General features: G+C 47.9%; 94 protein-coding genes and 1 tRNA gene (2 of these 95 cut by a window edge). 48 read left to right on the top strand and 47 right to left on the bottom strand.

What is annotated here, in order from left to right:
- The 5 genes in view from GS501_RS07780 to hisB are tightly spaced (at most 21 nt apart) and all read right to left on the bottom strand, a layout consistent with a single transcriptional unit that may run on beyond the window.
- A protein-coding gene (locus GS501_RS07780; protein ID WP_202405352.1) for a phosphoribosyl-ATP diphosphatase crosses the window boundary here: on the bottom strand, positions 1-296 show its 5' portion. It extends 49 nt beyond the left edge of the window; the window shows 296 of its 345 coding nt (coding positions 1-296); it begins with the start codon at positions 294-296; its stop codon lies beyond the left edge, outside the window.
- A 17-nt stretch (positions 297-313) separates the two neighbouring features.
- Complete coding sequence (hisF, locus tag GS501_RS07775) at positions 314-1,075, bottom strand: imidazole glycerol phosphate synthase subunit HisF (protein WP_160831296.1); 762 nt, start codon at positions 1,073-1,075, stop codon at positions 314-316.
- Complete coding sequence (gene hisA, locus GS501_RS07770; RefSeq protein WP_160831295.1) at positions 1,069-2,484, bottom strand: 1-(5-phosphoribosyl)-5-[(5-phosphoribosylamino)methylideneamino]imidazole-4-carboxamide isomerase; 1,416 nt, start codon at positions 2,482-2,484, stop codon at positions 1,069-1,071. Before hisA ends, hisF begins: the two co-directional genes overlap by 7 nt.
- The gene (hisH, locus tag GS501_RS07765; RefSeq protein WP_160831294.1) at positions 2,466-3,113 is read right to left on the bottom strand and encodes an imidazole glycerol phosphate synthase subunit HisH; all 648 of its coding nucleotides are present in this window, start codon (positions 3,111-3,113) and stop codon (positions 2,466-2,468) included. Before hisH ends, hisA begins: the two co-directional genes overlap by 19 nt.
- Positions 3,114-3,134: 21 nt before the next feature.
- The gene (hisB, locus tag GS501_RS07760; RefSeq protein WP_160831293.1) at positions 3,135-3,737 is read right to left on the bottom strand and encodes an imidazoleglycerol-phosphate dehydratase HisB; all 603 of its coding nucleotides are present in this window, start codon (positions 3,735-3,737) and stop codon (positions 3,135-3,137) included.
- 103 nt (positions 3,738-3,840) lie between these two features.
- Here hisB and GS501_RS07755 point away from each other — a divergent pair, with 103 nt between their 5' ends.
- Positions 3,841-4,464 (top strand): nitroreductase, encoded by a 624-nt coding sequence (locus GS501_RS07755; RefSeq protein WP_160831292.1) that lies wholly within the window; start codon positions 3,841-3,843, stop codon positions 4,462-4,464.
- The gene (gene ubiM / locus GS501_RS07750) at positions 4,464-5,693 is read left to right on the top strand and encodes a 5-demethoxyubiquinol-8 5-hydroxylase UbiM (RefSeq protein WP_160831291.1); all 1,230 of its coding nucleotides are present in this window, start codon (positions 4,464-4,466) and stop codon (positions 5,691-5,693) included. Before GS501_RS07755 ends, ubiM begins: the two co-directional genes overlap by 1 nt.
- A 32-nt stretch (positions 5,694-5,725) precedes the next feature.
- On the opposite strand, the gene GS501_RS07745 is transcribed toward ubiM, so the two are convergent.
- The gene (locus tag GS501_RS07745; protein WP_160831290.1) at positions 5,726-6,727 is read right to left on the bottom strand and encodes a GlxA family transcriptional regulator; all 1,002 of its coding nucleotides are present in this window, start codon (positions 6,725-6,727) and stop codon (positions 5,726-5,728) included.
- Positions 6,728-6,822: 95 nt separating this feature from the next.
- Between GS501_RS07745 and GS501_RS07740 the strand changes: the two genes are divergently transcribed.
- Positions 6,823-7,461 (top strand): HD domain-containing protein, encoded by a 639-nt coding sequence (locus tag GS501_RS07740; protein WP_160831289.1) that lies wholly within the window; start codon positions 6,823-6,825, stop codon positions 7,459-7,461.
- A 19-nt stretch (positions 7,462-7,480) separates the two neighbouring features.
- Here GS501_RS07740 and GS501_RS07735 read toward each other — a convergent pair whose 3' ends face one another.
- The 4 genes from GS501_RS07735 to GS501_RS07720 all read right to left on the bottom strand — a co-directional run bounded on the left by GS501_RS07735 (position 7,481) and on the right by GS501_RS07720 (position 12,685).
- Positions 7,481-8,170, bottom strand: a complete 690-nt coding sequence (locus tag GS501_RS07735) for an RluA family pseudouridine synthase (protein ID WP_160831288.1) — start codon at positions 8,168-8,170, stop codon at positions 7,481-7,483.
- Positions 8,170-11,130 carry a DNA translocase FtsK 4TM domain-containing protein gene (locus tag GS501_RS07730; RefSeq protein WP_408906237.1) on the bottom strand — a complete coding sequence of 987 codons (2,961 nt, stop codon included), beginning with the start codon at positions 11,128-11,130 and terminating at the stop codon, positions 8,170-8,172. The genes GS501_RS07735 and GS501_RS07730 overlap by 1 nt, the downstream gene beginning before the upstream one ends.
- 142 nt (positions 11,131-11,272) lie before the next feature.
- Complete coding sequence (gene rsmD / locus GS501_RS07725; RefSeq protein ID WP_160831286.1) at positions 11,273-11,899, bottom strand: 16S rRNA (guanine(966)-N(2))-methyltransferase RsmD; 627 nt, start codon at positions 11,897-11,899, stop codon at positions 11,273-11,275.
- Between the two features lie 3 nt (positions 11,900-11,902).
- A complete protein-coding gene (locus GS501_RS07720; protein WP_160831285.1) occupies positions 11,903-12,685 on the bottom strand; it encodes a pseudouridine synthase in 783 nt (260 codons plus the stop codon).
- 88 nt (positions 12,686-12,773) lie between these two features.
- Between GS501_RS07720 and GS501_RS07715 the strand changes: the two genes are divergently transcribed.
- From GS501_RS07715 to GS501_RS07705, 3 genes are all read left to right on the top strand, one after another.
- A complete protein-coding gene (locus GS501_RS07715) occupies positions 12,774-13,235 on the top strand; it encodes a nucleoside deaminase (RefSeq protein WP_237442474.1) in 462 nt (153 codons plus the stop codon).
- A 164-nt stretch (positions 13,236-13,399) separates the two neighbouring features.
- Positions 13,400-14,929: a Do family serine endopeptidase gene (locus tag GS501_RS07710; protein ID WP_160831284.1), complete on the top strand. Its 1,530-nt coding sequence runs from the start codon at positions 13,400-13,402 to the stop codon at positions 14,927-14,929.
- A 279-nt stretch (positions 14,930-15,208) separates the two neighbouring features.
- Positions 15,209-16,813, top strand: coding sequence for a carbohydrate porin (locus GS501_RS07705; RefSeq protein WP_237442473.1), 1,605 nt, complete (start codon positions 15,209-15,211; stop codon positions 16,811-16,813).
- A gap of 61 nt (positions 16,814-16,874) precedes the next feature.
- Here the strand turns inward: GS501_RS07705 and GS501_RS07700 are convergent, their stop codons facing one another.
- From GS501_RS07700 to GS501_RS07680, 4 genes are all read right to left on the bottom strand, one after another.
- A complete protein-coding gene (locus GS501_RS07700; protein WP_160831283.1) occupies positions 16,875-18,449 on the bottom strand; it encodes a TolC family protein in 1,575 nt (524 codons plus the stop codon).
- An 89-nt stretch (positions 18,450-18,538) separates the two neighbouring features.
- Complete coding sequence (locus GS501_RS07695) at positions 18,539-20,311, bottom strand: FUSC family protein (RefSeq protein ID WP_160831282.1); 1,773 nt, start codon at positions 20,309-20,311, stop codon at positions 18,539-18,541.
- Positions 20,292-21,341: a multidrug transporter subunit MdtN gene (gene mdtN, locus GS501_RS07690; RefSeq protein ID WP_160831281.1), complete on the bottom strand. Its 1,050-nt coding sequence runs from the start codon at positions 21,339-21,341 to the stop codon at positions 20,292-20,294. Before mdtN ends, GS501_RS07695 begins: the two co-directional genes overlap by 20 nt.
- A 307-nt stretch (positions 21,342-21,648) precedes the next feature.
- Positions 21,649-22,731 carry a low specificity L-threonine aldolase gene (locus GS501_RS07680; RefSeq protein WP_160831279.1) on the bottom strand — a complete coding sequence of 361 codons (1,083 nt, stop codon included), beginning with the start codon at positions 22,729-22,731 and terminating at the stop codon, positions 21,649-21,651.
- A gap of 121 nt (positions 22,732-22,852) precedes the next feature.
- Between GS501_RS07680 and folD the strand changes: the two genes are divergently transcribed.
- The 3 genes from folD to GS501_RS07665 all read left to right on the top strand — a co-directional run bounded on the left by folD (position 22,853) and on the right by GS501_RS07665 (position 26,634).
- Positions 22,853-23,773 carry a bifunctional methylenetetrahydrofolate dehydrogenase/methenyltetrahydrofolate cyclohydrolase FolD gene (folD, locus tag GS501_RS07675; RefSeq protein WP_160831278.1) on the top strand — a complete coding sequence of 307 codons (921 nt, stop codon included), beginning with the start codon at positions 22,853-22,855 and terminating at the stop codon, positions 23,771-23,773.
- Positions 23,774-23,948: 175 nt separating this feature from the next.
- Positions 23,949-25,043 carry an HlyD family secretion protein gene (locus tag GS501_RS07670; RefSeq protein ID WP_160831453.1) on the top strand — a complete coding sequence of 365 codons (1,095 nt, stop codon included), beginning with the start codon at positions 23,949-23,951 and terminating at the stop codon, positions 25,041-25,043.
- Positions 25,030-26,634: a DHA2 family efflux MFS transporter permease subunit gene (locus GS501_RS07665; RefSeq protein ID WP_160831277.1), complete on the top strand. Its 1,605-nt coding sequence runs from the start codon at positions 25,030-25,032 to the stop codon at positions 26,632-26,634. Before GS501_RS07670 ends, GS501_RS07665 begins: the two co-directional genes overlap by 14 nt.
- Positions 26,635-26,660: 26 nt before the next feature.
- Here the strand turns inward: GS501_RS07665 and GS501_RS07660 are convergent, their stop codons facing one another.
- Positions 26,661-27,377 carry a TetR/AcrR family transcriptional regulator gene (locus GS501_RS07660; protein WP_237442472.1) on the bottom strand — a complete coding sequence of 239 codons (717 nt, stop codon included), beginning with the start codon at positions 27,375-27,377 and terminating at the stop codon, positions 26,661-26,663.
- 56 nt (positions 27,378-27,433) lie between these two features.
- Here GS501_RS07660 and GS501_RS07655 point away from each other — a divergent pair, with 56 nt between their 5' ends.
- The gene (locus GS501_RS07655) at positions 27,434-28,981 is read left to right on the top strand and encodes an efflux transporter outer membrane subunit (RefSeq protein WP_370517969.1); all 1,548 of its coding nucleotides are present in this window, start codon (positions 27,434-27,436) and stop codon (positions 28,979-28,981) included.
- Between the two features lie 235 nt (positions 28,982-29,216).
- Here the strand turns inward: GS501_RS07655 and GS501_RS07650 are convergent, their stop codons facing one another.
- Together GS501_RS07650 and GS501_RS07645 are read right to left on the bottom strand one after the other, a co-directional pair.
- Positions 29,217-30,005, bottom strand: coding sequence for a YfdX family protein (locus GS501_RS07650; RefSeq protein WP_160831276.1), 789 nt, complete (start codon positions 30,003-30,005; stop codon positions 29,217-29,219).
- A 203-nt stretch (positions 30,006-30,208) separates the two neighbouring features.
- Complete coding sequence (locus tag GS501_RS07645; RefSeq protein ID WP_160831275.1) at positions 30,209-31,642, bottom strand: carbohydrate porin; 1,434 nt, start codon at positions 31,640-31,642, stop codon at positions 30,209-30,211.
- Between the two features lie 283 nt (positions 31,643-31,925).
- Here GS501_RS07645 and GS501_RS09985 point away from each other — a divergent pair, with 283 nt between their 5' ends.
- Both GS501_RS09985 and GS501_RS07635 read left to right on the top strand, forming a co-directional pair.
- The gene (locus GS501_RS09985; RefSeq protein ID WP_160831274.1) at positions 31,926-32,825 is read left to right on the top strand and encodes a CPBP family intramembrane glutamic endopeptidase; all 900 of its coding nucleotides are present in this window, start codon (positions 31,926-31,928) and stop codon (positions 32,823-32,825) included.
- A gap of 220 nt (positions 32,826-33,045) precedes the next feature.
- Positions 33,046-33,903, top strand: a complete 858-nt coding sequence (locus GS501_RS07635) for a transporter (RefSeq protein WP_237442491.1) — start codon at positions 33,046-33,048, stop codon at positions 33,901-33,903.
- Between the two features lie 20 nt (positions 33,904-33,923).
- On the opposite strand, the gene GS501_RS07630 is transcribed toward GS501_RS07635, so the two are convergent.
- Together GS501_RS07630 and GS501_RS07625 are read right to left on the bottom strand one after the other, a co-directional pair.
- The gene (locus GS501_RS07630) at positions 33,924-34,613 is read right to left on the bottom strand and encodes a glutathione binding-like protein (RefSeq protein WP_160831272.1); all 690 of its coding nucleotides are present in this window, start codon (positions 34,611-34,613) and stop codon (positions 33,924-33,926) included.
- 116 nt (positions 34,614-34,729) lie between these two features.
- Entirely contained in the window at positions 34,730-37,156 is a 2,427-nt protein-coding gene (locus GS501_RS07625) for a TonB-dependent receptor domain-containing protein (RefSeq protein ID WP_160831271.1), read from the bottom strand.
- Positions 37,157-37,479: 323 nt separating this feature from the next.
- On the opposite strand from GS501_RS07625, the gene GS501_RS07620 reads away from it, so the two are divergent.
- Both GS501_RS07620 and GS501_RS07615 read left to right on the top strand, forming a co-directional pair.
- Positions 37,480-38,130 carry an epoxyqueuosine reductase QueH gene (locus GS501_RS07620; protein WP_160831270.1) on the top strand — a complete coding sequence of 217 codons (651 nt, stop codon included), beginning with the start codon at positions 37,480-37,482 and terminating at the stop codon, positions 38,128-38,130.
- 290 nt (positions 38,131-38,420) lie between these two features.
- Positions 38,421-39,947 carry a glycoside hydrolase family 32 protein gene (locus tag GS501_RS07615; protein WP_237442490.1) on the top strand — a complete coding sequence of 509 codons (1,527 nt, stop codon included), beginning with the start codon at positions 38,421-38,423 and terminating at the stop codon, positions 39,945-39,947.
- Positions 39,948-40,033: 86 nt separating this feature from the next.
- Here the strand turns inward: GS501_RS07615 and GS501_RS07610 are convergent, their stop codons facing one another.
- From GS501_RS07610 to GS501_RS07600, 4 genes are all read right to left on the bottom strand, one after another.
- A complete protein-coding gene (locus GS501_RS07610; RefSeq protein ID WP_160831268.1) occupies positions 40,034-42,475 on the bottom strand; it encodes a TonB-dependent receptor in 2,442 nt (813 codons plus the stop codon).
- A gap of 360 nt (positions 42,476-42,835) precedes the next feature.
- Positions 42,836-42,910, bottom strand: a tRNA-Thr gene (locus GS501_RS07605).
- 67 nt (positions 42,911-42,977) lie between these two features.
- Entirely contained in the window at positions 42,978-43,151 is a 174-nt protein-coding gene (locus tag GS501_RS09875; protein WP_202405351.1) for a hypothetical protein, read from the bottom strand.
- 5 nt (positions 43,152-43,156) lie between these two features.
- Entirely contained in the window at positions 43,157-44,302 is a 1,146-nt protein-coding gene (locus GS501_RS07600; RefSeq protein ID WP_160831267.1) for an Mrp/NBP35 family ATP-binding protein, read from the bottom strand.
- A 124-nt stretch (positions 44,303-44,426) separates the two neighbouring features.
- On the opposite strand from GS501_RS07600, the gene GS501_RS07595 reads away from it, so the two are divergent.
- On the top strand, positions 44,427-45,971 hold the full coding sequence (locus tag GS501_RS07595) for a Do family serine endopeptidase (RefSeq protein ID WP_237442471.1): 1,545 nt from the start codon (positions 44,427-44,429) through the stop codon (positions 45,969-45,971).
- A 130-nt stretch (positions 45,972-46,101) separates the two neighbouring features.
- Positions 46,102-46,407 (top strand): hypothetical protein, encoded by a 306-nt coding sequence (locus GS501_RS07590; protein WP_160831265.1) that lies wholly within the window; start codon positions 46,102-46,104, stop codon positions 46,405-46,407.
- Positions 46,408-46,435: 28 nt separating this feature from the next.
- On the opposite strand, the gene GS501_RS07585 is transcribed toward GS501_RS07590, so the two are convergent.
- Genes GS501_RS07585 through GS501_RS07575 form a run of 3 tightly spaced genes read right to left on the bottom strand, consistent with a single transcriptional unit; the run spans position 46,436 to position 48,717 of the window.
- Positions 46,436-47,266, bottom strand: coding sequence for a TerB family tellurite resistance protein (locus GS501_RS07585; protein WP_160831264.1), 831 nt, complete (start codon positions 47,264-47,266; stop codon positions 46,436-46,438).
- A 16-nt stretch (positions 47,267-47,282) separates the two neighbouring features.
- Positions 47,283-47,555, bottom strand: coding sequence for a ribbon-helix-helix domain-containing protein (locus GS501_RS07580; RefSeq protein ID WP_160831263.1), 273 nt, complete (start codon positions 47,553-47,555; stop codon positions 47,283-47,285).
- Between the two features lie 22 nt (positions 47,556-47,577).
- Positions 47,578-48,717 (bottom strand): acyl-CoA dehydrogenase family protein, encoded by a 1,140-nt coding sequence (locus tag GS501_RS07575; protein ID WP_237442470.1) that lies wholly within the window; start codon positions 48,715-48,717, stop codon positions 47,578-47,580.
- Between the two features lie 468 nt (positions 48,718-49,185).
- On the opposite strand from GS501_RS07575, the gene GS501_RS07570 reads away from it, so the two are divergent.
- Complete coding sequence (locus GS501_RS07570; RefSeq protein ID WP_237442469.1) at positions 49,186-50,253, top strand: purine nucleoside permease; 1,068 nt, start codon at positions 49,186-49,188, stop codon at positions 50,251-50,253.
- A 43-nt stretch (positions 50,254-50,296) separates the two neighbouring features.
- On the opposite strand, the gene tgt is transcribed toward GS501_RS07570, so the two are convergent.
- The 4 genes from tgt to GS501_RS07550 all read right to left on the bottom strand — a co-directional run bounded on the left by tgt (position 50,297) and on the right by GS501_RS07550 (position 54,088).
- Entirely contained in the window at positions 50,297-51,445 is a 1,149-nt protein-coding gene (tgt, locus tag GS501_RS07565; RefSeq protein ID WP_160831450.1) for a tRNA guanosine(34) transglycosylase Tgt, read from the bottom strand.
- A gap of 50 nt (positions 51,446-51,495) precedes the next feature.
- Entirely contained in the window at positions 51,496-52,551 is a 1,056-nt protein-coding gene (gene queA / locus GS501_RS07560; RefSeq protein ID WP_160831260.1) for a tRNA preQ1(34) S-adenosylmethionine ribosyltransferase-isomerase QueA, read from the bottom strand.
- Between the two features lie 68 nt (positions 52,552-52,619).
- Positions 52,620-53,231 carry a phospholipid-binding protein MlaC gene (locus GS501_RS07555; RefSeq protein ID WP_237442468.1) on the bottom strand — a complete coding sequence of 204 codons (612 nt, stop codon included), beginning with the start codon at positions 53,229-53,231 and terminating at the stop codon, positions 52,620-52,622.
- A gap of 53 nt (positions 53,232-53,284) precedes the next feature.
- Entirely contained in the window at positions 53,285-54,088 is an 804-nt protein-coding gene (locus GS501_RS07550; RefSeq protein ID WP_160831259.1) for a VacJ family lipoprotein, read from the bottom strand.
- A 392-nt stretch (positions 54,089-54,480) separates the two neighbouring features.
- On the opposite strand from GS501_RS07550, the gene GS501_RS07545 reads away from it, so the two are divergent.
- On the top strand, positions 54,481-55,641 hold the full coding sequence (locus GS501_RS07545; RefSeq protein ID WP_160831258.1) for an aldose epimerase family protein: 1,161 nt from the start codon (positions 54,481-54,483) through the stop codon (positions 55,639-55,641).
- Between the two features lie 410 nt (positions 55,642-56,051).
- On the opposite strand, the gene cysE is transcribed toward GS501_RS07545, so the two are convergent.
- Together cysE and GS501_RS07535 are read right to left on the bottom strand one after the other, a co-directional pair.
- Positions 56,052-56,825, bottom strand: a complete 774-nt coding sequence (gene cysE / locus GS501_RS07540) for a serine O-acetyltransferase (RefSeq protein ID WP_160831257.1) — start codon at positions 56,823-56,825, stop codon at positions 56,052-56,054.
- Between the two features lie 6 nt (positions 56,826-56,831).
- Entirely contained in the window at positions 56,832-58,052 is a 1,221-nt protein-coding gene (locus GS501_RS07535; RefSeq protein ID WP_160831256.1) for an FAD-dependent monooxygenase, read from the bottom strand.
- Positions 58,053-58,244: 192 nt separating this feature from the next.
- On the opposite strand from GS501_RS07535, the gene GS501_RS07530 reads away from it, so the two are divergent.
- From GS501_RS07530 to GS501_RS07520, 3 genes are read left to right on the top strand one after another with little or no spacing between them, the layout of a single operon-like run.
- A complete protein-coding gene (locus GS501_RS07530; protein WP_160831255.1) occupies positions 58,245-58,583 on the top strand; it encodes a P-II family nitrogen regulator in 339 nt (112 codons plus the stop codon).
- Positions 58,583-59,854 carry an ammonium transporter gene (locus GS501_RS07525; RefSeq protein WP_160831254.1) on the top strand — a complete coding sequence of 424 codons (1,272 nt, stop codon included), beginning with the start codon at positions 58,583-58,585 and terminating at the stop codon, positions 59,852-59,854. Before GS501_RS07530 ends, GS501_RS07525 begins: the two co-directional genes overlap by 1 nt.
- A 36-nt stretch (positions 59,855-59,890) precedes the next feature.
- Positions 59,891-60,391: a hypothetical protein gene (locus GS501_RS07520; RefSeq protein WP_370517968.1), complete on the top strand. Its 501-nt coding sequence runs from the start codon at positions 59,891-59,893 to the stop codon at positions 60,389-60,391.
- Positions 60,392-60,463: 72 nt separating this feature from the next.
- Here the strand turns inward: GS501_RS07520 and GS501_RS07515 are convergent, their stop codons facing one another.
- Positions 60,464-61,369 carry a 4-(cytidine 5'-diphospho)-2-C-methyl-D-erythritol kinase gene (locus GS501_RS07515; RefSeq protein WP_160831253.1) on the bottom strand — a complete coding sequence of 302 codons (906 nt, stop codon included), beginning with the start codon at positions 61,367-61,369 and terminating at the stop codon, positions 60,464-60,466.
- Positions 61,370-61,615: 246 nt separating this feature from the next.
- On the opposite strand from GS501_RS07515, the gene GS501_RS07510 reads away from it, so the two are divergent.
- From GS501_RS07510 to GS501_RS07460, 11 genes are all read left to right on the top strand, one after another.
- Positions 61,616-62,401, top strand: coding sequence for a uracil-DNA glycosylase family protein (locus GS501_RS07510; RefSeq protein WP_370517967.1), 786 nt, complete (start codon positions 61,616-61,618; stop codon positions 62,399-62,401).
- 109 nt (positions 62,402-62,510) lie between these two features.
- Positions 62,511-64,433, top strand: coding sequence for a transglycosylase SLT domain-containing protein (locus GS501_RS10140; RefSeq protein WP_160831251.1), 1,923 nt, complete (start codon positions 62,511-62,513; stop codon positions 64,431-64,433).
- A 328-nt stretch (positions 64,434-64,761) separates the two neighbouring features.
- Complete coding sequence (gene edd / locus GS501_RS07500) at positions 64,762-66,627, top strand: phosphogluconate dehydratase (protein WP_160831250.1); 1,866 nt, start codon at positions 64,762-64,764, stop codon at positions 66,625-66,627.
- Entirely contained in the window at positions 66,624-67,244 is a 621-nt protein-coding gene (eda, locus tag GS501_RS07495) for a bifunctional 4-hydroxy-2-oxoglutarate aldolase/2-dehydro-3-deoxy-phosphogluconate aldolase (RefSeq protein WP_160831249.1), read from the top strand. Before edd ends, eda begins: the two co-directional genes overlap by 4 nt.
- A gap of 141 nt (positions 67,245-67,385) precedes the next feature.
- Positions 67,386-68,954 carry an MFS transporter gene (locus tag GS501_RS07490; RefSeq protein ID WP_160831248.1) on the top strand — a complete coding sequence of 523 codons (1,569 nt, stop codon included), beginning with the start codon at positions 67,386-67,388 and terminating at the stop codon, positions 68,952-68,954.
- Positions 68,955-69,007: 53 nt separating this feature from the next.
- A complete protein-coding gene (locus GS501_RS07485; protein WP_160831247.1) occupies positions 69,008-69,526 on the top strand; it encodes a GNAT family N-acetyltransferase in 519 nt (172 codons plus the stop codon).
- Between the two features lie 121 nt (positions 69,527-69,647).
- A complete protein-coding gene (locus tag GS501_RS07480; RefSeq protein ID WP_160831246.1) occupies positions 69,648-70,739 on the top strand; it encodes an HlyD family secretion protein in 1,092 nt (363 codons plus the stop codon).
- Positions 70,740-70,780: 41 nt separating this feature from the next.
- Positions 70,781-72,250 (top strand): efflux transporter outer membrane subunit, encoded by a 1,470-nt coding sequence (locus tag GS501_RS07475; RefSeq protein WP_370517965.1) that lies wholly within the window; start codon positions 70,781-70,783, stop codon positions 72,248-72,250.
- 44 nt (positions 72,251-72,294) lie between these two features.
- The gene (gene purH / locus GS501_RS07470; protein WP_160831244.1) at positions 72,295-73,887 is read left to right on the top strand and encodes a bifunctional phosphoribosylaminoimidazolecarboxamide formyltransferase/IMP cyclohydrolase; all 1,593 of its coding nucleotides are present in this window, start codon (positions 72,295-72,297) and stop codon (positions 73,885-73,887) included.
- 17 nt (positions 73,888-73,904) lie between these two features.
- Positions 73,905-74,279: a hypothetical protein gene (locus GS501_RS07465; protein ID WP_160831447.1), complete on the top strand. Its 375-nt coding sequence runs from the start codon at positions 73,905-73,907 to the stop codon at positions 74,277-74,279.
- Between the two features lie 82 nt (positions 74,280-74,361).
- Positions 74,362-75,120, top strand: coding sequence for an NAD kinase (locus GS501_RS07460; RefSeq protein ID WP_160831243.1), 759 nt, complete (start codon positions 74,362-74,364; stop codon positions 75,118-75,120).
- Positions 75,121-75,213: 93 nt separating this feature from the next.
- Here GS501_RS07460 and GS501_RS07455 read toward each other — a convergent pair whose 3' ends face one another.
- From GS501_RS07455 to GS501_RS07440, 4 genes are read right to left on the bottom strand one after another with little or no spacing between them, the layout of a single operon-like run.
- Positions 75,214-76,611, bottom strand: coding sequence for a TolC family outer membrane protein (locus GS501_RS07455; RefSeq protein WP_160831242.1), 1,398 nt, complete (start codon positions 76,609-76,611; stop codon positions 75,214-75,216).
- 5 nt (positions 76,612-76,616) lie between these two features.
- Positions 76,617-79,085, bottom strand: coding sequence for an ABC transporter permease (locus GS501_RS07450; protein ID WP_160831241.1), 2,469 nt, complete (start codon positions 79,083-79,085; stop codon positions 76,617-76,619).
- A gap of 18 nt (positions 79,086-79,103) precedes the next feature.
- Entirely contained in the window at positions 79,104-79,787 is a 684-nt protein-coding gene (locus GS501_RS07445) for an ABC transporter ATP-binding protein (RefSeq protein ID WP_160831240.1), read from the bottom strand.
- Positions 79,788-79,803: 16 nt separating this feature from the next.
- The gene (locus GS501_RS07440; RefSeq protein WP_237442467.1) at positions 79,804-81,126 is read right to left on the bottom strand and encodes an efflux RND transporter periplasmic adaptor subunit; all 1,323 of its coding nucleotides are present in this window, start codon (positions 81,124-81,126) and stop codon (positions 79,804-79,806) included.
- 193 nt (positions 81,127-81,319) lie between these two features.
- On the opposite strand from GS501_RS07440, the gene GS501_RS07435 reads away from it, so the two are divergent.
- Both GS501_RS07435 and GS501_RS07430 read left to right on the top strand, forming a co-directional pair.
- Positions 81,320-82,504: a sigma-54 dependent transcriptional regulator gene (locus tag GS501_RS07435; RefSeq protein WP_160831239.1), complete on the top strand. Its 1,185-nt coding sequence runs from the start codon at positions 81,320-81,322 to the stop codon at positions 82,502-82,504.
- Positions 82,505-83,704, top strand: coding sequence for a PAS domain-containing sensor histidine kinase (locus GS501_RS07430; protein ID WP_160831238.1), 1,200 nt, complete (start codon positions 82,505-82,507; stop codon positions 83,702-83,704).
- Between the two features lie 137 nt (positions 83,705-83,841).
- Here the strand turns inward: GS501_RS07430 and GS501_RS07425 are convergent, their stop codons facing one another.
- From GS501_RS07425 to GS501_RS07405, 5 genes are all read right to left on the bottom strand, one after another.
- Positions 83,842-84,777, bottom strand: coding sequence for a 2-hydroxyacid dehydrogenase (locus tag GS501_RS07425; RefSeq protein WP_160831237.1), 936 nt, complete (start codon positions 84,775-84,777; stop codon positions 83,842-83,844).
- Between the two features lie 11 nt (positions 84,778-84,788).
- Positions 84,789-85,283, bottom strand: a complete 495-nt coding sequence (locus GS501_RS07420; protein WP_160831236.1) for a low molecular weight protein-tyrosine-phosphatase — start codon at positions 85,281-85,283, stop codon at positions 84,789-84,791.
- Positions 85,280-86,257 (bottom strand): AEC family transporter, encoded by a 978-nt coding sequence (locus tag GS501_RS07415; RefSeq protein WP_160831235.1) that lies wholly within the window; start codon positions 86,255-86,257, stop codon positions 85,280-85,282. The genes GS501_RS07420 and GS501_RS07415 overlap by 4 nt, the downstream gene beginning before the upstream one ends.
- Before the next feature lie 184 nt (positions 86,258-86,441).
- Positions 86,442-87,419, bottom strand: a complete 978-nt coding sequence (locus GS501_RS07410; RefSeq protein WP_160831234.1) for a radical SAM protein — start codon at positions 87,417-87,419, stop codon at positions 86,442-86,444.
- Between the two features lie 191 nt (positions 87,420-87,610).
- Complete coding sequence (locus tag GS501_RS07405) at positions 87,611-87,883, bottom strand: hypothetical protein (protein ID WP_160831233.1); 273 nt, start codon at positions 87,881-87,883, stop codon at positions 87,611-87,613.
- Between the two features lie 583 nt (positions 87,884-88,466).
- Between GS501_RS07405 and GS501_RS07400 the strand changes: the two genes are divergently transcribed.
- From GS501_RS07400 to GS501_RS07380, 5 genes are all read left to right on the top strand, one after another.
- Entirely contained in the window at positions 88,467-89,087 is a 621-nt protein-coding gene (locus GS501_RS07400) for a DUF3576 domain-containing protein (protein ID WP_370517964.1), read from the top strand.
- 15 nt (positions 89,088-89,102) lie between these two features.
- Positions 89,103-91,706 carry a leucine--tRNA ligase gene (leuS, locus tag GS501_RS07395; RefSeq protein ID WP_160831444.1) on the top strand — a complete coding sequence of 868 codons (2,604 nt, stop codon included), beginning with the start codon at positions 89,103-89,105 and terminating at the stop codon, positions 91,704-91,706.
- Positions 91,706-92,419 carry a hypothetical protein gene (locus tag GS501_RS07390; protein ID WP_237442466.1) on the top strand — a complete coding sequence of 238 codons (714 nt, stop codon included), beginning with the start codon at positions 91,706-91,708 and terminating at the stop codon, positions 92,417-92,419. The genes leuS and GS501_RS07390 overlap by 1 nt, the downstream gene beginning before the upstream one ends.
- Complete coding sequence (holA, locus tag GS501_RS07385) at positions 92,416-93,414, top strand: DNA polymerase III subunit delta (RefSeq protein ID WP_160831232.1); 999 nt, start codon at positions 92,416-92,418, stop codon at positions 93,412-93,414. The genes GS501_RS07390 and holA overlap by 4 nt, the downstream gene beginning before the upstream one ends.
- Before the next feature lie 263 nt (positions 93,415-93,677).
- Positions 93,678-96,077, top strand: a complete 2,400-nt coding sequence (locus GS501_RS07380) for a TonB-dependent siderophore receptor (RefSeq protein WP_160831231.1) — start codon at positions 93,678-93,680, stop codon at positions 96,075-96,077.
- Between the two features lie 57 nt (positions 96,078-96,134).
- Here the strand turns inward: GS501_RS07380 and GS501_RS07375 are convergent, their stop codons facing one another.
- Positions 96,135-97,709: a hypothetical protein gene (locus GS501_RS07375; RefSeq protein ID WP_237442465.1), complete on the bottom strand. Its 1,575-nt coding sequence runs from the start codon at positions 97,707-97,709 to the stop codon at positions 96,135-96,137.
- Positions 97,710-98,039: 330 nt separating this feature from the next.
- On the opposite strand from GS501_RS07375, the gene GS501_RS07370 reads away from it, so the two are divergent.
- Positions 98,040-100,421 carry a TonB-dependent siderophore receptor gene (locus tag GS501_RS07370; protein WP_160831229.1) on the top strand — a complete coding sequence of 794 codons (2,382 nt, stop codon included), beginning with the start codon at positions 98,040-98,042 and terminating at the stop codon, positions 100,419-100,421.
- Positions 100,422-100,458: 37 nt separating this feature from the next.
- Positions 100,459-101,142 (top strand): Fe2+-dependent dioxygenase, encoded by a 684-nt coding sequence (locus GS501_RS07365; RefSeq protein ID WP_160831228.1) that lies wholly within the window; start codon positions 100,459-100,461, stop codon positions 101,140-101,142.
- A 16-nt stretch (positions 101,143-101,158) separates the two neighbouring features.
- Here the strand turns inward: GS501_RS07365 and GS501_RS07360 are convergent, their stop codons facing one another.
- The 4 genes from GS501_RS07360 to minC form a co-directional block, all read right to left on the bottom strand.
- The gene (locus tag GS501_RS07360) at positions 101,159-103,630 is read right to left on the bottom strand and encodes a TonB-dependent siderophore receptor (RefSeq protein ID WP_160831227.1); all 2,472 of its coding nucleotides are present in this window, start codon (positions 103,628-103,630) and stop codon (positions 101,159-101,161) included.
- Positions 103,631-103,931: 301 nt separating this feature from the next.
- On the bottom strand, positions 103,932-104,243 hold the full coding sequence (minE, locus tag GS501_RS07355) for a cell division topological specificity factor MinE (RefSeq protein ID WP_160831226.1): 312 nt from the start codon (positions 104,241-104,243) through the stop codon (positions 103,932-103,934).
- Entirely contained in the window at positions 104,240-105,055 is an 816-nt protein-coding gene (minD, locus tag GS501_RS07350; RefSeq protein WP_160831225.1) for a septum site-determining protein MinD, read from the bottom strand. Before minD ends, minE begins: the two co-directional genes overlap by 4 nt.
- A 177-nt stretch (positions 105,056-105,232) precedes the next feature.
- Positions 105,233-106,006 carry a septum site-determining protein MinC gene (gene minC / locus GS501_RS07345; protein WP_160831224.1) on the bottom strand — a complete coding sequence of 258 codons (774 nt, stop codon included), beginning with the start codon at positions 106,004-106,006 and terminating at the stop codon, positions 105,233-105,235.
- Positions 106,007-106,088: 82 nt separating this feature from the next.
- On the opposite strand from minC, the gene GS501_RS07340 reads away from it, so the two are divergent.
- The 7 genes from GS501_RS07340 to GS501_RS07310 all read left to right on the top strand — a co-directional run.
- A complete protein-coding gene (locus GS501_RS07340; protein ID WP_160831223.1) occupies positions 106,089-106,757 on the top strand; it encodes a glutathione S-transferase family protein in 669 nt (222 codons plus the stop codon).
- 93 nt (positions 106,758-106,850) lie between these two features.
- Positions 106,851-108,059 carry an aminoacetone oxidase family FAD-binding enzyme gene (locus GS501_RS07335; RefSeq protein ID WP_160831222.1) on the top strand — a complete coding sequence of 403 codons (1,209 nt, stop codon included), beginning with the start codon at positions 106,851-106,853 and terminating at the stop codon, positions 108,057-108,059.
- A gap of 200 nt (positions 108,060-108,259) precedes the next feature.
- Positions 108,260-108,976: a response regulator transcription factor gene (locus GS501_RS07330; protein WP_160831221.1), complete on the top strand. Its 717-nt coding sequence runs from the start codon at positions 108,260-108,262 to the stop codon at positions 108,974-108,976.
- Positions 108,963-110,390: a HAMP domain-containing sensor histidine kinase gene (locus tag GS501_RS09975; RefSeq protein WP_160831220.1), complete on the top strand. Its 1,428-nt coding sequence runs from the start codon at positions 108,963-108,965 to the stop codon at positions 110,388-110,390. Before GS501_RS07330 ends, GS501_RS09975 begins: the two co-directional genes overlap by 14 nt.
- 260 nt (positions 110,391-110,650) lie before the next feature.
- The gene (locus tag GS501_RS07320; RefSeq protein WP_160831219.1) at positions 110,651-113,839 is read left to right on the top strand and encodes an efflux RND transporter permease subunit; all 3,189 of its coding nucleotides are present in this window, start codon (positions 110,651-110,653) and stop codon (positions 113,837-113,839) included.
- Positions 113,836-115,203: an efflux RND transporter periplasmic adaptor subunit gene (locus tag GS501_RS07315; RefSeq protein WP_160831218.1), complete on the top strand. Its 1,368-nt coding sequence runs from the start codon at positions 113,836-113,838 to the stop codon at positions 115,201-115,203. The genes GS501_RS07320 and GS501_RS07315 overlap by 4 nt, the downstream gene beginning before the upstream one ends.
- Positions 115,203-115,343, top strand: partial view of an efflux transporter outer membrane subunit gene (locus GS501_RS07310; protein ID WP_160831217.1) — the 5' end (the start) only. The gene runs 1,464 nt beyond the window's last position; only the first 141 of its 1,605 coding nucleotides appear in the window; its start codon is at positions 115,203-115,205; its stop codon lies beyond the right edge, outside the window. The genes GS501_RS07315 and GS501_RS07310 overlap by 1 nt, the downstream gene beginning before the upstream one ends.

The following is a 115,343-nucleotide window of genomic DNA, read 5'->3' as shown; positions in this document are numbered from 1 at the left end:
CCTTCACGGCGTTGAAGTTCGGCCCACACATCATCCGGGCTCACACCACCATCAACCCACATGACAACGAGGTGGTAAAGCACATCAGCACTTTCACTGATGAGTGCATCACGGTTTCCACTGACGGCCTCAATGACACATTCGACGGCTTCTTCCCCAAATTTCTGGGCAATTTTATTGCGCCCTCGGGACATGAGACGTGCTGAGTGACTCAAGGACGGGGAGGCATTTTTACGAGACACGACTGTATTAAACAGGCGTTCAAGGACGTGACGAGCTTCTTGATCATTTATCATTATGTGACCATCCTCTATCATCGATTGAGCCGTACGGGCAGTCCTGCATTATGCAATGCTGCCTTTACATCAGAAACGTGAAATTGCCCGAAATGAAAAACACTTGCGGCCAGGAGGCCGCTCGCGCCAACTTTAGCGCCATCAACAAAGTGTGATAGCTCGCCCACACCGCCTGACGCGACAATGGGGACGGAGACGCGATCGCAAACGGTTTTCAGGAGGTCGAGATCGAAACCTGAGCGTGTTCCATCGCGATCCATGCTTGTGAGGAGAATTTCTCCCGCGCCACGCTCTGCCATTTGCTCGGCCCAAGCGACGGCATCAATGCCTGTGGGTTCACGGCCCCCTTTGGCATAAATCTCCCAGCCGCCTTTGCCATTGGAGCGGGCATCAATAGCAACGACGACGCATTGGCTGCCAAAACGCTCTGCTGCTTCGTTAATCAGTTCAGGTGTGCGAATAGCAGCAGAGTTAATCGCGCATTTGTCAGCCCCACTGAGGAGAAGACGACGCATATCGTCACATCGGCGTATGCCACCTCCTACCGTTAATGGCAGGTAAACTTCAGCGGCGGTGCGCTGCACGACATCAAGGATTGTATCACGATTTTCTGAGCTCGCTGTAATATCAAGAAAAGTGAGCTCATCCGCACCAGCTTTATCGTAAAGTTTTGCTTGCTCGACAGGGTCCCCTGCATCTCGTAGCGAAACGAAGTTAACACCTTTTACGACACGGCCATCACGGACGTCTAAGCAGGGTATAACGCGGAGTTTCAGCATGGTCCCTCCAAAACGTCTAAAGCTTCAGGGAGTGAGATACGGCCATCATAGAGAGCACGTCCTATAATAACGCCTTTAATTCCAGGCACATCCCTTGCGACGAGGCGCAATTCTTTAAGATGTTCGAGTGTGCCGACGCCGCCACTTGCGATAACGGGGATAGATACATGGCGGGCAAGCTCTGCGGTTTGGTCAAGGTCTAGTCCCTCGAGCATGCCATCGCGGCTAATTTCTGTGAAAATGATCCCTGCAACGCCGGCTTCTTCCATACGTTTGGCAAGATCAATAGCTGTCAGTTCGGAAACTTCAGCCCAGCCCTCAGTGGCGACACGCCCTTGGCGTGCATCAATTCCTGCGACAACGCGCCCAGGCCAAGCGCGCGCTGCTTGCCGGACGAGATCAGGGTCTTTGACGGCTGCAGAGCCCAGAATAACGCGGCTTACGCCTGCATTGAGCCAACGTTCAATGGTGCGCATATCACGTAACCCACCTCCGAGCTGGACGGGAAGAGACGTGCTCGCGATAATTTTTTCAACCGCCTCAACATTGGCTGAATGGCCCGCAAAGGCACCATCAAGATCCACAACATGGAGATGGCGACATCCAGCTTCAGCAAAAAGTTGGGCTTGAGCGGGTGGGTTGTCAGAATAGTGAGTGGCATGGTCCATTTCTCCTTGCCGCAGCCGGACACATGCTCCCCCTTTGAGGTCAATGGCGGGGTAAAGCGTTAATCCGCCTTCTCTTTTTGGGGTAGGAGAGTGGGAGGTGTGAGGAGAGGAGGTTGGTTTATCTGCGGGCTGCCATTGGACAGCTTCTTGATCATTCACAAGGAGTTTAGAGAAGAAAAGGCCGCGCACTGTCTGTCCTCCGATGCGAGCGTAATAAGGATGTGTGCCCCAATGGCAAAAACCAAGCCTGGTGAGGAGTTGGATGTCAGTCTGTTGGTTTTCTCTCAGTTCACAATTAACGACTTTCGCACCATGTTTGCGGGCGCGTTCTAGAAGGACTGTGATGAGTGCTTCGCCTAACCCCTGCCCCCGGGCGTAAGGGGCAATAAAGAGCGCGGAGAGGCAGGCTTTCGGACTATGGAGCTCAGAGCGGAAAGCGGGATGTGCGAGCAGGGCTGCCCCACAAATAATGCCGTCATGATGACGAACGACAAAAAGTTCTCGTTCTGGAACCAGAAGGAGTCCTTCAAAAAAGCGTTCTAATACCAGACGTCCAGGAGGATAGCGCCAATTAAACACTCCGCCATCAATAATGGCAGCTGTTGTGGCTTCGATGAGGGCGTCCATGTCCTCTTCAGAGAGGGGCGTTGTAACCCGTTCAACATGTTTCTCCCAGGATTGGGAGGGAGCGTTAACGGGGGAGGAGGGTGAAATTTTAGCCGTCACGGTTGAGGCTGCCATTGAAGGAAATTGCCAAGGAGGGTGAGGCCAACATCCTGGCTTTTTTCAACATGGAATTGAGTTCCACAACGAGAGCCGCGCGCAACAATAGCCGGTACTGTCGCACCATATTGTGTTGTTGCGATGGATTCAGTGGGGTTCCCATTATGGAGGGCATAGGAATGGACAAAATATCCATGATCCCCGGGCGTTAGTCCTTCCGTGAGAGGGTGTGCCCCTGGCGTGAAGTCTAAATTGTTCCATCCCATATGGGGGATACGTAGTCCTGCTTGTTCTGGCTCAACCATGCGTGACACGTGACCTGTGATCCAGCCAAGCCCTTCTGTGCGTCCGTGTTCGAGCCCATATTCTGCCATGAGTTGCATCCCTACGCATATTCCTAAAAACGGTGTTCCCTTCTGGGTCGCGTTTTCAAGAATATGCTGTACACCGTCTTCTTTTAACCCTTTTGCACAATCAGCAAAGGCGCCTTGCCCTGGGAGAATAAGCCGGTCTGCGTTTTGAATGTCTGCTTCATGGCGAGAAATAATAACGTCGGCATCAATGCCTCGACGCTGGGCAGCACGTCGGGTTGCTTGGGCAGCGGAAGCAAGATTGCCACCATTATAATCAATCACGACAACACGCATGATGGAACTCCAGATCCGAGGTTAGAGAACCCCTTTGGTTGATGGAATAGAACCCTGGCTGCGTGGGTCACGTGCGATGGCCATACGCAAAGCACGAGCGAAGGATTTAAAGCCACTTTCCGCAATATGGTGGGCGTTGGTTCCGGATTTGTTGGTGACATGAACGGTTATTCGCGCAGCCATCGCAAAGGCCCGGAAAAATTCTTCCACCATTTCGGTTGCCATTGTGCCGATCATTTCACGTGGGAAAGTAACGTTCCAGGCTAAGAAAGGGCGCCCAGATACATCGACGACAGCCTCACAAAGCGCTTCATCAAGTGGAACTAATGCATAACCAAACCGTTCGATACCGCGTTTATCGCCGATGGCTCGGTGAAAGGCTTCTCCAAGTGCGATCCCCACGTCCTCTATGGTATGGTGGTCATCAATGTGAAGATCTCCCTCAGCGGCGACATCGAGGTCTAATCCACCATGACGGGCAAGAGCATGGAGCATGTGGTCAAAAAAACCGACTCCTGTGCTGATATGTCCTTCCCCGGTGCCATCAAGGCAAAGGGAAACAGTGATATTGGTCTCACCCGTACGGCGAGTTAATTGGGAAGTGCGAGATGTATGCGTGTCCATAGGGCCATTATATACCAAGGGTGAGATCTTTTCCAAAGCTTGCTTCTTATGAGAAGAAGTCCGACATTGCACGTCAGTCTTTTTTTAAAGGTAGGATCGCACGATGACAGCACATTCTGCATCAACTTCATTGGTCTTAGACGCATTATTGAAGCGGTCATCAACCGATGCTTTAGTTGGCCCTGTGCCGCAGGGGGATGTGTTGTATCGTATCCTTTCTGCAGGGTTGCGTGCTCCCGATCATGGTAAGTTAAGGCCTTGGCGTTATGTTGTGATCAGCGGTGAGGCACGCGAAGCGTTGGCGCAAGAAGTGCATGCAGCTATCGAGCGTCAAGAGCCTGACTTACCGGCAGCGAAAAAGGAAAAACGAGTAGGCCGTTTCCGTTCCATGCCGATGATTATTGGGCTGGGAATGCATCTCCACCCGGATCATAAAATACCCTTAGAAGAGCAACATATGTCGGTTGCTGCGGGTGCGATGAATGTTTTAAATGCACTGTCTCTAGAAGGTTTCGGTGGTGTATGGGTGAGCGGACCTTTTTGTGAGGATCGTGAATTCTTGCAGCATTTGGGTTTGGAGACCCCGCATCGTTTGGCTGGTTTTCTCTTTGTGGGTACGCCGCAACACCCCGATCATGTGACGCGCCGCCCGGATATAGAGGATTATATGGCGATCTGGCAGGGGGCTGGGAGTGCCTCGTTTGCGGCAGATAGGAGTAAAAACTAATGGATCAGGCGCAGGCCTTGGGCACATCTTATGATGTTATCGTTGCAGGAGGAGGGCCAGCTGGTTTAGCGAGTGCTCTGTCTTTTGCGCGAGAAGGATGGAAGGTGTGTGTTGTCGAGCGTGCGCCAGAGGAAGTTCTTGCACATCCTTCTTTTGATGGGCGAGAGATCGCGTTGACCCATCATACCGTTCAGTGGCTGAAGGACTATGACGTGTGGGGGGAAATTGATCCCTCTGCGGTGTGTCCTTTGCAGACTGCGCGTATTGAGAGTGGTGATGCCAGTGAGCATCCATTACTCTTTCAACCGCCAGAGCAGACTGATTCAACCAGTGTTTCTGAGGAGCTGGCTTTAGGTTTTCTGGTGGCGAATCATATTATTCGTGGCGCCCTTTACCGCGTTGTTTCACGGACCAAAGGGATTACGCTTTGCTGTGGGCGCGCGCTGACGGGTTATCGTGTGGGACGAGATCATGTGAGGGTTACGCTTGACCATCATAAAAGCCTCGTGGGGAAATTGCTTGTTGGTGCAGATGGGCGCTTCTCCCGTTTGCGTGACATGGCAGGGATTGGGGCTATTGTTCATGATTTCGGTCGGAATATTTTAGTATGCCGTATGCGGCATCTTCCGCCGCATGATTATACGGCATTACAATGGTTTGATGAAAATCAGACTATTGCGTTGTTACCCGTTGCTCCAGATGGTGGCATAGGGGATGTATCCTCTCTGGTCTTGACCCTACCGCCAGATGATATTGCTCGGTTACGTGCGGCTCCAGATGATGTGTTTAACGCAGAAATTTCTAAGAGGACGCGTGAGCGGTTGGGGACATTACGCGTGGTGAGTGAGCGTATCACCTATCCTTTGAAGGCCGTTTATGCTCATCGTTTCCATACGGATCGTGTAGCGTTGATCGGCGATGCCGCTGTAGGGATGCACCCAATTACCGCGCATGGTTTTAATTTGGGGATCAAAGGGCAAGAGACGCTTGTTCGTGAGATTGAAGCGGGGAATGGTGACCCGGGGGATCGTCGTGCACTTGAGCGGTTTTCAGCACGTCATCGCCGCGATACATTTCCTTTGTTCGCCGCAACAAATGCGATTGCCGTGGCGTACACGCGTGATGAAAAGCCGTTCCTCTTAGCACGACGTGCCGGTTTGATGCTTGCGGATCGTTTGACTCCTTTCAAAAAGGCTGTGACGCGCCTTTTAATGGATCCCGCTGGCTAAGTTGGTGTTGATGTGGGGATGGAGAGATTGAATTAGTCTGTCTCCGTTGGGGGTTGAGCCGCATGACGACGTCGGTATTCTGCCGGCGTCGTCTTAAATTGGCGTTGAAAAGCACGCCGGAATGTGTCTACGTCTTTAAAACCGACCATTGCGGCGACTTGTTTAGGCGGTAAGCCCTCTTCTAAGGTGCGGCACGCTGTATCCATGCGAACGCGTTCCACCCATAGAGCAGGAGAGAGACCAATCTCTTTATGAAAGAGCCGTGCAAAATGACGAGGGCTCAATCCTGCAAGCTCGGCAAGGGCTCGTGTATCAGAAGGTAAGTGGGGTTTGCTGAGAACACGCCGCTGAACGGTGCGTAAAATGGAACGTCCCATAGGATTTGCGATACCGCGGTGGCTAAATTGGAGCTGACCACCAGGGCGACGAAAAAACATAACAAGTTGGTTGGAAACTTTACGGGCGAGATCTCGCCCAAAGTCGTGATCTACGAGGGCAATGGCAAGATCGAGGCCTGCTGTGACACCTGCTGCCGTGCAAACAGGACCATCACAGATAAACAGGGAATCAGCTTCTACTTGGATAGAAGGGAATTGTTGAGAAAGTTGTTCAGCAACAGCCCAGTGCGTTGTGACGCGGCGTTGTGTGAGTAATCCTGCTGCGGCGAGAACAAGTGCCCCTGTACAGATCGAGCCAAAACGTCGGCAACGAGGTGCGTGCTGGCCGACCCATTTAAGAAGATCAGGGGATAGATGTTTGGGGTTTAAATGCGGGGCTCCTGCGATAAGGAGCGTATCGAAGGGAACGTCAAGAGGCGATGATATCGTCGTTGTCGGATGAAATATAAGGCCAGATGAACTGTGGAGGGGGGCGGAGGACGTGCTGATAACATGCAATTCATAGAGTATACGTTTTGCTTGCGTATTGGCTTCAGTGAAAACATCCATTGGTCCAGCAATATCAAGCAGTTGCACATAGGGAAGAGCTAAGATGCCGATGCGTTTTGCTGTGCTTGGGAGTGAATGGTGTCGCATAAAGCTGCTTTAATGTCCTAAATCATCGTTATACGATGATAGAGTACTTTATTATGGCGCGTTAGGCTATCTCCGAAACAAGAAGGAGAAAGAGAATGCTTACAACTTATGATGTAACGATTCCAGATAGTGCGTTTGCGCGTGAAGTCACTGAGCTAGTGCGTGATACAGAAACCGAACTGCTCTTTAATCATTCGAGCCGGGTTTATCAGTTCGCCGTGTATTCTGGTCGTCAGCAGAATTTAACGTTTGATGAAGAGCTCATCTATGCGGGAGCCATGTTTCATGACATGGGGCTCACCTCTCGTTATGCGACACCTCATGAACGTTTTGAAGTTGATGGTGCCAATGCTGCACGTCAGTTTATGAAGCAAAAAGGTATTCAACAGACAGATATTGATAAAGTATGGACGGCCATTGCTTTGCACACCACTCCAGGCATTCCAAAACATATGGACCCCATTATTGCTTTGGTGACTGAAGGTGTTGAAATGGATGTATTAGGCCTTAATTACGCGGCTTATCCAGAGAGTGTAAGGGAAGAGATTGTTAAAATATTTCCACGAACACCTCATTTTAAGGAAGATATTATTCAGGCCTTCTATGAAGGAATAAAGCACAAACCAGAAACAACATTTGGCAATGTTAAAGCAGATGTTCTCGCTGATAAGGATCCACAATTTAAACGTGGTAATTTTTGTAGTCTTATCCGTTGTTCACATTGGCATGGATGATCGGTATTGTTCATTTTCGTTATGATGAAGTTTGCGTCATAACCTGCAACAGGGCTTGCATTGCTGGAGGGGGAGGCGCTTCAGCTGAAAGTGTTTCTCCCTCCAGGGTAAGGTGTAGGGAGCGTGCTAAAAGGTGCATAGGGCCTTGTTTAGCGCTGGGATTGTAGAGAGTGTCTCCTATAATGGGGAGCCCAATAGAAGCGCAGTGCAAGCGTGCTTGGTGAGTGCGTCCGCTTTTTAATGTCAGTTCAAGCCAGCTAAAGGTTCCATTATGGCCGAGAAGACGCCAATGGGTTTCTGCTGATTGTGCCTGAGGAGCGTGTTGTGAGGCAGTCTCCATAGACCAACGGCCACCCTGCTGAACGCGGCGTAATGGTGTAGTGATCTGTCCCTGAGGTTGATGAGGGACGCCCTGCACAATAGCCCAATAAATTTTCGCTACGGAGCGTTTGGCAAAGGCTTCTTGTGCCTTGATCAGTGCTGTTTTCCGTCGTGCGATAAGAAGACAACCGACGGTATCAGTATCTAAGCGATGGACTAACCAAGGGCCACCTCTCTTTAGTGGAGTGAGGCGTGCCTCGACAGAATCACGAGCCTGCGGTCCTGGGTGGGAAGCAAGGCCCGCAGGTTTGTTGAGAATGGTAAAATAGGAATTTTCCCAAAGAATAGGAAGTTCTTTCCCTTTTACAAAGAGGGGAGGGGGGGACATTATGTCTCCTCATCCTCTGAATCTTCCAACTCGGAGCGTGACATGAGAACGTTACGTCGTCCTACATGGTTTGCGCTGCTGATGATCCCTTCGCGTTCCATCTGATCAATAACATTTGCGGCGCGGTTATACCCGATGGAGAGGTGGCGTTGAACAAAGCTTGTCGAAGCGCGTTGTTCGCGCACGACGAGTTCAACAGCTTGCTGATAAAGATCACTATTGCCATCACTGTCGCTGTTACTTTTCGAGTTACTGCGGCTTGGTGCAGATTCTTCGGGTTCTTCATCAGCGGTGACATCAGCATTATAGACGGGCTCACCCTTCGTGCGGAGATCAGCCACAACGGCTTCCACCTCTTCATCACTAATGAATGGGCCATGAACACGTGTGATACGTGAGCCTCCCTGCATGAAGAGCATATCACCGCGTCCAAGTAATTGTTCAGCCCCTTGTTCACCTAAAATGGTGCGGCTGTCATATTTATTGGTCACTTGGAAAGAAATACGCGTAGGGAAGTTGGCTTTTATGGTTCCTGTGATGACATCTACGGAAGGACGTTGTGTTGCCATGATCACATGAACTCCTGCCGCACGTGCTTTCTGAGCGAGGCGAAGGACAGAAGATTCAATTTCTTTCCCAGCAACCATCATTAGGTCAGCCATCTCATCAATGACAATGACGATATAAGGGAGATGCTCCAGGGTCAGACGGTGTTCATCAAAGACAGGGCGCCCAGTTTCAGGGTCAAAGCCTGTCTGAACACGACGTGTTGGCGTTTTCCCAGAGGCTTTGAGGCGACGAATACGGTCATTATAACCGCTAATATTACGAACTTGGTGATCAGCCATTAGGCGATAACGGCGATCCATCTCTTGCACAGCCCATTTTAGGGCGCTTACCGCTTTAGGCGGTTCGGTGACCACAGGCGTCATCAGATGTGGGATTCCATCATAGACCGACAGTTCGAGAATTTTAGGGTCGATCATGATGAGGCGACAATCTTCTGGGCTTAGGCGGTAAAGTAAGGATAGGATCATGGCATTGATCCCAACAGATTTACCGGAGCCTGTTGTCCCTGCGACAAGGAGATGCGGCATTTTGGCGAGGTCTGCATAAACAGGTTCGCCGGCAATGTCCTTCCCAAGGGCTAATGGCAGCTTGGATTTGCCATTTTTCCATTCGTCAGAATGAAGAAGCTCCGGGAAATAAACGGTTTCACGTGTACTGTTGGGGACTTCAATCCCGATAGCATTGCGTCCCGGTACTGTGGCAATACGCACACTGAGGACGGCAAGTGTGCGTGCAATATCATCGGCTAATCCAATGACGCGTGATGAACGCACGCCGGGAGCTGGTTCGAGTTCGTAAAGCGTAACAACAGGACCTGCTCTATATTCATTGATTGTCCCTTGGACGCCGTAGTCGCGTAAGACACTTTCAAGCAGTTGTGCGTTTGCCTTTAAACTTTCTTCCGAAGGTCCCACAAGGTGACTTGCTGGTGGGGGGTTTAGGAGATCAAGTGAAGGGGGAAGCCACCCCGATGCTGGATAAGGAGGAGCCACCTCCGTTACTTTCCCTACGCTATTGGTACGAATGGGAGGAGTTGTAGGGGACGGTTGCTGCGCTGACGTTTCAGGAGGTGGTGGTGTAAGATAATTCGATAGTGGCGGGGCGGCCTGTTGTGTGGCGGGCGATGGATCGTCTTCTCGTGTGCGGGAAATAAAGCGCTTTAAAAAATCCGCAGCGCCCTCAGATGGTTTGCTCGTATGTTGTGGTGGCGTGGAAGGTGTATCCTCATTTTCAAAATCATCTTCATCCACTGTGGGGACGATAGGCTGAGGCGCGGGGCGGTCACTATCACGGTAGATATGGGCCAGCTTTTCCCCGTAGGGGTTTGTCGGCTTTTCGACAGGCTCTGGCTGTGGAACCTTCGGTGGGTTGGAAGAAGAGGCCTCATTTTCATGAGGTTGTTGCCAGGGTGAAGGGGACTGTGGAGGATGCATCCAGGGATGCGCTGGGGATGCGGCGAGATGTGAAGGAGTTTCTAGTGAAGTGGGGAGAATGCGAGGATCTTGCCTGACCAGATTGCGGCGTAAAAAACCTGAGGGCAGAGAGTTTCCCGTTGTGGCGATAGCGCCGTTGCGCGTTGGCCCACCAGCTTGAGGGCGGTAGAGATGTTGATCGCTAGGGGCTTGGCTTGGATGATTAGGCTGGCGTTGACGGAGGGCACGAAGAGGCCACCGGACTAGGGTGACGATGCCATAAGCCACAGAACGCCATTCATGGCTATGAAGTCCCATGGCAAATGGTATGAGAAGAACAACGAGTAGAGATGCAATAATAATTGCAACTAAATTACCCATTGATCCCATTTCGGCTGTCATAACATTGAGCAGCCGGTGCGCTAACGAGACGCCTACTTGTCCGCTAAGGCCGCTACTGGCGGGCCAGGCGACATCCAATCCCGGCACGACAAGCTGAAATGTCCCAACAAATAGGGCTCCCGCTGGGCAAAGGAGGAAAGCCGCAATAAAGCGGATGAGGGGCTTATCAAGATTATGATGGCGGACCAGTCTCCATGTCCATGCGAGAAGAATGAGTACAGGCATGATGCTTCCAAGGCCCAGCCATTGGATAAGGCTATCTGCCAGTGTGGCACCACCACGCCCGAGAAGGTTCGTGGGTTGTGTTCCCGTTGCGGTATTAAAGGAGGGATCGTGTGGATTAAAACTCAACAAGGAAGCAGCGATACCAACGGCACAGATTAGCAGGACGAGCCCTAAAATTTCCATAAAACGGGCGGAAAGCAGACGAGATAAATAGGAATCATGCCAGTCTGCGTTGCTCGTATCCATGTTGGCATTATAATCTGAATGTAAGTCTTGCTGAATATGAGGGCGCCGAGAGGATGATGGGAGAAAAGCCCTGAGTTTCTGTGTTATTTTGGATCGAAAGACCACACGGAACATCCTTAATCATCGCTGGTGAGAGACGGAATAGTAGCGTATATGCGCTGATTCTGAAACCAGATTGGGGGCTTTTGCGCGAGACTCTTCAAGAGTAAAGAGATGCGTTTGTTGGTGGTGTGCTCACTCTTATTTTTTAAGATTGAGTGGGAATAAGGTCAGGTTGATGGACCCAAATGGTGATAGAGCCAGCCCCAAACTGACGGTGTGCTATTGTTTCGGGCGGAGGGACTTCACGATGGGGTGGAAGATGGGCATGGAAAGGTTGAAATATTTCCTCATCCGCTCCCGTCACATTTTCTGTTTCTGCGACGATAAGAGCGCCTGGAGCCAGCCACCCTCCGCGGTAGAGGGCTCTCAATCCTTTTTCAACGAGACCCTTATGGTAAGGGGGGTCGAGAAAAATAAGCGAGTGTGGGCGTGAAGCTTTCGGGGGACGTGTGACATCACAAGAGCGTAAACGTGCTTTGTCGCTCATCTGACAGGCTCGGAGATTGGCCTGTAAGGCTGTCATACCAACGCGACTGCTTTCCATAAATGTCGCGAATTGGGCCCCGCGTGAGAGTGCTTCAAGCCCAAGAGCTCCCGTACCAGCAAAGGCATCAAGCACGACAGCTTCTTGAAGTGTTTCTCGACCATACCAAGGGGCATGCATCAGCATATCGAAAATGGCTTGGCGCATCCGTTGGGCGGTAGGGCGCGTTGTTGCTCCTGATGGCGCACTGAGACTGCGACCACGCTGAGTTCCGGCGATAATACGCATAGGCTAATGCCGTTTTTTTGTAGAAATGTTTTGTGTACGGAAAGATGGGATCTGGTCTGCTAGCACACGGGATTGAACCTCTTCAAGCTCTCCAGGTTTGAGAGTTCCAAGCGGGAATGGGCCATAAGAAAGGCGGATAAGGCGGCTGACATGCAAGTTCATGCCCATCATTACCTTACGCACTTCGCGATTTTTACCTTCGCGTAAACTGACGGTAAGCCATGAATTATCGCCCTTGCTGGAGTCAAGAACAGCATCGATAGGGCCATATTTTACGCCATCAAACACCGATCCATTGGCGAGCTGGGCAAGGCGTTTTTCATCGACTTGTCCAAATACACGAACGCGGTAACGTCGTGTCCATTGGCGTGCCGGCAATTCCAACTCTCGTGCTAAGGCACCATCATTTGTGAGTAGGAGTAACCCTTCTGAATTGAGGTCGAGACGTCCAACACTAATGACACGGGGCATCCCGGGCGGAAGGGAATTAAAAACAGTTGGTCGATTTTCTGGATCGTGATGGGTTGTGACAAGACCCGTAGGCTTATGGTAGCGCCATAGACGTGTATGTTGAGGCGGGTCAACAGGCTTTCCATCCACAATAAGAAGATCATGCGGTTGGACAAATGTTGCTGGATGCGTAACAACTTTTCCGTCTAAGCGAACACGACCTTCTGCAATCATCCGTTCAGCATCACGACGGCTTGCAATCCCACGGCGAGCGAGGGCTTTGGCGATACGTTCACCACGATGGGTTTCAGAGGAAGAAGCAGATGGATTGGTCATAGCGCGTAATATATCGTGTGATGAGGATGTTTTGCAATCTGCGTAACAGATGGTTTGTTATAGATGATGGAGAATAGGCGTTATTGGTATGGCCTCAACCCAGGAAGCGATGCAATGGGCGTTGGAAGAAGCGCAACAGGCGGCTCTATCAGGAGAGGTTCCTGTGGGGGCTGTCATCTTAGATTCAAGAGGTAAGGTCCTCTCCAAGGCGCATAATCATGTTGAGAGAAATTTTGACGCGTCGGCCCATGCAGAGATGTTAGCGTTACGCCAAGCAGCGATCGTGCAAAATTCTCCACGTTTGGTGGATTGTACCATAGTTGTGACACTTGAGCCGTGCCCTATGTGTGCAGCGGCGATGAGTCATTTCCGTATAGGGAGGCTTATCTACGGCGCTTATGACCCAAAAGGGGGAGGTGTTGATCATGGAGCTCGTTTGTTTCAGCAGCCTTCGTGTCTCCATTGTCCAGAGGAAATTATTAGTGGTGTGAGAGAGCAAGAGGCTGCTCTGTTACTTCGTCGTTTTTTCCAGGAACGTCGAATAAAATAATTGACACTGCGTCGGGTAATATTACTAAAAATTTAAGGTGTTTTAACCATATATAAGGCCTCTGTTACAGATGTTTCATCTTGGATGAGTTGCAGAATTTATATTTTCATACATATGTTCTCATTGTAACGACTACTTCTTTCTTTAATTTCAGGGACGTTGTGATGACATCGCCTTCTCGTCTGTCTTTGGCACTTCTAGCAGCTCTTCCTGTCATTGGGACGGCGCCTTTGCCGGCTTTGGCTCAGAGCACGCAAATACATCCGCAAATGGCGGGACAGGGTATCCCTGATTTTGTTCAAATTGTTCACCAGGTCAAACCTGCAGTGGTATCAATAACGGCTCATGTGCGTGAGAGTGCTATTGATGGTGGTGATGGAGATGATGGCCCACCCTCAATGGGAGAGGGGATGCCTTTTCCCTTTCCGTTCCCATTTCAGATGATGCCAATGCCGTCTAATAGGACGGTTGAGGCACGTGGGTCCGGATTTATTATCTCTGGAGATGGGTACATCGTCACAAATAATCATGTGATTAATGGGGCTACAAAGGTCAGTGTTAAGTTGGATGATGGCACGGTCCTCCCAGCAAAGATAGTTGGCCGTGACGCGAAGACAGATATTGCATTACTCCGTGTCAAAAGTTCCTCTCCGTTGCCTTATATCGAACTAGGAAATTCTGATGAGGTTCAGCCGGGGCAATGGGTTGTTGCTGTAGGAAATCCCTACGGCTTGGGAGGAACCGTTACTGCCGGGATTATTTCTGCTTTAGGGCGGAATCTGCATTCTGGTCCGTATAATGATTTCATTCAAATTGATGCGCCAATTAATCGTGGCAACTCAGGTGGCCCTCTCATTACATTGGACGGTAAGGTCGTGGGGGTGAACTCTATGATCATGTCTCCTAACGGAGGGGGATCAATTGGGATTGGTTTTGCCATTCCTTCAAGCACAGTGCAGTCAGTTGTCGATCAGTTACGGCGCAATGGGCATGTTGTGCGTGGGTATTTAGGGATTGAGGGGCAGGATATTACATCCACCATGGCGCGTGCCCTTAATTTGACGAATGTTAAGCCAGGTGCGCCTTCTCATGGTGCTTTGGTTTCTTCTGTCATTCAGGGAGGGCCTGCGGATAAGGCAGGTGTAAAAATTGGGGACGTGGTCATCGCGATTGATGGGCATACTGTGCGTAACTCACACGACCTCGCTGTAAAGGTTGTTTCCATTGCGCCCGGGAGTAATGTGACAGTGGGGGTTCTGCGCGATGGTAAGCCTGTAACCCTCCATGCTGTGGTTGGTAATTTGAGTGCGCATAACCAGGAAGAGACTAGTAACACATCGAGTAATGCCCCTTCCGGGCGTTTGGGTATTTCTTTGGCAGCGTTGACGCCTCGTACACGCCAGGAACTAGGACTGGATGAGAGTGTGCAGGGTGCCGTCGTGGCTGATATTGCTCAAGGAAGTCCGGCAGATCATTCTGGTATCCGTCCTGGTGATATCATTGTGGCTGTAGGAAATCAGCCTGTATCCACACCGCATGCTGTTATTTCATTGGTGCAAAATGCACTGGCACATCATCAGCCGCCACTTTTGCGTATTTTACGGGACGGGCAACAGCTTTTTGTTGCGGTGTCGCCTGATAGTGGTGACAATAGTGGCGATAGTGGATCTGATGACGATAGTCAGGATGGTTAAGAGTATCGTTTAGTCTCTCACTCTTTTGACACGTAATGTCGCAGTAGCTTGCTTTCTCTGTTTATCTGAGGAAGCAAGCTTTCTTTTTTGAAAAAGAGGCTTTTTAATTATTGCGTTGCCCGCTAGGAGAAGGCGGAGCATCCCGCGCGTGATTCTCCTATGACTTTTGATGCGGAAGAAAGATGTAATTTGATGGTCAAGTCACTACTTTCCTCTCGGATATCATTGGCTCCGTTGATGAAGTATATATTCCCGGCGTTGGGGATCGTTGTTCCTTGTATGGTAATGTCTGCCTATGCAGAAGGGAACGGCGGAGTAGTGGCGCATCTTCATACTGCAGGTTTCCATAAGAAAGCTGTTACAGGCGTGAGTAAGAGGAGAGTCTCTTCGCAAGATGATCGGCGTTTACGCGAGCGTCGCGGTTGGCGGCGACATATTTCTTCCAGGAATCACTGGCCATCTTTTGAGTATTATTTAGCGCAAAAAAAAATATTAGACGCTGAGATTGCTCGTAAAAAAATTGACAAGGGTAAAGCTAGGGCATCTGTATTGATTACGAACCTTAACCCGGTACGTAATGCAATTATGGCGGACAAGGTGCTTGACCAGCGTGCAGAAGCGGCACCTTCTGTGGCGTCTCAGCATTTTTTCGGCACGTGGGGTGGTATTCAGCCATGGTTAGTTAATCATGGTATACAGCTTTTATTGTCTGTGAATGAAGAATTTGCGGGGAATATTACCGGCGGTCGTCGTCGTACCTCGACAATTACAGGGCAAGTTGGGCTGCAGCTTGATATTGACTGGGATAAACTAGCTGGTGTTAAGAATTTCAAAACACATACTATTATTGTGAACGGGCACGGCCAGAGCGTATCGAGTGCTTTTGGCGATAATATAGCGGCCGTTCAGGAAATTTATGGCGCTCGTGGGAACGTCATTGCCCACCTTGTGGCGATGTATGCTGAAGAAACGTTGTTTAAGGGGCGGCTTGATATCAATGCGGGTTGGATGCCTGTTGGATCGTTTTTTGCTGCCTCTCCATTGTTTTGTGCGTATATGAACGTGGCCATTTGTGGAAATCCATCGCCTAACAAATACACGAATGCAGCCAAAGATTGGCCTTCGGGAAATCTAGGAACGGTTGTTCGGGTAATGCCAACGTCAAACACATATATCATGGGGGGATTATTTGCCGTTAGTCCTCATGCGTATACTGGGGGTATTTCTGGTTGGTCATGGGCTCAATCAGGGTTAGGAAAATTTTCCTCCCCTGTAGAAATTGGATGGATACCGCAATTTGGTAAGAACCATCTGATTGGGCATTATAAGTTAGGGTATGCTTACGATAACTCGCGTGTGCCTAATTTCTATAAAGATATTTACGGCCACTCATGGCAGGCAACAGGGCAGCCACGGAAATACCAGGCAGGGCAAAATAGCGCATGGTTGATGGTTGACCAAATGTTAAAGCGCAATGGACCCGGCGATACGAATGGGCTGATCCTTCTTGCTGGGGCGATGTATAGTGACGGAAAGACAGTTGCTATGCGTGACCATACGTGGGTTGGTTTGATGGACGCGGGGAGTGATTGGGGGCGGCCCCTCGATACTGTTGGTATTATGTGGCAGCATTTTGATATGAGCTCGACGGTTGCACGACAGCAAGAAGCGTCTCTTGCATTAGGGCTTCCATATCAGTCCAATCAGTGGGGTGGAGTCTATGGCATTCAGAGCCATGAGAATGTGTATGAGTTATTTTATAGTGTTCATGTAGCACGCGCGATGGCGATACAGCCTGACTTCCAATATATCCAACGGCCAAGTGCAACGACGACGTTTCATGATGCTGCTGTATTAGGGGTGCAGTTCAGCGTTGTTCTATAGGGCCGGCCTAGAGAGGGCCTTGCTGGGGAGTAGTTTCCCGATAAGGGAATGCGCTTTTATCTTATAAGCCCGTAGGGTCGATTTGTGCTGGATCAGAATTACTGAGTGAGCCTGTTGAGAAGGCAAGGGCTGCTGCCGATATTAACGTGCTGTAGTAACTGTCAGAGCGTGTAATTGTTGCTGTAAATAAGTTGTTTTGCAGATCTAGAACTCGCGTTATAGAGCTTTCGCTATTTTGGTAGCTTGATAGGGCTGCATTGAAAGTTGTTTGAGCGGCTTTTTCCAATTTTAGGGCTGCATTGTAGGTACTAATACTTGTCCGAAGATTATTTTCAGAGGTAACAATATCTCTTACAGCCTCATCTTCAAGATGGTGGAGTTGTACTTCTGCGGATTGAGCTTTATCCTGACTTTGCTTGAGGAGAGCTTGGCGCACGCCCCCGTCAAAGATGGGCATGGTAATGCCGCCTAAAATGGCGCCCCCTAAGTTATTATTGGAGACATTGAGTGATGAAGCAGCTCCATAGCCTGATAGACCAGAGATTCCGAGAGAGCCTGTTGTGTAGGAAAGATTGCCTGTTGCGAAAATTTTAGGGAGAAATTCGGCTCTGGCCGCTTTAATTTGGCTTTGTGAAGCACGTGCTGCAGCGTAGGCTGCAAGGACGTCAGGCCGGCGTGCAACGGCATTTTGTACCATCTGGTCGCTTAAGCGTACGGCTTCCGTTGTTAAAGGATGATCGCCAGCCATGTGTAGAGAAAGACGTGTTGTGGGCGAGATACCAATAGCGACCATAAGGGCAAGATAGCGGTTTTCAACTTCTCCACGCGCTTGGACAAGTTGGAGATCCTTTTGTGCTGTTGCCGCTTCGGCTTGATTGACGTCGATAATGGTACCTTGTCCATGTTGCAAATTTGCTTTGGCAGCCCGTTCTATAGCGTAACTATTGCGGCGTGCTTGCTCAATCAGTTTGATATGTGCCTGAGAGGCTGTGTAAAGATAATAGGCTGCTGTAACAGCATATATGACTTTTTGATGTGCCCCTGTGAATGAGATATTGCTTGCGAGCGCACTTTGTTGGGCAGCGTCAATGACGGCATCGCGTTTGCCAAAATCAAAGATGAGCCATTGTAGGCTAAGCGCATCAACGTTGCCATCGCCATGGATATGGGGAGAGTTGCGATTGTATGAAGAAGAATTGCGTAAATGACTGCCGAGACTAGCGTAACCACCGACTGCAATCGCTGTAAGCTGGGGAAGGTAAGCAGAACGAGCAAGGCCGGTGGATAACGCGGCATCACGAGCTGTATCCCATGCTATGCGGGTATCAGGGTTTGTTGACTGCGCAATGTCAATAAGCTCTGCCAACGTATAAGTGTGATCTGGCGTAATAACAGGGTCATGACGTTGTTGTGCTAGGCTGTGGTCAGTGGGGAGAGCGTATCCAGGCGGCATACGGAGCGCCTGATGAGTATTTTTCCCGCTTCCATTAGGAACGATCATTCCTTGTTTATCTGTGCCTGGGTACCAAGGTTGGTCGGGAGCAGAAGGAGCATCTTTTAAAGCAGAGCTGGCGCAGCCGCTCAGGAGAAGAAGTGCCGTTAATTGTGGGATCAGTGGGAAAGGGGATGACTTCATGGAGTGGCGGCCAACAATGTGCGATCTTATTGAAGAGGGTGGAAGGCTAAAAAAGGAGCCACGATAAGACTCTTTTCCGGAAGCTTGTGTTAGGGAGGGGAAATTTCTCGGACGGAAGAAGAGGCCGGGAGTAAGAAATCTTCCATGGATAATGAAGCTTTCATGAGTACATAACGATAGTGGGCTCGCGTTGCGCGTGTAAGACGGAATGGGATGGGCTCAAGAACGGAGTTTTCTAGCATAATTTCTGTGGCAGCGATACGCTCTTGCACCTTGGAGGCAAAAACGATTCGTTCGACAGATGTGGACGCGTTGGATTCAGCTTTGAGTAAATCTTTAATTGCTTGGAGTTGGGGGCCAATCTGAGTTCCACAGCTTTTTGGCCAAAGATACGTATGCATAATGTAATTGATAAATAACCCAATCATGATACCGATAACACGGTCTCGAGGGACAGTAAGATCTGTAGCCGGCGTGGAATTTGTGAGATCGGACAAGAAGAACGCAATAGCAATTTGTAAGCCTATATAAGCAATTCGACTCTCTCCAGAGTTAAGCCATCCGCTCACTAAAAGAACAACTCCGAGAAAGAGAAGAAGCTGAGCAATACTGATAAAATGAGGGATAAGGAATATAATACCAAGCATGGCGAAACCACAGCCAATGAATGATCCGATAATACGTAGAGTTTGTTTTGAAATAACCTCGCCCATTGTCGGAAGTGCGACAACAAAACACGTAATAACGCATGTATGAATGCCGGGCCAGTTCAAGCATTTAAAGATAACAATATTGATAAAAACAGCTGCTGTCCCTTTTGTTGCATAAAGGACGTAATTAGGGTTCGAAAAAGCATCAGGAACAAAGAAACCTGGTGCCGGGGGGGCTGGGGGCAAAGGATCTTCTGAGGGAACACTGAACTGTTCTAATAAAGGCGAAATAGATTGGAGAATAGGATGGGAAAATGTTGGACTTTTGACATTACGAAGATAACTATTTTCATCAAAGGCTTGCGCCATTTCTAAGAGAAGGCTGGCAAGCTCGCGTCGTTCTTCTCGGGAAGGGAGTGGTGATGAACGCGTTGATTTATTAACGAGTGTTAAAATAGCGTAGCTGTGTAAAGCGGCTTGGCGGAGGCTTAAGAGATCCTGAGCAGAAAGAAGTTTTTCTTTACTGGCGAGAGCCAGATTGACGAGCATCCCCTGAGTGCCTTGGCGCAGGAGATCTTTGGTTTCTTCGGTAAATTTTAGAGAAGTTGGATCAATTAAATGGTCTGCCGCGGTACGCAAACGATAAGCAATACGCCCCATGAGCACTCTTTGAGGAGAGGGAGATAAGGGGAAACCAAGGACAATAAAACTGCCACAAGAAATAGCGAGTGCTAATGTCACATATAGAATGATACGCGTGACTGTATCGCTGTGCGAAATGACATCAATTTGAAGTAAAATATAGGATAAGAAAAGCCCACCAACTAAGGCGATTCCTTTTAATTTACTGGCGGATCCAAGAAAGAAAAATACGAAACTGAAGATTAGGTTTACAAATAATGTCAAAAAGAAGTTATTGATGCTGAATACCGTTGCAAAATATACGGCCGACATCACGAAGGCAAAAAAGATTAACGCTGTTTTCCCAATGGTAAGGTTTAACATCCGGTCTTCTTGCCATATGGCAAGAATAATGATGGGGATAATATCCATCGCAGGAAGTTGCCAAATCTCCCCAATCAAAACGCCAATCATGCCTGCGATGGTAACGCGTAGCGTATGACCAAGCCGCCCTGCGGAAGGGCGGACAAGGAGACGAAAGATATGACGCCAGTAAGGGTTGGTGATGATGTTAGCGGCAGGCTGCGCCATGAAGAAGCTCAATATCTGCTGTAGCCCCCATACGGAGGAGTTCTGGTTGGCGGTTGTCGACACGAATGCGCACTGGGAAACGTTGCGCAACATGCACCCAATCCATCTGCCTTTGAATATTAGGAACGTTGTTAGGTGAGACTTTTATATAATCATTGATGACGCCCCAACCGATGCTTTCAACATATCCATGAATTGGTTTATGGCGATCAATCATAGAATAAATTGTTGCACAGCTTCCCGGATGGATAGGTTTTAGGTTAATTTCACGGATATTGGCGATAGCAAACCATTGGTCATTCGCTACAAGCGTGAAGAGTATTTGATGGGCGGCTAGAACCTCCCCTTCACGAGTTTCTAAACTTGTAACGTAACCATCGACAGGGGAGAAAACCTTTGTTTGGCGGAGATCATAACGTGCTTTCTCTAGCGCGGCTTCACTTTCTAAGCGTGCTGCTTCAGAACGTTTGAGGTCACCGATGGCAACATTCGCCGCTTCTTGGGAGTGGTGCGTTTCTGCTAAACGATCTTGTGCTGAATTTAGCTTGGTGACAGCTTCATCATATTCCTGCCAGGGGATAAAATGTTGCAAGGCGAGGGGTTTCAGGCGTTTAACGGTGCGCTCTGCTAAGTCACGGTCATCTTCTGCTTGATGCAGTTGCTTTGCGCTAGAGGCAGCCTGTTGTACGCGGACGGAAAGTTGGCGTTGTTGTTCTTCTAAATTGGCTTGTGCCAGGAAAAGATTGGCTTCTGCGTTACGAACAGCGATTTCATAAGGCTCAGGATCAATTTGATAGAGTAGCTCTCCCTTACGCACCGCCTGGTTCACATGGATAGGGAGATGCAATAAGCGGCCGCCAACAAGAGCCCCGATATGTACTACATCGGCATCAATCACACCACTTTCTGTTTCAGGGTGACGGTAGGAATCATATTCAATATAGAAAGCTGTACCAATGGCCGCTGTAATGCAGAGAAAGGCAATAATGAGACCGAGTGGCCTCTTTTGAGAGAGTTTTATACGTTCCATAATCTAAGGTCCGAACCACCATTTCCATGTCACAAGCCCAACGATCGCCCCGAGTGAGAGGTAGGTAAAAAGGCGGAGGTCCAACTTGGCATCAATATGAAAAAAGAGGAAAAGGGCCCGGAAAAGAGCTGCACTAATCAAGGCGACGCAAAAACAGATAAGCCACCCCGGGAAGTAGGCTCCTGCCATCGGAAAGTTCGATGCTCCACGGAAGAAACACCCCCCCAAGAGGAAAGGAAGCGTAAGAAGTGGAGCACAAGAAGGTAGGCGAGTGTTTCGGAAAAGGGAAAGGAAGGGTAGACGAGAATTAAGCATTCAAGCTCTCTATAAGGGCGTCAACATCCTGGGGACGCGTGTAAAAACTCATCACAAAACGCGCAAGGCCGCCTGGAACCCCGTCAGGAGTAGGATAGCAATAAAAGCAATAGCCTTCTTCGCGTAAGGTTTCAATGAGTGGGTACGGGAGAACGGCGAAGACCTCATTACTTTCGACATCAAAAGGGACTTGTGCGGCGGGATGACGCTGTAACGCATGGAGAAGCCTTTGGCTCATCGCGTTGGCATGTAGAGCGTTTGTTAGCCAGAGGTTATTGTCTAACAAGGCAAGAAGCTGGGTGCTAAGGAACCGTTGTTTTGACCATGTATGTCCACTGCGTTTTTGGAGATGTGGCATGGACTGTATCATGGGGCGTGTACGATCATTAACAAAAAAGACAATGGCTTCAGCGGCCATTGCTCCGGCTTTGGTCCCGCCGAAGGAAAGGACGTCAATACCAGCTTTCCATGTTGTCTCTGCAGGAGAACATCCTAAATGCGCGATAGCATTTCCAAGACGTGCGCCGTCAAGGTGAACTGTTAGTGAATGCTCATGAGCAATTTCTGTAAGCTGGGAGAGTGTTGCACATGAATAGGTCGTCCCCCATTCTGTAGCTTGCGTGAGAGAAAGGCACTGGAAAGGAGGCGTTAACACGCCTTTTGCAAGATTGTGTTTGAGGGATGTTGGAAGTGTCTCAGGGTCCATACGTCCTTGAGAGGATGGAATGCCAACGAGTTTTGCACCATGGGTGAAAAATTCAGGGGCTCCGCCCTCATCTGTATTAATATGTGCGCTTTGATCACAGAGGACGCTCCCGTAAGGAGCCACCATAGCTGAAAGAGCGAGCGAATTGGCTGCTGTTCCAGTAACAATGGGGAACACTACGGTTTCAGTCTCAAAAACATCACTGAAATGTTTGTTGAGTGTTGCTGAAATTGGGTCCTCTCCATATGAGGGGACATTATCATGATTAACCTGGCAAATGGCTTCTATCACTTCCGGGCAGGCCGGTGTGACGTTGTCACTAGCAAAGTTCTTGCGTATGTCCTCTGACACTGGAAAATTCCTTATCATCCTGCTCCGTAGCGGGAAGAGACCGCACTGATCTAGTGCCCTCTAGCGGAAAAAAGAAGACTTGTCATGATTCTCTTTGTCCCACCCACACGGACCATCGTATTTTGGGAGTCTCTTAACGATGACACTATCTGCTACGTCTAATGGCCTGTCTGCTTCACAAGGTGAGGCGGTCCGCATTGATGGTAAAGCGATCGCACGTTCTTTAACAGAGGATATTCGGCAGAAAGTTGATCATTTGGTACAGCAAGGGCACGGCCTACCGGGGCTCGCTGTTGTCTTGGTAGGGAATGATCCCGCTTCTGAAGTTTATGTTAAAAATAAAGCTCTGCAGACGCATCGTGCGGGAATGCGCTCTTTCATGCACATGATGCCGGAAAGTACATCGGAAGCTGAGCTCCTGAAGCTGATCGCTGATTTAAATGCCAATCCGCAGATTCATGGTATTTTGGTTCAGTTACCGCTGCCTAAACAACTGGATCCAAGTGTTGTGACGAACGCTATTGATCCGGCTAAGGATGTTGATGGATTAGGAGAAGTAAATACAGGGCGGTTAGCTCTTGGCATGACGGGCGGTATGGTTCCGTGCACGCCGTTAGGGTGTTTGAAACTTTTGCAGTCTGTTCACACAGATATGACGGGCATGCATGCCGTTGTCGTCGGTGCGTCTAATTTGGTTGGTAAGCCAATGGCACAGCTTCTGCTACGCGAGAATTGCACCGTTTCTATTGCTCACATTCATACGCGTAATATTCAAGAACTTACACGCCAAGCCGATATCCTCATAGTGGCAACGGGGAAAGCGGGTTTGGTCCGAGGTGATTGGATCAAGCCGGGGGCAACCGTCATCGATGTGGGTATCACACGTGTTCCAACCTCTGGCGGGAAAAGTCGGTTGGTCGGTGATGTTGTGTTTAAAGAGGCCTGTCACGTTGCTGGGCATATTACGCCTGTACCGGGAGGGGTTGGTCCTATGACAATTGCGTGCTTGCTTCATAATACATTCCAGGCAGCGAGCCAGTCTTTTTTGGCTGAAGAATAGTGGTTTTAAGTGTCTTCTTGATGTGAAGAACAATTGACGCTTGTCAGCAGAGGTCGGTTATGTCATGGGGGAATGACCGACTGGTCATTTTTATGTTGCTCTGAATATGTGAAGGGTAACATGGGTGACGGGTCCCCCCCCTGGTAGGCATAACCAGCAAAATAGAGGTCAAGGTATGGCGCAAAGTGAAGCGCATAACGAAACGCAAAAACAGGAAGAGGCGGAACTTCCTAAGGGAAGTTCTCTTAAGAGGGTTATCCTAATTTTGCTGGTTATTATGGTCCTCTTGGGTGTTGGGCTCTATATATTTTTTAATCGAAATAAAATAGATACAGATGATGCCTATGTGACCGGGCGGAAGATCTCTATTGCAGCGCATGTTAGTGGCTATGTGTCGCGTCTGTTGGTGAACGATAACCAATTTGTTCATCAAGGAGATCTTTTGGTTCAAATTGATGGACGTGATTACCTTGCAGAGCTTCATCGTGCAGAAGGGGCTGTTCAACAAGCTGAGGCTGATATGAAAGCTTTCTCGCTTGCAGAAATGGTTGCGCAGAAAAACTTCCCTGGTCGGTTAGCTGAAGCACAAGGTGGGCTGGGTATTGCAAAGGCTCGCTTATTCCGTGCGCAAACAAACTATGAGCGTCAACATCGTGTCAATCGGGCTGCAACGACACAACAAGATATCGATACGGCACGTGCGGCATTAGATGAAGCGTTGGCGAGTGTTGTGCAGGCGCAAGGGCAATTAACACAAGCCTTGCCGGTGCAGGCGAATATTGCAAATGCGAATGCACGTGTTTCCCAAGCGCAAGCTTCGTTGGTTTCGGCGCATGCAGAGCTAGAGCGGGCACGCCAGAATGTTGATTGGTTGGATGTTCGGGCGCCACGTGATGGTTGGATTTCACAGCGTAACGTTGAGCAAGGGAATTTTGTGCAGGTTGGTCAGGAGATGTTCTCTATTGTTCCAACAGAAATGTGGATTGTTGCCAATTATAAAGAAACACAATTGACAGATATACGTCCCGGCCAAAAAGTAGATATTGAGGTGGATGCTTATCCGCAGCTTCATCTTGAAGGGCATGTAGATTCCATCCAAAAAGGGTCTGGCGAGTCTTTCAGTGCGTTCCCTCCAGAGAATGCGACGGGAAACTTTGTGAAGACGGTTCAGCGTATTCCTGTCAAAATATTGATCGACCGTGGGCTTGATCCAAAATTGCCGCTGTCAGTGGGGATGTCCGTAGAACCGACGGTGTATGTCGGTGAGTGAGGCGGCAACGGCTTCTGTAGGAACTAACGCAGATCGTAGTTCCTGGAAGCCACGGCATAATCCTTGGTTAGTGGCTGTTGTTGTAACGTTAGCAGCCTTTATGGAGGTGCTGGATACAACAATTGTTAATGTGGCTTTGCCTCATATCGCGGGGTCTCTCGGCAGTTCCTACGATGATGCGACGTGGACCCTGACGTCGTATTTAGTTGCTAACGGTATTGTGTTGACCATTTCAGGGTGGTTATCGCGTTTGTTCGGTCGGAAACGTTATTTTCTGATGTGTATCGCGATGTTCACGCTGTCATCTTTCCTCTGTGGCCTTGCAACGTCGTTGCCGATGTTGGTTGTTTTTCGTTTGATGCAAGGCTTTTTTGGTGGTGGGCTTCAACCGAGCCAACAAGCGATTATTCTTGATATCTTTCCCCCAGAGAAGCGAGGCGCCGCTTTTGGATTAACGGCAATCGCGACGGTGGTTGGGCCAGTGCTTGGTCCGCTTCTAGGAGGATGGCTTACAGACACGTATACTTGGCGTTGGATTTTCTTTGTGAATGTTCCTTTTGGAATTCTCACAGTGATTGCTGTGTTTATTCTTTTGGAGGATCCACCTTGGGAAAAGGCTCGCCGTGAGCGTGTTGACGTCATTGGTATTAGTTTGATTTCGATCGGGTTGGGTTGCTTAGAGATTATGGCTGACCGTGGGGAGGATGATGATTGGTTTGGGTCATCTTTTATCGTCACAATGGGTATTCTTGGTTTGGTTGGTACAGTAGGGGCTATTATCTGGCTTTTGAAAGCTAAAGATCCATTACTACGGTTAAGTGTTTTGAAAGATCGTAACTTCGCGATTGCGACGTTTATGATGGGGGTTGTGGGGATGTTGCTTTATGCATCCGCCGTCATTGTTCCACAATTTGCGCAGCAGGTTCAGGGATATACAGCAACGATATCTGGACGATTAATGGCGCCGGGCGGGGCTGCTGTGATGTGTCTTATTCCCATTGTGGGAATGATCATGAAGCGCGTACAAATGCGTTATATCATTGCCGTCGGTTTTGTTTTTATGAGTTTGTCGCTTCTTTTGGCGGCTAATCTCTACTCAGATATTGATTTTTGGCATCTGGCTTTAATTCGTGTCAGGCAGACAGCCCCATTAGCGTTTCTTTTCGTACCGATTTCTACGCTTGCTTATTCGACATTACCAAATGAGTTAAACGGTGATGCTTCGGCGTTGTTTAGTATGGTGCGGAATTATTTTGGGTCATTGGCGATTTCGTTATCGACGGCAGCGCTGACTGAAATGCGGCAAATGCAGCAGAATGATGTGTCTTCTCATGTGGTTTCTTCACGGCCAGAGGTGAGATCCTACATAGCGCAAGTACAAAGTGCTGCTGAGGCAAATGGTCTTGCCCCATTAAAGGCGCACGCTTACGCCATCGCACATATGTACCAGGACTTCCTTAATCAAGTAGCCATGCTTGCCTATAATCAGCTTTTCACCGTGCTAGGTTTGCTGGCTCTTTTTGTTGTTCCACTTTGTTTTATGATGTCCCCTATTAAGGGAGATGGACAAGCAAAGGGAGGAGGACATTGAGGATGTATCAATGTCCTACCCCTTTTTTAGGGAGTAGGAGCGTAGATCCGCAAAAAGCTTTCAGCGGTCAGACGTGCGACATGTTCAATATGAGAGGAATCGCAGTCGACGGGGAGCGACATACGTCGTCTTTGTACGATACGCGTTTGGCAGAGTATCAGAAATTGTTCAGCGGCAAATTCAGCGTCATCAACGTTGAGTTTTCCTTCAGCCGTTTTCCGAGTAAGCCAACTTGCCAGATTATGAATGGCACACCCAAAACCGTGATGCCAAAATGTATCGGCAAGGTTGGGGAAACGGGGCGCATCTACCAAAATAACGCGGTACAATCCAATAGTCGTTGCATCCAGCATGAGCTGAATCGTCGTGCGAGCCATGTGCAAGAGTGCCGTTCGGGTATCGAGCTTTTCATCATGCACGAGCGCTTTCAACACACTCAGCTTGGTGCGACTCATTTCCTCGAAGAAGGCGGTAAACAGGTCGTCTTTACTATCAAAATGGTTGTAAAGAGCACCTTTGGAAACTCCCGCTTTTTGAGCGATTTGGGACATCGACGCTCCCGCGTAGCCACTTCCCAGAAAAACTTCGCCAGCAGCTTTCAAAATTTGTACACGCTTTGCGCACAAATTCACCGGTGCGGCAGAGTGGTTAGCGTGGTCCGTCATATGTTGCGTCATTGTTTCCCGTTGGTTTCCTGTTGGATACATCGCCCCTGGGATAGGCTGACCGAACCGTTTGGTCATTGCAAGGGTCAGACAATTTTTCGTTCTTCTACTACGTTCATGACAGGAGCTGCTCTGTGAAAAACGTTCATTTGTTTTCTTCAGTAAGTCGCCCCTTACTAAGAAGGTTTCTCTATAGCGCAGTTTTCTTGACTGTAGGAGGGTGTATTCGCGTTGGTCCGGTTTATCATGCACCACAGGCGTGGACCCCACCTCATTATGATACACATAATCAAAGCAAAGGGCAGGAGTCTCCCACCAGTAAGGTGACGGAAACACCAATATCGGATATATGGTGGCGCCAGTTCCATGACCCTGAATTGGTGTCATTAGAAGAACGTATTGCGACGCAGAACTTGAGTTTTCTTTTGTCGACAGCAAATTTGGCGCAGAGCAGGGCTCAGATGCTGGTTGCTGGGGCTGAGCGTTTTCCTACGCTTTCAGCGCAGGGGTCTTATCAACGATCTCAGCACAGCACAGAGCAATTACGCGAAATTGTAAGACGTGTTGGGCGGCGTATCCCTTCTAATAAGGGTGATTTGCTCGGAAATTCAGATGATGTGCATGTTCCGCTCCTTAATCAGTGGCAGGACGAGATTGATGCCCGTTATGAGATTGATTTGTGGGGACGTGTTGCCCATCAATATGAAGCGGCAAAAGCTGTGATGCAGATGAGCGAGGAAGAGCGGCGCAGTGTATTGATCGCGCAACAAGCCGATATGGCGCGTGACTATCTTCAACTTCGTGGTGACCAAAGGCGTTATCGTATTTTAGAGCAAAACCGTGCGACATTGAGTCAGCTTCTCGATTTGACCACAAGCCGCTATCGTAGCGGTCTGGTGACGGAGCTTGATGTTGATAGCGTGAGGGCTCGTTTGCATGATGTACAAGCTGAGGAAGAAAGTTTGGATCAAAGCATTGCCCAAGAAATGAATGCAATTGCTTTACTTTTGGGGGCTCCTCCTCAAAGTTTGAACACGGAGTTGCAAAAGACTGCGGATGTTCCAGTCATACCACCGACGGTGCCGATTGGGATTCCATCTGAGTTAGCTCATCGTCGTCCAGATATTCGTGAAGCAGAAGCACGTTTGCGCGAAACGGTTGCAGAAGTTGGGCAAGCGACGGCAGATTTTTATCCTAAAGTGACGATAACGGCTGATTTTGGTGTCCAATCCTTGTCTTTTCGTGATTTAGGGTGGAGCTCGCGAGCCTGGGATGTTGGTCCGACGATTTCTCTCCCGATTTTTCAAGGGGGACGTCTTTATGGTCAGCTTAAGTTGAAGAAAGCGGCACAGAAAGCAGCTGCGATTTCCTATCGTCAGACGGTGCTTCAAGCTTGGAATGAAGTAGATAATGCCTTGCAGGCTTATCATAACGAGCAAAATCGACAGATCCGCTTGAAGGAGACGGTCGCTGATAATCAACGCGCTCTTGACCTGGCTACAAGCCAATATCGTTCGGGATTAAGCACCTATTTGAATGTTCTAGAGGCGCAAACGAACTTGCAAACGTCCCAGCTTGATTTGACGGGAAGCGATGCGACACTCGCGACTAATCTGGCGCGTCTCTACAATGTGTTAGGGGGAGGTTGGAAAGAAGATTTACCTGAAAAATCGCTCCATTAGGAGGTGGGATTATGTTATGGAATCGGTGTCAAGGGGAGTAACAATATTATTCACATAGTTTTCCACAGGCAAAAATCCTTGGAAAACCGTTACTTTCCACCGATTTATACATTATTTGTGCACAAAGGTGGGACGTGCTCATAGCATCTAAAGAATGTATTTAATAGATCATTTACTCGCCCTGGCAGCGTTTTCCTTGCCAGGGCGATGTCGTGATAGGCCTTAATGTGACCTCTTATTTATTTTTTGGTGATGCGGCTTGTCCTGATGGCGTTTGGTCAGGTTGTCCCATTGCGGAAGTTGTTGCCTCGGTGATGACGTTTTCAGAGACGAAAACGAGGCTATTGATAACGTCATTCAACGCAGCGGCAGCGCCCTTGGCATTATGTCCCTGGGCAAAAACGAGAGCGCGATTGACAGCTCCCTGAGTTGGGAAAAGTGGGGCCAAGGCAACGATAAAATCAATATCTTGGCTAACGACTTGCAAGGTTTGAGCCGCTTGCTGTGTTTGTCCAGCTTTAAGCTGGGCGTTTGCTGTAGCAACCGCTGCTTTCTTCTCTGGTGCGAGCGTATCGCTTGCAATGATTTCTGCTCCTACAGGAACCCAATCTGTCGGGGAAACTTGTGCAATATGATTAGGTGAAAGAGGATGTTGTGGTGCTGGGTGTAGGGCAGTCTCTGCAGCTGTGAACTGTTCATTGGCCGTAACAGCTTCACTAAGATGCATGCTTGCAGCCGTTAAGAGAGGAATTGCGGCATCGGTTTGACCAGCTGCAAGGACTTGCTGAGCATCAAGAATTTTCATAAATGCTTTCTGGCCATGCTCAGAAAGATGATGGAATGCTTGATGAGCTTTGTATCGATCCCAATGCTCTTTTACGGATTTTAGGGGATGAATTCCGTGATGTGATGCAGGGGCAGCTGGTTGGGTATCCGTATCGGCTGCAAAGGCAGGGGCTAGACTTAAACTTCCTATTAAAATGGATGAAGCCAGCAGACGAAGTGATGATGAGGTAGAATACATGAGAGAATTCCTTCTTGTAGGAAAATGAGGAAAGCATCGACCTTGCCGTGATCAATAGGATCATCAGCCAGGAGATACACCTTCTCCTATTGTGGAGTGTCTTTTTCTTAAAGCCTAGAGGGGGGATGAGTAAAACGTAATCTCAATGTGACATTTAAGTCTGCCAGTAAGCTTATTTCTAAAAGATATAGGGTAACGGTCTGTCAAAAGATTTCGATATGGCTTTTGAAGCCAAAGAGTGCTGCATCTTTAAGATTTCCTTGTCCGTTAGGACGGAAATAATATTCCATCAAAGGTTGAAAAATAACACCCCGCATGACGTGAATGGCGTAATTGACTTCTAATACGCTGGCATTTCGTTGGATTCCGGTTGCGTGGTTCGGTAACGAATGATGGCGTGAGAGGAGAATTTCTTCCGTACGTTGTAGGCGTGTTGGCATTTGCTCGTAGGTGAAAGCAACACCCAGCGTATCATATGGGCGAGAACGAAAAATACCACGATCAATCACGGCACCATATACTTCCCACTGACGTAAGGCGATTCGTTTGTCATTATAAAGAAACCCACCTAGCACGGTGATGCCGCGTTTTGGGTCGTGATAATGGTGTGATATCTGCTGATCAGCCATAAGCCAGGCACCGTAGCCATCATGATGAGTACGGGGTGTTTGGGAGTAAAGCGCGTAGGGACGACCGTCACGATCAAAATAGTTATCTGGGCTAGGTGCTGTCATAAGGACACCGCCAAGTTTGATATGGCCAGGATAGTTGTGGTTAAAAGTAGGTTCGAAGCCGACTTCAAAAGGAAGGCGGAACCCAGTGATATGATTAGCGTTAAATTTAAAGCCTGAGCGGTGTTGATTGATGTTTTTGTAGACGCCTTCTTCCCCTGCATAAATAGCGCTTTGGATATAGATGAGTCGCCATGGACGTACGCGAATACGACCAGCCCATACAGCGGAAGGGTAGCCGCTGGTAAAGGCGCTATCGGTTGCAGCTTTGGGGCGCCCGCAGATGCTGCCATTCTGGAAGTTACAAAAGAGTGGACTGTTCTGGAAGTCAGACATTTCAGACATGCGCCCGCCGGCAATAGCGATGCGTCCACCTAAAAGTGTTTCTTCTCCGTAGGCCATAACAAGGTGGACAACGACATTTCCACCACCGCCATAATCTTCTGACGCATGATTAAGCCAATCACCGAACATACGGTTCGCCGTTGTGCCATAGCGCCCGACAAAGATGCTGTGTGTTGAGAAGCCACGGAGACCAATAATTTTTTCCCAATTTACGTTGAGAGATACAGCATATTGGCCAGCGTTACTGGCGCCTTGTTTGTAATGGAAACCTTTGGTGGGCTTCGTAATGGCTCCAGCGAATTCGTTTGTGTTATCAAGGAGTAAGGCAATTCCGCGGTCGCGCAACCAGTCCGTCATTCCAAACCCGTGTGGGAATAAAGCTTCAGGACGCGCGAAAGGCGGTACAGACGTCACAAATGTATCATGCAGAGGTAAGGGGGTGTCGACGCGTTCATAGGGCTCATTTCCGATGATACGGTCAAGCACCTGCGCATGAGCGGATAGCGGGATCAATGTGAGCAAAGAGATACAGATAAGGCCGGTGTACAGTTTTCTAAGCATATCCTTCCCCCAGACACATTTCCCTCCTAGCAGAAAATATTTGAAAAAGCGGAATTTTTAGGAAGAAAAAATGCAGATTCAATAAATTAAATTATAATTTAATAATATATAGTGCAAAAGCCTAACTCTTTGATATGGATCATTGAGAAGTTTGCGAAAAGCTCCTTACATTGCGGGTTTTTGTCAATATTCATCATAGTACTGTCTTATTCTGTAAGTTTCTTGAGAAGAGTAGAGATACTCTTTTAGGACGTTGCTTCGAAACAGGGCGGAGGAAAATATAGTGGGTGCTTGGGGGCGTTATGTGTGGGCGTGCGTGTGTTGCGTTATTTTTATCGTAATTGTGTTGGTACTCAGTACGCTATTCGTCATGCTCACACTGCGTTTTCCATTTATTACCAGCATAACACGTGGAGATGGTCCTCATATTTTTTTGACACCATTAGGGCCAATTCCTGAGGAAACATCTCAGCTTTTAGCTGTTTTTTTGGCTGGTGCTTGTTTGACAGGAGTAGTGAAACAAGATTTGCACGGTCTCCCATGGAGAGTGCGCTTTGTGCGACAAATGAATCTCTATGACAAAAGATGGTGCACTCACGTTATTAACGGCATTCTCTGGGGCCTAGGCTGTGCTACATTTCTTATTGGATTCATCTGGGCTTTAGGAGGTTATCATTTCCACATCGCTGCGCCGTCCTTCGGGAAGGGGGTAGTGCATCTGTGCGAGTATGCCGTAACTTTTCTTATCGTTGGTGCGACGGAGGAGAGTATGTTCCGTGGCTATTTTCACCATCAGTTAAATAGAGTGTTTGGCTTTTGGGTTGCGTCTATTGTGACCTCTATTTTGTTTGGAGCCATTCATTTACCAGGTGGGACCCCATTATGGGGAGCTGTGGAAGCAGGGATAGCGGGTTTTGTGTTTTGTATGATGTTATGGCGTACGGGCAGCATGGCATTTCCTATAGGATTTCATGCTGCGTGGGATTGGACACAAAGTGCTTTATTTGGTGTTAATGATAGCGGGCATGCAGCAGCAGGAGCATTATTGCGTGTTGAAACAACAGGCCCTTATTGGATAACGGGAGGTAGTGATGGCCCAGAGGCGAGTGCCCTTTGTTTTCTCTTGTTTGTTGTGATCACTTTTTTGTTATTACGTAAGCCGAAGAAAATATTAGGGTACTAGTTAAGTCCAGTTTTTTACTTATATATTGTAAATATTTATTTCATAATCATGATTGCGTATAGACTATTCGTTGCATTTTTATTGGATAGAATACTCTGCCGTAAGGTCGGAAAAATCTCCCTTAGCTGTGTAATCGCAGGGTGGGAGATTTCCGGAGTTGTGCCTCCCAAGGGAGGTGCGGGCTGGAGTACTGGGTATGCCCCGAATTTCATCGTTCTTCATGGTCACTATGATGGCAGCGATATCGGGGAGTGTATTCTTTTGTTCAGCACAGGCTTCAGACATTAGCTTAGCGATTATAGGCCCTCATGAGTATGACCTTCCCGTAGATTTTAAGCCTTTCAATGTGTTTGTACAATATGGGGATGGAAATGCGGCGGGCTCTGTTTACGATAGTCATGGCGCGCGGCGGGGGCATGGTGGAAGCCATACATGGGCTGGATCAAGTAAATATGTCCATTTTCGCAGTTTCGATGCTATCCCGCACGTAGGGTTTGCTTTTGAGGTAATTCAGTCTGAGAGTTATGTGTTGGCAAATGGTAAAAACTATGGGGGGTTGGGCGGAGCAACGATTGGTCCTGCTGCATGGATAAAACCGACAAAGAATAGTACCTTTGGTATTCAGACATTTATGATTACGCCTCGTGGGACGCGTGATACCTTATCAAGCAATTATTGGTCTAACCTTTCTAGCTTTATGTTCGATTATGAGTGGACACATTTTAGTTTTGACGGTGACTTGGGAGCTGTCGTTGCATCAACAAAACATGTAAGAAATCAGCATTCGTATAAGCCAGGCAATGTTTTCTTTACAAATCTACGTTTTGGCTGGAAAGCAACGCGTTCATTAGAGCCATTTCTGGCGTTTGACTGGCAAAATGTCGGGGGACTTTACGACAATACATTGGGTCATTCTGTGAAGGATTCCAACAGTCGTGAAGCGGCCTTAGGCGTTGGAGCTATGTGGACGCTTAATAAGCATATTTCCCTGACAGCGCGTTATTCGCATTCTGTTGAGGGACGTAATACGCCAGAGACTGATGCGTATTACGTCAAGTTTGTTTATCTTTGGCAGTGATGACGAAAAGCGAGAATGGGTTAACGAGCTTTTTGACCGAAGAGAACACTTTTACCTTTTTCGGTAACGGCCGGTTGAGAGGAAACGTTGTTGCCTTTTTCATAGGCGCGTTGTGTGGCCGGGCGTTGTTCAATAGCGCATAACCATCGGGCGAGATGAGGGAATTCTCGGATGTCTTGGTGCTGTACATACCAATAGGTAACCCAAGGATAACATGCCATATCAGCGATGCTATAGTTCTCTCCAGCAAGGAAAGAATGGTCTTTGAGTCGATTGTTTATGACGCCATAGAGGCGGTTTGTTTCATTGATATAGCGCTCCATAGCATAAGGTATTTTGGTGGGCGCATAGATATTGAAATGATGGTTTTGACCCGCCATAGGCCCCAGCCCACCGACTTGCCAGAAAAGCCATTCAAGTGTTGCTTGCCGCAAACGGAGATCATGGGAGAGGAATAGCCCTGTTTTCTCTGCCAGGTAGAGTAGAATAGCGCCAGATTCAAAAATACTAATGGGTTCCCCACCATCTTGAGGGTCATGATCCACGATGGCTGGAATTCGGTTGTTGGGGGAAATTTTAAGAAAATCGGGGGAGAATTGGTCACCCGCGCTGATATTGATGGGGTGGAAACGATAATCCACGCCAGCTTCTTCGAGGAAAAGTGTGATTTTGTGACCATTAGGTGTTGGCCAAAAATAAAGATCAATCATGGAGATATGGACTCCTCTTGAGCTCCTGATCCTGTCTGTCTTTTTCAAGACAGGATCAGGGTAGAGGGGAATGGGTTTATCTCGCAATGGAGAGAATAGATGTCAGTTTTATACGTCTAGAATTGAGCCGTTATTGTGCCGAAGAATTGTCGGGGTGCGGCCACATAAAGATTTGCGTTGTCGTCTCCTGTTAATGAGGCAGCACCATAAATTCCGCCAATATAGTTTTGATTAAAGAGGTTTGTGATCCCGAATGATGTTTTGAAATTTTGTACGTATCCTATTTTCCCGAAATCGTAACTAGCTGTTAGGCTTGAGCTCCAATAAGCAGGAATTTTATTATCATTGGTGTAAGTCATATAGCGAACACTTGTATATGTTGTATTAAAATTAAAACTTGCATGACCGATCGTATAGTTCACGTTCGCTTTATACATAAATCTTGGGTAATATACTTGGAATTTTCCTTTTATACTAACATCTCTGTTACTGTAGCTATCGTGCAAAAGTTTTGAGTATTGATATTTTGCGTTGTTCCAACTGAAGCTGTTGGTAATTGCAAGGCCGGGGAGAGGGCGTATGGTCCCGGCGACATCAATACCATCCATGGTTTCACGACCAATATTGGAAAAAATACCATATGTATTGGCACCTGTGGTGCCAGTCGTGATGGCAGCTAAACGATTGTAATAATCTGTATGATAATAATCGATACTTCCTGAAAAGAAGTGGCTGTTGAAACGGTATCCGACGACATAATTCCATGTACGCTCTGGACGTAGCGTATTTTTATTGGCGTTAAATACGGATTGAGCGGAATTTTGAGCGCTCCCTAATTTCGTCCATGGAGTTCCGCTGGAAAATTGATGTGAATAGTCATAGGCACGCATGTTCTCAGCGATATCAATGTAAAATTCATGATGAAGGAGAAATTTATAATCTAATCCAACATGGGGTAAAAATGCGTTTGATGCGGTTAAATTGCCAGAGGCAGGATGAAGGTAATATGTATTCCATCCCTGGGAAGAGAGGCCGGCAGTGTTGTCAAATGTATTCCCTCCATGTGTTGTTTGTACGAGTGAACGGAATCCTGCATTTACGCTTAACCCACGGAATATTCTGTAAGTATCTTGAAGATAGAATTGAAATGTATTGGTATTGAAGGCATCGGTGAACCATTTTTCTCCATTCCCACCGTGAAAATGGATCGAAGAGTGGGGTTGGTTGACGCCATCCTCATAGACATAGAGTGGGTAGCTAAAATGGTCGTTCTCATACCAAACTCCTGTTTTTATTTCGTTATGGTAGGGAGCGTGGATTGAGAAGTTTTGTACAAATCCAATGCGGCGTGCGTTGGGCTTCCCGCTTTCCATAGCCATATCGACCCCGCTAGTGGGGGAGATGAGATTAGGGTCTGTTTGGTTATAACGCCCCCCTGAAAGATGGGCATAAGCGATTGTTTTAGAATCTAGCCACGAGGCGATATGGAAGTCTCCGGTAAGAGCGGTTAGGATATTTTCTTGTGTTTGGGTCCCGTCGTAAGCGAAATCACTGATTTCATCATTGGTTAAAATTCCCGCATATTCCGGTGGAACGCCGCCATTTTGGGCATAGTAAGCGTAGTTTTTAGCGCGTGCATAATCGGGCTTTAAGTATGTTGTGTTGCGCCCTAATCGTCGCCACATATTTTTTGTAAGGCCCAGATAATTATATTCAGGCATGATGGAATAATCAAAGATAGCCGTGATTTTCCCTGCGTTGTTTATGGGCTGTACGAATTTGGCATTTACTTGTTGCTCTTGTTGGTAGCCATATCCCTTCCAGAGATTTTGTGCCGTACGGGCGTAAGCTACGTAAAATTTTGTACCGCTGCGATTGAGTTCACCGCTGTCTGCACGAACAAAAGTACGGAAACCATGATAGCTGCCAAACATCTGGCTCAGTTGACCGCCTGTTTTCTTTTTAGGATCGCTTGATGTGAAGGTTAAGGCGCCTCCCAGGGTTTGAGCCGATGGGATGTCCAAAGCTCCAGCACCCTGTGACATAGTCAGGCTGCTGATATTTTCTTGTATCTCAGCTTGCTCGATGCCCAGGCCATTCCAATCGTGAAATCCTTGCCCTCCTAGGGGAATGCCGTCTAGGGACATCCCGAGTTGGGTTTGGTTAAAGCCACGGACATAAAGTGTATTAGCAACGGTATCTAAGCCAAGAGCATCATCAGACGCAAAATTGGCACCGGGTGTCGTCAGGGCAAGTACTTGTAAAGGGTTTGTTCCTGTAACGAATTGATTGAGTGTTGCGCGCGTTATCACTTCTGTTGCGCCGTGAGAGGTAGGGTGTCGGCTATGTACACTGAGGCTTTCTGTTGTGTGAGCATTAAGGGAGTGATGTACATGCGGGTGTGGTGGATGTGATGGTGGGTGGAATGTATGATGGAGATGGGGACGGTGTCTGATGGGGCCTTTTGCTAAGGCGTGTAGAGGGAAGGATATGGAAAGAAATGCTATGCCTGAAAGGATAGTGAATTTTTTTTCGTAAAACATGCGGCACTCTCCATATAGGTCGTTGTTTTAATAAGGGTAGGACATAATTCTCCTGTGATTAGTGAGATGAACTTAAAAAACAGGTCGTTCATTTCATATCGAATAAGAAATGATATCATATAAATTTGGCATTCAATGCAAACAGAAATTTCGATTTGATATAAATAATTTTCTCTCAATGAGATTTTGGATTCATCGAGCGAATTCGTGTCTGTCTGCTTCATACGATAATCAGACAAAATATAAGAATAAAATTAAATAGAGATAGTTTGAGAGGCTGTTTTTTTGGTAAAAGGGGGAATATGTATCAGGGAGATAATCGAATGAACGATCATGAACGCCCCGTGCTAACGCCACCGGGTGGGCATAAGAAGGTTTTATTGCACTCTTGTTGTGCGCCATGTTCTGGTGAGGTCATGGAAGCGATGACCTCGTCTGGGATTGATTATACGATTTTTTTCTATAATCCGAATATCCATCCAGAACGGGAATATCTTCTGCGTAAAGAAGAGAATATTCGCTTTGCAGAAAAGCATAATATCCCATTTGTTGATGCTGATTATGATCGGGATAATTGGTTTGAGCGTGCCAAAGGGATGGAATGGGAACCCGAACGTGGTGTCAGATGCACCATGTGCTTTGATATGCGTTTTGAACGAACCGCTCTTTATGCCCATGAACATGATTTTCCGGTGATCACGAGTTCTTTAGGAATCTCACGTTGGAAAAATATGGAACAGATTAATGATTGTGGCCGACGTGCTGCTGCCCCTTATGAGGGGATGAGTTATTGGGAGTTTAACTGGCGTAAAAAAGGTGGTTCGGCGCGCATGATCGAGATTAGTAAGCGCGAACAGTTTTATAAGCAGGAATATTGTGGCTGCGCTTATTCTTTACGAGACGCCAACATCCATAGACGGTCGCATGGACGTCCAGCGATTGAGTTAGGGAAAGAATTTTATGGAAAAGATTAAAATATAGCAGACTGTTTACTATAAATTTTTAATTGGTTCTTTCCTCAGGATACCTCACGGCCAGAAATAAGCCATGATTATCATAAATAGTCACGGCAGGGAGATGAGTTGCTATTGGAATATCCATAACTGCTCGTGGAGGCGTGCTCCTTTCTTTTTATGCTCTGTCGATGAGGTATCTGTGTGTAGAAGTGAGGTCACATGAAGAGGCTTCGGATTTAACGCCCGCTTCTACGTCACTGGCGTTGGGTATAGCAAAACCATCATGAGGGACTACATCCGTGTCAAAAATGGAAAAAGATGATTTTTACGAGCGGCTTTACCGTCCGCACATTCATTTTAGCCCATCAGTTGGGTTCATAAATGATCCATGTGGTCTCGTTTATGATGGGAAATTATATCATCTCTATTATCAATTTAGGCCAATGCATAACCTACTTAACGAGGTTGATTGGGGCCACGCGGTTAGTCCGGATCTTTATCAATGGGAAGATAGAGAGCACGCTATTGTTAATAGTGATGAGAAGGGCATGGCCTTTACAGGCAGTGTCGTCATGGATCGGCAAAATATTTCTTCTCTTTTCCCATCAGGGAAAAGTCCAGCATCCCCTGACAAAATGGCAGGTGGTCTTGTAGCGCTTTACACGCGCGATAATCGTTCCATCCGTAAAGATCATACGTCCGTGATTCACGCTGCGTGGAGTGGGGATGATGGGGACCATTATGAGGATTTTGCTCATAATCCCGTGCTCGATCTGAAGGATCCAGATACGCGTGATCCTCAGGTTTTTTGGCATGAACCGACGAAAATGTGGGTTCTTGTGTTAGCATCTGCTTACAAACATCAAGTGCTTTTTTATGGCTCGACCGATCTGATTAAGTGGGAGCTTTTGAGTGTTTTCGGGCCAGCTGGGGATTTGGGGGTTGAATTTGAGTGCCCCAACTTGGTTGAGCTGGAAATTGAGGGTGAAAAGACTAAGAAGTGGGTATTGTTCATTTCTCTCAATCCTGGCTCTCCCCAAGGTGGGAGTTCTACCCAATATTTTGTAGGGTCGTTTGATGGTCGTACCTTCACGCCAGATAATAGCGTGATGGGTTTTACAGACTTTGCCAAAGATTCTTACGCGGTTCAGATCTTTAATGATGCGCCTGATGGTCTAAAATGTGGGATATCGTGGTTCGGGAATTGGCAATATTGCTTTTTCCAGCCTCCTAAAAACTGGACGGGTGTCATGACATTGCCGCGTGAATTTCATTTACGGCGCAATGAAATTGGCCTCCCGATATTGATTCAGCGTCCTATCGGGATTGACTCGTTGATTTCGACAGTATTGGTGTCATCCCAGTTTCACACGGAATATGAAAAGAAGAGTGAACAATCACTTTCTATTCCAACGGATGCCGCTATTGATGTACGTTTAGCGGTTGATGTGATGTATTCGGTAGAACCGAATGGTTGGTTTGAAATTGAGTTTTCTAATAAAGAAGGTGAAATTCTCAGTTTGGGATATCAGCGCCAGACGAAGAGTTTTTGGATTGATCGTGGTGGATTAGAAGGTTTTTCTAATCATACCTTTACAGACAAATTTGCAGCCTCGTTACCACGTGATAGTAAGGGGGTTGAGGTACAAATTATTCTCGATGGGTGTACATTAGAGGTCTACCTAAATGACGGTGCCGGCGTTGGCACATGCCTTATTTTCCCGAAACAACCATTGGATCGTTTGACGCTACGGTCTTCTCAATTGGCATTAGACGTTAAGAAATTCCAAGTTCATGCCCTGAAAACAACTGTTAAAGGACGAGAGTTTTTATAGGGGCGCAGTATCTCTTTTTGAGAGATGATTGTTGGTAGGGTGTAAAACCTTCTCTTATTCATAAGAGAAGGTTTTTTATTGGATCGTTAAAATTCAGCTTTAATTGAACCAAAGAATTGGCGTGGATTACCAAGAAGAATGGATTGGTTGTTAAAAGCGGCACCCCCGGAATTATCCATCGTATAACCGTTTTGACCCATGGTAGAAGCATATTTTGTGTTTGCGAGATTGTATATATTGAATGAGAAAATCAGACGATGAATAGAGGCATCTTTGAGCAAGCCTAAATGTACATCGTGAAGTGTATAGGAAATGCCGAGATCACTCATCCAATACGATGGAATCTTATAATCACCAACGTAAGAGAAACTACGGCGACTGTAATATTGCGCATCTATGAAAGCCTGCCAGTTGCGCCATTCATAGGATAAGCGTGCTTTATACATAAAAATAGGATAGCCAACGACTTGTTGCCCTTTTGTATGATAGAGCGTATTTCCATTTTGTATATTTTGGTCATAAGAAGATTTATTATAGCTGAAGCTATTAAAGAGCGAGAGCCCTTCAATGGGTGAAATGGTAAGACCTGCATCGACGCCATTCATGGTGACGCTGCCAACATTTCGAACAGTCGTTGTGTTGTTGGTGAGGAGGGAGCCTGCTCCAGTTGATGCCAAAATCTGTTGAAGGCGATTATTAAAATTGGTGCGATAGAGATATAAACTCGCTTGAATGAGAGAGGATGTGTAGCGATATCCCCCCGCGAAGGTCCAGGCTGTTTCGGGTTTAAGAGTATTTTTCGAGGCATTATAGGCAGCCTGAGAAACGGCAAATGGTGAGTTACTCGAATTATAGCCGGATTGAGGATAAGCGTGGACATTCTCTGAAATATCCACAAAAAGTTCGTGGTGTTTTAGGAAGAACCAATCAGCGCTCAAATGGGGTAGAAAGGCTTTCGCTGTGGTAAGGCTTTCACTGCTGGCTTGTGCGGGGAACCGTAGTGCCCAATTACTTGCATCGCCAACACGTGTTGTATTGAGAATTGATTTGAAGCCCGCATGAAGTGCCAATGAGGCGAATGGGTGATAGGTATCTTGCACAAAAGCTGTGAAGGTATTGGTGTTATATTCTTGGCCCCATAAAGTGCGTCGAGGGACGCCTCTAAAACTGCCAAATGGGTTGAGCGGTGCTCCTTCTCCAGGGAGAGGTTGTTGGTACGCATATTCATACGTTGTGTAGTGGTTGTTTTCATACCAAAGGCCGACGGAAAGTGCGTGATGGGCAATGTGGTAATCAAGTGAGGTCAGGCCGCCAAAACGTCGAACATAAGGCTTGCGGACTTGTTCGAAAATTCTCCCCCCGTTGAGCTGAACAGTATCGTCTTGCTGTGGGCAGGGGGATGCTGAGGCGTCGCTGCATGCGTAGGGGTTTGCATAGGTACCATGCCCTGTTTCTTCATGCCCGTAGAAAGTCGTTTTCCAACGAAGTTTTTGCGTTAAGGCAATGTCGGCAGTTATGCCGCCAAAGACATCCCCCGAAGAGGCTGTACTATCGTAATAAGAGACATCCTTAGGGTCTGTAATCCCTTTATATGAGGGAGGGAAAATACCTTGTGAGGCTTGGTAAGCATTATTCCACGCATTGGGAAGGCCATAAAAATTATCAAGTTTAGAGCCATTATTTTTGAGCCAATTAGGGGTATAATCTTGATAATTGACCATTTGTAGAGCATCCCAATCGAAGAACGCGCTGATTTGGCTATGATCGTTGAGCGGTTGAACAAGTTTGGCATTCACTTGCTGGACAAATTGATCTCCCCCGCCTTTCCATTTTTCGCCTTGGTTACGCATATAAGAAACGAAAAATTTCGTACCAGTTTTATTGAGTTTTCCTGAATCGAAACGAAAGAATGAGTGGTAGAGTGAATTACTTCCAAACGTTTGGACGATGGTACCTCCTGCCTTATTACGTGGTGCAGAAGAGATATAAGCGATAGAACCTCCTAAATTATTGGTGCTGGGTGTGCTTTCTGCACCGGCACTTTGGGTAACATCAAGGCGTTCGACATTTTCAGATGAAATAGCTTGCAGGGCGCTAAGACCATTATAGTTTCGAAATGTTGGCTCTCCGAGAGGAATTCCATCAAGGGTCATTCCAATGTCATTTTGCGTGAAACCATGCATGTAAAGTTGGTTGGAATAGGTATCTAACCCCTGGGGATCATCCGATTGGAACTGGATTCCGGGGAGTTGGGCCAGGGTTTTAAGCGGATTTGTTCCAGGAACTTGTTGATCCATTAACTTATGTGAAAGAGTCGTTTGAGAACCGTATTGTCTTCGGTGGCCTGTCACAGCAAGGGTTTCACGACTATGAGATGTGACAGGATGTGCTTTGTGTCGGGTTGAATGTTTTTTGAGTGGAGCATGGTGGTGCGAAGGGCGTGCTGCTGCCCACGATGAAGAGAAGGGAACAAGAGAGGCGCTCCCGAGAATCCATCCTATCCATACTGAGCGATAACGAGGAATCATGAAGCTCTATCTCCGAAACCGACATAAAAAATCGTTATTTCAGTAAACTACATTATTTATAAGTGAAAAATAGATAATTCACAAAAGTTGACGTTGAATAAAAAATGTGTCCTAAAAAGCACATTTTTATCTGGTAGTATGAAGGTAATCCGTTCGGGATTAATAAGGGAGTGCACGTAGGCGCAAGTGAAAGCGTCTCGAACATGCTGTAAGCATGCGACGCATCATTTTTTAGGGAGAGAGTATCTTGCGAGAGGTGATACTTTATGCCGTCACGATTACATATGTGAGGAAAGGGGCTATGCGGGAAAGGCCCTTTTTGTCATGAGCAGTATGCTTGCCCAGCTGTCTGATTTGGAGTGGTGCCGGGTGAGGGATTTGAACCCCCGACCTTCGGTTTACAAAACCGCTGCACTACCACTGTGCTAACCCGGCGCGAGCGGGAAAATCTCATTTCCTGCTCCAGGAATCAAGAGGAAAAGTCATTAAAACAGAAAATTATTTATTGGTGAGGCGGTACAGGTTGTAAAAGATGCTCAGGTGGTGAGAGAGTTGGGCCGTTTTTGACGAAGCCATATCCGTCAGATGACAGTCCTGGGTGATGCACTTTATGGGTAGCGCATCCCGTCAGGAAGAGAGACAAAGCGATTACAGGCAGTAAAACATAACGATGCATGGCTGTTAAATTCTCCCGTTTTTCAGATGAGTGGCAATGGTGTTGGCAATAGCCTGATAGGCATGGGCTCCCTCACTTTCTGGAGCGCTGACAATGAGTGGCGTGCCGTCGTCAGCACTCAAGCGAATATCACGAAGAAGAGGTATTTCACCTAAAAAAGGAAGGTTAAGGCGCTCCGCTTCTTGACGTGCCCCTCCATGGCCAAAAAGTTCTGTGCGAGTTTGGCAGTTAGGGCAGCAGAAGTAAGACATATTTTCCACGAGGCCTAAAATAGGCGTGTGTGTTTTTTCAAATAATGTTGCCCCGCGTCGTGCATCGAGTAAGGCAATATCTTGTGGGGTCGAGACGATGATGGCACCACCTCGTTGTAGTTTACTTCCAAGTTTTTGTGTCAGTGTGAGTTGAGCGTCTCCTGTGCCGGGAGGCATATCGACAACCAGAACGTCGAGCTCACCCCATTCAACTTCGTTCATGAATTGAATGAGAGCCCCCATGACCATAGGGCCGCGCCAAATCATGGCTTCTTTTTCATCCACGAGGTAACCAATGGACATTGTCTGGAGACCCCAGGATTCAACGGGATGTAATTTTCTATCAATGACCGTAGGGCGCTGATTTTTCCCGAGCATATGGGGTAATGAAGGGCCGTGGACATCGGCATCCAAAAGACCAGTTTTCAAACCGCTCTTGGCTAGACCGCAGGCCAGGTTAATGGCGGTTGTTGATTTTCCGACCCCGCCTTTACCGGAAGCAACAGCAATCACAGCTTTAACGTGAGGAAGAAATTGTTCCGGCGATAGCGTTTTATGATGCGATGTTTTTTGTTGTGTTGTTGTGTTCCCAGCTAAATTTAAGGGGCGATGAGGGGCTTTTTGCGCAGCCATTACTTGTTTGGGGGCCGCGGGCGTAGCGTGATGGCGTGTCATAGTGATGGACACTTCTTTCACAGCATCATGCAAGGAAATAGCTTTTTCGAGGACTGTACGCAGAGAAGAAATCTTTTCGGCCGCTTGTGGTGTTGTTTTGAGCACAATGTGGGCATGACCATCCTTCACAGTGAGACTGTCTAACTGGGCGAGTGATGAGAGTTTCTGCTCATCCAAAACGTTAGCGATATGGTGCTGGAGGTCGGAAAGAGGGGTATGAGTCATGTATAATCGTTTCTAACGGAAGCGTATGGATAGTCATCTATAACATAAGTCACGTTGAACGGGTGAAAAGGGGGAGGATGACGTCACCTGATTGGTGCGCTAGATTAATTATATGAGCCGATTCATGTCCCGTTTTATCTCTCTCCGTGTTGCTTATTGGGCAGCACTTATTTCTTTTCCAGGATCAGCCTTGGCTGATGGCGGGAGCGTGGTGTCGTCTCCTTCCGTTCCTGTTCAAGCGTCAAAGGCAGGAGTGACCCTCGCGGGGTTTGCTGATTTGACGGAACGTCTTTTGCCGGCCGTCGTCAATATTTCTGTTTCAAGCATCATCCGGCCTGAAAAAGAAGATCATGACGGGCCAGATGAAAGTGCTCCAGGAGGATCACAAACGGCGCCTTATCCCAAAGGATCGCCGTTGGATAAGTTTTTCCATAATTATTTAAAACATAAGCGGAGTGATGGTGCGCCGACACGTCAGGTGCAAGCATTGGGGTCAGGTTTCATCATAGACCCTTCTGGTGTTGTTGTGACGAATAACCATGTCATTGACAAAGCGCAGCAAGTTACTGTGGTGCTGAATGATGGGACAGAGATGCCTGCGCAGATTGTTGGGCGGGATAGCGAGGTTGACCTTGCTGTACTTCAGGTAAAGTCGTCTCATCCTCTTCCGTTTGTTCCGCTTGGGCATAGCGATCAGGCTCGTATTGGGGAATGGGTACTCGCGATTGGTAATCCATTCGGTTTGAGTGGCACCGTGACAGCCGGTATTATTTCGTCACGAAAACGCAATGTCGAGCATGGTTTGTATGATGATTTTATTCAAACCGATGCTGCCATTAATAGAGGGAATTCCGGTGGACCACTCTTCAATGTGAAAGGAGAGGTCATAGGAATTAATACTCTGATTTATGGTGGGTCAGGAGGGGACTCGATTGGAATTGGTTTTGCTATTCCTTCCGATGATGCACGCGGGATTATTGATCAATTGCGACGGAATGGATTTGTAAAGCGCGGTTGGCTCGGTGTTAATTTTCAGGATGTGACACGCAATATAGCAGCTGATTTGGATTTTCATAAAGAGGATGGCCAGCTTGGAGAGGGGGCTATTCTGTCTAATGTGAAAGAGGGAGGCCCTGCCTCTAAAGCCGGATTAGACGTTGGGGATATTATCACGCGTATTGATGGCCAGCTAGTGACAGGTCAGACGATGCCACGTCTTGTCGCTGCGCATGAGCCTGGTCAAACAATACAGCTGGATGTTTGGCATCGTGGAAGTCACAAAGTGGTGTCTGTGGTCTTAGGTAAATCACCGAATGAACCAGCTCCCATGTCTTCTGATACGCACCCACCAGAACATTCCCGCCGAACGGTAGGAAATGTTGGCCTCGAAGTGCACGTCATTGATGCCGATGCGCGCACTCAATACGCTCTATCGGATAGTCAAAGAGGAGTCTTGGTGAGCCGCGTATATGAGGATGGAACGGCGGCGTCTCGTGGCATTGTCGAGGGTAATGTTATCGTACAAGTGGGCGAAAATGAGGTTGACACTCCTGATGCTTTTGAACATGAGCTGCAGCATGCTCAGGCCATGAAGAAAAATGAAGTGTTGTTGCTCGTGCAAGATGCGGATGGCTTGAGATGGGTTCCATTACCGTTTGAAACTCGGTGAGTGTTGTATGAATAAAGCCTATAGATAATAGAGAGATTTTTGATCAATATCTTGATTTTGGTGGAGGTCATTTCTTTGTATTGAATACATAAGAGAAAGAGATTTACGTTACCTAAATCTAGGAGGCTTCATGAAAAAAATTATCGCTATAGTGCTTTTTATTCAAATACTATTTGTTGCTTTAGTAGGGTATGATGTCTTTTTGTTAATTGCTTTTTCAAGTGATTCTCACCCTCTCCCAGCCGGTGATGCAGATGTACTCACATTTTTGGTGTTAGTCATACCATTTGTCGCAGGGTTGGCGGTTCTCTCTTTGGTTCTGTATTTTAAATACGCACGTCGCTGGATGTTATGGTGTGCGCTGGGCGTGATCCCTGTTTGGCTCCTCATATTAGGTGGCGCCTTCCAGGAGGTGATGCATATTTTCGGCCGCTAGGATAGAGGCTCCGTATAAATACGGAGTTTTATAGACCTCTATCGCGTTTGATGCGGTCCCACGCCGCATTAATTTGGGCTATGCGTTCCTGGGCAGCAAGGCGTTGTGCGGCGGTCATGGGGCGCCGGGCGAGGACGTCGGGGTGGTATTCCCGAATGAGTATACGCCAACGTTGTTTGACATCTTGATCTGTGGCGGAGCGGGCAATGCCGAGGACACGATAGGCGTCTGGGGTATCACTTCCGGTTGAGCTCGCTTGGCCGCTTTCAGCGCGGTCCCACGCGCGAGCGGAAAGACGAAATGCTTTATGGACCCGCCGCAGAAAGTCATCTTCTGCTGGATGGAGTGGGGCTCCTGGGGGAAGATCAGCGCGGGCAATACGAAAGAGAGCACTTAGCAACGTTTCGAGGGGTTCGGGCTTATCTGAAAAAGCCTTTCCCATTTCACGCGCATACATCTCAAAGTCATCAGTGCGTTCGCGAGAGCGATCGAACATAAGACCGACTTCACGCATGCTTTCTTCCGGGAAACGGAATAACAGCTTGAAAGTATTGATCTCAGATTTTTGAACAGGACCATCAATCTTCGCGAGCTTAGCACAGAGCGCAATAAGGCCGAGGCCGTAAAGTTGATCTCTTTTCCCTAGAACGGAGGCGATTTTAGCTGCCGTGAAAAAAGCAGCATTATTGGGGTCCGGCCGTCCATTAGCATCAAAATGGGTACCCCATGATCCTGAGGGAGGTGTTAGAAGTTGTTTTTTATCCGCTAAATGGCCTAAAGCAAGCCCCATCAGGCTACCAAAAGGTCCCCCGACGGCAAAGCCTGCTGTTCCACCAAACATTTTACCCCAGAAAGCCATACTGCCCCCGCATTTTTTACCTTCCTATCATTTCTGATGAGGCGGCGGAATAGAGTTCTTCAAAAACCACCATACCATGAGACGCTGCGTGGCGTAGCGCTATTAAGCGAAGAAGCGACGCTAAGCTATGTTCAGGCAACCGTTGTGCATCAATAGTGGCAACGAAAGCCGCCAAAGAAGAGGCTTCTCTGTTCGCCTTGTGGCGTAATACGCACCAAAACTCTTTTTCCAGAGCAATAGAGGTGCGATGGCCTGACAGACTGAAACTACGTTTTTGCAATACGCTCATTGTAGAAACAATTTCCCGAGCTTCATGACCGTTGAAGTGCTAAACGTCCGGCTGTTTCTAGAACCGTGTCGCCTTGTGGAGAATGTATGCGCCCACAGAGAACGTTACGATAATGTCGTTCTAAAGGGTTATTTTGATCCAAACCTGGATTTCCCGTGACTTCAATAGCGCGATTAACGGCTTTGATTGCTTGCTCTGTGACAAGACGCTTAATTTGAGAGGCTTCGGGAAGGGAGATGTCTGCTTTGTGTGCGTGGTCGAGAAGTGCCGTATTGGATAAAAGGAGGGAATCAATTTCTCCCACAATGGTATGAAAGCGTGGAAGTGTCGCGAGAGGTTTCCCCAAGCCAGAGGGGGTGCGTTTATGGAGAAAGGAAATAAACCAATCACGGGCTGAATGAGCAATAGCATTATAGAGATGCGAAAGAAGAAGGGCATGCCAGATGGAGAGATCTGGAGTTTCGGGATTTCCTTCTTCGACTGAGACGACATTGACAAGATGGCGGTCTGGGATTTTGACTTTTTGGAAAATAAATGTGTCACTTCCTGTCGCACGCATTCCCAGATGGTGCCAACTTTTCTCAATAGAAATGCCTGGTTGATCGAGCCTTACTAATACTTGTCCAACGCGTTGTGGCGTTTCATCTGTTGCGCACCAGACTAATCCCCAACGTAATGCAGACGAACCGGTAGAAAAAATTTTTTGACCTGTTAGATGCCAATCCTTTCCAGCACGGGTCAGGCGTGTATGGGGAATACCACCTCGTGAGGGGGTGCCAAGGTCAGGCTCTACACGCAGGGCATTAATGAGCGAACCATGCCGAAAAATATCGAGTAATATTTCTTCTCGGATGGTAGGAGGCCATGTTGGTGATGTCGCAATTGATGTTGTGTGAAGATATTGCATCGCTAAAATGAGGGCAGTTGAAGGGTCCCCTTTAGCTATTTTCTCCACGATGACAGTCATATCGTAAAAAGATATTCCTCCGCCGCCATACTCTTTTGGTACAGCAAGCGAGAAATATCCTGCATTCCGCAAAATTTCGATATTTTCGAAGGCAATTTCTCCAACACGGTCATAGTGGGGGGCGCGTTCAGAGAGTTGCTTTACGAGGGCGTCCAATGCCGGATGGTCATGCCAACGTGAAGAGAAGTGCGTCATGAGCATTTTCCTGTGCGGCCGCTAAGATGCGAAGCTTCAAGTGGGTAGAGGTAATCGCAGCACTATATGGAAGATATGCTGCTATAGAGTAGTTGTACCAGCGTGAAGCAGATATGCATTAGTTACATTATACGGTAATTGAGGGGTATTTTTATAACTTATGAAAAAACAGATGATATTTTAACAGATGTAATAAGGTTTATATTTCTCACTTATTCTTAATAGAGTGTATATGTATTTGATTTTATATCTTAACGTCTCTGTTCCTTAAAAATATAAGAGTGAATGTAACGGAATTATAAAATATATTTTATAATAGTTCATGCGTAGGATATCCGACTCTATGAGAGAATACCCCAAAATATTCTAAAATTTTCGTCTGATGTTTAATAGGTTGGCATGTCAGCCATATTACAACCCTTTTGAGAAGTGATTTATATGAGGAAATGTTTCATTATTAGATGGCTTATGGTCGCAATGGCTTTGCTGATGAAGGGAAGTGTTGTTGCGTGTGCCGCATCTCTGAATGTACAGGCATCGGCGCCGCTCCCTGTGCGCGTGGTTGTTGTAACGACATTTGAACTCGGTCATGATTCTGGGGACTTGCCCGGAGAATTCCAAAATTGGGTTGAAAAATTGCCGTTATCGGAAGGCTTTCCTGCGCCGGGAATGGCGCATGAGGTATTGCGGTATAATCCTAACCTTCACGTATTAGGTGTGGTGAGTGGGGAGGGGCCGACCCACATGGCAGAGGCTATGACGGCGCTGAGTTTAGATCCTCGTTTTGATTTGCATCATGCCTATTTTGTATTGGCGGGCATTGCTGGCATTGATCCACGAGCAGGCACAGTTGCGACAGCAGCATGGGCTGAGCATGTCGTTAATGGTGGTATTGCCCATTTGATTGATGCGCGTGAGATCCCATCATCATGGTCAGATGGTTTTACGCCTGTACAGGGAAGTACCCCCGATGAGCGGCCACGCCCTCCCATACATTCGATCGCAGGGGATATGCTGTTTACGTTGAAACCGTCTCTTGTGCAGTGGGCTTACCGGCTGACACAAAATGTGATTTTGCCGGATAATCAAAAGCTTATAATGATGCGTCAGCCTTATAAAAACTTTCCTCATGCCTTAGACAGAGCGCATGTTATCATGGGCGATACTCTTTCCACTGAAATTTTCTGGGTTGGAGCCCGTATGAATGATTGGGCTGAGCGTTGGGTGCGTTACTGGACCGATGGTCAGGGGCGTATGGCGACGACGGCTGAAGAGGATGTTGCATTATGCCAAGCACTAACGCTGCAGGGGAAATCAGGACGGGTTGATCCTCAGCGTATTCTCATTTTACGAACGGCCAGTAATTTTGACATGCCTCCACCAGGGCGCCAGCCGGCGAGTATGCTGGTGGATGAAGAACATGAGGAAAATTTTGCAGGCCTGTATGCCTCAACCGATTCTGCCTATCGGGTAGCAAGCCCTGTTGTCAAAGAGCTTGCCACGCATTGGGGATATTATGAGACGCATGTCCCTTAGAATGTGGAGCTGATGAGGTCTGTTTTACGGTAGTGAAGCAAGATCAATCGGGTGTGTAATGTGGCCTTGGGAACTCGTCCTCGCTCCAGTCTCCTAATGACCATTGATGGCGTAGAGATCGGGCAAGCTGTTCTAGGGTTCCCGCTACGATCGCAGCGCGTATTTGGCGCATAAGACGTTGATAATAGGCCAAGTTATGTAATGTAAGGAGCATAGGGCCCAGCATTTCATTGGCGCGGAAAAGATGGTGAAGATAAGCACGTGAATAACGTCCAGCCAGTGGGCTATCATCTTCTGGGGAGATAGGGCGTGTATCTTCTGCGAAACGCGCATTACGGAGGTTCATCGTGCCGCGCTCGGTATAGGCGCGGGCCGTACGCCCAGCCCGAGATGGCATGACACAATCGAACATGTCACAGCCACGCATAACAGCACCGAGGAGGTCATCAGGTGTTCCAACTCCCATAAGGTAACGCGGCTGATCTTCAGGCAGGATAGGCGTTGTATAGTCCAAGGTAGAGAACATTAGTTCTTGTCCTTCACCAACAGCGAGGCCGCCGATGGCATATCCTTCGAACCCGATTGAGCGGAGCGCCTTTACGGAAGCTTCTCGCAACTCTGGCTCTGTCCCGCCTTGTACAATGCCGAATTGGCCATAGCCTGGGCGGGCTGCAAAAGCCTCGCGAGAACGTGCGGCCCAACGCATGGAGCGTTCCATAGAGTCTTTAAGAACATCCTTAGTGGCAGGGAGTGCTGGACATTCATCAAAAGCCATTGTGATGGTTGCGTCGAGCTTGAATTGAATGTCTGTCGAGCTTTCTGGCGTAAGGCGGTGCTTGCTTCCATCAATGTGGGAACGAAATGTAACGCCGTCTTCATCCAATTTCCGTAATGGCCCAAGGGACATGACCTGGAACCCACCTGAGTCTGTCAGAATAGGTCCAGGCCAATCCATCATACGGTGCAATCCGCCTAAACGTTGTACACGTTCTGCTGTGGGGCGGAGCATGAGATGATAGGTGTTGCCAAGTATGATTCCTGCGCCGATTGCTCGAAGCGAGTCCGTTGTCACTCCTTTGACGGTTCCCACAGTTCCAACAGGCATAAAGGTGGGGGTGGGAATACGACCGTGACGGGTAAATAACCAACCAGCACGCGCCTGCCCACATTGCGCATCGCGTTGCCAATACATTTGCTCAGAAGGCGTAAAGTCAGGACGGATTGTGTCGTCAGTGGAGATGATCATGGGAGGCGCTCCAAAAGGCAGGCATCACCGTAGGAATAGAACCGCATGCCATCAGCAATGGCGCGTTGATAGGCTGCTTGCATGGTTGTTGTTCCACTGAAGGCACATACCAACATGAAGAGTGTGGACCGTGGAAGGTGGAAGTTGGTCATCAAGGCGTCAACGAGACGGAAACGATAGCCAGGTTTAATGAAAATTGAGGTCTCACCTGACCATGGGCGTAATTGGCCATCGTCGGATGTTGCACTTTCTAGAAGGCGTAATGTGGTTGTACCAACAGCAACAATACGACCACCTCGTGCTTTTGTATCATTAATAGCGCGGACTGTATCGTCATCAATATGACCCCATTCCGCGTGCATTTTATGTTCAGTAATGCTTGAGCGGACGGGGAGAAATGTTCCAGCACCGACATGGAGGGTGAGCGTGCGCTGCTGAATTCCGCGCCGTGCTAGGGCGTCTAAAAGGTCATCCGTAAAATGAAGTCCAGCCGTGGGAGCCGCAACTGCGCCACGATAGCGCGAAAAAATGGTGCGATAGTCCGATGTATCAGCTTCTGTTGGCCCTTGGGGGCGCGCGATATAGGGTGGAAGGGCGAGAGCGCCCTTACGCTCTAAAAACGTATCAAACGCGTCACCTTCTACAGAAAAATGAAGCGTAACAGCGCCATCGCCTTCATTTGTGAGGATGGTTGCTGTGACAGGATCATCCCCAAAGTGGAGGAGATCGCCGGTCTTTAGCCTGCGTGCATTACGTGCCAAGGCATGCCATTGTCCTTCCGGCAAAATGCGATCCAAGGTGATGCCGATTTTCGCTTCGCCGCGTTGAGCCTCTAATTTGGCACGGATAACTTCCGTGTTATTGGCTACTAAAAGATCTCCTTCGCGGAGGAGATCTGGCAGGTGGTGCACGCGATGAGTATCGAGATGAGGCGCAGCATCTAACTGAGGCGTTACGTGAAGCAAACGAGCTCTATCCCGGGGGCGTGCAGGTTCGGTAGCAATGAGTGTGCGGGGGAGATCAAAATCAAAAGAGGCAAGATCATCAGTCATGACGTTGCCTCTCTAAGCTGATGAGAAGGGATCATCAACCCTTCTCATCATTTAAAATGGTACACGAATTAATTACTGCTTACGTTTCTATTGCGTGCTACCTGATTTGACAGGGCATCAATCAGAGTTTGAACTTGTCCACCATGGCGTGAGAGGAACGCTGTGTAGTCGCTCCGCTGCGTCATGCGCATGCTCGCACCTTCCCCATAAAGGTCAACAACCTTCGGTGGGTTCCCACTGACGACAGTCGTTAAAATGATGCTAGGTTGTCTTGGTCGCTCGACGGACACAGTCACTTTTGTTCCGGCAGGGGAAGGCACTTCACCAAGTATCTTGAGAGAGACCTGCTGATAGCTCCCCATTCTTACCGTAACAGCGTAGAGCAACACATCTTCGAACAAAGTAAGGTAACGCGTACGCTGTGCTGGTGTGGCAACCCGCCAATAACGTCCCAAGACATAGCGTCCAATGCCTTGGATATCTACATTCTTGCGTAAAAGAGGGAGTATCTCCTCACGTTTTTGAGAAACAGGTTCACTAGAATTAAGGACGTGAGCCAAATCTCCGCCAAAGGACGATACAAAATCAGTCGCAGGGCTAGCAGAAGCTAGGCCTGGGAGGAGTGTGAGCAGGCAAGCAGCCCCCAGCATGGTGCGGCGTGTAAAGCGGCGGAGCATCATAGAGGAGTCCTCCCGGTTATTAGGAGTTGTCATAAGGAACGAATCTAAATGGTTTAATACCAATCAGGTACGGTAGCACGATTATCAGCTTTAAGGGCGTCAATCTGGGACTGACGATTTTGCTGCCAAGCACTGCGCAGGAAAGCATAGGGGTCAAGACTCTCATGTTCCAACTGATCTAACTGATCAGTCTCGTCAGCAAACTGGTTGAAGGTTCCAAGAATATTGTAGCCCCAGTTAAAACTAATCAAGCCGTAACCGCGTGGTGCATAGTTGATGGGCGTCAACCCCTGACTAATAATGTAGCCGGCAGCGTCACGGAAACTCGTCGGGCCGGAGAAGGGGATGAAAAGATAGGGGCCACTTTTTACACCCCACATCCCTAGCACCATACCTGGGTCAGTTTCATGTTGTGGGTAGCCAGCCAAGCTCGCGACATCAAAGAAGCCTGCAACGCCGGCTGTCATGTTGATGAGGTACCGCATGAAGGCATCCCCAGCGCGTCGTGGTTTGCCTGCACCAACGTCCGAGAAGAAAACAGAAGGTTCCCGCCACGTTTCATTCAGGTTAGCGATAGAGTGGCGTATGGGCCGCGGGATATTATTTTTCCAGAACCGTCCAACTGGACGTAATGCCTTATGATAGGCCCACATATTCACGCTAAACATTTTACGATTTAACGGTTCATAAGGGTCGTTAGCGGCTTTATAGTCTGCGAGAGCTTCAGGGTCTTTAGGAGGGGGATTCCGAAGAGAGCCACATGCACTGACACTGAGGAGAGCTAAACAACCGGCTAAGGCGCGAACTGTGTTAGTTCTTCCCATTTTACGCTGCGTTGTGCTACGTCTGCACGCCATATTGCTGCCGCTCCTGTCCTGATAAGAACTTACAAATACCTTCATCGTCAACGTTTTTTCCTCGACAACAAGCTGAGACGAAAGTCGCTATGCCCTGATGCATGAAGAATTAACCAAAGACACTATCATCCTATAAGCCGGCGGTGACCGCGCTATGGCCTGACTATATGGCATATTGTTATCTACCGCGCATCCCCTTTTTCTACGTAAATCATTGCAGGGATGATAATTAATATCTGAGGATTGCATTTTTGCATCGTTTGGGTGCCAGTATTCCAGTCATGGCGTTTTCGGCGGCTTTATTTTAGGTGATCAAACAGCAGGTATCGTTTGGTGATCGTGGCTGTCAGCATGGAGGCGGCATGGATTGAATAATGGACGGGAGAGGAATTATGCCTCGTTTTTTTAGTAATCGTATTTGGCTGTTATCGTTTTCTGCCCTAGCCTGCGGGGGCATGATGAGTGGTGGCGCCAATGCTCGTCCTCGGGTCCAAGTGGCCAGTGTAGCGCATCTACCTAATGGGAAAGTGGTTAAAGCGGTTACATTGAGCAACGACCATGGATTGAAAATACGTATTTTGAGTTATGGAGGGATTCTTCAGTCTGTCGAGATTCCCGATCGCCATGGTAAAATTGCGAACGTAGCGCTCGGGTTCTCAACGCTGGATGGTTACGTTGCCCACAATGATGATCCTCATTTTGGAGCTATTTTGGGGCGTTATGCGAATAGATTGGCAAACGGAACCTTCACTCTTGAGGGTAAAACGTACCATACACCTATAAATAATCCTCCCAATACTTTGCATGGTGGTTTTGATAGTTTTGATCGAAAACTATGGACAATCGTAGGCACAGGAAGTGACCAATCAGGGGCTTATGTAAAGTTGAAGTTAGTCAGTCCAGATGGAGATCAAGGATTTCCTGGAAATTTGACGACGACAGTGACCTACATGCTGAGTGCGGATGACAGTCTAAGCTTGAACTTTAAAGCAAAGACGGATGCACCGACTGTTGTGAATTTATCAACCCATAATTACTGGAACCTGAACGGCGAAGGGTCCGGAACGATTGAACCTGAGATCTTGCAGGTTTTTTCAGATCGTTATGTACCGACGGATGCGAATTCAATTCCCTTGGGAACGTTAGCGTCGGTTGATAATACACCTTTCGATTTCCGGACGCCTCATAGTATTGCAGAGCGCTTGCGGAGTCGTGACCCACAGATGGTTGCACCACGTGGTTATGATAAGTGCTGGGTGCTTAATGTGCCGCCGAGCAAGACACTGTATCTAGCGGCTCGCGTGAGTGACCCACGTTCTGGTCGTGTCATGGAAATTTCGACAAATCAACCAGGTCTACAGGTTTACACCAGTAATTCTATTGATGGCCGATATGTTGGACCATCAGGGCACGCTTATCGCCAAGGTGATGCGCTTGCGTTCGAGCCGGAGCATTATCCAGATAGCCCTAACCATCCCGATTTCCCAAGCACAGAGTTAAAGCCTGGGGAAGTATACGATTATACAACAGTGTTCCATTTCGCTCATGATTAAAGGCATAGATCTTCCTGTTGTGTTCAGAAATTAGACACTAAAAACGGCTATTTTCCAAGGGGTAACGCATTCTGTTCACACTTATCCCTTGGTTGCACACAGGGTGATGCCCGGAGCTATCCCCTAAATTGGGGATAACTTTCCTGTGGTGTGTCATCCTTTTCCCTTTGCTTGATAGTAAAGGTTTTTAGGGATCACATGTCGATAAAAGAAATTTTTAGGGTGAGGCAGGAGCAAGACTGTTTTTTGCTACTGTGGATAAGATATTGAGCATTTTCCGGTGGTTTGACATGTTCTAAAAGTGAACAAGAGAAGTTATTCACATCTTCCCCAAGAACATGCACAAGGTGGTGCCCCGACTTGTCCTCTTTTTTGGGGATAACTGTTTGAAGCGTAATTAGAGTGAGAATTTATTGAGCGTTTGATTTGATGATACGTGCGGGATTTCCAACCGCCGTCGCGCGAGAGGGAATATCTTCTAAAACAACGGACGCTGCACCAATGCGGGCATAGGCACCAATTTCTAAACGTCCAAGAATTTTTGCTCCAGCACCAATGAGGCATCCTCGGCGGATAATGGGGTGTCGCTGGCCGTGTTCTGTTCCTCTACCGCCAAGGGTTACGTTTTGGAAAAGGGACACATCGTCCTCCACAATGGTCGTTTCACCAATGACAATTCCAGTGCCATGGTCAATGCTCATTCTTTTCCCGAGTTTAGCCGCAGGGTGGATATCAATGCCGAAACGTTCATTAACACGGCTTTGGAAATGATAGGCTAGGGGATGGCGGCCTTGTAACCATAAGTGATGAGCAATGCGGTAGGCTTGTAGGGCTTGCCATCCCTTAAAAAAGAGAAAAGGCGTCGCCCAGTCTGGGCATGCGGGGTCTCGTTCTTGTGTGGCTAAAATATCAAAGGCTGCTGCCGTGACGATATTGGGGTCTTCTTTTACACAGGTGAGTACGAGATCTGTGAGGACAGGTTCTGCCATTGCGCGATCAGTTAATTTTGCGCCGAGCAGCGATGCGAGTGCGGATGAGAAGTCCGCATGGTCACAGATATTTACGGCGAAAAGGTCGCGAATAAGAGCATCGGAACAACCACAGGCTTGAGACTGTACGATTGTCCAAAATTCATTCAAATTTAGTGTATCGTCAGAGGATAAATATGAAAAATTATCGTGCATGGTTCTTTAGAGGCCCATTGCTTTCTGAACAAAATACCGTCGTAAATGCGGCATACGCTGCAGAGCTTTTAACCCTAAGCGACGTGAAGCCGATAGAAGCAGATTTTGATTGCTGAATAACCGTTCCATCACGTCACAGCCAGCGAGCATAAGCAAGTTTCCAGGACGTGTGTGACGCTGATATTTTTCCAAAAAGGCCGTATCGCCAAAATCATCCCCTTGCAAGAAAGCTTCTTTCAAGAGGGAGGAAAGAGTGCGCACATCACGGAAACCGAGATTCATCCCTTGGCCAGCGACTGGATGTAGGCCATGTGCTGCATCGCCAATGAGCAGTAAACGCGTTGCGATATAACGATGGGCGTATTGTGAAGCGAGGGGATAGGTCCAACGCTTGCCTATAGGCGTAAGTGTCCCAAGATTCTCTTGTCCCAGGCGATGACGCACGTGGCGAGCAAAGGCATTATCAGGGAGATGAGAAAAATGATGAATACGTTCTGCTGTATCTGTCCATACGATGGCAGAGCGGTGAGGATGTTGTGTCGTGGCTGGGAGAGGAAGGCGAGCAAAAGGACCTTGAGGAAGAAAATTTTCTAATGCAGCTCCGTCATGGGGGTGTTCATGGGCGAGAACAGCGACAAGTGCATGTTTGTGATAGGGAATGCGCGTAAGGCCGATCTTTACCTGTTGGCGGAGGGTAGAGCCGCGACCATCTGCGGCGATGACGAGCTTAGCTCTGACTCTTTCCCCCGATGTGAGTGCGATGGAGGCATGATGAGGAGAGAAAGTGAACTTTCCTGTCTCAGGAGCTCGGACATCAAGAGTTTCGTAATGGGAGATAGTCCGCCCAATAGAGGCGAGCAAATTAGGCGCTTCAACCATCCACCCGAAATGACGATTCTCTGGAGCATCATCTGGGGTAAAAGTCAGGCCATTTGTGACGCTCAAGGGAGACACCGCAGGGTAACGGCCCTGCCCATCAAGAACATGGATATGCTGGATTGGCTGAGGGGGGGCAGGAAGATGCGCCCAGATACCAGCTTCTTCCAGGAGTGGCCGTACGCCCTCAGCCAGAGCATAAGCCCGTCCATCAAGCGCAGGTTGAAGCGTGGTTGTAAAAGCATGGCGCTCAAGTAGGAGTATCCTCATACCGCTTTGTGCGAGCAGGCAGGCGAGAGTGCTGCCTATTGGGCCTCCACCATTGATGCAAATATCGTATTCTTCTGCCATGACGCTTCCCTTTTTAAGCTTCCCTTACCTAACGGGTGCAACCGCGAAAAGAAAGACTTTGCAGATCGTTCTGGAAGTGGCACGATATTTTAAGAAATAAGATTAAAGGGTTTCCTAAGGCTGCTCGGGGAGGGTTTTTGTCAGAAGTTAAAAAAACGATGTGTCTGGGGTGAACGAGAGGAGTGTAAGGCTTTGAAACTTGTAACGGCGATTATTAAGCCATTTAAACTTGATGATGTTCGAGAGGCGCTGGGCGATGTTGGCGTCCAAGGGCTGACCATTACAGAAGTGCGTGGTTTTGGACGGCAAAAAGGGCAAACGGAAATTTATCGTGGCGCAGAATACAATATTAGTTTTGTGGCAAAAATTAAAGTAGAGGCTGCTGTGCCTGCTGCGCGTGTCCCAGACGTCATTGAAGCGATTTCTCAGGCTGCTCGAACGGGGCGGATTGGGGATGGAAAAATCGTGGTGACAAGTTTGGAGCAAGTCATCCGTATTCGTACGGGGGAAAGTGGCGAAGGGGCGTTGTAATGCGGGCTATTGATACAGGCGATACAGCATGGATGCTGGTTAGTACAGCATTAGTGTTGCTTATGACCATTCCGGGACTGGCTTTGTTTTACGCGGGGATGGTTCGTCGTAAGAATGTTTTGTCAACACTCGCCCAATCTTTTGGGATTTGTTGCATTGCCTCCATAGTGTGGATGGTGTTGGGTTATAGCCTCGCTTTTTCAACGGGAAATGCATGGATTGGTGATTTTTCCCGTTTTTTCTTGAAGGGAATTGCTGATCATTTTCAGAAGGGAAGTGATGGAGCCTTTACGTTGGGGGCGGGATCGTCCACGCCTACAGCGATGACGATCCCTGAGAGCGTCTATCTTATGTATCAGATGACGTTTGCGATTATTACTCCCGCGTTGATTACAGGGGCTTTTGCAGAGCGTATTAAGTTTTCTGCCCTTTGCCTTTTTACAATCCTTTGGTCTCTTTTAGTTTATGCTCCCGTTGCGCATTGGGTATGGAGCCCGCTGGGATGGGTTGCTGGTTTAGGAGCCGTCGATTTTGCTGGTGGCACGGTTGTGCATATCAATTCCGGTGTTGCTGGGCTTGTATGTGCTATCATGCTGGGCCGCAGGCGTGGTCTAGGCCGCGAAGATATGTCACCGCATAATTTAGCCTACGCGATTATTGGGGCCTCATTGCTCTGGGTTGGTTGGTTTGGGTTTAATGCTGGGTCTGCCGTTGGGGCAAATGGTCGTGCAGGGATGGCTATGCTGACGACGCAGGTTGCGGCTGCTGGAGGAGGTGTCTCCTGGATGCTCGTTGAGTGGTGGCGTGCCGGTAAGCCAACAGCGTTGGGCATTGTTTCTGGTGCTGTAGCAGGGCTTGTTGCTGTGACACCAGCTGCTGGTTTTGTTCTTCCTGGTGGGGCATTGCTCATTGGTTTGATTGCTGGGACTGTATGCTTTGTCAGTGTAACCATCCTCAAAAATCGTTTGGGATATGATGACAGTCTGGACGCTTTTGGCGTGCATGGCATGGGGGGGATTGTTGGGGCCTTATTGACGGGTGTTTTGGCTTACGGTCCGCTTTCCGCGACTGCTGATAATCCCGTTGGGGTTGTGGGTAGTCTGGCTCAGTTAGGGCATCAGGCCGTAGCTGTTGGTGTGACGATTGTATGGTCCGTTATTGTAACCGCGCTGATTGTGAAAATACTGGATGTAACGATCGGTATGCGTGTAAATGACGAAGACGAACTGGAGGGTCTCGATATGACCCAACATGGAGAACGTCTTAATTAAGCCATGTTGAGAGGCATTCTTTAGGGAATGATGACAATGAACCAGAAAGTTAAGGGTGTTATGTTGAAACCAACAAAATTTTTCTTGGCCGTCGCGATGGCTTCTGTGATGGGTGGAACGATTGCACATGCTGCTCCAGCTGCGGGGGGGATGTCTGCTTCTGAGTGTCGCAAGGCTTTCCAGCAGGCGAAGAAAGACGGCACGCTGAATGGCCAGAAATATGCAGCGTTCAAGAGTGCTCAGTGCTCCAGCGATAAGACACAAGATGCAGAGAAAAAGACGGTAGCGGCACCAGCCACACCATCGCAGGCTTCTGCTGATAAAGCTCCCGTTGCAGCGCCCGCAGCGCGTGGTGATGTTGTGTTCCCCACGCAGGTATCATCAGAATATTCCACGTTATCGCCAGGAAAGGCACGGATGAAAACATGCCTAGCGCAGTATAACGCGAATAAAGCGAATGGTGGTAATGGTAGTCTAAAGTGGATTCAGAAGGGTGGTGGTTATTATTCAGAGTGCAATGCACGCCTGAAAAAATAATCGACTGAACGTTAGATGATTATGAAAAGCCCCAGCATTAAGCTGGGGTTTTTCATATATAACGATGACGCGTCAAACAGCTCCGGCCCAGTGCCACCAATTATGAGATTGCGTGGTATGAGAGAGTGTTTTTTGTGCGGCTAAGGCGTCATCTGGTGTCTCAAATAATGCAAAGCATGTCGCTCCAGAGCCGCTCATGCGTGCAAATCGCGCGTTGGGAAGAGTTTCAAGAAGGTCGAGCACGGTTTGAATAATGGGTTCTTGGACGATTGCGTGAGGTTGCAGATCATTTGCTGTTTCACGGAGGAAAGATATCAAGGCATGCAATGAATTCCATCCTTCCTTAGGAAAGGAGAGAGTGGAACGTTCTTGGAGGCCCGTTGTTTGTGCTAGCCGTTTAAAAATACTGGGTGTTGAGACAGAAACCCCTGGGTTAACTAGTAACATGCCCATGTTAGGGAGCGGGGGAGCTGGCGTCAGAATATCGCCAATGCCTTCCATGCGTTTAGGGCGTTGTTTTAAGCATACCGGCACATCGGCGCCGAGTTGTGGAGCTTGTTGTATGGCGATCTCGAAGGGTATTTGCCAGTAACGGCATAATAAACGAAGAGCACAGGCAGCGTCTGCTGAACCTCCACCAATTCCAGACGCAACGGGTAGTTCTTTTGTGAGTTGGAAATGAACGGGTAACAGAGAGGAAGCGTTTTGTCCTTCTCGGATGGCAGCTTCATGTAAAAGGCGTGCTGCCTGCGTGATTAAGTTATCTTTGTTAGACTGTAATCCTGCTGCGAAGCGTCCATCAATAGACAGTGTGGCAATGTCGGAATCGACTGGGTGTGTTCTTTTAAGGCTTAAATGATCAGCGGCTCCAGCAAATACAGCAAGACTATCCAGGAGGTGATAACCATCATCTCGTCGTCCTGTCACATGGAGGAAAAGATTGATTTTAGCATGTGCTTCATCATGAAGTAGCGGCATTGAAACTTCCCTCGTGAAAGGAGAAAATGAATGAACGAGATGGTGTTATGAAGCGTGCGAGGATAGGTTGATTAGGCCGACAAAGGAAGAGCGTGCCCTGTGAGGGAGAAGCGTATCATGAGGATAAGTTAGTCCTTAATCGATCATCTGTTGTGTTCGCCTTGCTATTTGTTGTGATCGCGCGTGGTAATCTTGTTTTAGGGACATAATAGCGATAGTGGTTAGGGCGCGAGGAAAGTGGGGCCTGTGTTTGCATCAATGACAAAAGCTGAAGTGATTGCCGCTTTGCAATTGCAGCAGGAATGGGGCATTGATGCCATTGTTGATGATGTATGCTGGAATCCCCTAGCGTCATTCTCTCAGAGGTTAGAGAAACCATTATCTGCACCAGAGGTGCCAACGCAGCACACATCTCCAGATGTATCAGAGAAAGATCTTTTAAAGGCAAAAGATCTTAATGAACTGATCCAGAAAAGTGAACGACTCAAAAATATTACATTAGCCAGAACGGCTATGAATCGTTTGAATCCTGTTTATGTGCAGGAGGCCCCGTTTGTCCTGGTTGGAGAAGTTCCTGACGCGGATGAGGATCGCTCGGGCGTATTATTTTCTGGGCAGTCAGGGGAGTTGTTAGAAAAAATTCTCGCTTCTATTGGCCTTCGACGAGAAGAGTTATCAATGGTACCTGCCATCCCATGGCGCCCCCCAGGTGGTCGGAAGGTGGCAGCGCGTGAGCTGGATGTGTGTCAGCCTATCTTGCATCGGTCTCTCACCTTAGCAATGCCTCAACGGATTGTGACAATGGGGATAACGCCGGTGCAGCTTTTGTTGGGAGAGGCTGTTTCTTTCAATCAAGCCAGGGGAAAATGGACAGAGATCTTTTTGCCGGGGCTGTCGGGTCCTGTGTCATTACTACCGCTTTTTCATCCTTTGAAGCTTGTGGGAGGTGAAACGACGCGTCGAAAATTTTGGCAGGATCTTTTGGTGTTAGCTGAAACTTTGGACGATAATATTCCAGTTCGCCATGGGTAATTGGGATGTGTTTTTGGGATAGTAAAAAGGTCTCCTTTCTCTAAAAACTTGACCTTATGCTTTGAAGAGGGTTACCCCTTCACGTATTATGCGAAGGATACTATTGCGGGTGTCTGTTGCATCACTGCATGCTGTTATGGCGAGTGCAGTCATGATGACGGGCGCCTCATTCCGCTCGGCGCAGGGGCAGGGTGTGGTTATACCGCCCCAAACGCCATATATTCCTGGTGATGATCTAACCGGTTCTGGCTCTTCTTTTCCCATTGTTCAGAGTGAGGTGGTGTTTCCGCGGCCGCTTTCTGGACGGGCGATGGAGCAGTACCGTTTAGCATTTCGCCTTATTCGTGAAGGTCGTCTTACACAAGCAGAGCGCGTTACCGCTTCAGTGACGGATCGCGTGTTAATGCCGGATCTCCTGGCAGAACGTTATATACACTTGTCGAACCACGCTTCGATTGCTGCGTTAAAGGCTTGGTTAAAATCTTATCCGCAGTCTCCTGATGTTGCTGCGATCTCTATGCTTTTGCAGCGTTTAACGCCTGGTTCATCGCCCACTGGAATATCTCATCAGAATCTTGCGTTAAATAACATGGACGTGGTTCTGAAGGGAGACAGTTCATCGCCATTGGACGATGATCCAGAGCGGAACGCTGAGTTAGACCATACGGTGCAAGAAAGAGCCTCGCGCGGTGTTCGTGGTGCGGACAGCGCTTTAAATTTAGTGAATACGACGCCTGGGATGACGCCGGTCTATGCGGGTCGGCTTTATGGTGATGTGGCCCTCGACTTATTGAGTCAGGGAGCTATATCCCCCGCGCTTCGGATTGGGACTGATGGCTTTGAGAAAAGTGGTCATAAAGTCGGAGGTCCGGCTTTTGTTGGTGGATTAGCCGCTTGGCATGAAGGGCAGCTCGATAAGGCCTATTCTCTTTTTGAGGCCGCCGCAAATGCCCCTCTCACAGAAGATGATCAGCAAGCAGCAGCGGCTTTCTGGGCAGCGCGTGTAGAAGGACAGCGTCATGATACACCGTCTTATGTCGCATGGTTGCGGCGAGCTGCGGCACATGCAGAAAGTTTTTATGGGTTACTTGCAGCACAGCTGCTTGAAAGAGGTCGGCACGCAACGCATTCCATCTCGAGAGTTATTCCTGTTGTTGAAACGCATGGGGTTCGACCTGCGCTGAGTAAAGTGGATACGAGCACTGTCCTGAGTTTGGATGAAGGGCGTCATTTTTTTGCGTTAGTGCAAGTAGGTGAGCAGGGACGCGCTGAAATATTGGCTCGTCGCATGTGGGCGACAACCTTATCAAATCCGATTAAGGCACGTTCTCTTCAAATGGTTGTGCAAGAAGCGGGGATGGATGCGTTAGCTGAACAAATGGGGCGCGCTTTAAAACAAACAGGCCGTCAAGATTTCAAGGAAAGTGTGACACCGCTTCCAGCACTGAAACCGCGTCATGGATTTCGTTTAAATCCGGCTCTTGTCTATGCCGTAGCGCGTATGGAATCCAATTTTGATGCTGGCGCTTCTTCCGCTGCTGGGGCCTACGGCATGATGCAAATTATGCCGAAAACAGCGAGTTTTGTGACAGCACAGCATATTGACTTAGATTCTAATGGTATCGCTGTGATTCCTGTCCCCCCAGATATGGTGGATCGTTTAAAAGAGGCGGGATATAATCTGGATGTTGGCCAATTATATTTGAAATATCTTGCTGAGGCTGTTGCTAAAACCACAGGGGAAGAGGGGACGACAGGCGGTGATCTGTTGCGTGTTTTGGCATCGTATAACGCAGGGCCACAGGCAATAGTCCGTTGGGAAGGACAGCAAAAAGAGCGCCCAAGAGATCCGCTATATTATATGGAATCCTTACCTAACAGTGAGACACGTCAGTATGTGCATAATGTATTGCTGACGTCATGGCTGTATGGCTCTCGTATGGATGTCGACTCCCCCTCGCTGGCTGCTTTGTCGGAAGGGCGTTGGCCTACTTTTCAAGAAGAAGAGCTGGGGCAAGATTCGCCTAGCTAGGGGCTGGTCAAAACTATAAATTATAAATTTTTCTTTCGTAAAAGAGAATTTCCTATGAGGGGATAAAACCTTAAAGGGCCCTTTTATGAGGGCTTTTCCACAATATTTCCACAGTTCCCCCAGGAGATATGAGAGTTTCTCTGGGGGGGTAGGAAAGAACAACATGCGTGACACGCTTGCCCGTGCCGCTGATTTTCCGGTAAACAAGGGCCTGCGATACCCTCCGAATTGTTTAGGGGGGGTGTGCGGATGACAATACGATGCCGTGTCTCTCAGGGGGAATTATCCCGTCTGTCTGTGGGGTGTCAGCCGAACAGCGAGTGCTTCAATGTCTCTGAATTCCGTTGTTGAGAGTGTAACTGCTAGGATCATCGAGCGGTCGAAAGTCTCACGCCGCCGTTATCTTGCTCTGATGGAGCGTAACCGTGCCAAGGGTGTGTCACGACCACGTTTATCGTGTAGTAACATCGCCCATGCTGTGGCAGCGGCTACATCGGACAAAGATAGTCTGATGCATCCTAAAAGCATGAATATTGGGATTATCTCAACGTTTAACGATATGCTCTCGGCGCATCAGCCGTATGAGCATTATCCCGAGCAGATGAAGATCTTTGCCCGTGAAGTTGGTGCAACGGCGCAGGTTGCTGGTGGTGCGCCAGCAATGTGCGATGGTGTTACCCAAGGGCAAGAGGGGATGGACCTTTCCCTCTTTTCACGTGATGTCATTGCTCAATCTACAGCTGTAGGTTTGAGCCATGGCATGTACGAAGGGGTCGCCCTTTTAGGGATTTGCGATAAAATCGTCCCTGGATTGTTGATGGGGGCTTTGCGTTTTGGTCATTTGCCAGGGATGTTGATCCCTTCAGGGCCCATGACCTCTGGTTTGCCGAATAAGGAAAAGGTCCGTATTCGTCAGCTTTACGTACAGGGCAAGATTGGTCGCGAAGAATTGATGCAAGCTGAGAGTGCTTCGTATCATAGCGATGGGACCTGCACCTTCTACGGAACAGCCAATACAAACCAGATGATGGCAGAGTTCCTTGGCTTAATGATGCCAGACTCGTCTTTTATTGAGGTTGATACACCATTGCGTCAGGCTATGACACGCGCTGGTGTGCATCGCTTAGTTGAGATTGGTACGCAGAGCAGCGATTGCCGCCCGATGGCCGAGGTCGTCAATGAAAAGGCTATTGTGAATGCGATTGTTGGCTTGATGGCAACGGGTGGTTCTACAAACCATACTATCCATATTCCAGCCGTCGCTCGCGCTGCTGGTATCATCGTGGATTGGGAAGATTTTGCACAATTGTCTGCGATCGTGCCGACCTTGTGCAAGATTTATCCAAGTGGCCCATCTGATGTGAACAAATTTAATGAAGTTGGTGGATTACCAACCGTCATTAAAGAGCTGACAGAAGCCGGCTTGTTGCATCGCGATGTGAAGACGATTGCACCGAATGGTCTTGATGACTATGCAAAGCGGGCATCATTGGGTGACGATAAGAAGGTTGTCTATAAACCAGCAGCACCGTCAACTGATCGTGAAATTCTGCGTGGCTTGGCTGAACCTTTCCATCCAGGTGGTGGTATCCAGCTCGTTCAGGGGAACCTGGGACGTGGTGTTTATAAAACCAGTGCTGTCTCAGATGATTACCTGACGATCGAAGCTCCAGTTCGTGTGTTTGATACGCAAAGTGCGGTCAAGCGTGCTCAGCAGGCTGGTGAGCTGGACAAGGATGTGATCGTTGTCGTGATCGGCCAAGGTCCACGCGCCAATGGTATGCCAGAATTGCATGGCTTGATTCCATCGTTGGGTGTACAAATGGATCGTGGCTTTAAGGTTGCTTTGGTCACAGATGGTCGTTTGTCTGGGGCTAGTGGTAAGGTGCCAGCAGCGGTTCATGTCGGACCTGAAGCTCAGATGGGTGGCCCATTAGCACGCTTGCGTGATGGTGATGTGGTACGTCTCTGTGCTCGTGAAGGTGTCCTTGAGGCCAAGGTGGATCCGAAGGAATGGGAAGCTCGTGCGCTGACTAAACCTCATCGTGCTCCACTGGGAACGGGTCGAGAGCTGTTCACGTTGATGCGTGATTTTGCTCCAACGGCTGAAGAAGGCGGATCGGCTATGCAAGCTGCGATGGATCGCGAGATTGCGGCGATCGGCGATAATATTGGCGAGGAGGCCGAGGTATGAGCTACATCTCAAGAATTGATGCTGTGATGGATCGCAGCCCGGTTATGCCTGTGTTGGTAGTTGAGGATCCAGCGAAAGCTCGCCCGATTGCTGAGGCATTGGTGGCTCATGGGGTTTCTACCCTAGAGGTGACATTGCGCACGAAATCCGCATTGGATGTGATTGCAGAAATGTCAAAGGTTGAAGGTGCTTTGGTTGGAGCTGGTACAGTTCTGAACCCGAAGCAGCTTGACGAAGCTATGAAGGCTGGTGCGAAGTTTATCGTAAGCCCAGGCATTACAAAATCTTTGGCCGAAGCTGCTATTGACCGTGATATTCCGTTCCTTCCTGGCACGGCGAATGCGAGCGATATCATGATGGGGTTGGATTTAGGGCTGCGTCGCTTTAAGTTTTTCCCTGCTATGACGAATGGTGGTATTCCTGCCCTTAAAGGATTGTCCGCTGTTTTTGGTAACCTTGGTGTTCGCTTCTGTCCGACAGGTGGTATCACCGAGGCGACCTATAAGGATTGGTTGGCCCTGCCAACAGTTGGGTGTGTTGGTGGTTCTTGGTTAACAGCCGGAAATGCGGCCCCTGATGTGATCGCAGAGCGTGCAAAAGCCCTGGGTATTCGCTAGTACCCGCGGAAGTTCTCAGGATAAGACGGAGGGGTTGTAAAAAGCTCTTTTGTCTGTGCGAGGTGGGCTCTGTGGTTAAAACCACAGAGCCCATTGTGTTTTTACTGATAAGTATTGTTTGAATAGAGGATCACTTTGAGGATGACGTCTCGGGCGAGATCTGTTGTTGGGTTGGGTGGTATTTTGTTGACGGCCATGCTGACGACACTCAATGAGCAGGTTTCTACTCAAGCTCTCCCTGATGTGATGGGTGGGCTCGGCATGAGTCGTGATCCAGCCAAGTGGTTTACGAGTTTATACAGTGCGACGGAGGTTATCGGTGCTGGTATCTCTCCCTGGATGGCTATTACACTGAGTATAAGACGTTGGGCTTTTATCGTTTTAGCGCTTGGCGTTTTCAGCAGCCTTCTTATTCCCTGTACTAATATTCTAAGTTTGCTTTATATTTTGCGGAGTTTCCAAGGATTAGCAGGTGGTTTCGCAATCCCTCTTATGATGTTTGCAACATTGCGAACATTAAGTTTTGATCGCCGCGTTTATGGCTTGGCAATGTATTCCCTTACAGCAACATGCTTTCCTTATCTGAGCACTGCATTAGCAGGGCTATGGACGGATTTTGTCGATTGGCGTTTTGTCTTTTGGCAGGTTATTCCTCTGGGCGCATTAGCAGCGGCATTGATCTGGTATGGTATGCCAGTGACGAAGCCTGAATATCATCGATTTCGTTATTTTAATTGGCGTGGTTTTCTTCTCTTTGCGTGTGCGGCTTGGTGTTTATGCACAGTTTTTATACTGGGAGACTGGTTGGATTGGTTTAATTCCACGCTGATTTGTGTGTTGACGCTCATAGGAGGTATCTGTGTCCCTCTTTTAGTGTGGAATGAGTGGCATCATCATCTTCCATTTTTTCGTTATCAGCTTCTGGGGCGACGTAATTACCTTTACGGGGTAACGGCGATTAGTCTATTTGTGGTCGCGTCAATCGCCAGTTCTACAATACCGGGGCGATATTTGGCACAAGTGGCTGGATATCGGCCTGAACAAAGTTATGTGATCACCATAGAGATTGCTGCACTACAGATTATTATGGTGCCTCTGGTTGGGTATGTGCTCAATCGCTGCGATGTGGATAGCCGGATTGTTGGTTTTCTAGGGATGGTTTTCCTTCTGATTGGCTGTTGTGGTGATACGTTCCTCACATCCGTTTGGCTGCGTCAGGAATTTTATCTATGGCAGCTTTTTGCAGGGATTGGCGGGGAGATGGTTCTCGCCTCTTTGTTGTTGATGTCAACGAATGCCGTTGTGGCGCAAGAATCCCCGTTTGCCGTAGCACTTGTGAATATGCCGCGTGCTTTGATGCAGGTGGTGGCGGTTTGGCTAACGCAATTGGTAAGTCGTTGGCGTGGAGGACTGCATTCAGAGCGTTTAGCCGATCATTTAGGGGTTGATCGTTACAGCTTATTTCAGGGGGATAGCCCCGTCATCCAAAGTCCAACCCCTTTAACGGCGTCAGGGAAAGAGCGTTTCACTGGCAGTTTATCGACATTAAAGTATCAATACCATCACCAAACGGAGGTGTTGGTTATGACAGACCTCTTTTTTGTGTTGATCGGCGTTATTGTTGCATTGATGATCTGTGTATTGCTCTTACCAGTAAGAACGTTTCCCCCATGGATTGTGTTTGCGTCCTCTTCACAGAAGAAGTTGTGATTTGATGAAAGAGTATTTTAGATAATGAGTCATTATTTATTTTAGGTGATAATATGATGTTTTCTATACGTGATGCACAGGTGAGTGATATTCCGGGTATTACACAAATTTATAATGATGCTGTGTTAAATACGACAGCGATTTGGAATGATTCTATTGTAGATGATTCGAATAGAATAAAGTGGTTGGATGAACGTCTTAAGGCGGGATTTCCGGTTATTGTGGCGGGAGATAATCAGGAATCTGTTATCGGTTACGGTTCTTTTGGGGATTGGCGTGCATGGGATGGATATCGACACACGGTTGAGCACTCCGTTTATGTTCGTTCGGATCAACGTCGCAAGGGCGTCGGTAAGGCATTAATGCTCGCTTTGCTTGATCGCGCGCGTGCCTGTGGAAAGCACGTGATGGTTGCAGGCGTAACGTCAGAAAATACAGCTTCCATTCGTTTGCATGAAGATCTTGGTTTCAAGGTAGTAGGGAATTTACCGGAAGTCGGGACGAAATTTGGGCGGTGGCTAGATTTGATGTTTCTGCAATTTACTTTGAATAAAAAAGATGCGACGCGCTAGGTGATAGGACATCCGGTTGTTGCAAGTTTCTGTGTGCAATTTTTTATCTGTTCTGTATTGAGGAGGGTTCATAGTCTTTGCCATATTTGCCGTCCTTCTTAGTAATGAAAGTCCCTGCTTTATGACGGAAGCTTCGGCATCTCAGAGATCTTATTGGCCGTTTGTGTTTGCTGGAGTCGTTGTCGCGGTCTTTGTGGGTGTTGTGTTGGCCATCATTTTTGTGCCAACCGCGCGGGTGTGGACCAATGATGCTTATGTAACTGCCCATTATGCGGTGATTGCACCGCGTGTGCCTGGGCAGGTGATTTCCGTTCAAGTGGATGATAATCAGTCGGTGCGAGAAGGGGATGTGCTAGCGACATTAGATCCACGAGATTATCAAACATCTTTGGATCAGGCACGTGCGTCAGAAGCGCATGACCAGGCGCTTGTTGTTGATGCTGCTGCGAATGTGGCGCGTCAACCTGCCTTAATTAGTGAGGCAGAAGCGACGGTTGCCCGTTTAGAGTCAGAGCTTCTTTTTGCCCAACAAAACGCAGCTCGTTATGAACATTTAGCGCAAAGTGGTGCAGGAAGTCGTGAGGAAGGACAAAAAACGCATGCAACATTGGGAGAGTTGACAGCAGCCTTGCATGCCGCAGAAGCGCAAGTTGAAGCCGCGAAAGCTCAGCTGAGTGTGTTGAAAGCGCGTGATGAATCAGCAAGGCGGCAAGTGGCGGTTGATCAAGCGCGTGTGCATCAGGCAGAGTTGAATCTCTCTTATACGAAAATTCGTGCGCCTTTTGATGGAATGGTTGGGGAACGTAGTGTGCAGGCAGGTAATTATGTGCCTGCGGGTGCGGCCTTGATGGCACTGGTTCCGATGGACCAATTGTGGGTTGAGTCAAATTATCGCGAGATAGCATTACGTCATATGCATCCGGGACAGAGAGCGACGATCCATATTGATGCGTATAATATCGACTTGGCAGGGGTTGTTGATAGTGTTCCACCTGCATCAGGGGCGGCATTTGCGCCATTAGCACCAGAGAATGCAACAGGGAATTTTACGAAAATTGTTCAACGCCTTCCTGTGAAAATTACACTCGTGCCAGGGCAACGGTTGGCTAAATTGCTGCGTATGGGGTTCTCCGTGGAGACGACTGTTGATACTGGGTTGAGCGATGTGGTGGGAACGCAATCTCGAACAGAGAAAGCGGTGACAGCGAAATGATAAGGCGGGGTAGTCTGGGTTGGTTTTGTCGAAGTGTAGGGGTGTTCTCGTTCGTCGTGATAGGCCTGAGTGGTTGTATCAAGGTTGGTCCTGATTATCATAAGCCTTTGATGAAAGATCAGCCGCAGCAGTGGCAAAAAGCGGCGGACATGCCCAAAAAACTTTCTGCAGGGCGGACCTATGGTGGCGCTGTGGACATAACATGGTGGCAGCAATTCCATGATCCAGAACTCACAGCTCTTATTCAACGCTTAGCGCGGCAAAATCTCGATATACAAGAGGCCGCGACACGGATTACCCAATCGCGTGCTCAAGTGACGGTTGCGGCATCGGCAGGTATGCCAAGTGTTAATTGGGCAGGTTCCTATACTTGGACACAACAAAGTAAACGAGGGTTCCTGACGATTGCCCAGCCAGCCCCTGGGGCAAATCTTCAGTATCAACAATATACGAATATCGGATCAGCCTCCTGGGATATGGATTTATTCGGAATGATTCGTCGGTCCGTTGAGGCCGGGCAAGCCGAAGTGGTGGAAGCTGTTGCGGCTCAGCGTGGTGTCGCCTTGGCGACATTGGCAGATTTAGTGGGTGCTTATGTACACTTGCGGGGTGTGCAAGAGCAGATTCGTCTGACAGAGCGTCATTTAGCTCTTGTAAAACATGACTTGGCTTTGGTGTTAGATCGCCAGCGCGAGGGCGCGTCCAATGCTTTAGAGGTTGCGCAAGCTCGCGGGCAGGTTGAGGAGACGGAAAGTAGTTTGCCGCCTTTGCGCGATGCTCAGGCGGCTTTAGTTAACGCGATTGGGTATCTTCTTGCGTTGCCGCCACGTGCTTTGGAAAAGGAGTTGCTGCCAGTCACACCACAACCACTGCCTCCTGTGTCTATCGGGGTTGGTGTTCCTTCAACATTGGCGGAGCGTCGTCCGGACATTATGGAAGCTGATGCCAGGTTACATGCAGCAACGGCTGAAATAGGTGCGGCGAAAGCCGCCTTCTACCCCGATATTACCTTAACGGGGAATCTGGGGACACAAAGTTTATCAGCCGGTGATTTCTTTATGCCTGCAGCGAAATATTTTACGCTGGGCCCAACACTCAATGTGCCCATTTTTGAGGGCGGGCGTTTGCGTGGCACGTTAAAGTTGCGCAAAGCACAGCAGAAGGAAGTCGCTTTAGCCTATCGTCAGACTGTTTTGAATGCATGGCGGGATGTTGATGATGCAATTACGCGTCTTGCGCAAATGCAAGACCGTTATGCTCATCTTGTTGAAACCGTGAAGCAGAATCGTCTCGCATTCCGTGCTGCACGCGAGCAGTATCAAACAGGCGCTGTCCCATTTTTAGAAGTGGATCGCGCTGAGGCGAGTTTGTTAGCAAATGAAATTCTTCTTGCAGATAGCCGCACAGAGACGGCGTCTTCTGTTGTTAGCTTATACAGAGCGTTGGGGGGAGGCTGGCAGGTGATGTTGGATAATAAGCAATTGGCGGGTTCATCCCCGTCACCTTTGTAAATTCAGGTTGCACCATCAGTAAGTGAGAGATATTTCCATCTGTCATGACTGATACGCGCCTTTTTCTTCGTCGTGCTCTTCTCTCTGTCTCTGATAAAACAGGGTTGATTGATCTTGCTCGCGCCTTAGTGTCTCATAATGTTGAGATTCTCTCCACCGGAGGCTCTGCCCGTGCTTTGCGGGAAGCTGGTGTCCCCGTAAAAGATGTTTCCGACCATACAGGTTTTCCGGAAATCCTTGATGGACGTGTGAAAACACTCGTTCCGTGGATCCATGGGGGTATTTTGGGGCGTCGAGATAAAGAAGATCATCTTGCCCAGATGGCAGAGCATCAGATTGCGCCGATTGATCTCGTTTGTGTTAATCTTTACCCGTTTGCAGCGACAGTTGCCTCAGGCGCTGATGATGAAACATGTGTCGAGAATATTGATATTGGCGGCCCAGCAATGGTCCGCGCGGCGGCAAAGAATTTCTCTCATGTCGCTATTTTGACTGATCCGTCACAATATTCAGCGTTTCAAGAAGCTCTTGCACAGGGTGGAACGACCTTTGAGGAGCGTCGTCAATGGGCTGCAGCGGCCTATGCACATACGGCACGTTATGACGGGATGATTGCCCGTTGGTTCGCACAACAAACGGCAGAAACAGAAGCGGAAGCGATTTTGCCGCCAGTTCTGACGCTTTCTGGGGAGCGAGGCGAATTGTTGCGGTATGGCGAGAATCCTCACCAGCATGCAGCGTTTTATCGCGATGGGAGCCAGCGGCCTGGCTTAGCGACGGCTCGTCAGATCCAGGGTAAAGCTCTTAGCTATAATAATCTGAATGATACGGATGCGGCTTTTGAGGCTGTTGCAGAATTTGAAGCGCCGAGTGTGGTGATCGTCAAGCATGCAAACCCATGCGGTGTGGCGTCTGCCGCAACAGTACAGGAGGCATGGCGTGCGGCTTTGCGGTGTGACCCTGTGTCGGCTTTCGGTGGCATTGTTGCACTGAACCGTACATTGGACCAGGCAACAGCTGAAGAAATTAGTAAGATTTTTACAGAGGTGATTGTGGCCCCTGATGCGGATGAAAACGCTCGGGCTATCTTGTCAAAAAAGAAAAATCTTCGGTTGTTGTTGACGGGGGGTGTCCCCGATGCACAGGCTGAAGGCTTATCTTTCCGGTCTGTATCCGGTGGTTTCCTAGCTCAGAGTCGCGATAATGGGCATGTTACAGAAGATCAGTTAAAGGTCGTGACCAAGCGTCAGCCTACGACGCAGGAGATGGCTGATCTTCTCTTTGCCTTCCGGGTTGCAAAACATGTGAAATCCAATGCGGTGATCTATGTTAAAGATCAAGCAACGGTTGGTATTGGCGCTGGGCAGATGTCGCGTGTTGATAGCGCACGTATTGCCGCTCGGAAAAGTGAAGATGCCGCTCAGGCAGCGGATGAAGCTCAGGCCTTGACCATTGGCTCAGTTGCGGCTTCTGATGCTTTCTTTCCTTTCGCGGATGGGTTAGAAAGTGTTGTAGCCGCTGGTGCGACGGCTGTTATTCAACCTGGCGGTTCGATCCGCGATCAGGAGGTCATTGATGCAGCAGATAAAGCTGGCATTGCAATGGTCTTCACAGGAATGAGGCATTTCAGACATTGAGACGCATATCTTCTTTTTTGCGGCTGGCTGGGGTCGTCGCGCTCTTAACGGGTGGCTTTCATGGTCTGTCTGCATGGGCAGCTGAATGCCATTATGATGTTTCACCTTTACCTGTGACAACAGGTGAGGTGACTCGCATTACGGGCGATGGTGTTTTGCTAGAAGATGGCACATCTATCGTCCTACCGGAGTCTTTGTTGCCTTTTGTGCGGCTAAGTCAGACGGTTACTGTGCGTGGCCTTAATGGGCTGCATGAAAAGAAGGTATGGGCGGTTGCCCTAGAGACTCCTAAGGGGCGTTTGTGCCCTTCTGAACATGATGTGAAGAAGGGACCTTATCCAGGGTCCCCAGCTTATGATGTGATTCGCCATAGTGGCGAGCATAGTGAGTGAGGCTTAAGGCGCTTCATAAGGCAATGTTTCTCTATAGCGTGAATACACGCGTCGTTTAGACGCGCGTATTTCAGAGGGTGTGATGAATATTGCATTTATTGCAGCGGATACGGACTCTGCACAGCAAGCTTTGGAGCGTTTCACAGAGCGTTATGGGAATGTTCCGTTGGACCAGGCAGAGGTAATTGTCTGTCTTGGTGGTGATGGTTTCTTGCTTGAAACATTGCTGCATATTTTAGGCTACAATATTCCAGTATTTGGCATGAATTATGGAACGGTCGGGTTCCTTATGAATGAGCCAGAAGAAGAACATCTGCCACAACGTTTGGCTTATGCACAACCAACCATAATTTCACCATTGCGGATGAGGGTGCGTACGACATCTGGTGAGTATCATGAGGGGTTGGGTTTTAACGACGTCTTTATTTATCGTGAAACCCGTCAAGCGGCTCATATTGGTATTGAAGTTGATGGTCGTGAGCGGATGGCACGTCTAGTATGTGATGGAATCATCCTTTCAACCCCAGCGGGCTCAACGGCTTATAATCGTTCAGCGCATGGGCCGATTGTCCCTTTAGGGGCGGAGCTTCTTTCCCTGACACCAATTTCTCCTTTTCAGCCACGTCATTGGCGGGGGGCCCTTTTGCCAGCTGAGTCGATGGTGCGTTTTACTTTACATGATACGGTGAAACGTCCAGCTTCTGCCGTTGCGGGGCCAGCAGAAATTCGTGATGCTAAGGAGGTTGTTGTTGGCGTGGATCAAGAGAAAAAAGTGACACTTCTCTTTGATCCAGACCATAGTCTATCTGAGCGAATTATTGCTGAACAATTTGCAGAATAGGTGCCGACCATAAGTATTATGTTGCAATCTGTTAGAGAGGGTAGTTATCGAGTGCGACTGGTGTAGCTTCTGGCTTGTCTGCTATGGGATGCACTACCATCCCGCACGATCAAGAGCTGCAATTGGTGTCTGCAATGGTTCCCACCCGCGTGTGCGGGCAAGTTGAAATCGTGTGTTAGCGTCATAATAACGCTCATTAGGTAGTAAAGATTTTGCTTGTAATTCTCCCATGACGGCTAAAAGATTGGCTTTGGCGACGACTGTATCATGTTGACTTTCTGCGAGTTCAACTTGTGCTGACCTTAAGTTTTGATCAGCATAAAGAACGTCGGTTGTGCTGCGTAGCCCATATCCATATTCAAGCTGATACCCTTTTAAGGTTTTTTCACCTGATTGCACTTCGGCCATGCCGACTCTGATCGCTTCTAAACCATTCTCAACAGCACGCCAGTTTGTCACGACACTCTGGCGTGTTTTCCGCTGTATCAATTCAACATTCTGTCGAGCTTGTTCATCTTTGGCTCGTGCCTGTCTAATTTGAGAATTGTAAAGATCACCATTATAGAGCGGTTGCACGAGTGACACAGTGCCCGCAAGCTGTTCTCTATATTCTCGGCCAGAGAATGGGGCTGCAGGGCCCATTGTACCAAAACGACCCTGCATTTGAATTTGCGGCCCCCATTGGGACCGTGCTGTATCAATATCAGCTGCTGTTGCTTCTTTGGTTTCACGCATTTGGGCAAGCTGTGGATTATTTGTTATCGCGGCTCTAATCGCTTGCTCAATATCCTTTGGAAGACTGAGAAATTGATTCGGCATAGCCAGTTTTTTGGGTTCTACGCCAATCACAGCTCGAAATAATGCTTCTGATGCGGCGAGTGTTGCCTTAGCTTGAGTTAACGCCACTTCTGCCGAATGGCGGCGTGTCTGGGCTTGTTCAACGTCTGTACGGGTCACTTGCTCGCTTGGTTGTCCACCAATGTTGTAACGTGAGGTAATCAATTTCACCTGTTGTATCAACATTTCTAAATCAGCACGACGCACCTCAAGGACGTTTCTGTCTCGTAATACATTCATGTAGGCTGTAATGACGTTAATAAAGACCTGAGATTCTGTTAGACGCAACGCCTCACCTTCTGCACGAGAACGTGCATCTGCGGCTCGTACTTGATTGGCTGTATGCCCAAAGGAATAAAGTGTTTGTTGGGCTAAAATATACCCTTCTGCATAGTTTGATGCCTGTGATCCTTGCGCAAAGTCAGATGTATCCGATGCCTTTTGATAATTGGCATCCATATTAATAGTAACAGTCGGGCGCCAACTAGAGCGTGATTTTGCTGAGTTTTCTGTTACGGCACGTTGGTTGGCTTGCTCTCCTAGTAATGTTGGATTGGTGCGATAGGCTAACCTAAGAGCTTCAGAGAGGGTCTGAGCTTGTGCAGATTGGAGCAAAAGGATGGATATTGTGAGTAATACGGTTATCGGACGCATGTTTTTTACTCCGTTTTAAGAGCACGTGCTGGCTCAGAGTATGCGAGGCGAAGGGTCTGACCGAGGACAGTGAGTGTTGCGATCAAGAGCGCACTAAATAGTGCGATGATAAATGGGGTAGGGCCGAGCGTGATGCGTTCATTAAATCCAGACAGCCATTCGCGCATCAGAACCCATGCAATTGGACAAGCGATAATACATGCGATGATGACGGGACGAAGAAACTCGGTCAGTAACAGCAACATTATTTGTTTGGCTGTTGCACCAAGAGTTTTACGGATTCCAATTTCGTAAACACGACGTGCGGCCGCGAAGGAGGCGAGGCCATAAAGCCCGAGTACTGCAATGATTACCGCCGTGCATGCTCCAAGTGTAAAGATATGTTCACGCTGTTCATCCCCATGGACATAATATTCCATCCGAGCAGTGGGCGTTTGAAACTCTATATAGATATTAGGGAAATTGCGCCCCCAAACCTGTTGCAAACGTTGTTCCATCTGCATAACTGGAACGCCTGAGAAACGAACTGCTGGTATTGGCTTAAAATAAGGATGGACCGTTAAAGAATTAAAGAAAAGAATTCTGGGTCTCACAGGTTCTCGTGGTGATTCAAAACGCATGTCATCAAGCACGCCGATAATTCTTGCCTTAAAATGATTTGGATTTGATTCAATAATTTTACCGATAGCATCTGAAAATTTGATAAAGCCAAATCGTGATACGGCTGTTGCGTTAATAACAACGTTACTAATGGTATTAGGGTTTTTGTTCCAATTAGGCATTTGATCTTGTCCTCGTGAAAGATCAAACCAACGACCGGCAATTAATTGTGGTTGATAGACGCTGACATAATCATTATCTACAGTGTCTTGAAGTGTATTTACTTGAGCCGTACCATGAGGAGAGATGTAATCGAACTCCCACATATTTCTCTCTTCAGGCTTAGGAGCGAGGGATCCGAATGTGGATGCCTGGACTCCTGGCACTGTACGAAGTGTTTCTTTGATACGGCGCTGTATAGCGATATCATGGCTCGGGATCATATCACCAATTAAAAGCCCAGACGTGACGTATCCTTGATTGGCACGTTGCAGAAATAATGTCTGTTGATGAATAACTAATATGATGATGATAATGACAGCAGAAACGGAGAATTGGAAAATAACCAACCCATTTCTTAATTTTGCAGCTTTTCGACCCCCTGATGGCATGCGTGCCGAGGCCAGTATATGTGCGGGCTGATATCCTGAAAGAATAAGGGACGGATATATTCCGCTTGCACAGCCACAGATAAGAATAGTGAGAGGCAGTATTTCCAACACGAAGTCATAGGCTATTCGTATATTTTCACCTGTTAAACTGGCGATTTCTTGAACAAGAATCTCGGATAAAGCGAAGCCCAGAATAGCTGAACATGCCGTTATCACCAGCGACTCTCCCATAAAGTGTAGGAAAAGCATCTTACGTGTAGCACCGAGCGTTTTACGAATAGCGACTTCGCGTGCACGAAGAACAGAACGTGCCGTCCCAAAATTGATGACGTTGGCACATGCTAAGAATAAAGCGAGTAAACCAATCGCTCCGATCCCATTAAGAACATTTTGATCCAAGCCTCTTGATGGTTCCGTTATGTGAGCGTCATAAAAACGGGCATCCCGCATTGGAACGAGTTTGAAGCTGTAGGTTTTCTCAGGATGTGGACCAAGGCTCTTATAATTATCATCTGATCCAGAGGCGCGTCTTATAATAAAGTCACGCAGTCTTGCTTGAACGGCTGCAATGTCACTTGGTTGGCGTAATTTCAGATAGACTGACCCACACATGCTTGCCCAACGCGTATAGCAAGGTGATGTTTTCTCATCTTCAGCTCGTATTGGGGCCAATATCCCTATATCGGAGAGAAAACTAGGGATAGAGGATGCACGTAAGACTCCGGTGACAACGTGCTGACTTATCTCTCCGTCGTTGTTAAGGGTAACAGACCGTCCTAATATGTTCGTTGTTCCAAAAAGACGATTGGCTGCAGATTGTGAGAGAACTAATCCATCTGGCCGCATCAGAGCAGCTTGTGTACCTTGCATTAAGGCTGGTTGAAATGTCGTCATAAATGAAGGATCAACATACCCTCCGTGCAAGCTGGCAAACTCGCCGTTGCGCTGGATTTGAAGGTCCTGTTCTTGAAAGCGAACACTTTCTTCAATCTCAGGAAAATCCTCTTTCAGGAACGGAACAGCGTAGAATGAGGTGGATTCACTTTCTGTGGGAGTATTTCCTGGGGGTGTTGATTTTGTATCCACTCTGACAAGTCGATCAACATCCTTTAATCCAGAATTATAGCCGTATTCGAACCGAACAAGCATAGCGAGCGTCAAAAACACACCGATGCCAAGTGCTAATCCAAAAACATTAATTCCAATATAAAGGGGGTGACGCCGTCCTTGTCTCACAACACTGCGAAAGATTGTGGTCAACATAATATGCTCCATTCTCTTTCAAATTGCGTTGGCTACGGAAACAACAATTTGTCCGTCGAGCATATCAATGCGGCGGCGAGCAAGGTCAGCGTGGCTCAAGGAGTGCGTAACCATGATGATGGTGGCCCCTTCATCATTAAGACTTTGAAGAATATCCATCACTTGTGCACCGTTTTCGGTATCAAGATTACCGGTTGGTTCGTCGGCGAGGATCAAGCGCGGTTTCCCAACGATGGCGCGGGCAATGGCGGCACGTTGCTGCTGTCCTCCTGAAAGTTGTGATGGATAATGATGAGCTCGATGCCCGATCCCAACACGGTCCATGGCATGATCGACGCGCTTACGGCGTTCGTTTTTGGGGATGTTGCGATATGTTAAAGCAAGTTCGATATTTTCTTTAATGGTCAGTTCATCAATGAGGTTGAAGCTCTGAAAGATGTAACCGAGATGCTCGCGTCGAAATTTTGCGAGTGTTGCCTCATTCATTTCCGTGAGTTCATGCTGGCCGAAATGGTAAGATCCTGTTGTCGGACGGTCGATTGTGCCGAGAATGTTAAGCAGTGTTGATTTTCCGCACCCAGATGGTCCCATGATGGCGACGAATTCTTTTTCCTCAATGTGCAGATTGATGTTTTGTAACGCTGTGGTTTCTATTTCGTCAGAACGATAAAGACGCTGTATGTTCATAAGCTTGATCAACATGGATGAGACCTTTCGTTCAATGAATGCTGAGATGGTTGAAATTTTTGTAGGTTTTGTAGGAGGAAGTGATGACGCGGTCTCCCTCGTGGAGCCCGCTGGTGATTTCCACCTGGTCAGGGTTGCGTCGACCTGACGTAATGGCGATGCGATGTGCGCTATGACCATTTGCAGAGACGACAAAAGCAGAGAGGCCACCGCTATCTTCCAACCAGGCTCCGTTTGGCAACACGAGTGCCTGGCGGGTTTCACCCAATGTGATACGCAGATCGATACTTTCGCCACGGTGTAATGTGTCAGGCGGTACTGCGTCGAAGGTGAGTTCAGCGCGGAACTGACCTTTTGTCACTTGTGGATGAACGCGCGAAACAGTCATGGGAATCTTGACGTTGCCCAGATCCGCTTCAGCGTGTTCCTTCACAAAGATGCGACCAAGATAAAATTCATCAATGTCCGCATCGAGCCTATATTGCTTCTCGCTATCAATTTGCCCGATTCTGTCGCCAGCTTTGAGAGATTGTCCCGGCTGAAGATCGAAATTCGTGAGACGACCTGTTAATGGTGCACGAAGAATCAGGGCATTTAAGCTTGCTTTGACGGCGTCTAAATTAGAGCGTAATCGCTGAGCCTCTTCGTCTATTTCTTTGCTCTGTTTGTCAGCAATTTTAAGATCTTGCGTTAAGGCATTCTCTAAGCGTTTGAGACGTTGCGCATAATATTCAGCTTCATCGCGGTAAGACTGAACATTAGCGTCCGATTCGAAGCCTTGGCTACGGAGTTGCTCACGAATGTACAGTTCGCGTTGCGTCTTAAGGAGGCTATAACGCGCTTCGGCTAATTGTGTCTCCTCTGTCGTGCGCGTTTGCTGCAAGGTTAGACGTTGCCCACTATTAACCCCAAGCTGGCTTGCAATTTGTGCTTCGCGAGAAATGACATCCAACTGAAGTTGTGGGTTTGTCAGATAAGCAAGCATATCTCCTTTTTGTACGAGGGCGCCATCTCTAGCGATAATTTCGGCAACTGATCCTCCTTGTACTGCGTCAATAAAGGTAACATGGAGTGGAGTGACCGTTGCGCGAACTGGTAAATAATCTAGGAATGGTGCTGTTCTAACCGTTTCAAAAGAGAGCTGATCGCTCGATACAGAAAGTGTTCCAGAAACGGGGATAAGCCGCCATCCTACTATAAGTGTGAGCACTATGGCGACAGGGGTACCGTAACGTAGCGACCGTCGTATAAGCGTTTTACGACGTGATGGCTTTACGATACGATCCATTCCACTGCTGGTAGGCGGAAGCTGTGTATCACCAAAGGGAGAGTTGTTTTGTAATATTTGATCCATGTACGGTTTCTCCTCTTCAGAAACAGTGTAACATTGATCACATTAGGAATTATCTTATTGATAAATAATGGTTTTTTGTGTTGGTCATAGGTGAGATTGTTCGAAACTGGACATAGTGTCCAAAAACGGACACCTAAAATATGACTTCAAGAGGAAAAGTGACGCATAGCGCAACGAATCGATGAGAAGCACAATGGCACCGTGTGATGGAAAACCTCTTTTGCTGTTTGTTGATGACGATACTGATATTCAGTCAGCAGCAGGCATGCTGTTTAAACAGCATGATATAGAGGTCATATGTGCTCATGATGCACAGTCTGCCCTGGCGAAGCTTACAACTCATGCTGTGGATCTTGTCTTGCTTGATCTCAATTATGCTAGGGGTGCGCGGGATGGCGCTGAAGGTCTAGCACTCTTGAAAGACATATTGGTTTTGAAGCCAAATTTACCCGTTGTCGTTGTTACTGGGCATAGTGGTGTTACGATTGCGGTCGAGGCTATGCGTGCGGGTGCATGTAATTTTGTGATGAAACCATGGAACAATAAACGTTTTGTTACTCTCATAAAACAAACGCTTTTGGCTCGTCCTATCAATGGTGAGACGACGACAAAAAATGCGATGATTGTTGCGTCCTCAGAGTTAAAACAGATTGTCGCAGAGGCAGATCGTCTTGCCTTGACGCAGGCGCCGATTACCATATGTGGACCGTCAGGAAGTGGAAAGACCACTCTTGCGCGGCGTATTTTTGCCTTATCTCGCGACAGAACAGCCGAAATCCCGATCCATGCAAAAGAATGTAACATCTTACCACGTGATCACGGCAATTGGCTTATTCGGGATGTAGAGGAGCTATCACCTCTTGTCCAACATCAACTTGCCGATAAACTTGATGACTGTGAGTCTCCGCGTGTTATCGCTCTGTCCTCCGTCAGTAAAGATACATTGGATGTTCGTCTCAATCCTCGGCTTATGCTGCATCTTGGCATGATCACTCTGGCGGTGCCGCCTTTGTCTCAAAGGCCTGATGATATTGCGGCTCTCACTCCATATTTTCTAGATTATTTTTCTGTGCGTCATGGCCTACCAAGTCCTGACCCAGATGAGACACATCTCGAAACGTTGAAGGCAAGCCCATGGCCACAAAATGTCCGTTCTCTTCGTGCAACGGTTGAACGTGCTGTTTTAACCGGAAATTGGTCTACGCCTTCTGTTACGCCACAGGAAAACATAACGGCCTCAGCGACATTGCAAGATACGGAACGAATGCTTATTGAGTCGACACTCCGTAAACATAAATTCAATGTAACAAAGGCTTCTCAAGAACTCGGGCTGACACGTCCGGCACTTTATCGTCGGATGGCAAGGTATGGGTTATAAATGCGCGTCATTATTGGCACATTAATACAAATAGGCGGGATTGTTTCTGCTTGTTTGTTGGCGGCCTTTGCTTGGGAACGACGTTGTTTCGTCACAACAGTGGTCATGGTGTGTGTTGGTATTCTTTGCGCCGTTTTACTGATTATTAAACAGCTCGAATTACAGCGCCGTATCCAACGTAAAGAGGTGTCCGTTGTTCCGCCAGAAGATAGCGAAAAATTGTTGAATCGTGCTCTGATCGACCATGCTCCAGTGCTGCTTCTTTTTCAGCGCACAGATGGTACAATTTACGCTGCAAACCGTGCCGCTCGTACTGTGTTCAAGGTACAAGGGAAAATATTGGCACCACCCGCTGCGCTTATAGCCGTCCTTGAATCAGGGAGTAATGCCCTAAATCATAGTGTCATTCAATTACCATCGTTGGGCGGCTCCCTTCGTACCTATGCCGTATCAATCGCGCAGGGTGGTGGTATGGGGGGAATACGCGTTTATCTGGCGTTACTGGATATTGAAGCTAGGATGAACACTGCCGAAGCGAAAGCGCTTCGCGACCTACTTCAAATTCTTAGTCATGAGATTATGAATTCACTGACGCCGATCATATCTCTTTCTGCAATGGCAGAAGATTTGCTCACTGAATTACCTGACAAAGGTCAATCAATGAGTGAATTATTGTCAACGATTCGACGTCGTGCTGATGGTTTAGAACATTTCGTCCGTGGTTATCGTGATCTCGCACGTCTGCCGGCACCAAATTTAAAACCCGTTGATTTTAGAGAGTTGTTGTGCACGACGGCGACGTTATTCGAGGCGCGCTGGGCTGAATGTCCTGTTCTTGAGCTCATTCTTCCACCAACGCACATTCTGGTTCATTTAGACAGAGTTCAAATGGAACAGGCCTTACTGAACTTACTCAACAATAGTGCCGAGGCTACTCTTGAGATGGTGTCGCCGCGTGTGCAGCTCGTTGGTGTGTGGGATAATGGCGTGGCCAGTATTTTCGTACGGGATAACGGAAGTGGTGTTGATCCAACGCAACGTGACCATATCTTTGAGCCTTTTATGTCTTTCAAGAAGAATGGTAATGGGATAGGGCTCAGTCTTGCGCGACAAATCGTTCTCGGTCATGGCGGAGCCTTAACGTTGGAGAACAAAACAGAGTTTAAGGAGTGGACAACAGAATTTTCCATTCGTCTGTAAACATAATTAATTTCCTGAACATTAATTTGAAGAAAATCTAATCTGTAAAATATGTTTCTTACATCATTATATTTTCTTCTCATCAAAGAGAATTACCCTGATTACCTTTTACGAAGAGGCAATCAGGGTGCGAAGACTTAAAGTGCAGGTGTCAGAAGTTCTTTTCCAGAAAAATGAGCTAGAAGATTGTCAACGACGTTTTGTCCCATTTTGAGGCGCGTCTCGACAGTAGCGGAAGCCTGGTGGGGTTGTAATACCGTATTGGCTAGGGTCAAGAACTCAGGGTTGATATCAGGTTCATTCTGGAAGACATCGAGGCCCGCACCGGCAATTTTTTTCTCTTTGAGGGCAGTAATGAGGGCCTTCTCGTCAACGATACTGCCGCGTGCCACATTGATGAGAACACCTTGAGGGCCAAGGGCTTCAAGTGTTTTTTGTGAAACGATATTCGCCGTGCTTGGCCCAGCAGCAAGAGAAATCACCAAGATATCGGCCCATTGGGCCAGTTTGTTAATATCTGGGAAGAAAGCCAAAGGGCTTTCTGGACGTTGGTGCGTGTTAAAATAGGCTACGTCCATGTCACTCGCGAGAGCACGTCGCGCAATGGCTTGGCCGATCCGTCCAAATCCAGCGATGCCCAGTTTCTTTGAACCAAGAGAATGGGCAAGGGGGGGCATCCCTTCTTTAGGCCACCGGCCGTCACGGAGATAACGTTCATTTTGGTTGAGATGACGTTTTAAGGCGAGAAGAAGCATCATAGCCGTGTCAGCTACATCGCCTGTTGAGATATTGGTGGTGACGGTGACGCGAATATGGCGTCGTTTAGCTTCTTTCAAATCAACACGATCCAATCCCACCCCATTGACAGCAACAATTTCTAAGGCTGGTAATGCGGCCATAATGTCAGGAGCAATGCCGTAAGAGCCCCCTGTCGCGACCGCACGAATCTCTGACGCAATCGGTTGAAGCGCGTCAACGGTGGTGAAACGATGCAGTGTAAAATGCTGTTTCAGTTGTTCTTCAATAGCGTCTGGAAGGGGCTCAATGAGAAGAAGGTCTACTAACTTAGCCATAAGATGGCTCCTCATTTTGAGGGAGTAAGTGGGTCTAGAAGGCGATGGGCGAGAGCGCGGCATCCTGCTTCGACGTCATGCCAAGTCGTTTCAAAGCCTTCAGCGCTACCGAAATAGGGATCAACCACATCCTCTCCGCGTCGACCTTCTACTTCATCCAGTAGCAGGAAGATTTCAGCTTGGGAATGTGCCGGTTTTAATCGTTTGAGAGCCTTAAGGTGCGAGCGATCTAGTGCGATAATATGGGTAAAACGGTCGAAATCATTTTTAGTGACCTGGCGGGCACGGAGGATAGAGGCATTGAGACCGTGACGGCGTGCTGTTTCTCGTGCACGTGGATCCGGAAGGTCACCAATATGCCAATCGCCAGTTCCAGCAGAGTCGATATCTAAAGCGAGACCGCGTTTTTCGGCTTCGCGGCGCATTGCAAGATCAGCCAGAGGAGAACGGCAAATATTGCCCGTGCATACAAAGAGGAAAGAGGGGAGTTGAGGGGAATGTGTCATGAGTGAACGAGCCAAATGAAAGATGCCATGGTGATGATTGCGCTTAAGGTGCCGAAGAAGAGAACGGAAGCGATTTCACGCTCCAAAACATGATAACGCATGGCGAGAATCACATTAATAGCAGCGCTTGGAATAGCCATAGTTAATACGCCTTCCTGCATTGGGATGGAAGGAAGATGGATGAAGCGTGCTATTCCGTAAACTCCTAAAGGGATGAGGATATTGCGGATGGTAATCATGCTGCCAACGAGGGCACTAAAACGGACCTGACGGGCAAAAAGTACAACGCCTGAGGCGAAAAGGGCCGTGCCACCAGTGGCGTGCCCTAAGAGGAGAAAAGAGCTTTTGAATGATGGAGGAATTTTCATCCCAAGAATGACTAAGAAGAGAGCGAGGAGAGGAGCCCAAACGATAGGTTCATGGCACGCATGGAGAAGATGATTGCCAAGATCGATAATATTTTTCTTAAAAGTTAGAGGGTGTTCGTCTTTTGAGGTTGAGCGGCGCTGATCATGGCTCATAAGCATAATGGTTAAGGGAAGTTGGAAGAGGTTCATAATCAAAGCAGCAATAGAGACGGGAACAGCACTGGATGCACCAAAGAGCTGACCGAGAACAGGAATACCGATAAAAGGGACAGAGGGGCCTGTAACGGTTAACGCGATAAGGGCTGCTTCAGCTTGGCGGCGTTTTATTCCCCAACGGAGAATGACAAAGAAAAGAACATATAATCCTGCCATGGCGAACAAGATCAATAAGGCGAGAGGCCCGGCAGTGAGGACTTTATCGCGTGGTGTACCAAGAATGGACGCGAAGAGGGCGAGTGGTAACGCGTAGAGCATGACCATTCGGATCAGGGTATTGGCTTGCGATGTGTTAAAATCCTTACGCCATGCAGCGATATAGCCAATCCCTAGCGTAACAAGGATGGGGAAAATTGCTTGTATAATAGTTAGTAGGAGTGTGGAGGTCATATAATAGCATTGCCAAGAATTATGAGAGAGTAAGGGAAAATAGTATTGTCTTTTTCTCGTAATGAAAATACATTAATACATAATAAAATTGTAATATATAGACAGACCTACTATAGTGGATCCGTCTATATATTGTTAGAGAAACGCTAAAGAAAATTATAGGAAGAAGGATTTTAGATTGTAGTTAATTTTTCTCAATGTAATGTAAGGGGCATGCTAGAACTGCTGGATCCAAGGTTTGGAAAGATTTAATCCATGGGGTAAATGTCTCTTTATTGAAATCAAAGGTTCCTTCTGGCGTTAGGTAGCCTAGATGATTTTTGGGACTCTTAAGGGCGACTGTACATTTTGCTAAACTGCCATCAGGACGGATTGCGAAGCTGTTTGGCATTGATGCGTAGCAAATATACGGAGAACTCTTATTAAGTGAAACAAGACGGAATTTGGAAAGTTGTTCATTTAATTCTTTATGACGATGTATGGAGGATGTATCGTCTAAAATGGAGAATTTATCATCATTTTTACTTCCTAGATGAGCGATATTTTTAAGGAAAACATGAAAAAATTGCGGATCTAGATTTAGATTAATTTGGTTAATAAGTTCTAGTAGAGAAGACTGATTATCTGTATGGACGTGGAGTCTAAGGGTTATCCTTCCACTTTTGAGCTTCCCAGATTTTCTTAATTCATTAAATGAGCATATGTTTTTCCATATACTGTCAAAACTTCCATCTTTGTGGTTAATGAATCGTTTTGAGTTATGGTAATCTCGGTAGCCATCGAATGAAATTTGATACTCGGTGGGACAGATTTTGCCGATGTTTAATATTGTGGTCGGATCGAGGGTATATCCATTGGTTGTAATAGATGAAAGCAGAGAGAAACCATACTCTTCTCTTAAATCTTTTGCGTGAGAAAGAATTTCTATTACGATATCCTTCGCCAGAAGGGGTTCCCCGCCGAACCAATCAATGTTTAGTTTTGTTAGTTCTGGGGCTCTGAGTGTTATAAGATTCTTAATTCCTTCAATAATCTTTCTTTCCATTCTTCCTTTTTCAAAATCTTCATAGCAATAAAGGCAGCGGAAGTTACATTTCTCTGTCGGAAATAGGATTAGTTTGAGATAAGTCGGATCAAGCGCCAAGGAGAGTCTATTATGCATTGCACATGTCCTTTGTGCCAGTAGATTGAGGGGGAGATCCAGTGCCGCTCCCTGGAGGTGACTTGATGAGATTATTTCCTAATCAAGTGACTGAAGTTAGGTTTACACTAGATGTTGATAGTATGTGCTATCAACATCTAGTATTTACTTGAAAATATTACCTGAATGAGCAGAAGAATAAATATTATATACTAGAATTGTTTGGTTGAGCATATACCATTGACATCTAGAACTTCGAATGGGTCGTCTGAATCATCAGTAGCTGAATCCTTTACAATGAACTTCATAAGTTGACCATTTAGATGAGGACGTCCCAAATGATCGACCGAAAGGTGGCCTTCAGCTACGTTAACGGCGCTGGTAGTGTTTGCGTGAGCACTGCTAATTAAAGCGGCACTGCTTCCCACAGTTGCAATAGGAAGCGCTGCTAATAAACCAAAAAGTTTCTGTGTTTTTTTCAACATCGTTACCACCGTTAGTTTTGTATTCGATTTGTTTCGAATACAAAACTAAAATTAACACAACCTGTTGCTCGTAGGAAATAAATTAAATTTTATTATGAAAACGGGAAACCTCTTCGGGAACAATGCATGATGTAATCTGTCAATACGGTGGAGGGTGTGGTGTCCGCGGGGGGATTCGAACCCTCGGCCCCAGGATTCATCCCACGTCGGCTTTCGCCGCCACTCTCGCGATATCGAGAGTGTTTGTGGTCTGGACTGTCTCTTCACCACGAGATGTCTCTCAAGGTGTCGCCCGTACAGTCTCTACACCTTCCTATCGCAAGAGCGACCTCTCACGAATAGGCTTGGCTCGGGATTGGCACGGTTCGTGTAGAACCAGAGCGTTCCCCGACTTTGAGCGAATCCACCAGGCAGTTTCCAAATCCTGGCGCCCAATTAAAACTAGGAATCCTGTGCTCTATCCTGCTGAGCTACGCGGACCACCCGGGTTGATTATCCTCCTTTATCGCTCTCTGCAAGGAGAGATATTCAACTCGTGACTTGGCCTCGTGGAAGGGGCGCGATATGAAGGGGATCATATTGTATGGTTTTCGGTTCCTGCCAGGCCGAAAATTTCGCTCGTGACCCGGCCTTGGCACGGCCAAGCAGGATGCCCATGTCCCGACAGTCGCACCTATCACGTTCTCGTTCGTTTTTTTCTTCGTTTGGTTCTTTTTGTGGTCAGCGCTCTGCTGCTCTCTCTCTTCTGGCCGTGTTCGCCATGGGGGGATTAACCGCCTGCGGTGGAGGCCCGCGTGATCCTTCAGGATTATCTAAGCCACGAAACCATCTCCTCGGTGTTGATCGTGGAGCGCAAGGAGGAAGTGATCAGCTTCGCGGCGGGGTGAATGCGTATCTCTGGCGTGGGGCAATTGATACGCTTTCCTTCATGCCGATGGCGTCAGCCGATGCGCAGGGCGGGGTGATTCTGACAGATTGGTATCAACCTCCTGGTTCGACAGATGAACGTTTTAAAATTGCTGCTTACGTGCTTGACCGTCGTCTACGTTCTGATGCGTTGCGCGTGACCATTTTTCGTCAAAACCGTTTAAATGGTGGCGAGTGGCAAGATGTTCCTGTAGCGCCGAGTACAACGTCAGATATTACGGCGCGTATCTTAGAGCGTGCGCGTCAGTTACGAGCAGAAAATGGTGGTGGGAAGTAATTCTTAATGAGTGACATGGCAGCAAACGACGTTTCGACCGCGATATTTGATTTTCATGCTCAGGAGCCTTTTTGGCAGGGGCGTTGGGCAGAAAAAGGATGTTTTGATGTCCCGGATGTCCCTCCGGCCGATCGTCCCAAATATTATGTTTTGGAGATGTTCCCCTATCCATCGGGGCAGCTCCATGTTGGTCATGTACGTAATTACACGTTGGGTGACGTTGTTGCGCGGTATAAGCGTGCGCGTGGTTATGCTGTCATGCATCCGATGGGGTGGGATGCCTTTGGCTTGCCCGCTGAAAATGCGGCGCGTGAGCGTGGTGTTCACCCCGGGACGTGGACGTTACAGAACATCGCGACAATGCGTGAAACATTGCAGCGTCTTGGCTTTTCGTTAGATTGGAAGCGGGAAATTGCGACATGCTTGCCTGATTATTATGGGCAACAGCAAAAACTATTTCTTGATATGTTGCAAAGCGGCTTGGTCGAACGCCGTGATGCAGCTGTGAATTGGGATCCTGTTGATCAGACTGTTCTTGCGAATGAGCAGGTTGTTGATGGGCGTGGTTGGCGTTCTGGTGCGCTTATTGAGAAGAAAACACTATCTCAGTGGTTTCTAAAAATCACGGATTTTGCCGAACCCTTGTTAGAAGGGTTGAAAACGCTCGATCGTTGGCCTGAACGCGTGCGCACTATGCAAGAGCGTTGGATTGGCCGTTCTGAGGGGGCGCGTGTTCGTTTCGCTTTGCATAATCCACCAAAGGGTTTTTCGAGCGAGCAAGATGGTTTGGAGGTATTTACCACACGGCCTGATACATTATTTGGGCTTAGTTTTGTTGGTATCGCCGCGGACCATCCCTTAGCCCAGAAAGTGGCGGAAGATAATGCTGAGGCAGCGGCGTTTATTGAGGAGTGCCGTCGTATTGGGACCTCTGAAGAAGCGATTAATACAACTGAAAAGCGTGGGTTTGATACAGGCCTGCGTGTTGCTAATCCTTTTGATCCAGAGAAAACGGCTCCTGTTTGGATCGCCAATTTTGTTTTAACAGAATATGGAACCGGTGCTGTTTTCGGATGCCCTTGTGGTGACCAGCGTGATTTGGATTTTGCACGTAAATATCATTTAGATGTGCCGTCTGTGTTGCTTCCGTCAGGAGAAGATGAGGCGTCTTTTGCCGTTGAAGACAAGGCCGTTACGGGGGATGCTACTCTTTACCATTCTGGTTTTTTAAACGGGGAAAGCACAAAGGAGGCTATTCCCTCTGCTATTGCAAAGCTGGAAGAGTTAGGGGTCGGGCATGGCGTAACCAATTGGCGGTTGCGTGATTGGGGCATTTCGCGTCAGCGTTATTGGGGCTGTCCTATCCCCATTATCTATTGTGATAGTTGTGGGGCTATGCCGGTTCCGCAAGAGCAACTTCCTGTCGTTTTGCCGGAGGATGTGACGTTCGACCGTCCTGGCAATCCTTTGGATCATCATCCAACCTGGAAACATGTTGAGTGCCCACATTGTGGTAAGCCTGCACAACGTGAGACGGATACATTCGATACCTTTGTCGATAGCTCATGGTATTTCGCTCGTTTTACCAGTCCGAAAGCGAGTACGCCGACAGTACGCGAGGCTGTTGATGGCTGGTTGCCCGTTGACCAATATATTGGTGGTGTTGAGCATGCCATTTTGCATCTTCTTTATGCGCGCTTCTTTACACGTGCGATGCAAAAGACAGGGCACCTTGATTTGACAGAGCCATTTAGTGGTCTCTTCACACAAGGTATGGTGACCCATGCGAGTTATCGTGATGGCGATCAGTGGCTGTATCCAGAAGAAGTTGAGCAACGAGGTGACGCGGTTGTTCGCAAAGATAATGGGCAGCCTGTGAAGGTTGGACGTTCAGAAAAAATGTCCAAGTCCAAGCGTAATACGGTTTCGCCAGTCGAGATTATTGAGCGTTATGGTGCGGATACGGCACGCTGGTTTGTTCTTTCGGACAGCCCTCCAGAACGTGACATGGAATGGACGGCCTCTGGTGTTGCTGCTGCAGGTCGGTTTATGCAGAAGCTTTATCGCCAGGTGCAGGAAGTTGCTCAGCGTGACCCGATAGGCTCAGAGCATGGGGATGCCGGTGATGATTTGCGTCGTATTACGCATCGAACGATTGTTGCGGTGACAGAAGCATTGGAAGGTTTTACCCCTAATGTTGCCGTCGCGCGTTTGCACCAGCTTTCTTCTGCTTTGGGTGAGGCTGAGAAGGGAAGCGGTGAGGGGCTGTCTGCTGCGCGGCGTGAGGCGGCGACTGTTTTGACATTGTTGATTAGTCCGATGGTTCCGCATTTGGCAGAAGAGCTTATGGCGCTTTTGGAGCCAGGCGGTAAACTTGTTGTTGAACGGTCTTGGCCAGAGGCGGATGATGCTTTGCTGGTTGTTCAAAAAGTAACAATTGCGGTGCAAGTTAATGGTAAGCTGCGCGGTACGATTACATGCCCACCAGATGCTCCAAAAGAGGCAGTGCTTCAGCAAGCAAAGGCTGATCCGAATGTCATTAAAGCGATTGAAGGGAAGCGTATTGTGAAGGAAATTCACGTTCCTAATCGGATCGTTAATCTTGTGGTGGCAGGTTGATGATGTGGGGTCGAGTCACCCGTCATGCTCCCATGATGCGCTTTCTGCTTGGGTTGGCTGTGGTTTCTAGCGTGGGAGGTTGTGGTTTCCAGCCTCTTTACGGGACACAGAACGCACAAAATGTGAATGTTTCCCGTGAAATGCAGCGTGTTTTCGTGGCGAACATTCCAACGCGTTTTGGTCAGGAAATGCGTCTTGCTTTACAGCAGGACATGGCTGGGGCTGATCCAGAGCATCCTGATGGCTATATTCTTCGTGTGAATGGTAGTACCTCAATTGAGGCGATTGATATTCACCGAGATAATACGTCGGGTCGTACGCGTGTTGTAGGGAATGCAAATTGGCACTTATACACGGTTGAGGCAGTGCCACGCTTGCTTGCACAAGGTCATGCACAGACGCTTGATGGGTTTAATCCAACAATTGAGCAGTATTTTGCACAAAGCTTGAATAACGAAAGTGTTCAACAGCGTGTTGCTCAGACTCTTGCGCATTCGATTAGCCAGCAAGTTGCTATATGGTTTCGTAGTAATGTCTCCTTGGGTGAAGACCATCGTGTCAAACCGGATCAGGTCCCCGATGTTGATTCTATTCCGACCAACAGAGGCACACCGTTTTATCGTCTAGGGTCTGATGGCTTCCCTGCAGCGGCAACCGGGCGCCAGAATTTAGGAAGTTCGACCACCAATACAGGCGAGGATGATAGTCAGTGAAAATTGATGCGCGCACTATTAAGCGTGTCATGACTGATGTTGGTTCGTGGAGAGGTATTCTTCTTTATGGAGAGGATGCTGGGCTAATAAGAGAGCGTGCTGTTACAGCTGTGAAGCAGATCGTTGAGGATTTAGAAGATCCTTTTCGTGTGGCGCGCTTGGAAGGGGAGGAGCAAGACCGATTAGAGGAGGAAGCAACTGCTCTTTCTCTCATCGGCGGGCGGCGTGTGGTGTGGGTGCAAGATGCCCAGGATCGTCTTGCTCCATTGTTAAATCGGGTGCTTCAGCAGGAAAATGATACACTTCTTGTTTTGGAGGGTGGCGGCTTAAGTGCTCGCTCGAAATTACGTGTTCTTGCAGAAAAACATCCACGTTTCGCTGCCATAGGATGTTACCCTGAAGAGGGAGCTGCTCTATCGCGTACGATAGCAGGAATTCTGGCAGAAGATAATATTCAAATCGACCGGGAGGCTATGGCTTGGTTGCTGGGGCATTTGGGAAGTAACCGTCTTCTTGTGCGCAGTGAATTAGAAAAATTGCGTCTTTATGGCGGAAAAGGAGCTCATTTAACGCTGGAAGATGTCCGCCATTGTGTGGGTGATACGGCTGGGGGCTCATTAGAAGAGGCTGTGTATAGGGCATTGTCAGGGGATCGATTGGCTGCCGATCAAGCTTTGGAGAGAGCGCTTGCTGATGGGGCTAATCCTATTGCATTTGCTCGTGTTGTACTAAATGTTCTTGAGCGTTTGTGGCAAGTATCGCTTGCTGTTGCTGGAGGGAAATCGCGTTCTGAAGCAATGGCCGGGCTACGGCCTCCCGTTTTTTTCCGTCGTAAAGAGAGTTTTCAACGAGCGTTAGATCGTTGGTCACGTGACGATTTGATAAAAGCAGCTTCAGCAACGCAAGAGCTTGAATGGCAGTGTAAGCAAACTGGCACTTCTGACCTTTTATTGTGTCGTAGGCATCTTGTGCGGCTCTGCCAGCCCAAAATGTAATATTGTTTGTGTGGTAAATTAAATTTTATAATATTCATTTGAATAATGAAGCGGGGGTGTCCTCCTCATATCGAGGAAAGATTTCTTTCCTGGAAGGGCCTATTTTCAGGCCAAAATGATCACGTATAAATTTCCCCTCCACAGAGACATATAGATTTAATCTATAATAACTTAAGTTAATAAGGTGGTAATTGTTGTTTATGATAATGATTATCATTTAGAACAACCGCAATGAAAAAGTCCTAAACTGATTGCGGGTTTTTATGAGTCGTTTCGTTCGTTGTTGCCTTAAGCCTGTATCGGCTGTTTTTACATTAGGGGGAGTGACGGGGGCATATGCGGACACGGTGGCATCGCAGCAGGCTGCGATCATTAACCCTCAATCAAAAAATAGTTCTCATAGTGAAACAAATAAGTCTCCACAATCTCCTTCAGTAACGACCAAGAACGTTGAAAAAATTCGTGTTATTGGTCACCCATTTAATACATTGCACGCAAGCAATGATATGGGCCGTATGCCGCAAGATGTTATGCATACGCCGCAAACCATTGATGTCGTCCCACATGAATTGATTGAACAACAAAATGCAAAATCGCTTGATGAAGCACTGAGAAGTGTTCCAGGGATCACGGCTTCTGTTGGAGAAGGCGCTGGTGGGATGAATGGGGATCAGTTTTTGATCCGCGGGTTTCCTGCACAAAATGATATTTATGAAGACGGCTTGAGAGATTTTGGTGTCTATACCCGAGACAGTTTTGACTATGATTCAGTAAATGTCATCAAGGGACCGTCATCAGAAGTTTTTGGGAATGGGACAACAGGTGGGGCTATTAATGCAATCACCAAAGTTCCAACGCTTATTAATCACATTAATGCTGATTTTAGTGGTGGATCTGGGCAATATTATCGCGGCACAATTGATGTGAATCATCGTATTGATGATCATACGGCCTTTCGTATTGAGGGGATGGGAAATTCTAACAATGTGGTCGGGCGTCACGATATTTATTCCCATCGTTGGGGGTTGGCGCCTTCAATTTCTTTGGGTTTAGGAACGGATACGACGGTTGTCTTCCAATTGATGCATCTCTCTAATGATGCTGTTCCGGATTATGGTCTTCCCGTTGCGCGTCCGCCTGGTTCTGCTGTGGGGCGTCCAGTTTCAGCCTTTGGAATTCCTCGTTCTAATTGGTACGGAAAAGATCAAGATCATGACCGGACGAGTGATACAATGGAGACGATGCGCCTAATGCATCGTTTTAACTCGCATTTAAAATTGCATAATGATCTACGTTTTGGTGAGTTTAGTCGTAGTTTTGAAGCCTCTAAAGCTGTGTGTGATGCGAATTGCAATGACAACGTGCTAACAGACCCTGGCTCTGTCATGGTGGCAAGAACAACCAATGGTCAGGGAGTGCACCGCAATATTGGGGGAGGGCCAATTCCGTATAAACAATGGAGCTGGTCGGTCCAGGATGTTATATCGCTGCAAGCTGATTTTAAAACAGGATTTTTGACGCATCAGCTGATTGTTGGTGCGGATATGGAATATGTTCACGATCATCGCCATCAATATACGTTTACTAAGCCCGTTTCCGCAGCAAATTTATTAAACCCGGACCCTAATATTGGTGATGTTGGTCGTGTAAGGGCGACGGAAGCTCCGAATAATTTGACCTATTTTAGTGGGGTAGGACGGAAACCTAATAGTTCAGGATATGGTTTTGATACAGGAATATTTTTGTATGACCAAATTTGGTTTACAAAATGGCTTTCTATTAAAGGCGGCTTCCGGTGGGATCGCTGGCAAACAGCTTACAATGCGACGGGAGGAACGGCGACCCTTCCAGATATAAAAACGAAGTCTATGAAAAATGAGCCTAATCCAGATTTACATATCCCCAATACAACGGATGTGATTAATCCATCCGCTAGTTTAATCATTACGCCTAATCGTTGGCAGACATTCTATTTCACGTATTCGAGTTCTACGACCCCGACGGGCATGTATGTTACTAACGGTTCTATTCCTATCCGTCCATCCAGTGGTGGTGCTTACAATACACGCCCTGAAAGAGCGCGTTTATATGAAGTAGGAAGTAAGATGAGCCTACTTCATGATCGGCTCGGAGCCACAATCTCTCTGTTTCGTTTAGAGAAAAGTAATGCTCTGACAACAGATCCCCTATCAAGTCAGGTCATTAGTACGGGGGACCAACAAAGAAACCAAGGGTTGGAGCTTTCTCTCGGTGGAATGATTCTTCCTGGTTGGAATATCACAGCGACTTATGCTCTCTATGATCCGAAAACGACAGGATCAACAACAGCGTCTAATATTGGGAAGATGATTCAATATGTGCCGCATAATCAAGCTACGGTATGGACAGCCTATGAAGCATTTCCAGGACGGCCATGGAACTTTACTATTGGTGGTGGCCTGACATGGCGGCAAGGCGTATGGCTTGATACAGCGAATACCGAGCGTGTGCCAGCCAATGTTGAATTTGATATGATGTTTGCCCATCGGATTAACCGGCATTGGACTCTCACACTGAATGGTTACAATCTATCCAACCGATTGAACTACAATAGTCTTTTCCCAAATTACGTAACGCCCGCGCCAGGAAGAAGTTTCTTAGGGCGCATTTCGATGAATTATTAAAGATAGATGGGCCTCCCTTACATTCTTGCGATGAATGTGAGGGAGGCTAGAGTTATTTTATTGGTTCATAAGCAACCAAAGGGCCGCTATTCTGTTGCCTGAGGGGACGTGTCCCACAAAAGCATCATTACTATCGGCAACACGTCCATTATGATATGTTTTCCCTATAAATTGACCATATTGGTCCGTCACGGTTCCATTTTCATCCACGTGCCCAAGATTTACGTTTCCATTGCTGGTTACACATCCATGACGATCGATCTTTCCTGTAAAGATGATGTGATGTTGAGGGTTTGTTATGACACCTTTGTGGTCGATATGCCCTATAACCACTTTCTTTTTATTCGTGATATTTCCTGCTCTTAGGTTCCAATGAGAGATAACGTCCTGTTCCTGGGATAGGGCTGAGTATTGAGATGGAGAACCGTCTTGCCGCTCAGGAAAATTATCATGAGGCCAGGAATTGTTGGTTGGTGGGGGAGGCTGATTGTTCAATAGAACAAAGGCAGCAATCTTATCTCCTCTGGTAACGCTTCCGAGAAGAGAGCCATCGGAGGAGGTTACCTCACCATCACTATCGAGCTTTCCTATGGTCTTTCCGTATGCTTCTATATCGCCGTTAGAAGAAAAACTTACGGTACCGTATCTTCTTGAATCTATGGTGCCATTAGGGTTGATTTGCCCTACGGTGGTTCCATCGGCAGATTCTATGACGCCAAAGCTACTTAAGTTCCCTATTTTGTCAATGTTATTTGCTGTGATATTTCCTGATTCTTGCCCCCAATAATAACGAAATTGGTTGTTTTCTTGAGTAGATTCAATAATAACCGGTGCTACATTTGAGGCTGATTGTGTAGATTCTACATTATTATTTATAGCGTTATTTTCTAGAATTTCCTTTTGATGATTTACGTCTGGATGATGTTCTTCGTTTAGTTTTTGGGAATCTACGTCTGTGTGATGCTCCTCATGTGATTGTTCATGGGGTGTGTCTACATGCTGTGCTCTGTGCTGCTCTTCATGATGGACCTTTGTTGAAGGAGCTTCTTCGTGACGTTCCTCATGGTGCATTTCTGTTGCAGGAGCTTCTGCGTGATGTTCCTCATGATGGGCTTTTGTTGAAGGAGCTTCTCTGTGCTGCTCTTCATGATGGACTTTTGCTGAAGGGGCTTCTTGGTGACGTTCCTCATGGTGCACTTTTGTTGCAGGAGCTTCTGCGTGACGTTCCTCATGATGGACTTCTGTTGAAGGGGCTTCTTTGTGCTGCTCTTCATGATGGACTTCTGTTGAAGGGGCTTCTTTGTGCTGCTCTTCATGATGGACTTCTGTTGAAGGAGCTTCTCTGTGACGCTCTTCATGATGCACCTCTGGCGGAGGAGCTTCTTCATGACGTTCTTCATGATGCACCTCTGGCGGAGGAGCTTCTTCATGACGTTCTTCATGATGCACCTCTGGTGGAGGTGCCTCTTCGTGATGTTCTTCAGGAGGAGGAGGAGGAGGAGGAGGAGGTGGTGGTGGTGGTGGTGCTTCTGCATGGGGCTCTTCATGAGGGGCATCATGATGATCTGCAGTTTCCGCATGCAGGTAAAGCGGAAACATGAGAAGGCATGATGCTAGGAGGTATTTTTTCATAAAAAATCCTTTTTAAGTTAACAAGATTTTTTATTATTATTTCTCTATACATTTATTAGTGATGGATGATTAATTAGTTATTATTAATAATGTAATATTCATTTTAATTTATAAATTACATGTAATTTATAGTATTAACCAATTCTCATCATTAATTTTATTTTTAAAGGAAAGAAAGTGGCATGTATTAAAAAAGACCTTTGGTTGGGTGTGTTTTTTTAGCAACATGCCGTTTTTTTAAACTAATTTCATAAATTATGATTATTGAAGTTAAGAAGCATTTTCATTTAAGAGCGTTCTGCCTTCATTTTGGTAGTTGCGGAGCGTGGAATGAGCCGTTTTGTTCGACATTGTTTGAAGCCTGTGTCTGCGATCTTAACGTTCGGCAGCGCTGCAGGAGCACAGGCCGAGCCTGCCGCGACGATGCACAGTCGAGCTTCTACTGCAGAAGAGAGCCATGCGGATAAACAGGGGAATCCTGTTTCACAGCAGGGTTCATCACTGTCTGTAACGAGCAAAAATGTTGAAAAGCTTCATGTTATTGGTCATCCTTTCAATGTCTTGCATGCAAGCAACGATATGGGGCGAATGCCTCAGGATGTGATGCATACGGCACAGACGATTGACGTTGTTCCACGTGAATTAATGAAGCAGCAAAATGCAAAATCGTTGGATGAAGCCTTGAAGAATGTTCCGGGTATTGCGGCTTCTGTTGGTGAAGGAGCGGGTGGCCTGAATGGGGATCAGTTTCTTATTCGGGGTTTCCCGGCTCAAAACGATATTTATGAGGATGGTCTGCACGATTTTGGCGTCTATACGCGCGATAATTTTAATTACGATTCCATTCACGTCATTAAAGGCCCATCTTCTCAGGTCTTTGGTAATGGGACGACTGGTGGCGCGATTAATGCCGTTACAAAAATGCCGATGTTAAAGAATTCGATCAGTGGTGATTTTAGTGGTGGGTCAGGGAATTACTATCGAGGAACTTTAGGGATAAATCGTCAATTTGGGGAGCATAGTGCGTTTCGTATTGATGGCGTAGGCAATTCTAACAATGTGATAGGCCGTAAAGGAGTCTTTGACCATCGTTGGGGGATTGCCCCGTCAATTGCCTTTGGTTTGGGGACGAAAACCACCGTCGTTTTCCAAATTATGCATTTATCTGATAAAAGTGTGCCCGATTTTGGGGTTCCGGTGGTGCAAGCGCGCGGTTCTACCGTGGGGCGTCCCATCACAGAATATAGCGTGCCGCGTCATAACTGGTATGGAAAGGATCAAGATCGTAATAAGACGAGTGATACAATGGAAACATTGCGTCTTACGCATCATTATAACTCACATATAACGTTCCATAATGATCTGCGCTTTGGTGAGTTTAGTCGTGATTTTACGGCGTCTAAAGTTCAATGTAAGCAGGGATGTATTAACGCCCTCAACAGTGGAGATTTTGCGGCCGGGGAGATTGAGCGTACAACGCCTGGCAGCAGTGTGCCAATGCCCTATAAGCAATGGAGCTGGTCTGTCCAAAATGTTGCTTCTATGCAGGCTGATTTTCATACGGGTTTTCTAAAACATCAGCTTGTTACGGGGTTTGACATGGAATATGTCCATGATGCCCGTCATCAATATGTGTATAACAAGGCCGTTCCCCAGGCGAATTTATTGAATCCTGATTCGAGCAATGCTGGAGGGGTGTACCGTATTCCTGCAGGGAATGATCCTAAATTTATGCCGTATATCGCGGGGTTAGGGAAGAAACCCAACAGCACGGGGTATGGTTTTGATACGGGTATTTTCCTGTATGACCAGATATGGTTTGCGAAATGGATCTCCATTAAAGGTGGTTTCCGTTGGGACCGTTGGCAGAGTGCTTATCGCGTTACGGGGGGGCCGAGTAGTTTTGTTGCGAATGGGAAGACGATTGCGAACCCTGATCAACGTATTCCTAGTCGGTCAGATATTATTAATCCGACAGCGAGCCTCATTATCACGCCCAATAAGTGGCAGATGTTCTATTTCACCTATGCAAGTTCAACGACCCCTGTAGGAATGTATGTGACGAGTGGTGCGATAGCGGTTCGCCCTGGCAAAGGGGGGACATTGCCCTCGGATAAGCCCCAGCGTGCTCAGCTCTATGAAATTGGGAGCAAGATGAGCTTTTTCCATGATCGTTTAGGGGCAACAATCTCATTGTTCCGTTTGGATAAAAGCAATGCCCTTACGACTGACCCTGTCGCTGATTCAACCTTCAATACAGGAGATAGGCAGAGGAATCAGGGGTTAGAGTTATCGCTCGGCGGGATGATACTTCCTGGTTGGAATATAACGGCTACATATGCGTTGTACGATCCAAAAGTAACTTCGTCTTCAACCCCAGGAAATGTTGGCAAGAGGATTCAATATGTGCCGCATAATCAGGCGACGCTATGGTCAGCTTATGAAGCATTTCCCAATACGCCGTGGAATATAACAGTTGGCGGAGGTATTACATGGAGGCAGGGTGTGTGGCTTGATAATGCCAATACTGCTCGTGCTCCAGCGAATGTTGAGTTTGACAGTACGCTCTCTCATCGATTCAATCGCCATTGGAGTGCGTCGCTTAATGGGTACAATTTGGCGAACCGCCTTAATTATAGCAGTCTCTTTTCAGGGTATGCGACCCCCGCTCCAGGGCGTACCTTTTTGGCTCGCTTAAGTATGGATTATTAAAGAGTGCTTTGTTGAACAAAGGGAAAAGGACAATTTTATGATGCTGCATATTCCTGCTGTTCTTTCGCCAGAAGAGCTTACGTACCTACGGTCTCGTTTACAGGAGGGGGAGTGGGTTGATGGTCGAAAGACGGCCGGGGGGCAGTCAGCATCTGTCAAAAATAATCTTCAAATCCCTCCGGATAGTCCTTTAGGGCGTGAATTATCAACTTTTATTTTACGGAAGCTCGGTACAAATCCTTTGTTTAACAGTGCGGTGCAGCCTTTGCGCGTCGTCCCTCCCTTATTTAATCGATATGATAAAGGGATGTCCTTTGGAGCTCATGTTGATAACGCATTACGTCCCATTCCAGGGACAGGGCAGCGTATTCGCACAGATGTGTCGAGTACGCTGTTTATGAGCGATTTAGACGAGTATGAAGGTGGCGAGCTCGTTCTTTATGGTCCTTCGGAAGAGAAGGTCGTGCGTCTGCCAGCGGGGGATATGATTGTCTATCCTACACGGGCTCTTCATAGTGTAACACCAGTGACGCGTGGTAGCCGGTGGGCGGCTTTCTTTTGGGCGCAGTCTATGGTGCGTTCCCAAGAGCATCGCGACATACTCTTCGATCTTGATCAAACGATCATGAATTTAATGAGTCGTTTCGGTCCGGAAGATCAAGAGGTGCTCCGCCTTACAAACGTGTATCATAATTTGCAACGCAGTTGGGCAGAGCTTTAGGCCTTACATTATTTCCTTAGAAGCGTGCGGTTACATCTACATAATAGTAACCACCATTGATGCCGAGTTGTGATGTGCTCATGTAATATTTTGGAACCCCAAGATAGCGATTCCCTTTTGGGGTTTTGCTTGGGTAGGCAGCAAAGATATTATTACCGCCCAGTGTTGCGTTCCAATGACGATTGATAGCGTAGCTAACGGACAGATTGGTTGTCCATTTCGGTTTATTATGGAATTGCAGATAATTGGTCGTTGATGCGGTCGATGTGTTGTTGTTTTTATAATAAGTAAGTTGAGATGTTGTTTGTCCGTAACGAATCTCATGAAGAGAAACCGTCCAGTTGCCATCTGGAGAGAACCAATTCCCGCCAAAAATCATTTTACTACGGGGATAGGCCGTTGTGATGTAGGCGACACTGGGTGGGTTAAGGAGTGGGCTTCCATCGTCTCGTGTTGCTTGGTGTCGTAAACGAGTGCGGTTGAGATTAATGGAGACATCCCAATTTACATGACCGAAACGGCCAAAATCCGTGGGGTAATGCGCTATAATATCGAGCCCTTGTGTGCGGGTATTGGCCACATTAGCAAACCATTGTGTGGAAAGATTGTTTCCTGAGATGCCGGCAGGAAGTTGGAATCCATTGGCTGTAAGGATGGAGGCCGCCGTGCTGCCATATTGGTTCCCACCTGGGAGAATACGGCCGCGGAGATCAATTTGGTAAGCATCAACCGTTATGTTGAGTTTTTTAATTGGTTCGGCAATAATTCCGCCTTCTATATTTGTGCTTTGCTCAGCTTTAAGGCGTGTTGCGCCATGCGCTAGGGCCCCAGGTGAATTAGCGGCGATCAAACCGCGCGCAACAGTGGGAGAGATGGTTAGAGCGGAGTAATGTTCTTGCGGTAATGTGGGGGCATGAAACCCATTACTAAAGGTTCCCCGCAGGGCAAAACGCTTTGTAATATCGTAGCGAGTAGAAATTTTACCTGTTTGGGTATTTCCTACATCCGTATAATGTTCGTAACGTCCAGCCGCATCGACTTGCCAGTTTTTCGTCAGATGAGTGGCTATATCAACATAGCCAGCGACGACATCACGATTGAAGTTTCCGGCATTTTGTGAGTTGGTTCCTGAAAGGGCCAGGCTTGTCCCACCGTTATAGGTACTGTCGGGGGATCCGGTAGCAATAGAGTAGGATTCGTAACGATAAGAGGCTCCTCCGGCAAGATTGATGCTATGCGGCCATATGGATAAATGAATTTTTCGAGAGAGATCGAAGCTCGATGTCCATTGAGAATTATTATATCCCTGAACATTATTGAATTTCTGGGGCGTTTTCCCTGTTGCCTTATAGAGGGCTGTATTAGCGTCTTGTTTTAAGCCGATATTGTCAAAGTCGCGGCCATAAACACTTGATAAATCCCAGTGCCATCCAAGAAGTTTTCCCTTTAAGCCTGCGGTTACTTCAAAGTCATTTTCTTCATTGGTTTGAAGTGGGGAGTAGCCATCAGGATACAGAGCTTCATAGCCAGGATAGGCTGTTAAGGCAGAAGGCAGGCGATAGTTTTGAAAAGCTTCTGCATGGCGATGTGCGTAAGTGGCTGTCGCATAGGCTTGTAGTGTGTTGGTAATGTCATAGCCGGCGTTGATCGCGATGCTTTCACGGGTTTGTTCAGGCTGGCTTAATATTTTATTAATGGTTGTTCCTGTGCGGCTATCGGGTGCTGAACGGAAGGCATGATCTTGATGGACGAAATCGCCACCAATATGGATGAAGCCTCGATTGTTAAGATTAAACCCACCGTCTAGAAAAAGCCCTTGCTGATATCCATCTCCGTCGCTTGTAATGCCGCTATTAGAGCGCATGGTGAGACCACGGCTTTGTTTCTTAAGGATAATATTGACAACCCCTGCGACGGCATCTGAACCATATTGAGCGGAAGCGCCATCACGGAGCACTTCGATATGATCGATGGATGACATGGGGATCATGTCAATATCTGTGGGGGTGGTTCCTTGTTGTGGACCAGTATCAGCGTAAATATTGGCTGTCGTATGCCGGCGGTGACCATCGACGAGAACGAGAGTTTCGTTCGAGCTCAGACCACGAAGGCTGATTGAGTCTGTTAAAGCTCCTGTATCGAACCCACCCGTTGGAACTGTGAGAGAAGGGAGTAAGAGCTGTAAGGCATCGCGTAAAGTAGGTTGTCCCGTGCGAGCGAGTTGTTTACTGGAAACGACATCAACAGGTGCAATGGCATCCCGTGCTTTTTTTCCGAACTCGCGTGTTCCTGTAACAATGAGGTCTTCATGCCCGCCTGATGGAAGAGCATGGAGTGTGTGGTGTGATGCGGCACGATGGAGAGAGTTTTTCTTGGGAAGTTTTTTCTCAGAGGAGGCAGCCGACGCGTCTGCATTGATAACGAGCGCTGAACCTAAAAGCGATGATGTAAGAACAGCAGAAACGAGTGAAGACAGACGAGCGGTCATGGAATATCCTGCGGCGAAGGAACTCGAATTATTTCACGATGCAGGGTAGATAAAAATTGTCTGTTTCATAAATTATGAACCGCATGAAACAGTAATTAATTCAAATCACTCTACACTATTGTAAATTATCAAGAAGAAAGAATTGTGGCAATCCGCTTGTTCTTCAGAGTGTAGAGATTTTGGAACACTGTTGCTCATTTCCCTCAGCATACACTGGTGAGACAGAGGGGACCTATAAAAATCCCTGCATAACCAAGGGGATGATTATGCAGGATATGGGGATGCTGGGGCGAAAGAATGCTTATGAGGGATCTGGCTCGTGAGAAGCCTGTGTGGAAACATGTGCACGTAACCCTGACTCAGGAACTTGGATATCAATTTCAAGTGTTGAGCAGTGCTCTCCCCGGTCGAGTTTGATATTCACATTATCCTGATCAACCGTAACATGTCGTGCCAGGACTTCGAGTATCTCTCTATGGAGAGTTCGCAACAGTGTAGAATCACCCTCAGCTTCCGCTCCTCGCTCGTGAGCGAGGAGGATTTGCAGGCGATTGCGGGCGACACTACTGCTGGAGGGGCGTTTACGCGCAAAGAAGGAATCTAGAAAACTCATGAGCCCCTCTTCTTGAAAAGAAAGTCAAGAAAACCACGTTTCTCTGTCGGGATCGAGACTTTGAGGTCCTCGCCCTCAAGGCGACGCACGGCCTCGAAATATGCTTTTGCTGGAGCACTGTCTGGCGCGGCCAAGGTTACGGGCGCACCAACGTTGGAGGCTTTCAGAACATCTTCACTTTCCGGTATGACACCGAGAAGAGGGAGGGAGAGGATCTCAATAACATCGTCCACGCTCAGCATCTCGTTGCGTGCTGCTCGGGCAGGATCATAGCGTGTGAGAAGAAGATGTTTCTCGACTCGTTCTCCGCGGGCAGCGCGTGCCGTGCGGCTGTCAAGCATACCAACGATACGATCTGAATCGCGAACGGAGCTTACTTCAGGGTTAGTGACGATAACCGCATGGTCTGCATGGTGCATTGCTAGCTGAGCCCCTCGCTCAATGCCTGCGGGGCTGTCGCATAAGATCCAATCGAATTTTTCACTCAGCTCGCTCATGACACGGCTGACACCTTCAGCCGTCAGAGAATCTTTGTCACGCGTTTGGGAGGCGGGAAGGATTGAGAGCGTTTCGCATCGCTTATCACGGATCAACGCCTGATTCAGTTTAGCATCACCCTGCACGACATTAATGAGGTCAAAGACAACGCGTCGCTCAGCCCCCATAATAAGATCAAGGTTACGTAGTCCAACATCAAAATCCACGACGGCCACGTTCTGCCCATTACGTGCTAGGGCTGCCCCTAATGCCGCGGTTGTAGTCGTCTTCCCAACGCCCCCTTTTCCTGAGGTGACAACAATTATCTGAGCCATGAAATATTCAACCCTCTCCATTTTTCCAAGTAACCGTGTGCCCGATCTGGGAGAGTGTTTCGGAATAGCAACACACAGTCAATAAACAAAGCATCTCTAACAGAAAATTCTTTTAACAGACAAAAGCTTTATAAAGGTTAAAAGAATTATTCTTACGACCCAATTGACGATCGATCATCACGTAAAGGGATGAACGACAAGTTTCTCTTCTTCCAGGATAGTCTGGGTAGGTAACCCGTGCCATTCGGAAGAGATTTCATCTGAAACCATATAGAAACCGTCAATCGCTAAAAGCTCGGCTTCCATACGTGTTGTAAAAATACGCGACTGAGGGCGCCCATCGACGCCTGCGATTGCACGGCCTCGTAACGGTCCATAAACGTGGATCGACCCCCCAGCGATGATCTCAGCGCCTGAGGATACCGCCCCAAGGATAATAACATCACCATCTGGGTTCTGCACTGATTGACCAGATCGCACGGGGCCATTGACGACTAAGGGATCTTTGAGTGCTGCAGTGTGCTCTTGTGGAGGCACTGAGTCAGGAGAATCCTCTGGAAGAGAAACATTGCCTCTTGGCCGTCCACCACTGAGCTTTCCAGGCCAGTCCCAGTTTTGGAGAGCTGGCCAGTCACGATTACCGCCTTCAACACCAATGAGACGAATTCCTCGCTTTTTAAGCTCATCTTGGAAATGCGCTAGCCCTTCTGCGTCTGGTTGAAGAAGGCTTAAGTCTAGAATGATGGGCTGCCGGTTGAAGAAACCAGCGGAACGAACCATCTGGGCATCTAGCCCCCGCAACCAAGATTCAAGCGGAGCTTCTGGTGACAAGATAAGCGCGAGGAAAGAGCGTCCGCGCGCACGAATCGTTATGGCCTCAGGCTTTGCGTCTATCGCTTGATCAGAGCTGATACCATTATGTGGCTGTAGAGAAGGTGAGGAATCAGACATGAGGCACCGTTTACCACTCTATTATAGGTATGTCACCGGAAGTCTCTTGTTTTGGACCCCCAGAGTGTTTTAGAAGAAGACCATGCGTATACTGCATCATCTTCCTTTGTCTCCGCAATCTCGCTTGGCACGTCTTTTGCTCGGTGAGAAGCGTTTGCCGTGCGAATTAGTCGTTGAAAAAGTATGGGAGCAAAATGATGCTTTCCATGCTCTTAATCCGGCAGGTGAAGTCCCTGTTTTGGTGGAAGATAGCGGAATTGTCGTGCCAGGAGCACGTGTTATCTGCGAGTATCTTGAGGATGTTTATCCCGATACGTTGTTGCTTGGACGGACGGTTGGAGAACGTGTTGAAGTTCGCCGGTTGTTAGATTGGTTTGATCGCCTTTTTCAGCAGGAAGTGACAGTCAATCTTTTAGGTGAGAAGGTCGAGAAGCGGCTTTTTGGTCAAGGGCATCCTGATGGGAATGTATTGCGTAATGGCTATAAGCACTTACGCTTTCATTTAGACTATATTGGATACCTTGCAGAGACGCGTAACTGGCTCGCTGGGCCTTCGTTATCTGCGGCAGATTTTGCTGCTGCGGCGCATCTTTCAACATTGGATTTCTTGGGTGATATTAACTGGCGTCATGCGCCGTCTGTGCGTGATTGGTATGCGAGGGTTAAGTCGCGCCCGTGCTTTCGTCCACTGTTAGAAGATAAAATGAGTGGCATTGTGCCCCCGCCTTACTATAAAGATCTCGACTTCTAAGATATTTGAGACGGTAAGTTGTTGGGTATATGAACGCCCCTGTTCTCTTGTCGATAGAGAGCAGGGGTTTTTCGTGCGGGGTTAGTAATCACTATGGTACATAGAAAGCACCTTCAGCCATGGGATGTGTTGGTGATCGGGGCTGGGGCTGCTGGGATGATGGCGGCGTCTGTAGCAGGGAAACAAGGTGCACGTGTCGCACTATTGGATCACGCGGACGAACCCGGGAAAAAAATCCTTATTTCTGGCGGAGGGCGGTGTAACTTCACTCATTTAGAGACGAGTTGGGAGCGGTATCACTCCTTAAATCCACGCTTTTGTCAGTCTGCGTTTGCACGTTATGGGGCTCAAGATTTTCTTGCGCTCGTTGAGCATTATAAAATTGCATGGCATGAAAAATCTCCAGGGCAGCTTTTTTGTGACGGGCCAGCCAGTCAGATTGTTGCGATGCTTCAAGCCGAATGTCGGGCAGGGGATGTAACATGGTATTTGCGTCATGCTGTACAACAAGTGACTCATGACGGTCATGTTTTTTCCATTAAAACCTCACATGGAGAAATGAGCGCGCACACTGTTATTCTCGCCAGTGGTGGTTTAGCCGTGCCCAAATTAGGGGCGAGTGACTTATCGTTACGTATAGCAAAACAATTTGGACTTAATATTATTCAGCCGGCCCCAGCTCTTGTGCCATTATGCTTGGCCGAGCCTTTTCCTGACCTGGCTGGAGTATCGCTTCCCGTAACGACATCATTGGGGAAAAAGGGTGTAAAGTTTACGGATGGGATGGTCTTTACCCATCGTGGGTTATCGGGGCCCGCTATTTTACAAATTTCGTCTTATCGTGATGCAGGTCAGAAGGTACGCATTAACCTTTTACCTGGGCATGATATTTTAGCTGAAATGCAAGCTGCGTGTCAGCGGCGCCCTCGTGCGCAAGCGGCAGCCTTGATGGAGGCGTTGCCCGCACGATTGGCACGTCATTGGGCACAGTCAATGATGGATAAACGACCTTTGGCGGAGCAGCCTGGACGGGCTGTAAGAACGCTAGCAGAACGTTTGGCACAATGGGAGGTTATTCCAAGTGGCACTGAGGGGTATGCTAAAGCCGAAGTGATGAAGGGTGGGATTGATACGCGACAACTTTCGTCACGCAGTATGGAGGTTCAGACGGTGCCAGGCCTATACGCGATTGGTGAGGCTGTTGATATGACCGGTTGGCTTGGGGGGTATAATTTCCAATGGGCATGGTCCAGTGGTGTGGCTGCGGGTTTGGCTGCTGCTGAGCGGTCTAGGGTTTTATGAGGTCGTAACACGGGTTTGGCTGCCTAATAGTGCGTTTTATACAGATATGTAACTTCGTGTATGAGCATTAATGCTTTATTAGTGATCATCTTATTAGGCGCTAGGAAATCAGATAATAAAGAGGCTCTATTTTTTAAGTCATTCTGGTTGGTTTCGTAAAATAGGAAAAGACCGGTAGAGAGAATACCACAGGAGGTGAGATGTCCGGGAGTAGGGCAATGCGTGAGAGAGAGGCTGATGTGATGCGTTTATTGCTGGTTGAAGATGATGATAGTCTTGCCGCAGAAATTATTGCAGACCTTCAAGGGCGTGGTTACGAGGTTTATCGTGCCGAAACGGGGGCAGAAGGGCTTGAAATGGCTCGGAAGATCCAGTTTGATCTTCTCGTTGTCGACCGGATGCTGCCGGAGTTGGATGGGCTGAGTGTCCTTGAGACATTACGCCAAGAAGAATATACGGTGCCTGTATTGGTGCTCTCTGCACTCTCTGCCGTCGGTGATCGTGTGAGCGGTTTAAAAGCCGGTGGCGATGATTATTTAACAAAGCCGTTTGCGATGGAAGAGTTGGCGGCGCGCTTAGAGGCATTGTTACGACGTCCTATGCATGGGCGGAGCTCGACCTTAAGAGTAGGCCCTCTGGAAATGGATTTGATTGAGCGGCATGCACAGCGTGATGGACGTGATATCGAGTTGTTGCCGCGAGAATTTCGTTTGCTGGAATATATGATGCGGCGTCCTAATATGGTGCTAACGCGTACGATGCTTTTGGAAGATGTGTGGAATTATCGTTTTATTCCACAGACCAATCTTGTTGATGTACATATAGGGAAATTACGCCGCAAAGTTGATGCTCCGGGAGAGGAGCCTTTGATTGAAAGTATTCGCGGCGTAGGGTTCCGTTTGCGTGTTCCGGATTGATTTATTTCGTACAGCGACATTTCGTCTAACATTAGCTTTAGTTGCGGTTATTGTACTGGGCATGGGGCTGCAGCTCGTGTTGCTTTATGGGCAGATGAGCGCTTACGAGCAGTTGCGAGCAAGTAGTTTGTTGCATCGATCAGCTGCTGTGCTTGTTCAGGAGGAGCCTAAGGCGCTTGAGGTAAAGCTCCAGGAGAGAAGCACGAATGAATTACGTGTTATCTTGAATGGTGCCGCGTTGTTTGACCGCAACCATAATCATATTGCGGGCGATATTCGGAAATGGCCGCCTGGGTTACGCCTCACTTCGGAGATGCAGTCGCTTCCAATGAAGCTGCCAGATGGATCGCAAGTAGAAATGCGATTTCTGGCCGTAGAAGTCTTAGGGCCCAAATCGCAAAATGACCGTATTTTAGTATTGGCACGTTCTCAGCATTTGGCTGATGAAATGCGTTTTATTGCGTGGCACGTTGCTCTGCTATCTGTCTTACCTGTCGTGGTTTTTGCGTTAATTGCAGGAATTTTCTTAAGTCAACGCGCATTGGCAAGAGTGCAAAATATTCATCAAGCTATTGAGAGAATTATGAAAGGAGATGTCCATGAACGTCTCCCGGTTGGGCGTGGTAATGACAGCTTGGTAAAGTTGTCCGTGTCGGTCAATCATATGCTTGATCGTCTGGAGCAATTAATGGGTGAAATGAGGGATGTTGGTAATGACATTGCTCATGATTTGCGCACCCCTTTAGCGCGCGTTCAAGCGCGGTTGGATAGAACCGCAGGGCTATCCTCTTCCCTTCCAGTGCAGCAGGGAGAGCAGCTGGATAAAATGCTTGGGCAGTGCCGACGTGACCTTGAACAGTGCTTTTCGATCATAACGGCAATATTACGGATAGGCGAAATTGAGAGTGGTCAACGGCGTGCTGGATTTTCGGCGATGGCACTAGGGCCGCTGGTGGCGGATTTGGTTGATTTGTATGAGCCTATTGCTGAGGATCGGGGGATTGCCGTTGATGTGACAGGGGATGAGGTCACGACCCCGATTTTTGGGGATGTTGATTTATTAGGCGAGATTCTTGCAAACCTTCTCGACAATGCCATCAAGTTCACCCGGAAAGGGGGATGGATTCGCATTGCCGTTGGGGTGCGTCATGATGACCGTGTGTTTCTTGAAGTCAGTGATACGGGAATCGGTATCGCGGCTGAGGATAGAGACGCTGTGTTGGGCCGTTTTTATCGTGCTGATAAAAGTCGGCATATACCGGGAAGTGGGCTTGGCCTTAGTCTTGTTGCGGCGATTGTGCGGTTACATAATGCTGTGTTGGATATTGAGTCGAATGTTACGGAGACCTCATCGTCAGGCACAACTTTCCGGGTAATCTTCCCTGTTTTTTCTGGCCAGAATATGACCCTTTGAGGAGAAGGGGTCTTTAGGTGTGTAAAATTCTTTTCAATGGAAAAGGCATTCTTTCTTTTGCCGTGCGGCCTTATAGGTCGTTAATATGTCTGTCGATGTGAGTGAAACTCTTGAGGGGGTTGCTTTGTCATTGTGATGACATGTTTTGACGAGAGTCAGTTGGTGAGATTGTTCGCAAAGGAGTGATGCTGCGTGAGGATAACGACGGGCCGGGGAGAGCGAAGGATGCAGGTGGTTACCTATGGCGGTGATGTCGCCTGATGAACGCTATTGTCGTTACGGCATTGCGCCGCCCGTATACGTTCGTCGTTTTGTCGATTGTCATCGTTATTTTTGGTATTCGAGCCATCTTGGGAACACCGACAGATGTTTTTCCAAGTATTAAAATTCCTATCGTCGCAGCTGTTTGGTCCTATACAGGCCTTATGCCTGAGGAAATGTCAGGGCGTATTGTCTATTATTATGAGCGAACACTAACAGCGACGGTTAGTAATATCGAGCATATTGAAAGTAGCTCTTACTACGGCCGCGGTGTGGTGAAGATTTTTTTCCAACCCGGTACGAATACAGCAGTTGCTCAAACGCAGATTACCTCTGTATCGCAAACAGTTATTAAGCAGCTACCTACAGGCGCGACACCTCCGCTTATTATTGCGTTAGATGCTTCCTCCGTTCCTGTGCTGACCTTGCAGGTTAATAATCCGAACATGTCGAGTTCGGAAATTTATAATATGGCGTCTAACCTCATCCGTCCTGAATTGGTTTCGGTGCCGGGAACTGCAATACCGAGCCCTTATGGTGGTATCGCGGCTGACATCATGGTGGATATTGATCCGACCAAATTGCTGGCTCATCGGCTTTCTCCTGTGGATGTCGCGACGGCTCTTAACCAGCAAAATATTGTGTTACCGGGCGGGGATCAAAAAGTTGGTGCACAGGATTTAATGGTGCGTACCAACTCATCGCCTATGGATATTGATGCTTTTAATCGAATGCCCATCAAGCAGGTTGGGAACTCGGTCATATATTTGCGTGATGTTGCATGGGTGCATAAAGGCGGCCCTCCACAGATGAATGCCGTTTTGGTGCGTGGGCATCAATCCGTTATGATTGTTGTGCTCAAGAGTGGGAATGCATCCACATTGGATGTTGTGAGTGGGATTAAGAAGATCCTACCAGATGTTCAAAAGACCTTACCCAAAGGCACAACGATGAGTATCTTAACGGATGCTTCGAGCTTCGTGAAAGAGTCTGTTATTGACGTTGTGCGTGAGATGATTACCGCCGCACTTCTAACCAGTTTGACGGTCCTCCTTTTCTTGGGCTCGTGGCGGTCAACGTTGATTGTTGCGACCTCCATTCCTTTGGCCATGCTTTCGGCTCTTATCGGGCTGAGTATAGCAGGGCAGTCGATTAACGTGATGACGTTGGGTGGATTGGCTCTAGCGGTTGGTATTCTCGTTGATGATGCAACAGTGATGATTGAGAATATTGATGCCCATTTGCATATGGGTAAAGAGCTTGAACATGCCATCATTGATGCTGCGAACCAGATCGTTATCCCGACATTTGTTTCCACGACATGTATTTGTATTGTGTGGTTACCTTTGTTCGAGTTGACCGGTGTCGCGGGATGGCTCTTCATGCCGATGGCTGAAGCCATTATTTTTGCGATGATTGCGTCATTTATTTTGTCACGAACCCTTGTTCCGACGATGGCGAACTGGTTGCTTGCAGAGCAGGTAAGGCAGCAAAGAGACCCCAACGCACAGAAGAAAAATCCTGGTTTTTTCGGTCGGTTTCAGAGAGGGTTTGAGGCAGGGTTTGAGCGTTTCCGAGGAGCCTATCACAATGTTCTGACAAGCCTTGTGAATATACGGAGACGCTTTATAGCGATCTTTATGCTGGGCTCGGTGTCATCGCTCCTGCTTTTGCTCTTTGTTGGGCAAAATTTCTTTCCTGAAGTTAAGTCAGGCACGTTGCAGATGCATATGCGCGCTCCTATAGGTACGCGTATTGAAGAAACGGCTAAAATTAATGGGTTAGTAGAGCGTAGGATACGTCAGCTTTTGGCGGGACAAGTTGAAAGTGTCGTGAATAATTGCGGTCTTCCCATGAGTCAGCTTAACCAGGCGATGGTTCCATCCCCAACAACGGGTGCGCAAGATTGTGATATCACCATCCAGTTGAAGAATGATGAGAGCCCCATTCCGGAATATCGCCGTCTTCTCCGTCGCGGGCTGAATGACTCTTTCCCGGGGACTGTATTTACATTCCAACCGGGGGATCTCACATCTAAGATTCTCAATTTTGGTCTCCCATCTCCTATTGATGTGCAGGTGGTTGGCCGTAATCTGCAAGATAACTATGCTTTTTCTGTAAAGTTGGCGCAGAAATTACGTCACATCACGGGGGTAGCTGATGTTACGGTGCAGGAGCCAATGACGCAGCCTACGCTGCTGATTAATGCCCATCGTAGCTTTGCTATTGGTACCGGGGTGACGGAGCGTGATGTTGCCTATAATGCCTTGGTGACATTGTCGGGAAGTGCCCAGGTTGGTCAGACTTACTATCTGAACTCTCAAGGGACGTCCCAGCTTATTGATGTTCAGACACCGGCCAATTATTTGCAGACGCTCAATGACCTTGAAAAGGTGCCCGTGGACCGTGGTGATGGGAACCCTCAAAATCAGATAATGCAGCTTTTGGGTGGGGTGAGCCATTTTGTGGAGACAGGTACACCAGCTGAGGTTTCTCACTATAATATCATGCCTGTTTTCGATATCTATGCGAGCCCAGAAGGGGTAGACCTGGGAACAATATCTCGGCAAGTTAATAAGATTGTAGCGCAAGAGCGTGCTTTTTTGCCGCACGGTTCGGGCATGGTCGTCCGTGGTCAAGCCGTGACAATGAACGGTGCGTATAGCCAATTAATTGGTGGTCTCGCTCTGTCTATTGCGTTGGTTTATCTCATTATCGTCGTGAACTTCCAATCATGGTTGGATCCGTTTGTGATCGTTATGGCTCTGCCTGGGGCGTTGGGAGGTATTGCCTGGAGCTTGTTCCTTACGCATACGACATTATCCGTGCCTGCTTTGACGGGAGCGATCATGTGTATGGGAACCGCAACAGCAAACGCTATTTTGGTTGTTGCTTTCGCGCGTGAGCGTTTAGAAGAGCATGGGGATGCGATTAAAGCCGCTCTTGAAGCAGGGTATGAGCGTATTCGTCCTGTTATGATGACTGCATTGGCAATGATGATCGGGATGATCCCCATGTCGATCAGTAACTCTTCCAATGCACCGCTCGGTAAGGCGGTGATCGGTGGACTGATGGTTGCAACGGTTGCAACCTTACTTTTTGTCCCCTGTGTCTTTGCCGTTATGCATGAAAAATCCAATAAACCGACATCTAGAAAAACAGCGCTTCAAGAAGGGGGCCGTCCGTGAGTTCTTCGTCTCAGCTACCTCAAGGTCGTTCTCCGAAACGGACGCGTTTCATCGTCTTGCTTATTATTGTTGTCATTATTGTGCTTGTTGGGTGGGGGCTCATTCAGCGTGCTCTCGATACAAGAGAGATAAAACAAGAGACGGAAGATGGGGCAATTCCACGTGTTGCGTTGGTTTACCCGCAGCCAGGCCCCAAGGTTCGACAAGTCGATCTGCCTGCTAATTTGGCGGCATGGTATGAAGCCCCAATTTATGCGCAGGTCTCCGGCTACGTTAAGATGTGGTACAAGGATTATGGTGCACGTGTGAAACGGGGAGATCTTCTGGCAGAAATCAGTACTCCTAGTTTGGATGCACAATTTGCGGCGGCGAAGGCACATTATGACGTTGTGATGGCACGTTACCGTTTAGCCTTAATAACCACCCGACGGTGGACAGCTTTGCGCGGTACTCAAGCCGTTTCTCGTCAGGAAGTGGATGTACAGGCGGCGAATGCAGCAGCACAAAAGGCAGAGCTTGAAGCGGCCTTCCATGATGTTGAGCGTTTTCAGGCTTTAGAGAATTTTAAAAAGATTGTTGCGCCATTTGATGGAATTGTGACGTCGCGTTTGGTTAACGTTGGGGATTACGTCAATCCTGCCGGGGGTAATTTAAGCGCTCGGGGGTCCATTGCAGAATTATTCTCTGTTGCGGATGTTCATCGTATCCGTGTTTTCGTGTCAGTCCCACAAGACTTTGCGAGTGTTATCTCGCCTAAAATCACAGCTGACCTCAGTGTTCCTCAGTATCCTGGACGAAAATTCAAAGCGGAATTTCTGGCAACAGCGAGGGCGTTCAATTCTGCTACGCGTACTGTGACGACAGAATTATCCCTGAATAATGATGAAGATATGCTTTGGCCGAATTCCTATGCAACAGCCCATATTATGGCCCCTGGGGATCCTTCCATTTTGATTATCCCAACCAATGCACTGCTCTTCCGTGCTCAAGGGATGCAGATAGCGAAAGTGATTAATAACCACATTCATCTACAGAATGTGCAGGTCGGGGTGAACTTTGGTCTTACAAGCCAGATATTGAGTGGCTTGAGTGTGCATGACCAAATCGTAGCAAACCCTACAGCGGATATGTTGGAGGGGGATGCGGTGCACGTTGTTCCTGCTACGCGGGGATATAATGAGCAACCCAAACTTCCCCAATTGCAGGATAAGCCTTTGAGCAATGATAGCCCGGGCGATTTGCGTCGTGCTGGTGCTATGGCTCCGGAAGAAGAAGAGCCTATTGAGAGTAATCACCCCTCACCATCAGCGGGGAATGATGGGAGCAATGATCAATCCAAACCAGTACAGGGAAGGGGGCACTAATGGCGGCGCGTAATTGGCTCCGTAAAAGTGCTCTTTTAATAGGGGGGATGAGCTTTTTATTGGCGTCGTGTGATCTTGCACCGACTTATCATCCTCCACATTTGATTTATCCTAATGGGTGGAGTGGTCAAGGAATCATG

Origin of the sequence: Saccharibacter sp. 17.LH.SD, assembly GCF_009834805.1 — a bacterium.
Classification (GTDB): Bacteria; Pseudomonadota; Alphaproteobacteria; order Acetobacterales; family Acetobacteraceae; genus Saccharibacter.
The sequence above is the reverse complement of the archived record's forward strand: the minus strand, read 5'-3'. Positions and strand labels throughout refer to the sequence as shown.

Bases quoted from the DNA above. Each gene is read 5' to 3' on its own strand.
- hisF (WP_160831296.1), bottom strand. From the start codon at position 1,075: ATGCTGAAACTCCGCGTTATACCCTGCTTAGACGTCCGTGATGGCCGT.
- hisA (WP_160831295.1), bottom strand. From the start codon at position 2,484: ATGGCAGCCTCAACCGTGACGGCTAAAATTTCACCCTCCTCCCCCGTT.
- hisH (WP_160831294.1), bottom strand. From the start codon at position 3,113: ATGCGTGTTGTCGTGATTGATTATAATGGTGGCAATCTTGCTTCCGCT.
- hisB (WP_160831293.1), bottom strand. From the start codon at position 3,737: ATGGACACGCATACATCTCGCACTTCCCAATTAACTCGCCGTACGGGT.
- GS501_RS07755 (WP_160831292.1), top strand. From the start codon at position 3,841: ATGACAGCACATTCTGCATCAACTTCATTGGTCTTAGACGCATTATTG.
- ubiM (WP_160831291.1), top strand. From the start codon at position 4,464: ATGGATCAGGCGCAGGCCTTGGGCACATCTTATGATGTTATCGTTGCA.
- GS501_RS07745 (WP_160831290.1), bottom strand. From the start codon at position 6,727: ATGCGACACCATTCACTCCCAAGCACAGCAAAACGCATCGGCATCTTA.
- GS501_RS07740 (WP_160831289.1), top strand. From the start codon at position 6,823: ATGCTTACAACTTATGATGTAACGATTCCAGATAGTGCGTTTGCGCGT.
- GS501_RS07735 (WP_160831288.1), bottom strand. From the start codon at position 8,170: ATGTCCCCCCCTCCCCTCTTTGTAAAAGGGAAAGAACTTCCTATTCTT.
- rsmD (WP_160831286.1), bottom strand. From the start codon at position 11,899: ATGCGTATTATCGCCGGAACTCAGCGTGGTCGCAGTCTCAGTGCGCCA.
- GS501_RS07720 (WP_160831285.1), bottom strand. From the start codon at position 12,685: ATGACCAATCCATCTGCTTCTTCCTCTGAAACCCATCGTGGTGAACGT.
- GS501_RS07715 (WP_237442474.1), top strand. From the start codon at position 12,774: ATGGCCTCAACCCAGGAAGCGATGCAATGGGCGTTGGAAGAAGCGCAA.
- GS501_RS07710 (WP_160831284.1), top strand. From the start codon at position 13,400: ATGACATCGCCTTCTCGTCTGTCTTTGGCACTTCTAGCAGCTCTTCCT.
- GS501_RS07705 (WP_237442473.1), top strand. From the start codon at position 15,209: ATGGTAATGTCTGCCTATGCAGAAGGGAACGGCGGAGTAGTGGCGCAT.
- GS501_RS07700 (WP_160831283.1), bottom strand. From the start codon at position 18,449: ATGAAGTCATCCCCTTTCCCACTGATCCCACAATTAACGGCACTTCTT.
- GS501_RS07695 (WP_160831282.1), bottom strand. From the start codon at position 20,311: ATGGCGCAGCCTGCCGCTAACATCATCACCAACCCTTACTGGCGTCAT.
- mdtN (WP_160831281.1), bottom strand. From the start codon at position 21,341: ATGGAACGTATAAAACTCTCTCAAAAGAGGCCACTCGGTCTCATTATT.
- GS501_RS07680 (WP_160831279.1), bottom strand. From the start codon at position 22,731: ATGATAAGGAATTTTCCAGTGTCAGAGGACATACGCAAGAACTTTGCT.
- folD (WP_160831278.1), top strand. From the start codon at position 22,853: ATGACACTATCTGCTACGTCTAATGGCCTGTCTGCTTCACAAGGTGAG.
- GS501_RS07670 (WP_160831453.1), top strand. From the start codon at position 23,949: ATGGCGCAAAGTGAAGCGCATAACGAAACGCAAAAACAGGAAGAGGCG.
- GS501_RS07665 (WP_160831277.1), top strand. From the start codon at position 25,030: ATGTCGGTGAGTGAGGCGGCAACGGCTTCTGTAGGAACTAACGCAGAT.
- GS501_RS07660 (WP_237442472.1), bottom strand. From the start codon at position 27,377: ATGACCAAACGGTTCGGTCAGCCTATCCCAGGGGCGATGTATCCAACA.
- GS501_RS07650 (WP_160831276.1), bottom strand. From the start codon at position 30,005: ATGTATTCTACCTCATCATCACTTCGTCTGCTGGCTTCATCCATTTTA.
- GS501_RS07645 (WP_160831275.1), bottom strand. From the start codon at position 31,642: ATGCTTAGAAAACTGTACACCGGCCTTATCTGTATCTCTTTGCTCACA.
- GS501_RS07635 (WP_237442491.1), top strand. From the start codon at position 33,046: ATGGTCACTATGATGGCAGCGATATCGGGGAGTGTATTCTTTTGTTCA.
- GS501_RS07630 (WP_160831272.1), bottom strand. From the start codon at position 34,613: ATGATTGATCTTTATTTTTGGCCAACACCTAATGGTCACAAAATCACA.
- GS501_RS07625 (WP_160831271.1), bottom strand. From the start codon at position 37,156: ATGTTTTACGAAAAAAAATTCACTATCCTTTCAGGCATAGCATTTCTT.
- GS501_RS07620 (WP_160831270.1), top strand. From the start codon at position 37,480: ATGAACGATCATGAACGCCCCGTGCTAACGCCACCGGGTGGGCATAAG.
- GS501_RS07615 (WP_237442490.1), top strand. From the start codon at position 38,421: ATGGAAAAAGATGATTTTTACGAGCGGCTTTACCGTCCGCACATTCAT.
- GS501_RS07610 (WP_160831268.1), bottom strand. From the start codon at position 42,475: ATGATTCCTCGTTATCGCTCAGTATGGATAGGATGGATTCTCGGGAGC.
- GS501_RS09875 (WP_202405351.1), bottom strand. From the start codon at position 43,151: ATGCATCGTTATGTTTTACTGCCTGTAATCGCTTTGTCTCTCTTCCTG.
- GS501_RS07600 (WP_160831267.1), bottom strand. From the start codon at position 44,302: ATGACTCATACCCCTCTTTCCGACCTCCAGCACCATATCGCTAACGTT.
- GS501_RS07595 (WP_237442471.1), top strand. From the start codon at position 44,427: ATGTCCCGTTTTATCTCTCTCCGTGTTGCTTATTGGGCAGCACTTATT.
- GS501_RS07590 (WP_160831265.1), top strand. From the start codon at position 46,102: ATGAAAAAAATTATCGCTATAGTGCTTTTTATTCAAATACTATTTGTT.
- GS501_RS07585 (WP_160831264.1), bottom strand. From the start codon at position 47,266: ATGGCTTTCTGGGGTAAAATGTTTGGTGGAACAGCAGGCTTTGCCGTC.
- GS501_RS07580 (WP_160831263.1), bottom strand. From the start codon at position 47,555: ATGAGCGTATTGCAAAAACGTAGTTTCAGTCTGTCAGGCCATCGCACC.
- GS501_RS07575 (WP_237442470.1), bottom strand. From the start codon at position 48,717: ATGACGCACTTCTCTTCACGTTGGCATGACCATCCGGCATTGGACGCC.
- GS501_RS07570 (WP_237442469.1), top strand. From the start codon at position 49,186: ATGGTCGCAATGGCTTTGCTGATGAAGGGAAGTGTTGTTGCGTGTGCC.
- tgt (WP_160831450.1), bottom strand. From the start codon at position 51,445: ATGTATTGGCAACGCGATGCGCAATGTGGGCAGGCGCGTGCTGGTTGG.
- queA (WP_160831260.1), bottom strand. From the start codon at position 52,551: ATGACTGATGATCTTGCCTCTTTTGATTTTGATCTCCCCCGCACACTC.
- GS501_RS07555 (WP_237442468.1), bottom strand. From the start codon at position 53,231: ATGATGCTCCGCCGCTTTACACGCCGCACCATGCTGGGGGCTGCTTGC.
- GS501_RS07550 (WP_160831259.1), bottom strand. From the start codon at position 54,088: ATGGCGTGCAGACGTAGCACAACGCAGCGTAAAATGGGAAGAACTAAC.
- GS501_RS07545 (WP_160831258.1), top strand. From the start codon at position 54,481: ATGCCTCGTTTTTTTAGTAATCGTATTTGGCTGTTATCGTTTTCTGCC.
- cysE (WP_160831257.1), bottom strand. From the start codon at position 56,825: ATGCACGATAATTTTTCATATTTATCCTCTGACGATACACTAAATTTG.
- GS501_RS07535 (WP_160831256.1), bottom strand. From the start codon at position 58,052: ATGGCAGAAGAATACGATATTTGCATCAATGGTGGAGGCCCAATAGGC.
- GS501_RS07525 (WP_160831254.1), top strand. From the start codon at position 58,583: ATGCGGGCTATTGATACAGGCGATACAGCATGGATGCTGGTTAGTACA.
- GS501_RS07520 (WP_370517968.1), top strand. From the start codon at position 59,891: ATGAACCAGAAAGTTAAGGGTGTTATGTTGAAACCAACAAAATTTTTC.
- GS501_RS07515 (WP_160831253.1), bottom strand. From the start codon at position 61,369: ATGCCGCTACTTCATGATGAAGCACATGCTAAAATCAATCTTTTCCTC.
- edd (WP_160831250.1), top strand. From the start codon at position 64,762: ATGTCTCTGAATTCCGTTGTTGAGAGTGTAACTGCTAGGATCATCGAG.
- eda (WP_160831249.1), top strand. From the start codon at position 66,624: ATGAGCTACATCTCAAGAATTGATGCTGTGATGGATCGCAGCCCGGTT.
- GS501_RS07490 (WP_160831248.1), top strand. From the start codon at position 67,386: ATGACGTCTCGGGCGAGATCTGTTGTTGGGTTGGGTGGTATTTTGTTG.
- GS501_RS07485 (WP_160831247.1), top strand. From the start codon at position 69,008: ATGATGTTTTCTATACGTGATGCACAGGTGAGTGATATTCCGGGTATT.
- GS501_RS07480 (WP_160831246.1), top strand. From the start codon at position 69,648: ATGACGGAAGCTTCGGCATCTCAGAGATCTTATTGGCCGTTTGTGTTT.
- purH (WP_160831244.1), top strand. From the start codon at position 72,295: ATGACTGATACGCGCCTTTTTCTTCGTCGTGCTCTTCTCTCTGTCTCT.
- GS501_RS07460 (WP_160831243.1), top strand. From the start codon at position 74,362: ATGAATATTGCATTTATTGCAGCGGATACGGACTCTGCACAGCAAGCT.
- GS501_RS07455 (WP_160831242.1), bottom strand. From the start codon at position 76,611: ATGCGTCCGATAACCGTATTACTCACAATATCCATCCTTTTGCTCCAA.
- GS501_RS07450 (WP_160831241.1), bottom strand. From the start codon at position 79,085: ATGTTGACCACAATCTTTCGCAGTGTTGTGAGACAAGGACGGCGTCAC.
- GS501_RS07445 (WP_160831240.1), bottom strand. From the start codon at position 79,787: ATGTTGATCAAGCTTATGAACATACAGCGTCTTTATCGTTCTGACGAA.
- GS501_RS07440 (WP_237442467.1), bottom strand. From the start codon at position 81,126: ATGGATCAAATATTACAAAACAACTCTCCCTTTGGTGATACACAGCTT.
- GS501_RS07435 (WP_160831239.1), top strand. From the start codon at position 81,320: ATGGCACCGTGTGATGGAAAACCTCTTTTGCTGTTTGTTGATGACGAT.
- GS501_RS07430 (WP_160831238.1), top strand. From the start codon at position 82,505: ATGCGCGTCATTATTGGCACATTAATACAAATAGGCGGGATTGTTTCT.
- GS501_RS07425 (WP_160831237.1), bottom strand. From the start codon at position 84,777: ATGGCTAAGTTAGTAGACCTTCTTCTCATTGAGCCCCTTCCAGACGCT.
- GS501_RS07420 (WP_160831236.1), bottom strand. From the start codon at position 85,283: ATGACACATTCCCCTCAACTCCCCTCTTTCCTCTTTGTATGCACGGGC.
- GS501_RS07415 (WP_160831235.1), bottom strand. From the start codon at position 86,257: ATGACCTCCACACTCCTACTAACTATTATACAAGCAATTTTCCCCATC.
- GS501_RS07410 (WP_160831234.1), bottom strand. From the start codon at position 87,419: ATGCATAATAGACTCTCCTTGGCGCTTGATCCGACTTATCTCAAACTA.
- GS501_RS07405 (WP_160831233.1), bottom strand. From the start codon at position 87,883: ATGTTGAAAAAAACACAGAAACTTTTTGGTTTATTAGCAGCGCTTCCT.
- GS501_RS07400 (WP_370517964.1), top strand. From the start codon at position 88,467: ATGGTTTTCGGTTCCTGCCAGGCCGAAAATTTCGCTCGTGACCCGGCC.
- leuS (WP_160831444.1), top strand. From the start codon at position 89,103: ATGGCAGCAAACGACGTTTCGACCGCGATATTTGATTTTCATGCTCAG.
- GS501_RS07390 (WP_237442466.1), top strand. From the start codon at position 91,706: ATGATGTGGGGTCGAGTCACCCGTCATGCTCCCATGATGCGCTTTCTG.
- GS501_RS07380 (WP_160831231.1), top strand. From the start codon at position 93,678: ATGAGTCGTTTCGTTCGTTGTTGCCTTAAGCCTGTATCGGCTGTTTTT.
- GS501_RS07375 (WP_237442465.1), bottom strand. From the start codon at position 97,709: ATGAAAAAATACCTCCTAGCATCATGCCTTCTCATGTTTCCGCTTTAC.
- GS501_RS07370 (WP_160831229.1), top strand. From the start codon at position 98,040: ATGAGCCGTTTTGTTCGACATTGTTTGAAGCCTGTGTCTGCGATCTTA.
- GS501_RS07365 (WP_160831228.1), top strand. From the start codon at position 100,459: ATGATGCTGCATATTCCTGCTGTTCTTTCGCCAGAAGAGCTTACGTAC.
- GS501_RS07360 (WP_160831227.1), bottom strand. From the start codon at position 103,630: ATGACCGCTCGTCTGTCTTCACTCGTTTCTGCTGTTCTTACATCATCG.
- minE (WP_160831226.1), bottom strand. From the start codon at position 104,243: ATGAGTTTTCTAGATTCCTTCTTTGCGCGTAAACGCCCCTCCAGCAGT.
- minD (WP_160831225.1), bottom strand. From the start codon at position 105,055: ATGGCTCAGATAATTGTTGTCACCTCAGGAAAAGGGGGCGTTGGGAAG.
- minC (WP_160831224.1), bottom strand. From the start codon at position 106,006: ATGTCTGATTCCTCACCTTCTCTACAGCCACATAATGGTATCAGCTCT.
- GS501_RS07340 (WP_160831223.1), top strand. From the start codon at position 106,089: ATGCGTATACTGCATCATCTTCCTTTGTCTCCGCAATCTCGCTTGGCA.
- GS501_RS07335 (WP_160831222.1), top strand. From the start codon at position 106,851: ATGGTACATAGAAAGCACCTTCAGCCATGGGATGTGTTGGTGATCGGG.
- GS501_RS07330 (WP_160831221.1), top strand. From the start codon at position 108,260: ATGTCCGGGAGTAGGGCAATGCGTGAGAGAGAGGCTGATGTGATGCGT.
- GS501_RS07320 (WP_160831219.1), top strand. From the start codon at position 110,651: ATGAACGCTATTGTCGTTACGGCATTGCGCCGCCCGTATACGTTCGTC.